This window comes from Streptomyces sp. NPDC005070, from assembly GCF_053600395.1.
Genome location: NZ_JBSFZS010000010.1, coordinates 1 through 104,962 on the forward strand (window position 1 = coordinate 1; position 104,962 = coordinate 104,962).

Annotated in this window: 80 protein-coding genes and 2 pseudogenes; 28 read left to right on the top strand and 54 right to left on the bottom strand. The window is 71.7% G+C overall.

The features are described from left to right. The 9 genes from ACWEBX_RS05595 to ACWEBX_RS05635 all read right to left on the bottom strand — a co-directional run. A partial coding sequence (locus tag ACWEBX_RS05595; RefSeq protein ID WP_451883618.1) for a 4-oxalomesaconate tautomerase occupies nucleotides 1-944 on the bottom strand: 944 nt, incomplete at its 3' end. A gap of 73 nt (nucleotides 945-1,017) precedes the next feature. Next, a complete protein-coding gene (locus ACWEBX_RS05600; RefSeq protein ID WP_451883619.1) occupies nucleotides 1,018-1,728 on the bottom strand; it encodes a 4-carboxy-4-hydroxy-2-oxoadipate aldolase/oxaloacetate decarboxylase in 711 nt (236 codons plus the stop codon). After that, nucleotides 1,725-2,513, bottom strand: a complete 789-nt coding sequence (locus ACWEBX_RS05605) for a PIG-L deacetylase family protein (protein WP_451883620.1) — start codon at nucleotides 2,511-2,513, stop codon at nucleotides 1,725-1,727. Before ACWEBX_RS05605 ends, ACWEBX_RS05600 begins: the two co-directional genes overlap by 4 nt. 75 nt (nucleotides 2,514-2,588) lie before the next feature. Next, nucleotides 2,589-3,239: a GntR family transcriptional regulator gene (locus tag ACWEBX_RS05610; RefSeq protein ID WP_451883621.1), complete on the bottom strand. Its 651-nt coding sequence runs from the start codon at nucleotides 3,237-3,239 to the stop codon at nucleotides 2,589-2,591. A gap of 317 nt (nucleotides 3,240-3,556) precedes the next feature. After that, nucleotides 3,557-4,630 carry an Ldh family oxidoreductase gene (locus ACWEBX_RS05615; protein WP_451883622.1) on the bottom strand — a complete coding sequence of 358 codons (1,074 nt, stop codon included), beginning with the start codon at nucleotides 4,628-4,630 and terminating at the stop codon, nucleotides 3,557-3,559. 20 nt (nucleotides 4,631-4,650) lie between these two features. Continuing rightward, nucleotides 4,651-6,384 (bottom strand): thiamine pyrophosphate-dependent enzyme, encoded by a 1,734-nt coding sequence (locus tag ACWEBX_RS05620; RefSeq protein ID WP_451883623.1) that lies wholly within the window; start codon nucleotides 6,382-6,384, stop codon nucleotides 4,651-4,653. Nucleotides 6,385-6,398: 14 nt separating this feature from the next. Continuing rightward, nucleotides 6,399-7,259, bottom strand: a complete 861-nt coding sequence (locus ACWEBX_RS05625) for an amidohydrolase family protein (RefSeq protein ID WP_451883624.1) — start codon at nucleotides 7,257-7,259, stop codon at nucleotides 6,399-6,401. A gap of 131 nt (nucleotides 7,260-7,390) precedes the next feature. Further along, nucleotides 7,391-8,602 carry an L-2-hydroxyglutarate oxidase gene (gene lhgO / locus ACWEBX_RS05630; protein WP_451883625.1) on the bottom strand — a complete coding sequence of 404 codons (1,212 nt, stop codon included), beginning with the start codon at nucleotides 8,600-8,602 and terminating at the stop codon, nucleotides 7,391-7,393. Nucleotides 8,603-8,634: 32 nt separating this feature from the next. Further along, nucleotides 8,635-10,083: an aldehyde dehydrogenase family protein gene (locus ACWEBX_RS05635; protein WP_451883626.1), complete on the bottom strand. Its 1,449-nt coding sequence runs from the start codon at nucleotides 10,081-10,083 to the stop codon at nucleotides 8,635-8,637. Between the two features lie 207 nt (nucleotides 10,084-10,290). Here ACWEBX_RS05635 and ACWEBX_RS05640 point away from each other — a divergent pair, with 207 nt between their 5' ends. Further along, nucleotides 10,291-10,578 (top strand): putative quinol monooxygenase, encoded by a 288-nt coding sequence (locus ACWEBX_RS05640; protein WP_451883627.1) that lies wholly within the window; start codon nucleotides 10,291-10,293, stop codon nucleotides 10,576-10,578. Nucleotides 10,579-10,647: 69 nt separating this feature from the next. On the opposite strand, the gene ACWEBX_RS05645 is transcribed toward ACWEBX_RS05640, so the two are convergent. From ACWEBX_RS05645 to ACWEBX_RS05700, 12 genes are all read right to left on the bottom strand, one after another. Next, nucleotides 10,648-11,670, bottom strand: coding sequence for a methionine synthase II (cobalamin-independent)-like protein (locus ACWEBX_RS05645; RefSeq protein WP_451883628.1), 1,023 nt, complete (start codon nucleotides 11,668-11,670; stop codon nucleotides 10,648-10,650). 3 nt (nucleotides 11,671-11,673) lie between these two features. Beyond that, nucleotides 11,674-12,234, bottom strand: a complete 561-nt coding sequence (locus ACWEBX_RS05650; protein WP_451883629.1) for a GlcG/HbpS family heme-binding protein — start codon at nucleotides 12,232-12,234, stop codon at nucleotides 11,674-11,676. Beyond that, nucleotides 12,231-13,013, bottom strand: a complete 783-nt coding sequence (locus ACWEBX_RS05655) for an alpha/beta fold hydrolase (RefSeq protein ID WP_451883630.1) — start codon at nucleotides 13,011-13,013, stop codon at nucleotides 12,231-12,233. The genes ACWEBX_RS05650 and ACWEBX_RS05655 overlap by 4 nt, the downstream gene beginning before the upstream one ends. Before the next feature lie 52 nt (nucleotides 13,014-13,065). Beyond that, a complete protein-coding gene (locus tag ACWEBX_RS05660; RefSeq protein WP_451883631.1) occupies nucleotides 13,066-13,437 on the bottom strand; it encodes a VOC family protein in 372 nt (123 codons plus the stop codon). Continuing rightward, a complete protein-coding gene (locus tag ACWEBX_RS05665) occupies nucleotides 13,434-14,234 on the bottom strand; it encodes a fumarylacetoacetate hydrolase family protein (RefSeq protein ID WP_451883632.1) in 801 nt (266 codons plus the stop codon). The genes ACWEBX_RS05660 and ACWEBX_RS05665 overlap by 4 nt, the downstream gene beginning before the upstream one ends. Nucleotides 14,235-14,239: 5 nt before the next feature. Next, nucleotides 14,240-15,688 carry an NAD-dependent succinate-semialdehyde dehydrogenase gene (locus ACWEBX_RS05670; RefSeq protein ID WP_451883633.1) on the bottom strand — a complete coding sequence of 483 codons (1,449 nt, stop codon included), beginning with the start codon at nucleotides 15,686-15,688 and terminating at the stop codon, nucleotides 14,240-14,242. Nucleotides 15,689-15,775: 87 nt separating this feature from the next. After that, entirely contained in the window at nucleotides 15,776-16,696 is a 921-nt protein-coding gene (locus tag ACWEBX_RS05675; RefSeq protein WP_451883634.1) for a VOC family protein, read from the bottom strand. Nucleotides 16,697-16,848: 152 nt separating this feature from the next. Further along, on the bottom strand, nucleotides 16,849-17,760 hold the full coding sequence (locus tag ACWEBX_RS05680) for a LysR family transcriptional regulator (RefSeq protein WP_451883635.1): 912 nt from the start codon (nucleotides 17,758-17,760) through the stop codon (nucleotides 16,849-16,851). Between the two features lie 228 nt (nucleotides 17,761-17,988). Next, on the bottom strand, nucleotides 17,989-18,954 hold the full coding sequence (locus ACWEBX_RS05685; RefSeq protein ID WP_451883636.1) for a sugar ABC transporter substrate-binding protein: 966 nt from the start codon (nucleotides 18,952-18,954) through the stop codon (nucleotides 17,989-17,991). A 109-nt stretch (nucleotides 18,955-19,063) separates the two neighbouring features. Further along, the gene (locus ACWEBX_RS05690) at nucleotides 19,064-20,077 is read right to left on the bottom strand and encodes an ABC transporter permease (RefSeq protein ID WP_451883637.1); all 1,014 of its coding nucleotides are present in this window, start codon (nucleotides 20,075-20,077) and stop codon (nucleotides 19,064-19,066) included. Then, complete coding sequence (locus ACWEBX_RS05695) at nucleotides 20,074-21,609, bottom strand: sugar ABC transporter ATP-binding protein (protein ID WP_451883638.1); 1,536 nt, start codon at nucleotides 21,607-21,609, stop codon at nucleotides 20,074-20,076. The genes ACWEBX_RS05690 and ACWEBX_RS05695 overlap by 4 nt, the downstream gene beginning before the upstream one ends. Before the next feature lie 38 nt (nucleotides 21,610-21,647). Beyond that, entirely contained in the window at nucleotides 21,648-22,208 is a 561-nt protein-coding gene (locus ACWEBX_RS05700) for a carboxymuconolactone decarboxylase family protein (protein WP_451883690.1), read from the bottom strand. 233 nt (nucleotides 22,209-22,441) lie between these two features. On the opposite strand from ACWEBX_RS05700, the gene ACWEBX_RS05705 reads away from it, so the two are divergent. After that, nucleotides 22,442-22,846 carry a cupin domain-containing protein gene (locus tag ACWEBX_RS05705; protein WP_451883639.1) on the top strand — a complete coding sequence of 135 codons (405 nt, stop codon included), beginning with the start codon at nucleotides 22,442-22,444 and terminating at the stop codon, nucleotides 22,844-22,846. Nucleotides 22,847-22,933: 87 nt separating this feature from the next. Here the strand turns inward: ACWEBX_RS05705 and fusA are convergent, their stop codons facing one another. After that, nucleotides 22,934-25,036, bottom strand: coding sequence for an elongation factor G (gene fusA, locus ACWEBX_RS05710; protein ID WP_451883640.1), 2,103 nt, complete (start codon nucleotides 25,034-25,036; stop codon nucleotides 22,934-22,936). A 556-nt stretch (nucleotides 25,037-25,592) separates the two neighbouring features. Here fusA and ACWEBX_RS05715 point away from each other — a divergent pair. Together ACWEBX_RS05715 and galE are read left to right on the top strand one after the other, a co-directional pair. Further along, nucleotides 25,593-26,342: an MBL fold metallo-hydrolase gene (locus ACWEBX_RS05715; protein WP_451883641.1), complete on the top strand. Its 750-nt coding sequence runs from the start codon at nucleotides 25,593-25,595 to the stop codon at nucleotides 26,340-26,342. A 178-nt stretch (nucleotides 26,343-26,520) separates the two neighbouring features. Beyond that, the gene (galE, locus tag ACWEBX_RS05720) at nucleotides 26,521-27,576 is read left to right on the top strand and encodes a UDP-glucose 4-epimerase GalE (protein WP_451883642.1); all 1,056 of its coding nucleotides are present in this window, start codon (nucleotides 26,521-26,523) and stop codon (nucleotides 27,574-27,576) included. 49 nt (nucleotides 27,577-27,625) lie between these two features. Here the strand turns inward: galE and ACWEBX_RS05725 are convergent, their stop codons facing one another. The 4 genes from ACWEBX_RS05725 to ACWEBX_RS05740 all read right to left on the bottom strand — a co-directional run bounded on the left by ACWEBX_RS05725 (nucleotide 27,626) and on the right by ACWEBX_RS05740 (nucleotide 33,229). Continuing rightward, a complete protein-coding gene (locus ACWEBX_RS05725) occupies nucleotides 27,626-29,416 on the bottom strand; it encodes a glycoside hydrolase family 15 protein (protein WP_451883643.1) in 1,791 nt (596 codons plus the stop codon). Between the two features lie 78 nt (nucleotides 29,417-29,494). After that, nucleotides 29,495-30,472: a UDP-glucuronic acid decarboxylase family protein gene (locus ACWEBX_RS05730; protein ID WP_451883644.1), complete on the bottom strand. Its 978-nt coding sequence runs from the start codon at nucleotides 30,470-30,472 to the stop codon at nucleotides 29,495-29,497. A gap of 18 nt (nucleotides 30,473-30,490) precedes the next feature. After that, nucleotides 30,491-31,822: a UDP-glucose dehydrogenase family protein gene (locus tag ACWEBX_RS05735; RefSeq protein WP_451883645.1), complete on the bottom strand. Its 1,332-nt coding sequence runs from the start codon at nucleotides 31,820-31,822 to the stop codon at nucleotides 30,491-30,493. 72 nt (nucleotides 31,823-31,894) lie between these two features. Further along, entirely contained in the window at nucleotides 31,895-33,229 is a 1,335-nt protein-coding gene (locus tag ACWEBX_RS05740; protein ID WP_451883646.1) for a glycosyltransferase, read from the bottom strand. A gap of 190 nt (nucleotides 33,230-33,419) precedes the next feature. On the opposite strand from ACWEBX_RS05740, the gene ACWEBX_RS05745 reads away from it, so the two are divergent. The 3 genes from ACWEBX_RS05745 to ACWEBX_RS05755 all read left to right on the top strand — a co-directional run bounded on the left by ACWEBX_RS05745 (nucleotide 33,420) and on the right by ACWEBX_RS05755 (nucleotide 39,553). Then, nucleotides 33,420-34,169 (top strand): TetR/AcrR family transcriptional regulator, encoded by a 750-nt coding sequence (locus ACWEBX_RS05745; protein ID WP_451883647.1) that lies wholly within the window; start codon nucleotides 33,420-33,422, stop codon nucleotides 34,167-34,169. A gap of 187 nt (nucleotides 34,170-34,356) precedes the next feature. Beyond that, nucleotides 34,357-38,814: an aminotransferase class I/II-fold pyridoxal phosphate-dependent enzyme gene (locus ACWEBX_RS05750; protein WP_451883691.1), complete on the top strand. Its 4,458-nt coding sequence runs from the start codon at nucleotides 34,357-34,359 to the stop codon at nucleotides 38,812-38,814. Then, complete coding sequence (locus ACWEBX_RS05755) at nucleotides 38,798-39,553, top strand: class I SAM-dependent methyltransferase (protein WP_451883648.1); 756 nt, start codon at nucleotides 38,798-38,800, stop codon at nucleotides 39,551-39,553. Before ACWEBX_RS05750 ends, ACWEBX_RS05755 begins: the two co-directional genes overlap by 17 nt. Here the strand turns inward: ACWEBX_RS05755 and ACWEBX_RS05760 are convergent. Then, nucleotides 39,536-40,393: a GNAT family N-acetyltransferase gene (locus ACWEBX_RS05760; RefSeq protein WP_451883649.1), complete on the bottom strand. Its 858-nt coding sequence runs from the start codon at nucleotides 40,391-40,393 to the stop codon at nucleotides 39,536-39,538. The genes ACWEBX_RS05755 and ACWEBX_RS05760 overlap by 18 nt on opposite strands. 426 nt (nucleotides 40,394-40,819) lie before the next feature. Next, nucleotides 40,820-41,557, bottom strand: a complete 738-nt coding sequence (locus tag ACWEBX_RS05765) for a chaplin (RefSeq protein WP_451883650.1) — start codon at nucleotides 41,555-41,557, stop codon at nucleotides 40,820-40,822. Nucleotides 41,558-41,821: 264 nt separating this feature from the next. On the opposite strand from ACWEBX_RS05765, the gene ACWEBX_RS05770 reads away from it, so the two are divergent. Together ACWEBX_RS05770 and ACWEBX_RS05775 are read left to right on the top strand one after the other, a co-directional pair. Next, nucleotides 41,822-43,402: an alpha/beta hydrolase gene (locus ACWEBX_RS05770; protein WP_451883651.1), complete on the top strand. Its 1,581-nt coding sequence runs from the start codon at nucleotides 41,822-41,824 to the stop codon at nucleotides 43,400-43,402. 91 nt (nucleotides 43,403-43,493) lie between these two features. Further along, nucleotides 43,494-45,062, top strand: coding sequence for an FMN-binding glutamate synthase family protein (locus tag ACWEBX_RS05775; protein ID WP_451883652.1), 1,569 nt, complete (start codon nucleotides 43,494-43,496; stop codon nucleotides 45,060-45,062). A 76-nt stretch (nucleotides 45,063-45,138) separates the two neighbouring features. Here the strand turns inward: ACWEBX_RS05775 and ACWEBX_RS05780 are convergent, their stop codons facing one another. Then, on the bottom strand, nucleotides 45,139-46,401 hold the full coding sequence (locus ACWEBX_RS05780; protein ID WP_451883653.1) for an arginine deiminase: 1,263 nt from the start codon (nucleotides 46,399-46,401) through the stop codon (nucleotides 45,139-45,141). A gap of 31 nt (nucleotides 46,402-46,432) precedes the next feature. After that, nucleotides 46,433-47,851 (bottom strand): basic amino acid/polyamine antiporter, encoded by a 1,419-nt coding sequence (locus ACWEBX_RS05785; RefSeq protein ID WP_451883654.1) that lies wholly within the window; start codon nucleotides 47,849-47,851, stop codon nucleotides 46,433-46,435. 202 nt (nucleotides 47,852-48,053) lie between these two features. Between ACWEBX_RS05785 and ACWEBX_RS05790 the strand changes: the two genes are divergently transcribed. From ACWEBX_RS05790 to ACWEBX_RS05800, 3 genes are all read left to right on the top strand, one after another. Then, a complete protein-coding gene (locus ACWEBX_RS05790) occupies nucleotides 48,054-49,067 on the top strand; it encodes a Gfo/Idh/MocA family protein (protein WP_451883655.1) in 1,014 nt (337 codons plus the stop codon). Nucleotides 49,068-49,192: 125 nt separating this feature from the next. Next, entirely contained in the window at nucleotides 49,193-49,873 is a 681-nt protein-coding gene (locus tag ACWEBX_RS05795) for a TetR/AcrR family transcriptional regulator (RefSeq protein WP_451883656.1), read from the top strand. A 281-nt stretch (nucleotides 49,874-50,154) separates the two neighbouring features. Next, nucleotides 50,155-51,621, top strand: coding sequence for a PP2C family protein-serine/threonine phosphatase (locus ACWEBX_RS05800; RefSeq protein ID WP_451883657.1), 1,467 nt, complete (start codon nucleotides 50,155-50,157; stop codon nucleotides 51,619-51,621). 180 nt (nucleotides 51,622-51,801) lie between these two features. On the opposite strand, the gene ACWEBX_RS05805 is transcribed toward ACWEBX_RS05800, so the two are convergent. After that, a complete protein-coding gene (locus ACWEBX_RS05805; RefSeq protein WP_451883658.1) occupies nucleotides 51,802-53,301 on the bottom strand; it encodes a DNA-binding protein NsdB in 1,500 nt (499 codons plus the stop codon). A 59-nt stretch (nucleotides 53,302-53,360) separates the two neighbouring features. Next, entirely contained in the window at nucleotides 53,361-53,534 is a 174-nt protein-coding gene (locus ACWEBX_RS05810; protein ID WP_451883659.1) for a hypothetical protein, read from the bottom strand. On the opposite strand from ACWEBX_RS05810, the gene ACWEBX_RS05815 reads away from it, so the two are divergent. From ACWEBX_RS05815 to ACWEBX_RS05825, 3 genes are all read left to right on the top strand, one after another. Then, nucleotides 53,533-54,672 carry an aminoglycoside phosphotransferase family protein gene (locus ACWEBX_RS05815; protein WP_451883660.1) on the top strand — a complete coding sequence of 380 codons (1,140 nt, stop codon included), beginning with the start codon at nucleotides 53,533-53,535 and terminating at the stop codon, nucleotides 54,670-54,672. The genes ACWEBX_RS05810 and ACWEBX_RS05815 overlap by 2 nt on opposite strands. A gap of 264 nt (nucleotides 54,673-54,936) precedes the next feature. Continuing rightward, nucleotides 54,937-56,907, top strand: coding sequence for an N-acetylmuramoyl-L-alanine amidase (locus tag ACWEBX_RS05820; protein WP_451883661.1), 1,971 nt, complete (start codon nucleotides 54,937-54,939; stop codon nucleotides 56,905-56,907). 206 nt (nucleotides 56,908-57,113) lie between these two features. After that, nucleotides 57,114-59,432, top strand: coding sequence for a SpoIIE family protein phosphatase (locus tag ACWEBX_RS05825; RefSeq protein ID WP_451883662.1), 2,319 nt, complete (start codon nucleotides 57,114-57,116; stop codon nucleotides 59,430-59,432). Nucleotides 59,433-59,453: 21 nt separating this feature from the next. On the opposite strand, the gene ACWEBX_RS05830 is transcribed toward ACWEBX_RS05825, so the two are convergent. From ACWEBX_RS05830 to ACWEBX_RS05860, 7 genes are all read right to left on the bottom strand, one after another. Continuing rightward, entirely contained in the window at nucleotides 59,454-59,951 is a 498-nt protein-coding gene (locus ACWEBX_RS05830) for a hypothetical protein (RefSeq protein ID WP_339127652.1), read from the bottom strand. 148 nt (nucleotides 59,952-60,099) lie between these two features. Further along, a complete protein-coding gene (locus tag ACWEBX_RS05835) occupies nucleotides 60,100-62,991 on the bottom strand; it encodes an ATP-binding protein (RefSeq protein WP_451883663.1) in 2,892 nt (963 codons plus the stop codon). Nucleotides 62,992-63,236: 245 nt separating this feature from the next. Continuing rightward, nucleotides 63,237-63,479 carry a DUF397 domain-containing protein gene (locus ACWEBX_RS05840; RefSeq protein ID WP_151473080.1) on the bottom strand — a complete coding sequence of 81 codons (243 nt, stop codon included), beginning with the start codon at nucleotides 63,477-63,479 and terminating at the stop codon, nucleotides 63,237-63,239. Nucleotides 63,480-63,561: 82 nt separating this feature from the next. Further along, on the bottom strand, nucleotides 63,562-64,728 hold the full coding sequence (locus ACWEBX_RS05845; protein ID WP_451883664.1) for a thiolase domain-containing protein: 1,167 nt from the start codon (nucleotides 64,726-64,728) through the stop codon (nucleotides 63,562-63,564). Further along, nucleotides 64,725-65,780 carry a thiolase domain-containing protein gene (locus tag ACWEBX_RS05850; RefSeq protein ID WP_451883665.1) on the bottom strand — a complete coding sequence of 352 codons (1,056 nt, stop codon included), beginning with the start codon at nucleotides 65,778-65,780 and terminating at the stop codon, nucleotides 64,725-64,727. Before ACWEBX_RS05850 ends, ACWEBX_RS05845 begins: the two co-directional genes overlap by 4 nt. Then, entirely contained in the window at nucleotides 65,781-66,722 is a 942-nt protein-coding gene (locus ACWEBX_RS05855) for a Zn-ribbon domain-containing OB-fold protein (protein WP_451883666.1), read from the bottom strand. A 78-nt stretch (nucleotides 66,723-66,800) separates the two neighbouring features. After that, complete coding sequence (locus ACWEBX_RS05860; protein ID WP_451883667.1) at nucleotides 66,801-67,601, bottom strand: crotonase/enoyl-CoA hydratase family protein; 801 nt, start codon at nucleotides 67,599-67,601, stop codon at nucleotides 66,801-66,803. 197 nt (nucleotides 67,602-67,798) lie between these two features. Here ACWEBX_RS05860 and ACWEBX_RS05865 point away from each other — a divergent pair, with 197 nt between their 5' ends. The 5 genes from ACWEBX_RS05865 to paaK all read left to right on the top strand — a co-directional run bounded on the left by ACWEBX_RS05865 (nucleotide 67,799) and on the right by paaK (nucleotide 75,819). Further along, nucleotides 67,799-69,490 carry an acyl-CoA synthetase gene (locus tag ACWEBX_RS05865; RefSeq protein WP_451883668.1) on the top strand — a complete coding sequence of 564 codons (1,692 nt, stop codon included), beginning with the start codon at nucleotides 67,799-67,801 and terminating at the stop codon, nucleotides 69,488-69,490. A 147-nt stretch (nucleotides 69,491-69,637) separates the two neighbouring features. Next, nucleotides 69,638-71,710, top strand: a complete 2,073-nt coding sequence (locus tag ACWEBX_RS05870) for a sulfatase (protein ID WP_451883669.1) — start codon at nucleotides 69,638-69,640, stop codon at nucleotides 71,708-71,710. Nucleotides 71,711-71,953: 243 nt separating this feature from the next. Continuing rightward, nucleotides 71,954-72,913 carry a 5-dehydro-4-deoxyglucarate dehydratase gene (locus tag ACWEBX_RS05875; protein ID WP_451883670.1) on the top strand — a complete coding sequence of 320 codons (960 nt, stop codon included), beginning with the start codon at nucleotides 71,954-71,956 and terminating at the stop codon, nucleotides 72,911-72,913. Between the two features lie 120 nt (nucleotides 72,914-73,033). Continuing rightward, complete coding sequence (locus ACWEBX_RS05880) at nucleotides 73,034-74,368, top strand: enolase C-terminal domain-like protein (protein ID WP_451883671.1); 1,335 nt, start codon at nucleotides 73,034-73,036, stop codon at nucleotides 74,366-74,368. Between the two features lie 143 nt (nucleotides 74,369-74,511). After that, entirely contained in the window at nucleotides 74,512-75,819 is a 1,308-nt protein-coding gene (gene paaK / locus ACWEBX_RS05885) for a phenylacetate--CoA ligase PaaK (protein WP_451883672.1), read from the top strand. 65 nt (nucleotides 75,820-75,884) lie between these two features. On the opposite strand, the gene ACWEBX_RS05890 is transcribed toward paaK, so the two are convergent. After that, nucleotides 75,885-77,384 (bottom strand): acyl-CoA synthetase, encoded by a 1,500-nt coding sequence (locus tag ACWEBX_RS05890; protein ID WP_451883673.1) that lies wholly within the window; start codon nucleotides 77,382-77,384, stop codon nucleotides 75,885-75,887. Between the two features lie 162 nt (nucleotides 77,385-77,546). Here ACWEBX_RS05890 and ACWEBX_RS05895 point away from each other — a divergent pair, with 162 nt between their 5' ends. Further along, on the top strand, nucleotides 77,547-79,994 hold the full coding sequence (locus ACWEBX_RS05895; protein WP_451883674.1) for a penicillin acylase family protein: 2,448 nt from the start codon (nucleotides 77,547-77,549) through the stop codon (nucleotides 79,992-79,994). Nucleotides 79,995-80,059: 65 nt separating this feature from the next. Here ACWEBX_RS05895 and ACWEBX_RS05900 read toward each other — a convergent pair whose 3' ends face one another. Together ACWEBX_RS05900 and ACWEBX_RS05905 are read right to left on the bottom strand one after the other, a co-directional pair. Beyond that, nucleotides 80,060-81,610, bottom strand: coding sequence for an acyl-CoA synthetase (locus ACWEBX_RS05900; protein WP_451883675.1), 1,551 nt, complete (start codon nucleotides 81,608-81,610; stop codon nucleotides 80,060-80,062). Further along, nucleotides 81,607-82,719, bottom strand: a complete 1,113-nt coding sequence (locus tag ACWEBX_RS05905) for an NAD(P)H-dependent flavin oxidoreductase (RefSeq protein WP_451883676.1) — start codon at nucleotides 82,717-82,719, stop codon at nucleotides 81,607-81,609. Before ACWEBX_RS05905 ends, ACWEBX_RS05900 begins: the two co-directional genes overlap by 4 nt. A gap of 171 nt (nucleotides 82,720-82,890) precedes the next feature. On the opposite strand from ACWEBX_RS05905, the gene ACWEBX_RS05910 reads away from it, so the two are divergent. Beyond that, nucleotides 82,891-84,696 carry a serine hydrolase gene (locus tag ACWEBX_RS05910; RefSeq protein ID WP_451883677.1) on the top strand — a complete coding sequence of 602 codons (1,806 nt, stop codon included), beginning with the start codon at nucleotides 82,891-82,893 and terminating at the stop codon, nucleotides 84,694-84,696. Nucleotides 84,697-84,854: 158 nt separating this feature from the next. On the opposite strand, the gene ACWEBX_RS05915 is transcribed toward ACWEBX_RS05910, so the two are convergent. From ACWEBX_RS05915 to ACWEBX_RS05950, 8 genes are all read right to left on the bottom strand, one after another. Further along, on the bottom strand, nucleotides 84,855-86,420 hold the full coding sequence (locus tag ACWEBX_RS05915) for a phytoene desaturase family protein (protein ID WP_451883678.1): 1,566 nt from the start codon (nucleotides 86,418-86,420) through the stop codon (nucleotides 84,855-84,857). A 76-nt stretch (nucleotides 86,421-86,496) separates the two neighbouring features. Continuing rightward, nucleotides 86,497-87,642: an RNA polymerase sigma factor gene (locus ACWEBX_RS05920; protein WP_451883692.1), complete on the bottom strand. Its 1,146-nt coding sequence runs from the start codon at nucleotides 87,640-87,642 to the stop codon at nucleotides 86,497-86,499. 8 nt (nucleotides 87,643-87,650) lie between these two features. Further along, nucleotides 87,651-88,058, bottom strand: coding sequence for a YciI family protein (locus ACWEBX_RS05925; RefSeq protein ID WP_355776206.1), 408 nt, complete (start codon nucleotides 88,056-88,058; stop codon nucleotides 87,651-87,653). A gap of 185 nt (nucleotides 88,059-88,243) precedes the next feature. Then, on the bottom strand, nucleotides 88,244-90,523 hold the full coding sequence (locus tag ACWEBX_RS05930) for a tetratricopeptide repeat protein (RefSeq protein WP_451883679.1): 2,280 nt from the start codon (nucleotides 90,521-90,523) through the stop codon (nucleotides 88,244-88,246). A 345-nt stretch (nucleotides 90,524-90,868) separates the two neighbouring features. Continuing rightward, nucleotides 90,869-92,581, bottom strand: coding sequence for an aldehyde dehydrogenase family protein (locus ACWEBX_RS05935; RefSeq protein WP_451883680.1), 1,713 nt, complete (start codon nucleotides 92,579-92,581; stop codon nucleotides 90,869-90,871). A 178-nt stretch (nucleotides 92,582-92,759) separates the two neighbouring features. Continuing rightward, the gene (locus tag ACWEBX_RS05940; protein WP_451883681.1) at nucleotides 92,760-94,151 is read right to left on the bottom strand and encodes an MFS transporter; all 1,392 of its coding nucleotides are present in this window, start codon (nucleotides 94,149-94,151) and stop codon (nucleotides 92,760-92,762) included. A 77-nt stretch (nucleotides 94,152-94,228) separates the two neighbouring features. Next, the gene (locus tag ACWEBX_RS05945) at nucleotides 94,229-95,104 is read right to left on the bottom strand and encodes a TauD/TfdA dioxygenase family protein (protein ID WP_451883693.1); all 876 of its coding nucleotides are present in this window, start codon (nucleotides 95,102-95,104) and stop codon (nucleotides 94,229-94,231) included. A gap of 418 nt (nucleotides 95,105-95,522) precedes the next feature. Beyond that, complete coding sequence (locus ACWEBX_RS05950; protein ID WP_451883682.1) at nucleotides 95,523-96,125, bottom strand: TetR/AcrR family transcriptional regulator; 603 nt, start codon at nucleotides 96,123-96,125, stop codon at nucleotides 95,523-95,525. 100 nt (nucleotides 96,126-96,225) lie between these two features. Here ACWEBX_RS05950 and ACWEBX_RS05955 point away from each other — a divergent pair, with 100 nt between their 5' ends. The 3 genes from ACWEBX_RS05955 to ACWEBX_RS05965 all read left to right on the top strand — a co-directional run bounded on the left by ACWEBX_RS05955 (nucleotide 96,226) and on the right by ACWEBX_RS05965 (nucleotide 99,707). Next, complete coding sequence (locus ACWEBX_RS05955) at nucleotides 96,226-96,879, top strand: TetR/AcrR family transcriptional regulator (protein WP_451883683.1); 654 nt, start codon at nucleotides 96,226-96,228, stop codon at nucleotides 96,877-96,879. Next, a complete protein-coding gene (locus tag ACWEBX_RS05960; RefSeq protein ID WP_451883684.1) occupies nucleotides 96,876-98,534 on the top strand; it encodes an acyl-CoA dehydrogenase family protein in 1,659 nt (552 codons plus the stop codon). The genes ACWEBX_RS05955 and ACWEBX_RS05960 overlap by 4 nt, the downstream gene beginning before the upstream one ends. A gap of 501 nt (nucleotides 98,535-99,035) precedes the next feature. Further along, nucleotides 99,036-99,707 carry a DUF4389 domain-containing protein gene (locus ACWEBX_RS05965; protein WP_451883685.1) on the top strand — a complete coding sequence of 224 codons (672 nt, stop codon included), beginning with the start codon at nucleotides 99,036-99,038 and terminating at the stop codon, nucleotides 99,705-99,707. Nucleotides 99,708-99,774: 67 nt separating this feature from the next. On the opposite strand, the gene ACWEBX_RS05970 is transcribed toward ACWEBX_RS05965, so the two are convergent. Continuing rightward, entirely contained in the window at nucleotides 99,775-100,935 is a 1,161-nt protein-coding gene (locus tag ACWEBX_RS05970) for an NAD-dependent formate dehydrogenase (protein WP_451883686.1), read from the bottom strand. A gap of 102 nt (nucleotides 100,936-101,037) precedes the next feature. Beyond that, the gene (locus ACWEBX_RS05975; protein WP_451883687.1) at nucleotides 101,038-101,976 is read right to left on the bottom strand and encodes a LysR family transcriptional regulator; all 939 of its coding nucleotides are present in this window, start codon (nucleotides 101,974-101,976) and stop codon (nucleotides 101,038-101,040) included. Nucleotides 101,977-102,307: 331 nt separating this feature from the next. Here ACWEBX_RS05975 and ACWEBX_RS05980 point away from each other — a divergent pair, with 331 nt between their 5' ends. Together ACWEBX_RS05980 and ACWEBX_RS05985 are read left to right on the top strand one after the other, a co-directional pair. After that, entirely contained in the window at nucleotides 102,308-102,907 is a 600-nt protein-coding gene (locus ACWEBX_RS05980) for a cadmium resistance transporter (protein WP_451883688.1), read from the top strand. Between the two features lie 15 nt (nucleotides 102,908-102,922). Next, nucleotides 102,923-103,192, top strand: a pseudogene (locus tag ACWEBX_RS05985) (pyridoxamine 5'-phosphate oxidase family protein); the annotation flags it as partial. Between the two features lie 219 nt (nucleotides 103,193-103,411). On the opposite strand, the gene ACWEBX_RS05990 reads toward ACWEBX_RS05985, so the two are convergent. After that, the gene (locus ACWEBX_RS05990) at nucleotides 103,412-103,792 is read right to left on the bottom strand and encodes a hypothetical protein (RefSeq protein ID WP_451883694.1); all 381 of its coding nucleotides are present in this window, start codon (nucleotides 103,790-103,792) and stop codon (nucleotides 103,412-103,414) included. A gap of 4 nt (nucleotides 103,793-103,796) precedes the next feature. Beyond that, nucleotides 103,797-104,039 (bottom strand): annotated as a pseudogene (locus ACWEBX_RS05995) (RNA polymerase sigma factor); the annotation flags it as partial. Nucleotides 104,040-104,631: 592 nt separating this feature from the next. Between ACWEBX_RS05995 and ACWEBX_RS06000 the strand changes: the two are divergent. Then, a partial coding sequence (locus ACWEBX_RS06000) for a coiled-coil domain-containing protein (protein ID WP_451883689.1) occupies nucleotides 104,632-104,962 on the top strand: 331 nt, incomplete at its 3' end.

Consider the following 104,962-nt stretch of genomic DNA (forward strand, 5'->3'; position numbering starts at 1 on the left):
CCGGTGGGATGTTCGATACGCAGCCGGTCGCCCCGGTCGGGCAGGCGCGCTACGGAGTGTCCGACGCCGCCCTCCACGCGCAGCCCGGCGGCGACGCTCGCCGCGCCGAGGACGCCGATGGAGGTGTGGCAGCGCACCGGAATGAAGGTGCGGGTCGTGACGGCTCCGCCCGCGCGCGGCGGGGCGAGCAGGGTCAGCTTGGGCACGGTGGCGCTCTCGACGTCACCGAGCCCCATCAGCCTGCCCGCCTCCAGCCGGATCCCGCGGAGCCGGCCGGCCAGGGCCCGGTCCCCCTCCAGGTCCTCCGGGGTCTCGTACCCGGTGACGCCCAGCGAGGACGCGGCGATCAGGACGGTCGGCATGCCGTTGTCGACGCACGTCACGGGGATGTCCGCGACGAGGTCCCGGGCGTGGCCGGTGGGCAGCAACGGGGCGCTCCCCCGCGGGAATTCGATCACCACGGGCGCCGCGGTCCCGGGCACTCCGGAGATCTGGGCGTCGCCCTCGTAGACCACGCGTCCGTCCTCGGTGGGGAAGGTCGCGAGCGCGAGGTCCCCGGAGTTGACCATGCGGATGCGGACCGACGTACGGCCCTCCCCCGGCTCGACCAGTCCGCGTTCGACGGCGAACGGGCCGATCCCGGCGAGGATGTTGCCGCAGTTCTGACGGTCCGACACCTCCACCCCGTCCACGGCGACTTGGAGGAAGAGATAGTCGACGTCCGCGGCCGGGTCGGCGGAGACCGAGACCACGGCCACCTTGCTGGTCAGCGGGTGGGCGCCGCCCAGACCGTCGATCTGGCGCGGGTCGGGGCTGCCCATCACGCGCAGCAGCAGGCCGTCGCGTGCGGCGGGGGTCGCGGGCAGGTCCGCGGCGAGGAAGTAGGCACCCTTGGACGTGCCGCCGCGCAGCAGCATGCAGCGCACCTCCTCGGGGCCGCTCACGGCACGTCTCCGGTGCGGAAGCCGGTCCCGCCCATGGCGCTGCTCCCGGCTCCGCGCCGGAGGCGGGGCCCGTTCATGGCGCGGCTCCGTCCCGCAGGTAGTCGTCCCAGGAGGTGTAGGTCACGCCCAGGCGCTCCAGGGTCTCGCGCAACCCGTAGCGGTCCAGGCCGAGTTCGCCGTCGAGGAAGGCGGCGCGGGCCAGCGCCTCCTTGCGCTCGCGGGCCGCGGAGGCCTCGGCGACCTCGCGGGCGTCCTCGCGTGGCACGCACACCACGCCGTCGTCGTCGGCGAGGATCACGTCGCCGGGCCGGACGATCTGGCCGCCGATGGCCACGGGTACGTTCACGGAGCCACCGGTCGCCTTCACGGTGCCCTGCGGGCTGACGGCGGCGGACCAGGCGGCGAAGCCCATCTCGCGCAGTTCGGCGGTGTCCCGGATGCCGGCGTTGATGACCAGACCGCGCACGCCGCGCCGGTGGAGGGCCGTGGCGAACAGTTCGCCGAACATGCCGTCGGTGGAGGGGGAGGTGGTGGTGACGACCAGGATGTCGCCCTCGCCGCACTGCTCCACGGCGGCGTGGATCATGAGGTTGTCGCCGGGCCACGACAGCACGGTGACCGCGGTGCCCGCGGCGCGGACGCCCTGCTGGACGGGGCGCAGCCCGGTGCCGAGGAGTCCGGTGCGGCCCATCGCCTCGTGCACGGTGGCGGTGCCGTATCCCGCGATCGCCTCGACGTCCTTCGCGTCCGCCTTGGGCGGGCCGGTGACGATCACGCCGCTCATGCCAGCTCCTTCGCGATCTGCGGGTAGGGACGCATGAACGCCTCGGCCAGGGTCTTGTGGGCCAGGCCCAGGTTGGGGCCGGCGTTGCGCTTGAGCTGGACGCCGCGGCGTACGGCGAGGTCGGTGTAGTAGTCCCACAGGTGCTGCTGGGCGCCGAGGCATTCCATCGCCTTGCGCTTGGTCTCCCACACCTCGGTGATGTCGAGGAGGACTTCGGGCCGGAAGCCGCTCATCTCGGGCTGGTGGGGCTCGAAGTAGAAGACGGGCGGGGCGCCGATGATCTCCCCCTCGCCGGGGTAGCCGATGGCCTGGGCGAGGACCCGGGCCTCCAGCGCCATGCGGTGGGCGGCGGGGTGGTCGCCGTTGTACGGGTCCTCGGCCGGGTGGGTGAGCACGACGTCGGGCTGGGTCTCGCGGTAGACCGTCACCAACCGGTCGGTGAGTTCGGCCGTGACGGTCAGCGGGTAGTCGCCGGCGTCGAAGAAGCGGACCGCGGCGCCGAGCGTGGCGGCGGCCTTCTCCGCCTCCTCACGGCGTATCGCCTTGATCTCGTCGAGCTTCTTGCCCTCGCGCCAGGCCTTGGCGGACTCACCGCGCTCGCCGAAGGTCAGGCACGCGATGGTGACCTTCTCCCCCCGGGACGCGGCGAGGGCGATGGCGCCCCCCGCCCGCCACACGAAGTCCCCGGCGTGCGCGGTGACGACCAGCGTCGATCGTGATGGGCGCCCCCCGGGCTCGGGCGGGGCCGAGGGGCCGGGGGCGGCGGGCGCGTAGCCGTGCGTCATTGCAGCAATCTCCTTGGTGGACAGGTGGGCGCCCGCCTCGGCTGTCCGTCGCACCGCGCGTCGCCGCGCGGTGCGTCAGTGGCGCAGCGCTTGGATCACACTGCCGAGGTGAGCGCGGACGGCCGCTTCGGCCGCCTGCGGGTCCCGGGCCGCGATCGCCTCGATCATGGCCAGGTGTTCACTCAGGGACTGCTGGGACCGGCCCGGGCGCAGCGCCAACTGGAAGCGGTGACGCACCAGTTGGGCGTTGAGCCGTTCCAGGAGTTCGACGGCCGTCCGCTGGCCGGAGAACTCCCTGATCCGGGCGTGCACTTCGTGGTTGAGCTCGGAATAGGTGACCGGTTCGCCGTCGCCGACCGCCTTGACCATCGCGGCGCCCAGATCGGCCAGCTCGGCGAGCTGGTCGTCGGTCGCCAGGACGGCCGCCTTGGCGGCGCAGAGCCCTTCGAGAGCCATACGGCACTCGGTGATGGCGACCGCTTCCTCCACGGTCACCACCCGGACGCGCGATCCGCGGTTGCGGATCCGTTCGACCAGTCCCTCCGATTCCAGCTCGATCAGCGCCGCCCGTGCGCTGGCCCGGGTGACACCGAACTGCTCGGCGAGTTCGTTCTCCACCAGCCGCTGGGCCGGTGCCATCTCTCCGCGCAGAATCGCCTGCCGCAGCTGCACCAAAGCGTGCTGCTTGGCCTGCTCGCCGGTGCCTGGACGGGCTTCCTTCTGCATTGCGCCCTCCCTGAGTGAGTGCCTGTCGAACGTAAATCTAGACCAACAAGATTGTCAACAATTTTGTTCGGCATGTTGCCGACCGTGGCGCGGCGGAACCCACGGGTCCGAGGTCGGTCGTGAACGGCGGAACCGGAGGTCGGTCCCTCCGCCACCCCTTGGGGAGGACGCCCCGAACCCCGGCTGCCCCTTCGCGTGGACCCGGTTCGTTCGCGTCCCGCGCCGGGGCAGCCGCCGACACCAGGGCGGCCCGGTGCGGCGGCAGACTGTCCGTCTGCCGCCGCACCGGGCCGCTCGGGGGTACCGGCGTCGGGGAGCTACCCCCGGACCTCGGGCACGGTGATGCCGAACGCGGCCGCGCTCTCGGTCAGTTCGCGCCACACCTTGGCCGCCACCGGCACCCCCTCCCCCGCGCGCACCGCCGCGACCGAGGCGCTGCGCTCCCCCGGGTAGAACACGTCCTGCGCTCCGTCCGCCGGGGTGAGTGCCTTGAGCGTGGCGAGCGTGGCGTCGACGGCGTCGGTGAAGGCGCCGGCGTCGCCGAAGGCCGCCGGGTCGATCGCGACGATCAGGGCGTTCTGGCGGTGCTTGCGGCCCGCGGGATCGTCGGAATGGAAGGCGGCGAAGATGGGCGCGCCGACGAGCACGCTGGTCAGCAACTCGAAGGCGAGCGACATTCCGGACCCCTTGGCGCCGCCCAGCGGCAGCGGCATGACCGCCTTCTCCGGATCGGTGGTGGGGGTGCCGTCCGCGGTGGCGGCGGCGCCCTCGGGCAGCGCGGTCCCGTTCGCCCTGGCCTGCCTGATCCGGCCCAGGGCGATGGTGGCGGTGGCCATGTCCAGGAGCAGCGGGGCATGGCTGTTCGCCGGTACGGCGACGGCGAGCGGGCTGGTCGCGACGGCCGCTCCCTTGACCCCGGTGTAGCCCATGTTGGGCATGCCGGCGACGAACGCGATGCCGATCAGGCCCTGTTCGGCGATCTTCGAGACGTAGTAGCCGATGGCCCCCGTGTGCACGGTGCGTCGTACGCCGACGGCCGCCACTCCGCTCGCCCTGGCCCGGGTGACGGCCTCCTCGGCCGCAGCGGTGAGGGCCACCGGGCCGGGCGCGCGGTCCGCGTCGAGGACGGCGACGGCCGTGCCGCCCGACTCGACGGTGATCTCGGGACGGGCGTTGGCCACGCCCTTGGCGAGCAGTTCCAGATAGGCGGGGACGCGCGCGGTGCCGTGGGAGTCGATGCCCCGGAGCGCGGCCCAGACGAACACGTCGGCGGTGGTGCGGGCGTGTTCGGGGCTGAGGCCGCCCTTCTCCAGGAGCGCGGCGGCGAGGCCGCGGAGCTCCTCGGCAGGGACGAGTACCTTGCCCGGCCGGGGTGTCGGTGTGTCGGTCATGGTGGCGGGTGCCTCCTGGATCAGCGGGTGACGAGGACGTCGACGACGGCGGTGGTGCCCTCCGCGACCGCCTTGAGCGCGCGCTCCAGGGCGGGGGCGAGCGCGTCCGGCGCGTCTACGGTCTCGGTGTGCATGCCGAACGGTTCGGCGAACCGCGCGAGCCGGGGCAGCCGGCGCAGATCGGTGCCGAGCCACTCGCCGGTCTCGGCCGCCGCTCCCTCGGGGTAGAACCTGCGGTGGTTGAGGTTCATCGACTTGTAGACACGGTTGTTGAAGACCACGATCAGCAGCGGCAGTCCGTACGCGTTCGAGGCGTCGTACGACGGGATGACCGGGTTGTACGTGAAGGCGCCGTCGCCGATCGTCAGCACCACCGGCCGCTCGCGGGCGGCGAGTTTGACGCCGAGCGCGACCGCCATGCCCTGGCCGAGTCCGCCCTGGACGTAGAAGTACGAGTCGGGGGCGGCCGTCTGCACATGGCGTCTGACGACGCGGCTGTGCGTGATCGTCTCGTCGACGACGATCGCGTCCCGGCCCTCCAGGAGCCCGCGCAGGGTGGCGGCGACGTGGACGGGGTCGACGCCCTCGGACCGGGCCGCCTTCGCCTCGGCGGCGGCGATGGCGGCCTGTTCGTCCGCGTGCCGCTCCTCGTGCTCCGCCCGGCGCGCGGTGACGGCGGCCGTCGCCTCCGGGTCGAGGGGGCGTGCGTGCGCCCGCTTGGCGAGCTGGCGCAGGGTGTTGGCGACGTTTCCTTCCAGATAGCGGTCGGCGAAGAGGACTTGGTAGGCGACGTGGGGACGTTGCGGGACCTCGTCGACGACCACGATCCGCGCCTTGGACGGACGGCGTGAGGGTGGGTAGAAGGGGGCACGGCAGTTGACGAGGAGGATGAGGTCGGCCTCGTCCATCCAGGGGCCGATGTCCGGGCCCGCGTGGAGCGGGTGCGTGCGCGGGAAGTTGCCGCACACGGCCGAGTCGGGTTCGACGACCGGGATGTTCCAGGCCTCGGCGAAGGCGAGCAGTGCCTCGAAGCCGCCCGCCTCGCGGCCGGCCGTCTCGGTGACGATCACCGGGACGGCCGCGTCGCGGATCAACTCGGCGACGAGGTCCACCTCTTCGGGGGAACTGTGGGTCGAGCCCGGTGGGACGACCGGCTTGGCCTCGCGGCCGTCCCACTCCTCCAGCAGGATCTCCAGCGGGATGTTGAGGTAGGCCGGTCCGGCCGGTGCCCGCCAGGCCAGCTCGGCCGCCCGCGTGACCATGGCGGGCAGCGTGTGCACCCCCGCGGCCTCGTTGGACCACTTGGTGAACGGCTGCGCGATGCCGTGCGGTCCGCCGACGACGGACAGGTTGCGGTACCACTGACCCCCGGGGTCCTGTCCGGGTCCGTCGCCGTAGGTCGTCGACTCCGAGGAGGCGACCACCATGGGGACGCCGGCCAGCAGCGCGCCGTGGACCGCCATGGAGCCCTGCAGCAGACCGGGCGCCGCGTGCAGGAGCACGGCCTGCGGGCGGCGGGCGAGGAGGCCGTAGCCGGTGGCCATGCCGACCGCGACCGTCTCGTGGGTGAGGTCCAGATACCGCGGGGCGGGCTCGCCGTCGCGGTGGCGCCGGGCCAGGGACTCCCAGACCGGGGCCCATTCCGACCCCGACGAGCAGAAGACGTAGTCGGCGCCGACGGCGTTGAAAGCCGATACGAGCGCTTCACCGCCGTCCCCGCCGCCGGCACCCGGTGTGTTCTCGGTGTCCGTCATCTCCGGTGCGCCCCTCAGCCTTCGATCGGCCAGTCGAGGACCTCGGAGATGCCGCGGCCCAGGATCCACTCCAGCTCCTCGGGCGTGAACTCCCAGTGCTGGGTGAACTGTTCGAGGGTGTCGGTGTAGGTGATGCCGTGACCGAGCAGCCGGGTGATGTCGGTGCCGTAGAAGCACCGCTGGGGGCCGAGCTTGTCGACCATCTCGCGCACGTACTTCTCGATGTTCTTGTTCGGGAAGGGCTGCGTCGAATAGCCGGGGAGCGCCGAGACCTTGACGTAGATGTTCGGGTGGACGGCCAGGTCGGCGGTCTCCTGGACCCAGTAGCCGATCGCGTCGTCCACACAGCGGGCCATGATGCCCATGTGGTCGATGATGATCTTCAGTCCGGGGTGCTTGGCGGCGATCTCGCCGAGCTCGCGCTTCCAGATCGGGGCGTGGACCATGGTGGGGATGCCGAGTTCCTCGGCGATCGGCCAGTACCAGTCGTTGGTTCCGTCGATCATCCAGTTGCGGTCCTGCGGGCGGTGGAAGGTGAGCCGGGTCCCCTTGATGTGCGGGTTCCGGGCGAAGTCCTTCAGCATCGCGGTGCCCTCGACGGCGTCGTCCTGGGGGACGCGGGCCATGATGCCGAAGCGGTCCGGGTGGGCCTCGCAAGCCTCGAGGGCGTAGTCGATGCGGTTGCCCTCCCAGGACGGGGGCAGGATCAGCGCCCGGTTGACGCCCGCCTCGTCCATCAGCTCGAGGGCCTCCTCGTACGAGAACGGGTCCTCGCGGTGTCCGTTGAGGCGGATGCGCTCCCGTGCGCCCGGGACCCAGGGGCGGTCCGGGGTCTCTTCCTTCCAGATGTGGATCTGGGTGTCGACAACGAACATGTCATCTGCCGTTTCTCTGCGGAGGGGTGCCGGGGTGGTGCGGAGGGAACGCTAGGTCGGCGGGAGGTCTTTGCCGAGCGCTGGGAGCGCAAGCAGTTCTTGCGCGGAAGTGCCCTGCGCACGGGGCATGTTCAGGTTGCGCGGGCATCGCCGAGGACGGTGTCGGCGATGTGTTCCGCGATCGCCATCGAGGAGGTCGCGGCGGGCGAGGGCGCGTTGCGTACGGCGGTGACGCCACCGGTCCGGTGGATGACGAAGTCGTCCACCAGCGAGCCGTCCCTGCCGAGCGCCTGGGCGCGTACGCCGGCCCCGCCGCGCACCACGTCGGTGGCGTGGATGGCGGGGACGTACGCCCTGGCGGCCTTCATGTAGGCCTCCACCGACAGCGAGCCGCGTATCTCCTTGACGCCGGTGCGCCAGTGTTCCCTGGCCAGGCGCCACATGCCGGGGAAGCGGGCGATGCGGGCGAGTTCGCGGACGTCGATGTCGGAACGGCGGTAGCCCTCGCGGGCCAGGGCGAGGACGGCGTTGGGGCCGACCTCGACCTCGCCGTTCACCCGGCGGGTGAAGTGCACGCCGAGGAAGGGGTAACGCGGGTCGGGCACGGGGTAGATGAGGCCGCGGACCATGTGCGCCCGGCTCGGTGTGACGGTCATGTACTCGCCGCGGAAGGGGACGATGCGCGGCTCGTCACCGTCGTCGGCGAGCCGGGCGACGATGTCGCTCTGGAGTCCCGCGCAGAGCACCAGGCGGTCGGCCCGCAGGGTTTCGTCGCCGGAGGCGACCTCGATGCCGCCGCCGGTGAGGCGGGTGACGCGGGTGACCGGGAAGCCGAGCCGCACCTCGCCGCCGGAGTCCACGACGTCACGGGCGAACGACCGGGCGATCGCGGTGTAGTCGGTGATGGCGGTGCGCGGGGAGTGCAGGGCCGCCCGGCCCACGGCGTACGGCTCGATCTCGTGGATCTCGCCGGCCCCGACGCGGCGCAGGCCCGGCACCCCGTTCTCCAGGGACGTGGCGTACAGGGCCTCCAGACGCGGCACCTCGTCGTCCGTGACGGCGACGACGAGCTTGCCGCACTCGTCGTAGGGCAGGTCCCGGTCCCGGCAGTACGCCCGGATCATCTCCATGCCCCTGGTGCACAGACGGGCCTTCAGAGTGCCGGGCCTGTAGTAGATACCGGCGTGCACCACGCCCGAGTTGTGGCCGGTCTGATGGACGGCGACCTCGTGCTCCTTGTCCAGGACCACGACACGCGTACCGGGCCGGCGCAGCGCGATCTCTCGGGCCGTGGCAAGACCCACGATTCCGGCGCCGACGACGGCGATCGTCTCGTCAGCCATCCGCTCCCCTCCTCTCGTCGCCCACGGCCCCGTCAGACACCGAAGTGGAGGGCGACGGTCTTGACCCGGGTGTAGAAACGCAGCCCGTCCTCGCCCTGCTCCTTGAACGGCGAGCCGGAGTCGCGGAAGCCCCCGAACGGGTGGTGGACGTCCCAGCCGGAGGTGGTGGTGTTCACCGCTATCTGGCCGCACTCCACCTCGTCCGCGAACCGGTGGGCGGCGCCCAGGTCCCGGGTGAACACGGCGGCGGCGAGGCCGAAGACCGAGTCGTTGACCGCCTCGACCGCCTCGTCGAAGGAGTCCACCGCGCGCAGCGCGACGACCGGGCCGAACACCTCATCGCGCCAGATGTCGGACTCCGGGGCCACGTCGCCGAGCACGGTCGGGTTGACGTAGCAGCCGTGGCCGAGCGCCTCGTCCGTGGGCCGGTCCCCGCCCGCGAGGACCGTGGCGCCCTGCTTGACGGCGCGTTCGATGTCGGCGAGGACGCCGTCCCGCTGCTTCGCGCCGACCAGCGGACCCATCGTGGTGTCGGCGGCGAGTCCCGGTCCGACCCGCAGGGCGGCGGTCTCGGCGAGGAGCAGCGCGGTGAACTCCTCGTACACCGGCCGCTCGACGATCACCCGGCTGGTGGCCGTGCAGCGCTGTCCGGCCTGCGCGAAGCCGGCTGCGGCCACGGCCCTGGCGGCGGCGCCCAGATCGGCGTCGGCGAGGACCACGGTGGCGTTCTTGCCGCCGAGTTCGCCCTGGAAGCGGACGTTCGTGCGGGCGAGGGCGGCCCGCAGTCCCTCGCCGACCTCGTTGCTGCCGGTGAAGGTGACGGCGGTGAGGCGCGGGTCGCCGAGCAGCGCGTCGGAGATCTCCGCGCCGCGTCCGGTGACCACGCCCAGGACACCGGCGGGCAGACCCGCGTCGTGCAGGGCGCGGGCCAGGTGCAGGGCGGCCTGCGGGGTGTCGGTGGCCGGCTTGAGGATCGCCGCGTCGCCCGCCGCGAGGCAGGGGGCGAGCTTGCGGGCCGGGGTGATCAGCGGGTCGTTCCAGGGGGTGATCGCGAGGACGACACCGATGGGCTCGCGCTGGTGGTGGGTACGGGTGTCGGGGCGTACGTCGTGCACGAGCGTCCCGTAGCCCTGGCGGGCGATGCCCGCGTAGTAGTCAAGGAAGTCGGCGGCCTTGAGGGTCTCGCCGGTCGCCTCGGCGCGGGTCTTGCCCATCTCGGTGCTCAGATCCTCGGCGATCCGGGCGACGCGCTCGCGCAGCAGCCGGGCCGCCTCGGTCATGATGCGGGCGCGTTCGAAGGGGCTGGTGCGCTTCCAGACCGCGAAGCCCTGTTCGGCGTGGTCGTAGGCTTCGGTGACGTCGGCGGCGCTCAGCGCGGGAACGCGGGCCACCGGGGCGCGCAGATCGGCGGGGTCGTGGACGTCGATCCACGCGCCGGTCGCCACCCACTCCCCGCCGATGAGGGTTTCCAGGGTTCGCATCAAGATCACTTCTCTCGTCCGCCGCGGTGCGGGGCCGCGGTCAACCGGATGGGACGGCCCTGGGGGCCGCACCGACAACACACGAGCGGGGGCGGGGTCGGCCAGTCCCGCGGCGGCACACATTGCTTGCGCGCCGCACGGGTCGCTCATCAGGGGATTCGTGCTGGAATCGGCGGACCCGACAGCCCGCCCCTCCGGAGGAAACACATGGCTTTCGCCGTCGTCGCCCACTACCGCTGCGCGCCGGCCGCCGCGGACACGGTGCGCGCCGCGCTGCTGAGGATGCGCGAACTGACCCCCACGGAACCGGCGAACCTCGCCTACGAGGTGCACGCCGAGGTGGACCGGCCGGGCTCGTTCGTGCTCTACGAGCGGTACACGGACCGCGCGGGCTTCGACGCGCACCGGACGACGGACCACTTCACGGAGTTCGTCGTGGGCGTCGTCCTGCCGCTGCTGACGGACCGCACGGTGACGTTCGCCGAGGCGCTCTGAACCGTCGGCCGTGGTGTGCGGCCGTCGGCCGGGAGGCCCCCGTGGCTCCCGGCCGGCCCGGCCGCGGGCTCAGAACTCGTTGCCCCAGCAGTACCGGGCGAGTGTCTCCACCCGGACCAGTTTGCGGCGCTGGTCCTCGGCGCCGAGGAGCGGTCGCGTCGCGACGTCGGCGAAACCGCGGGACGGCGAGAGGGCCATGTCCTCGATGTCCTTGATCTCGGCGGCGGCGTCGATCCGGGCCAGCACCGTGTCGATCTCCTCCAGTTCGGGGGTGGTCGCGTCCACGACCCCGAGGCACACGTCCCGGTCCTCGGGCAGCGCCCTGAGCAGGTCGAGTTCGGCGGCCGTCCCCCGGTCGTACGGGAGGATCCAGCGGTCGGCGGGGACCTCGCCGTACAGCCGCTCGGCCCGGGCCCTGTCCACCGCGTCCGGTGCCCGCCAGCCGGGGCAGACCCCGATCCGTACGCCCTCGGGACGCTCGTCCAGGTGTGCCGCGAGGGCCTCCACGGCAAGCGCGTCATCGAAGGCCAGCACGCCGGGAGCGGCCGGCTCGGCCGCCAGGTGGCCCAGCAGCAAGGGGTTGTCGAGCTGGATCAGCCGGACGCCGCGGGAGACGAGGCGTTCGATCTCCGCGTGGACGATCTCCGCCAGGGCCTCGCCGAGTTCGCGGGCCGAGGACGGACCGCCGGAGCCCGCGAGGGCGGGGTCGAAGGTGGTGGCGGCGAGGTAGGCCGGGGAGGGCAGGGACACCTTGGGCGCGATCACCGTCAGCTCGGTGAGCCGGGCCGCCCGGTCGGCCGTCAGCGGGCCGTCGGCCTTGGGCAGGGCCTCGGCCACCCAGCGGGCCAGGCCGTCGGGCCCGGTGTCCCCCGTACGGCGGAAGCCGGACACGGCGGCGAGGACGGCACCGCGGAAGTCCTCGTACGGGAAGCCGCCGTCCGTGACGACGGTGGAGCGCACCTTGCGCTGGAGGGCGACCGCCTCCCTGACCGCGTCGTCCAGTGCCGCGGGGTCGTCGCCCGGGTTGGTGAGGCCGGCCGGGCGGACCAGGCTGCCGTGGTGGTCGATGCGGTAGTTGAACGTGTCCGCCATGGCTCAGGCACCCTTCTCGGTGTTCTCGGCGTTCCGTGCCGTCTCGGCGCTGTCGGTGTTCGGCGCCGTCCCCGTGTCCTCGGTCTTCCGGGTCTTCTCGCCGTCGCCGGCCGCCGTGCCCGCGACGCCCCAGGCCGCGAACTCCAGTTCGTAGCCGAGGGATGCGAGGACCTCGTCGGCGACCTGCTGGTCCTCGTCCGCGGTGCCGCCCGCGATGCCGAGTCCACCGATGATCTCGCCGTCCCTCTTGATGGTGACGCTGCCCTCGGTGGCCATGATGGGCAGGGCGGCGCCCGGCAGTTGGGAGAGCTGCGCGAAGAACACCGGCTGGCTCTCCTGCCATTTCTTCAGCATCTTGCCGGGACGCTGCATGACGGCCGCGGTGTACGCCTTCGCGCGGGCGATGTCCGGGGTGAGGGGGCGGGCGCCGTCACAGCGGCGGACGCTGACGACGAAGCCGCCCGCGTCCACCACGGCGACACTCACCGCTTTCCCGAGCGCCTGGGCCCGCTTCAGCGCGGCGGCGACGATCTCCTCGGCGGCGTCGAGGGTGAGGCTGGTCATGCGGCTTCCTTCCGTCCGAGGGTGCGGCGCAGGTGGGCGACGGCCTGGTTGTAGGGGCCCGGCGTCTCCCAGTACATGGAGTGCGGGGCGTCGGGGACGATCTCCAGCCGGGAGGCCGGGAGCAGTTCGTGGGCGCGGGTCACGGTCTTCACGCTGAGCACCGCGTCCTTCTCCCCGAGGAGGAAGGCGATCTCGACGCCCGACTCCTCGATGTCCCGCAGCGAGGGGCCGTCGGTGTCGAGATTGCGCAGGTCGGCCATCCTGGCGACGTTGAAGGTGCCCATCTGCTGGAAGAGGAACGTGCGGTCGGCGTGCTCCCGCTGGAAGCGCCGGGTGAGCAGCCGGTCGACGACGGGGAGCTTGACGGCCTCGGCGCGGTCCGCCGCGGCCAGTTCGCGCAGTTCGGGGTGGCTGATGCCGCCGAGGGAGTGGCCGAGGACGACGGCCCCGACCCGGTCGGGGCGCAGCAGGCCGGCGCGCAGGGCGGCCACCGAGCCGATGGACTGGCCCACCAGCATCACATCGGTGAGGTCCTCGGCCTCCAGGACGGCGAGGACGTCGCCGGGGAAGTCCTGGCCGTCGAATTCCGGCATCGAGGAGTCGGACTTGCCGAAACCGCGCAGGTCCATGGTGACGACGGTGAACTCCTCGCGCAGAGCGGCCACTTGCTGCCACCAGGCGGCGTGGTTGCCGCCGCTGCCGTGCACGAAGAGGATCACCGGACCGCTGCCGTGACGTTCGTAGTAGAGGGAGGTGCCGTCGGAGTCGGCGAAAGGCATGGGAGAGAACTCCTGGAGGTACGGGGGGGAGGGGAATCCTGGCCGCGCGCGCTCAGTTGGGGCGCCTGCCGTGGAAGACCAGCTCGATCATGGTGTGGTCGGGGTCGTGGATGTAGCAGAACTTGGACTGGTTCTCGGGGCGTTCGATCGGACGGGTGTGCCGGATGCCCAGCTCCTTCAGGTGAGCCAGGAACTCGTCCCAGTCCTCGACCTCGACGGCGAAGTGGTAGGGCGCCATGCGCTCCATCTCCTCGACCGGGGTGAAATGGAGGTCGAAGTTGCCGCGGGTCATCAGGACGACCCGGGTGTTGGACCTGGGCATGATGCGCTTCATCCCGAAGACCTTCGTGTACCACTCGGCGGTGCGGTCGGGGTCGGTGGTGGGGAAGTTGACGTGGTGGATGTAGAGGGGGGCCTTGCTCATGCGGGATTCCCTTCTGGATGTACGGGGTTGGAGAGCACGCCGATGCCGCTGATCTCGATGTCGACGGTGTCCCCGGGCTCGATCCGGCAGGTCGACTCGGCGCCCATCCACAGCACGTCGCCGGGGCGCATGGTGATGTGCCGGGTGATCTCGACGATGTAGTCGAAGGGGTCGAAGACCATGTCGCCGGTCGGGAACGCGGCCCGTTCCTCGCCGTTGACCCGGAGCCGGGTCGTCTGCGCGAGCGCGTCGACGTCCGTCTCGATCCAGGGGCCCATCGGCTTGAACGTGTCGCTGTTCTTGCTGCGCCAGAACGTGCGGTCCCGGTGCTGCCAGTCGCGGGCGCTGACGTCGTTGCCGATCGTCCAGCCGAAGACCGAGGCGCGGGCCTCCTCGTAGCTGGCGTGGCGCAGCGTCCGGCCGATGACGGCGACGAGTTCGGGTTCGGCCTCGAACCGGCCGGACACGTCGGCCGGTTTGACGATGGGCGATCCGTGGCCGGTCAGGGCGCTGTTGGCCCGGTAGCCGACTTCGGGGCGTACGGGGACCTCGGCCCCGCAGTGCGCGATGTGGCGTGGGTAGTTCAGGCCGACGGCGTAGAACACGGGCGGGACGACGGCCGGCAGCCAGACGGCCTCGGCCCTGGGCACGGTGCCGATGACGGTAACGCCGGGGTCGTCGGCGTACGTCCGCCGGTCCATGGACTTCAGGGGGGACCCGGACAGCAGCTCGATGTCCTCCTCCCCCACGCGGCCCCACACCGCCCGGCCGCCTGCCGACACGCGGGTGTACCTCATGCTGTTCAGCCCGCCAGGAGGTGGGAGACGCGCTTGGTGATCAGGTAGGCGTCCAGTGCCTCGGGTCCGCCCTCCCTGCCGTAGCCGCTCTCCTTGACACCGCCGGAGGGTGCCTCGCTGACCGAGCCGCCGCAGTGGTTGATCGAGAGGATGCCCGCCTCCAGTTCGCGCACCAGGTGTTCGGCGGTGGCCGCGGACCGGGTGAAGGCGTACGCGGCGAGGCCGTAGGGCAGTTCGTTCGCGGTGCGCAGCGCGTCGTCGAGGTCGCCGAACGCGCTGATGGGCGCGAGCGGCCCGAACGGCTCCTCGCGCAGCAGGTCCGCCTCGGGGGCCACGTCGGTGAGGACGGTCGGCGCGAAGAAGTAGCCGGCTCGGTCCAGGCGTTCGCCGCCGGTGCGGACGGTGGCCCCACGGCGTACGGCGTCGGCGGTCAGGCGTTCCACCGCCCGGAGCCGGCGTTCGTTGGCGAGGGGGCCCATGGTGGTGCCCTCGGCCAGGCCGTCGCCGACGACGACCGCCTCGGCCGCCTTCACGAATTCGGCGGTGAAGTCGTCGACGAGGCTCTCGTGGACGAGGAAGCGGCTCGGCGAGGTGCAGACCTGGCCGGCGTTGGCGAATTTGGCCTGGGCGGCGCGGCGGGCGGCTCGGGCGGGGTCGGCGTCCGCGCACACGATCACCGGGGCGTGGCCGCCCAGTTCCATCAGGGACGGCTTCATGACCTCGCCCGCCGCGGCGGCCAGGAGTTTGCCGACGGGGACCGAGCCGGTGAAGGCGACGAGACGGACGACGGGCGAGGCGATCAGGTGGGCCGACACCTCGGCCGGTTCGCCGAAGACGAGGTTGAGGACGCCGTCCGGCAGTCCGGCGTCCACGAAGCAGCCGACGAGGGCGGCGGCCGTGGCCGGGGTCTCCTCGGAGGCCTTGATGACGATGGAGCAGCCCGCGGCGAGGGCCGAGGAGATCTTGCGCATGGGTCCGCCGGCCGGGAAGTTCCAGGGGACGAACGCGGCGACGGGGCCGATCGGTTCACGGCGAACGGACAGCAGGGTGCCCGGGGCGGAGGGGATGATGCGGCCGTAGGCGCGGCGGGCGTCGTCGGCGTGCCAGCGCAGGGTGTCGGCGACGCGGCGGGCCTCTCCGGTGGCCTCGGCGAGGGGCTTGCCCTGTTCGAGGGTCATGATCCGGCCGACCTCGGCGGCCCGCTCGGTGAGCAGGTCGGCGGCGGTGTGCAGGATCGCGGTGCGCCGGGCGACGGGGGTGTCGCGCCAGGTCCTGAATCCCCGTGCGGCGGCGTCGAGTGCGCGGTCGAGGTCGGCGGTGGTGGCGAGGGGGACCTCTCCGATCACCTCTTCGGTGGCCGGGTTGACGATCGGGGCGGTGCGTCCGGTGCCGCCCGGGCACCATTGCCCCGCTATGTGCAGGCGGACGGCGGGATAGCCGTGGTCGGTGGTCATGGGTGGGAGCCCTCTCAGGCCGGCGGACGAGACGGTGGGAGCCCGCGGCGCGGAGGCCGGGGGGTGGGGCGGGAGGCTGGGCGCCGGTCAGGAGGCGGAGGCGTCCTGCTGGTCGCGGTTGGCGCGCAGGGCCCAGATGTGGTGGGGCGGGGTGGTGGCGTGGACGCGGGTCTCGTACGAGTCGTCGACCCGGTCCATGTCGGCGGCGTACTCGACGCGTCCGCCGCAGGGCGCGTGCACGAAGCGGAAGACGTTGGAGCCGACCGTGTGGCGGCCGAGTCTGCGGGCCTCGCGCCAGCCCCGGTCGATCATGTGGTTGCCGCCCTCGACGACGTCGTCGAAGCCGGGGACCTCGTAGGCGATGTGGTTGACGCCCGCTTTGTCGGGGCGGTGGCAGAGCAGCATGGTGTGCTGGTCGTCGTCGCCCGGCGCCTTCATGAAGACGCCCATGGGTTCGACGACGTCGGTCGGCCGGAAGCCGAGGCGGTCGACGTAGAAGGCGACAGCCTCCTCGCGGCCCTCCTTGGGGATGTTGAGCGCCACATGGCACATGCGCAGCGGGTGGACGCGGGTGATCGGTTCCAGCGCGGTGTTCCAGCGGGTGACGCTGCCCAGCGCGTTGGCGGGCCGGGGGGTGACGTCGGCGGGCCGGGGCCGGGCGAGGGTCAGAGCGGCCCCGAAGCCCGTCTCGTCCACGGTGTGGAACACCCTGGCGGCGTCCTGCCGGACCGGGCGGTCGCGGCCGGCCGCGGCGACCAGGCGCTCCAGCTCCTGGGGGGTGTCGACGCCCCAGACCACTTCCCGCAGGGTGGGTCCGTCCTCCACCGGGGGCGGTAGCAGGGTGCCCGGTGCGGTGTCGAGGTGGAGGGTCTGGCCGGTGCGGGTCTCGAACACGGCGTGCTCGTCGGTCCGTTCCAGCGGGAAGAGCCCGAAGTCGTCGAAGAACCGGACGCATTCGCCGAGGTCGTCGATGCCGTAGGTGACCGATTCGATTCTCTGGATTCCCATGGGTTCCTCGTTTCGCGGGTCGCCTGGTGAGCGTAGGTTTCGGGCTCCGGCGGCTCAACGGTCCGGGCTCGACGGAATGCGCAATCGTTTCTTGCGGCCGGGGAATTGCCGTGCGGACAGGTCTGTCCGGACAGCTCCGCGCAGGCGGGTTCCTAGGAACGGATCGCCGGAATGGGATTCTGGGAGAACCACGCGGTGAGGAAATCCAGGAATACGCTGACCTTGCGCGGAGTGCCCTGCCCGGGGCCGTAGATCGCGTACAAGGGGCGGTCGGGGACCGCGAGTTCGGGCAGCAGGACCTGGAGGGCGCCCGAGATGAGATCGTCGTACGCCGGACGCTGGGGCAGCAGGGCGATCCCGCGCCCGTGCACAGCGGCCTTCTGCAGGGCGATGTAGGAGTTCGACGAGAAGGCGACGTTGCGGATCTTGTGCAGGGTGGAGGCGTGGCCGTGGCCGATGCGCCACACCGGGTCGTTGACGTGCACGAGGCACTCGTGGGCGGCGATCTCGTTCGGCTCGGTGAGCGGTCCGCCGCGTTCGAGGTACTTCTCGGAGGCGCACAGGACGAACGGCAGTGAGGCGATCTTCTTGAGACGGACGCTGGAGTCCCTGAGATCCCGGGTGTGGAAGGCCACGTCGAATCCGCTGTCGAGGAAGTCGTAGGTCCGGTCGGACATGCCTCCCAGTTCGAAGCGGACCTGGATCTTCGGGTGGGAGGCGGAGAACGCCGCTATCGCGTCACCGAGATCCAGACTCCCGATCCATTTGGGGCAGATGATGCTGAGCGTGCCCTCGGCGCGGTCGTGGAGCTGGGCTATCCCTGCGTCCTCTGCCTCGATCTCCTCCAGGATGCGTGCGGCGAAGTCGGCGTAACGCTGACCGGGTTCGGTGAGGCTGACGGAACGGGCCGTGCGGTTGACCAGTCTGACGCCCACCTGCCGTTCCAGTTCGGCGACATGGCGTGAGACCAGGGAGCCGGAGGAGCCCAGCTTCTTGGCGGCGCCGTTGAAGCTGCCGACCTGTGCGACGGTGACGAAGCTGTGCATGAGGAGCAAGCGGTCCATGTTTCCTCCGGAGGCCCACGACTGCCAGGGGTGGGCCCCGGCGGCGGTGCCGGTGTTCGGGTGTGCGGGCGGTACGTCCTTCCCCGGAGGGGCAGGTCTCACTGCGGTGCGGGCCTGTGCCGCGCCGGTCCGGAATGCCCCTGCGGGCGGCTCCGCGAGGACATTCCGGGGACGACGGGACGGGCGGCTCGGGACGCACTGAGGAAGGCGCCGCTCACCGGGCGGGCGCTACGTGGTGGGGCAGTACTGCGGGGCCTTGGTCAGGTTGTCCTTGGTGACCAAGAGAAGAGGAATGTTGGCAATCTTGTCAACCTTTTCTTTGCCCAGCAGACCGATGGCGCTCTTCACCGCCGTCTGGCCGATGACCATGGCCGAGTTGGCCACGGTGGCGGAGAACCGGCCGTCCTTCACCGCGGCCAGCCCCTCGTCGGTGCCGTTGACGGTCACGATCTTGACGTCCTTCGCGCCGGCGGCGTCGAACGCCTTGCGGACGGCGAAGCCCATCTCCTCGTTGGCGACGAAGGCGTAGTCCAGGTCCGGGTGCGCCTGGATCATGTTCTCGGCGACCTCCTGGGCCTTGACCGGGTTGAACATGCCGGGCTGGTTCGCGACGACTTTCGCGGTGGCGGGCAGTTCGTTGGTGAACCCGCCCACGAGCAGGTCGGAGGCGGCACCGGGTGCGCCGGCGACCACACCGACCTTCACGTTCTTCCCGTCGGCGTCCTTGCCGACCCAGTCGGCGTCCAGAGCGCCGACCTTCTGGAGGTCGACGACGGCCGCGCCGAGGATGTCGTTCGCTCCGTTGGGGGCGACCGAGGTCAGGTAGATCGGAATGCCGGAGGCCTTGGCCTTGGCTATGTCGCCGTCGAGCGAGTCGACGTTGACGGTCTGCACGATCAGGGCGTCGACATCGCGGGAGATCATGTCCTCGATGTTGGACAGTTCGGTCCCGGCGTTCTGGTGGGAATTGGCCGTGTAGACCTTGGCCCCTTCCGACTTCGCCGTCTGCTCGACGGCCTTCTGCAGACACGTGTGGAACGCGGTGTCGGCACCGTTGACGAATCCGAGGGTGACCGAACCGGAACTCGCCCCGGCCGAACCGGTGTTGTCGTCCTCGGCACAGCCGCTCAGCACCAGGGTGGTACCGGCGGCCGCGGCGATCAGGGCGCGGCGGGAGCGGACGGAAAGTCTCATGGTCGTACGCCTTTCGTGACGGGAAGAGGGCAGGGGGGATCGCCTTCGGAAAGCGGGAGAAGGAAATCGCCTGCGTCATGCGGGAGTTGGTGAGGCGGGCGGGGCGGCGTCAGTTCCGTGCGGAACGGGCCTTGTGGAATTCGTTGGCGACGGCCGCGACGAGCAGGACCCCGCCCACGGAGACCGGCTGGTAGTTGCTGGAGACCTGAAGGAGGTTCAGCGCGTTGGCCACGACGCCGAGGAGCACGACGCCGAGCGCGGTACCGATCACGGTGCCGTGGCCGCCGGCCAGTGAGGTACCGCCGATGACCACCGCGGCCACGGCGGTGAGCTGAAGGGAGAGTCCACCCGTGCCGGGACTGCTGGAGCCGAGCCGGGACAGCAGCATCAGACCGGCCAGACCGGACAGGGCGCCGGTGAGGGCGTACAGCGTGAGCTTGCGCGCGGTGACGTTGATGCCGCTGAGCCTGGCCACGTGCTCGTTGCCGCCGATGGCGTAGGCGTCGCGGCCGAACACGGTGAAACGCATGACCAGGGCCGTCGCGACCAGGACCAGGACGGCGAGGACGAGCAGGTAGGGGATGCCGAGGATCTTGTCGTTGCCCAGCGAGAACATCCGGGTGCCGATGGAGACGCTGACGCTGTCGAGGACGAGCAGTGCGACACCGTCGAGCAGGGTGGCCGTGGCCAGGGTGACGACGAAGGGGGCGACGTTGGTGAACGTCACGACGAGCCCGTTCACCAGGCCGATCACCGTGGCGAGAGCGATCGTGGCGACCACGGTGAAGACGGTGGAATGGCCGTGCGACAGCAACTGCGCGCCGAGCGCGGTCGTGACGGAGACATTGCTGCCCATGGAGAAGTCCATGCCGCCCGCGGTCATGAGCAGCGTCAGGCCGGCGGCGATCACGGCGGTGACGCTCACCTGCCGCAGGATGTTGATCACGTTCGTGTCGGTGGCGAACGCATCGGTCCGCAGCACGGTGGCCACCACCACGACGACCAGGACGGCGGTCAGGCCGGTGTGCGGGGCGCGGCGCAGAGCACCGAGCCGGTTCCCCGGCCGCCTCCGGCCGTGCGGGTCCGCGATCCCCGGGGCATCGGGAAGTGTCTTGACGCTCACTGGGGCTGACCTCCGAGTGCGGTGGCGACGAGTTCGTCGCGGGTGATGGCGGTGATGTCGTGCTCGGCGACCGGGCGGCCCGCGCTGACGACGATCACGCGGTCGGCGAGCCGCATGACCTCCTCGGCGGACGAGGAGGCGAGCAGCACGGCGGCGCCGCGCGAGGCGAGGTCGTCGATCAGGGTGTGGATGTCGGCCATGGCGGCGATGTCCACGCCGTTCGTGGGGTCTTCGAGGAAGCAGGCGACCGGCTCGGTCTGCAGCCACTTGGCGAGCAGCACTTTCTGCTGGTTGCCGCCGGACAGCGCGCTCACGGGCGGGTTGCCGGTGAGCGAGACGACTCCGTAGCTGCGCCGCAACGGCCGCGCGCGACGGGCGAGTTCGCCTCGGCGGTGCAGTCGTCTGCGGGCGAAGCGGTCGCCGGCGAGCATCAGGTTCTCGTCCAGGGACATCCCCGGGACCAGTCCGAGGGCCCGTCGGTCGCCCGTGACGCAGCGCAGTCCGCCGGCGAGCGAGGCCCGCACCCGGCCGAACGGCACCGGGGCGCCGTCGACGAGGAGTTCGCCGGAGTCCGGGCGGCGGCGGCCGGAGAGCAGGTCGAAGAGACGGGACTGCGCGTCGCCGGCCGGTCCGAGGACCGCGACGATCTCGCCCCTGCGCACCTCGACATCGAGGCCCCGGACGGCCCTGCCGTCGCTGAGCGCGCGGACCGCGAGGCCGATCTCGTCCTTGGGGGCGGGGCGTTCGGAGCGCCGCGAGACGACGTCCCGGCCGACCATGGCGCGCACCAGCGTGTCCGGGTCGAGCTCGGCGGCCGGCGCGCTGCGCACCACGGCTCCGTCGCGGAGCACGGTGAGGCGGTCCGCGACGGCCATCACCTCGTCGATGTAGTGCGAGATGTAGACGACGGCGACACCGTCGTCGCGCAGGGCCCGCACCAACTCCCTTATCTGCTGGGCCGCTTCCGCGCTCAGACAGGCGGTCGGCTCGTCGAGGACGAGGATCCGGCCGCCGCGGCGTACCTCGCGGGCCACCTCGACCATGGTCTGCTCGGCGACGCTCAGCGAACCCGCGGTCCGCTCCACGTCGATGTCGATGCCGAGCCCCGAAAGGGCCCGCGCGGCCTCGGACTTGAGCGTCCCCCAGTGCACCGCGCCGCGCTGGGTGGGCAGGTCGCCGAGCATGACGTTCTCCGCGACGCTCAGGCCCATCGCCAGTTCGCGGCGCTGGGGGACCGAGGCGATGCCGAGCCGTCGGGCCCTGCGGACGGTCAGTGCGTGCTGGGTGTGTCCGTCGACCTCGACGGTGCCGGAGTCTGCCTGGTGCACCCCGGAGAGGATCTGCACCAGCGTCGACTTCCCGGCGCCGTTCATGCCCATCAGCGCGTGGACCTCGCCGGGGTACAGGTCGAGGTCGACGTCCGTGAGCGCGGCGGCGCCGCCGAAACTCTTGGTGACACCGCGGACGCGGAGCACGGGTCCGCGGGCGGTCCCGGCGCCGCCGGCCGTCGTCGTCGGGGTCCTTGGGGTCACGGCGGCGCCTCCTTGCGCGTCCCGGTCCGTGAGGGTGGTCACGGCCGCGGTCCCTCGTCGTGGCCGGGACGCCCGTAGCCGCGGATGTCGGGGAACGGGGGCTCGCGGTCGGCCTGGAGGTCCACCTGGAAGGTGTTCAGGCACATCCCGAGCATGGTGAAGTTCCCGAGCGCGCCGATCGTGTCCACCAGGCCCTTGGGGCCGAAGTGGCCGAGCGCCCGGGCGAAGGTCTCGTCGCGGACGAAGTGGTCTTCGAGGACCTCCCGGCAGAACTGGTAGAAGGTCTGGTCGGCCTCGTCGTCGAAGACAGCTTCGCGCTTCTCGGCGACGGCCTTGACGGCGGCCTCGGGGACACCCGCCTCGATCGCCCGGTCCACGTGCGCGTTCCAGGAGTACTGCGCGTCCCAGTTCCGGGCGGCCATCAGCAGGGTGAGTTCGCGCAGGTGCTCGGGCAGACTGCAGTCGAACCGGGCGAAGGCGCCGAGGGATTCGGCGCGCTCGCACATCTCCGGGCTGTGCAGCCAGACCCGGAAGGGACCGCGGACGGCGCCGCGCCGGCCGGCGATGCGGGCGGCCAGTTCCCGCTGGCGCGGTTCCATGTCCTCATCGGTCAGAACGGGGAGCCTCATGTGGCTGCTACCTGCCTTTTCTTTCCGGCGTGTTTCCGGCACGTACGGGGATGCCGTGCGATGCCAGCCGACGGTACAGCCGGGTGCGGGAAGCTCACCCTTCCCGGAATGCAAGGTAAAACTGCACGCCGGACGGCACCCGTTCGCGGGGACGCGCCCTAACGTCGGTCGACGCATCACCGTCGACGGGAGAGGAAATCCGGATGACCACGATCATCGAAGCCGCGTCCGTGCCCCTGCTGGACCGGGGCGGCGCCGTCGTGACGACGCCGCTCATCACCACCCGCTCGGCGGGCGGGGAGAACCGCATCACCAGTGGCATGAGCGTCTACCCGGTCGGCTCCGGAGCGCCTTTGCACTCCCACAACTGCGACGAGCACGTGACGATCCTGGAGGGGGAGGCGGAGGTGGTCGTCGACGGCGAGGTGACGAAGCTGAGGCGGTTCGACACCACGTACGTCCCCTCCCCCGTCCCCCATCTCTTCAGGAACATCGGCGAGGGCCCGCTGCGCATCCTGTGGGTCTACTCCTCGGGCCATGTGACGCGCACCTTCACCGCGACCGGGAAGACGGTCGAACACCTCTCGGACGAGGACCAGATGGGCTGACGCGAGGACGGCCCCGCCCTTCTCGGGGCGGGGCCGTCTTCAAGGGCCGTCCTCAGCGGGCGTCCTCAGGAGCGGGACCGCTCGGGGTCACCGGGCGGGCGCTCCTTGGGCGGGGGCCGGGGCGAGGCCGGCGGGACGCGTGGTGAACACGCCCCGGCCCTGGGTCCGGCTGCGCAACCGGGTCGCGTAGCCGAAGAGTTCGGCCAGCGGCACGGTGGCGGTGATCACCGCCGTGCTCCCGCGGGTGAGCGAGCCCGAGACCCTGCCGCGCCGGGCCGCGAGGTCGCCGAGCACTCCGCCCACGGCTTCCCCGGGCACGGTGACGGTGACCTCGGCCACCGGCTCCAGCAGGACCATCGCACTGGCGCGCAGCGCCTCACGCAGCCCGAACCGGCCGGCCGCGCGGAACGCCATCTCCGAGGAGTCCTTCGCGTGGGTCGCCCCGTCGGTCAGGGTGACCCGCAGTCCGGTCACCGGGTGACCGCCGAGGGGACCCTCGGCGAGCGCGTCCCGGCAGCCCGCCTCCACGGCTCGGACGTACTCCTGCGGCACCCGGCCGCCGACGACCGTCGAGCGGAAGACGAAGCCCGTCACCGTCTCCCCGGCACCGCCGGGGTCCGTCCCCAGCGGCTCCACGTCGAGGACGACATGGGCGAACTGCCCGGCGCCGCCGTCCTGTTTGACATGCCGGTACACCAGACCCGACACCCCGCGGGCCACCGTCTCGCGGTAGGCCACCCTCGGCCGCCCGACGGCGACGTCGAGCCCGTGGGCGCGCCTGATCTTCTCCACCGCCACCTCCAGATGCAGTTCTCCCATGCCCGACAGCACCGTCTGCCCGGTCTCGGGGTCGGTGCGGACGACCAGCGAGGGGTCCTCCTCGGCCAGCCGCGCCAGAGCCGACACCAGCCGGTCGGTCTCGGTGCTCCTGCGTGCCTCGACCGCCACGGACACCACCGGATCGGCAACGACCGGCGGTTCGAGGAGCAGCGGTGCCCCGGGGGCGCACAGGGTCGCCCCGGCCCGGGCGGACTTCGGCCCGATCACGGCGACGATGTCACCGGCCACCGCGCGCTCCAGCTCCGCGTGGCGGTCGGCCCGTACGCGCAGGATGCGGGCGATCCGCTCGGTGCGTCCCGTGCCGGCGTCCAGCACCGTCTGTCCCTTCTCCACCGTGCCCGAGTAGACACGCAGGTACGTCATCCGTCCGGTCGCGGTGGCGTTCACCTTGAACACCAGGCCCGCGAACGGTGCCGCCGGGTCCGCCGCCCGTTCCCGCTCCGCGCCGTCGTGCGTGCCGCGGACGGCGGGCACGTCGAGCGGCGAGGGCAGGTAGGCCACCATGGCGTCCAGCAGCGGTTCGACACCGCGGTTGCGGTAGGCCGAGCCGCACAGCACCACGACGCCCTCACCGCTGTGGGTCAGGTCGCGCAGCGCGGACGACAGGGTCCGCGCCGAGAGGGTGGAGCGGGCGCAGAACTCCTCCAGGGCCGCCGGATGGAGTTCCGCCACCGCCTCCTCCAGGAGCCGGCGCCGGCGCCGGGCTTCCTCCAGCAGGTCCTGCGGCACCGGGATCTCCTCGGCGGACTCGGCACCGTCGGCCCATACGAGGGCACGCATGCGCAGCAGATCGACCACCCCGATGAACGCGTCCTCCGTTCCGATCGGCAACTGGACGACCAGCGGCGCCGGATGGAGCCGTTCGCGGATCGAGTCGACTGCGGTGTCCAGGTCGGCGCCCGCGCGGTCCAGCTTGTTCACGAAGGCGATCCGCGGGACGCCGTGCCGGTCGGCCCGCCGCCACACCGACTCGCTCTGCGGCTCGACGCCCGCCACGGCGTCGAACACCGCGACGGCACCGTCGAGGACGCGGAGCGAGCGCTCCACCTCGTCGGAGAAGTCGACGTGGCCCGGGGTGTCGAGCAGGTTGATCCGGTGGCCGTCCCAGGCGCAGGTGACGGCCGCGGCGAAGATGGTGATGCCGCGGTCGCGCTCCTGCGGGTCGAAGTCGGTGACGGTGGTGCCGTCGTGGACCTCGCCCCGTTTGTGGATGGTGCCGGTGAGATAGAGGATCCGTTCGGTCACGGTGGTCTTCCCGGCGTCGACGTGGGCGAGGATGCCCAGGTTGCGGACGACGGCGAGGGGGCCGGTGACGGGGTCGGTGAGGTGACGGTGCAGGTCGGTACGCACGGCCGAGGGCCTTTCGGACGATCCGGAAACGGGTCGGCGCGAATTCCCGGACGACACGCCTGGGATCAGGCGGTGGCGGACTTCCGGCGGGCACGGCGCACGGCGACCGGGCATGCGGTCGCCGCCGTACGGGCGGAGGTCAGTGAGTCGTCGCGGGCGTCCGGTTCCGGCCGCGCAGCCGGTACCGGGCCCACGAGGACACGAGGATCACCTCGTACTGTGACGGGGGGACGACGACAGCGGTGCGGTAACGCACGGCCCGGCTCCCCTCGTTCGTCACGGCGCACACGGCACCTCGAGCGGTGGTGTGCGATTCCCTGGCGAGTGTAGGGAACGGGGCCGGGGCTCGGCACCGGGTTTTCCGTGACCGATCCGGCGGGCCGGGGCTCGGCGCCCGTTTCCCGAGCCCCGGCCCGACGGGCCGGGGCTCGGCACCGGGCCGTGCTGTGCCCCGGGCGGTCGCGGCTCCACCTCTGGCCGGATCCGCCGTTCGCGATACCTTTCGCCCTGTCAGAGCCCCAGCGGGCATCAGCGGTTGTGCGAGGTCAGGATGGTCATGAGCGAGGAAACGATCGTCGAAGCAGCGCCCGGAGTCCATCTGGTGCACGGCAGCAACACGAACTGGGTGGTGCTGTCCGAGGGCGACTCCGTCACCCTGATCGACACCGGCTATCCCGGGGACCGCGAGAAGCTCCTGGCGTCGCTGAAGACCCTCGGCCACGCGCCCGAGGCGGTGACTGCCGTGCTCATCACCCACGCCCACAGCGACCACCTCGGCTCCGCCGAGTTCCTGAACCGCACCTACGGCACTCCGGTCCAGCTCCACGAGACCGAGGTGCCGCACGCGCGCCGCGAGTTCCTCCACCAGGTGAGCGTCGGACAGGTGTTGCGGCAGGTGTGGCGCCCCGGCGTGCTGCCCTGGATGGTGCACGCCCTGCGCTCCGGCGGCACGGCGGACGTGGCCATGACGAAGCCCGAGGCCTTCCCGCACACGGGCCCGCTCGACCTGCCCGGGCGGCCCGTCCCGGTGCACACGCCGGGCCACACCCCCGGCCACTGCGTCTACCACCTGCCCGAAGCCGGCGTGCTGATCTCCGGAGACGCCCTGGTGAGCGGTCACCCCACGTCGCGGATACGGGGTCCCCAGCTTCTGCCCAGGATGTTCGACACCGAGCGCGCGGGAGCGCTCGCCTCGCTCGAACGGATCGAGGCCCTCGCCGCCGACGTGCTGCTCCCCGGACACGGGCCCGTGCACCGCGCCTCGGTGGGCCAGGCGGCTCAGCGCGCCCGGGAGCTGGCCGGCTGACCCGGCCCGGCGGCGCGGGCCCGACCGGCCGACCAGCCCGGCGGCCACGGGTTCCGCCGCCACTTGACGCAGGGGGCGGGAAGGTGCAAAGTTGTACATATACGTCGTAAACGTACGTCGTTTTCTCTTCTTTGTTTCACCCGACCGCCGCCCGCGCGCACACGAAGGAGCCGGGCACATGAGCGCCCCCTCGACCATTCTCGTCACGGGCGGCGCAGGATTCATCGGTAGTCACGCCTGCGTCGAACTGCTCGACCACGGTTACGAGTTGATCGTGGTCGACGACTATTCCAACAGCAGTCCACAGGTCTTCGCCCGCGTGGAACGCATCGCGGGCCGCTTCCTCGGCACCGTCTACGAGCTGGACATCCGTGACCGGCGCGCCCTGTCGGCCGTCTTCGACCGTCACTCCGTGGACGCCGTCGTGCACTTCGCCGCACACAAGGCCGTCGGCACGTCGACGCGGATGCCGATCGAGTACTACGACATCAACGTCGGCGGAACGACCGCGCTGCTGAACACCATGCACGAGCACGGCGTGCGCCAGCTCGTCTTCTCCTCGTCCTGCTCCGTGTACGGCGACGCCGGCCACGGACCGCTCGACGAGTCGGCCCCGGCCCGGCCGACGAATCCGTACGCCGCCTCCAAGGCCATCTGCGAGCAGATCCTCGCCGACGTCTGCCGCCGCCACCCGGAGTACACCGTGCTGTGTCTGCGGTACTTCAACCCGGCGGGCGCCCACCCCAGCGGACTCCTCGGCGAGGACCCCGGCGACTCACCGGAGAACCTTCTGCCGAACCTGGCCCAGGTGGCCGTCGGGCGACAGGAACGCCTCCGCGTCTTCGGCGACGACTACCCGACGCCGGACGGGACGGCGGTCCGCGACTATCTGCACGTCATGGACACCGTCGAGGCCCATCGCGTCGCCCTCGACCACCTCGCCGACGAGCGGGGCATGCACACCTACAACCTCGGCATAGGCAGGGGCAGTTCGGTCCTCGACGTGATCGCCGCCTTCTCCGCGGAGTGCGGCAGGCCGCTGCCGTACGAGATGGCCGGGCGCCGTCCGGGCGATGTCGCCGAACTCGTGGCGGACGCCTCGGCCGTGGGGCGCGCCTGGGGCTGGCACCCCTCGCGGGACCTCTCCGACATGTGCCGGGACGCGTGGCGGTTCCAGGAGCTCAACCCGCACGGCTACGCCGGGTCCGCGCGGCGCTCCTCCGGCAAGGACTGACACCCGAACGCCCCCGCGGACACCCGCCCCTCTGACGGCGACGGCCTGGTCACTCCGACAGCAGGAACGCCGTCTCCACCAGGGCGATATGGCTGAACGCCTGCGGAGCGTTGCCCAGTTGGCGGCCGGCGCCGGGGTCCCACTGCTCCGAGAGCAGACCGAGGTCGTTGCGGATGTCCAGCACGCGTTCGAACACCTCCGTGGCCTCCTCCCGGTGTCCGGTCGCGGCGAGCGCGTCGGCGTACCAGAGGGAACACGCGACGAACGCGCCCTCGCTGCCGGGCATCCCGTCCACCCCGTGCACGCCCCGCCCGTTCGGCGCGTACCGGCGCACGAAACCGCCGTCGGCCAGCTCCCGCATCGCCCGCACGGTGCCGCGCACCCTCTCGTCCCCGGCCGGCAGGAAGCCCAGCCGGGGGATCAGCAGCGCCGAGGCGTCCAGTGCCCGCGAACCGTAGGACTGGACGAAGGACCCCCGTCCCGCGTCCCATCCCTCCCGGCACACCTCCCGGTGCATCTCGTCCCGCAGGGCACGCCAGACGTCCGAGGACCCGTTCCTGCCGAGCAGCTCTCCCATCCGCAGCGCGCGGTCCGCCGCCACCCAGGCCATCACCTTGGAGTGGACGAACTGCCGTGCCGGACCGCGCACTTGCCACAGTCCCTGGTCCGGCTCGCGCCAGTGCAGGCGGAGCTGGCCCATCATGGCCTCCACCAGGCTCCACACCTGCCGGGGCATGGGGATGCCCGCCCGCAGCGACAGCAGAAGCGCGTCGAGCACATCGCCGTACACGTCGAGCTGGAACTGGCTCATGGCCGAGTTCCCGAAGCGGACCGGCCGCGAGCCCTCGTAGCCCGGCAGCCACGGCGCCTCCGTCTCCCGGAGCAGCCGCTGTCCGCCGACGCCGTACACGGTCTGGAGCTGGGCGGGGTCCCCCGCGACGGCCCGCAGCAGCCAGCCCAGCCAGGCCGTGGCCTCGTCGCGGTAGCCGCCGCGCAGCAGGCAGGACAGTGTCAGCGCGGAATCACGCAGCCAGCAGAAGCGGTGGTCCCAGTTGCGCTCGCCGCCGATGCAGCCGGGCAGCGAGGTGGTCGGGGCCGCGACGATGCCCCCGGTGGGCGCGTAGGTGAGCGCCTTGAGTGTGATCAGGGACCGCACGACGGCGTCGCGCCAGGGCCCTTGGTAGTGGCACTGGGCGGTCCAGCGCCGCCAGAAGTCGGCGGTCTCCTTGAGCACCGTCTCCGCCGGGACGGACAGCGGAGCGGGCGGTTCCGGCACGTACGAGGGTGCCCACACGAACGTCAGGGTCGTCCTGCGCCCGGCCATGATCGTGAAGTCGTGGACGGTGGAGGTCTCGCCGCCGGGTCGCGCCTCCAGTCCCTCGGTGTTCAGCCACACGGCGTCGGGCCCGGCGACCGCGACCGTGCAGGCCTCCCCGGCCTGGATCCACGGCACCACCCTGCCCTGGTGGAAGCGCAGCCGCAGTTCGCTGCGCATGGTCACGGAGCCCGAGAGGCCTTCCACCATGCGTACGATGCACGGAAGCTGACTGCGCGGCGGCATGAAGTCGATGACGCGGACGGCGCCCGTGGGCGTCTCCCAGCGGGACTCCAGGACGAGGGTCTCAGGCCGGTAGGCGCGGCCCGTGCAGGAAGCGCGCACCGCTCGGGAGACCGGCGCGACGCGCCAGAAGCCGTTGTCCTCCGTGCCCAGCATCGCGGCCAGACAGGCCGGGGAGTCGAACCGGGGCAGACACAGCCAGTCGATGGAACCGTCTCTGCCGACCATGGCAGCGGTTTCCAGATCGCTGATGAGGGCGTAGTCCTCGATGGGTACGTTCATGATCGAAGCCGCGCTGCCGTGTGCATTGCCGCTTCTGCAGGATACGTCCGTGACACGGGAGTTCGCCTCCTGGCCCCGTCACGAGGGCCGTCCCGCGGCGAACGGCTCGGACGGCCGCAGGGGTCCCCGGGACTCCGCCGCGAACCAGTCGACGGTGTGCCGCAGACCGTCCTCCAGGGACACCCGCGGGTACCACCCGAGCGCCTCCCGCGCGCGGGAGATCACGGGACGCCGGCGGAACGGGTCGTCGACAGGCAGGGGCAGGAAGCGCAGCCCGCTGCGCGATCCGGTGATCGTCACGACGAGCTCCGCGAGCTCCCGCACGGCCCGCTCGTTGGGGTTCCCGATGTTGAACGGGCCCGCCCGGTGCGAATCGATCATGGCCAGCAGACCCCGGACGAGGTCGTCGACGTAGCAGAAGCTGCGTGTCTGGCTGCCGTCCCCGAAGAGAGTCAGGGGCTCGCCGGAGAGGGCCTGCCGGATGAAACTGGAGACCACCCGGCCGTCGTAGGAACGCATGCGGGGGCCGTAGGTGTTGAAGATGCGGACGATGCCGACGTCGACCGCCCGGGTCCGCCGGTACGCCATGGAGAGAGCCTCGGCGTAGCGCTTGGCCTCGTCGTAGACACTGCGGGGTCCGATGGGGTTGACGTGTCCCCAGTAGGACTCGTCCTGCGGATGCACCTTGGGATCGCCGTAGACCTCGCTGGTGGACGCCAGGACGAACCGGGCCGCGTGCCGGTCGGCGAGCCGCAGCATGTGCTCCGTCCCCCTGCTGCCCGCCGCCAGCGTCTCCAGCGGGAAGCGCTGGTAGTCGACGGGCGACGCGGGGCTCGCGAGGTGCACCACGGCGTCCACGTCCCCGGCGACGCTGAACGGCTCGGTGACGTCCCACGCCTCGAAGGTGAACCGGGGATCGTGCCGGAGCGGAGCGATGTTGGCGGGTCTGCCCGAGGAGAGGTTGTCCAGACAGCGGACGCTGTCACCTCGGTTCAGCAGGGCCTCGCACAGGTGCGATCCCAGGAAGCCGCTTCCGCCGGACACGACGACACGCATGGTCTCTCCTCCCGCCGGTCAGATGGGTCCCGGACGGCCGAGCGCGTGCAGCGCCCATCCCGCCGAGCTCCACCGCTCCGGGTCCAGGGTGTTCCGGGCGTCCACCAGGACCGGGGAGCGCACCACCGTCGCGAGCGCGGCGGGGTCCAGGTCCCGGTACTGGGGCCACTCGGTGAGGTGCAGGACGACATCCGCCCGTTCGCAGGCCTTGGTCACGTCCAGGGCGAACTGGAGCGCGGGGTACGCCACTCGGGCGTTGTCGATCGCCTCGAAGTCGTGCACGCGGACCTGTGCTCCGCGGCGTCGTATCTCGTCGGCGACCACGAGCGCGGGCGAGTCCCGGACGTCGTCGCTGCCGGGCTTGAAGGCGGCACCGAGCACCGCGACACTCCGGCCGGCGAAGGAACCTCCCAGGAGGCGCCCCGCGAGGTCGACGGTGCGCAGGCGCTGCCGTGTGTTGATCTCGTCGATCTGGCGCAGGAAGCGGACGGAGCCGCCGAGTCCGAGTTCCTCGCCGCGGGTGGCGAAGGCCCGGATGTCCTTGGGCAGGCAGCTCCCGCCGAATCCGAGTCCGGGGGCGAGGAACCGGGGTCCTATGCGGGAGTCCCGGCCCATCGCCTCGGCCAGGGTGAGCACGTCGGCCCCGGTGGCCTCGCAGATCTCGGCCATGGCGTTGATGAAGGAGATCTTCGTGGCGAGGAAGGAGTTGGAGGCGACCTTCACCAGTTCGGCGGTGGCCGGGTCGGTGGCGATGAACGGGGCGCCCGCCTCCAGGAGCGGCGCGTAGACCTCTCTGAGCCGAGCCTCGGCCCAGTCGGCGCCCTTCCTGGTGCCGACCACGATGCGTTCGGGCCGCAGGGTGTCCTGGACGGCGCGGCCCTCCCGCAGGAATTCCGGGTTCCAGGCCACGTCGGCCTGCGGAGCGGCGGCACGCAGCCGTCCGGCGAGGCGGGCCGCGGTGCCGACCGGGACGGTGGACTTGCCGACCACCAGGACCCGTTCGTGACCGCGGTCGCGAAGCCCGGACGCCAGCCCGTCCACGGCCGCTTCCACATAGCGCAGGTCCGCCGCGCCCGTCTCGGGATGCTGGGGTGTGCCGACGCAGACGAAGTGCGTGTCGGCGAAGCGGGCGGCCTCGGCCGGTGAGGTGGTGAAGCTCAGCCGGCCCGTGTCCACAGCCTTCATGAGCGTCTCGGACAGGCCGGGCTCGAAGAACGGGGGCGTGCCCGCGGTCAGGGCGGCGATCCTGTCCTCGTCGACGTCGACGCCGAGCACCTCGTGCCCGATGTCGGCCATGCAGGCGGCGTGCACCGCGCCGACGTATCCGGTGCCGATGACTGTCAGACGCATGTCGTTCTCCGTGGTCGGCGTGTGGTCGGCTCGTGGCCGCCAGGCGGGTGGGTGTCTCCGGGGTCGAAGGAATCAGGGGCGGGCGGCGCCTTCCGGGACGCGCCCACCGGCGGGCCCGCCCGGCAGTCCGCCGTCGCGGACGTCGACGGCCTCGCACGGGGTCCCGGAAGCGAAGGGGACCTCGGGAGCGAAGGGGGCCTCGGGTGCCGGGCGCGCCTCGGGCGCGAAGGGGGCGCGGACCCGGCGGCCGCCCTGACGGCCCATCACCGCGGCCTCGCGCGGATGGCCGAGAATCCAGCCCACCGCGCGTGCGGCGGCTCCCGGATCGGCCGGTGCCACCAGCAGTCCCGTGGCTCCGTGCTCCACCAGGTCGGGCACCCCGTTCACGGCGGCCGCGACGACGGGCCGGGCGGCGGCCAGTGCGCTGGTGAGCGCCCGGCCCGGGCCTTCGTACAGGGAGGTGGTCACGAACACGTCCAGTCCGGCCACGAGCCGGTCGGCGTCCGGACACGGTCCGGTGAGCGTCACCTCGACGCCGAGGTCCGCGGCGAGCCGTCGCACCTCTCCCGCCAGCGGGCCGTCCCCGATCATGACGAACGCGGTGTCCGGGTGTTCCGCCCGGATCGCGGCCGCCATGCGGACGAAGGCGAGGGGGTTGTTCCGGGTGTCGACGCCGCCGGCGGTGCCGACGAGTGCCGCCTTCGGGGGGACGCCGAGCCGCTCGCGGGCGGCCGGGTCGAACGTCTCGGGGATGTCGCCCAGCCGTACGGCGGGGGGCAGGACCTCTCCGCGGTCCCTCGGGGCCACGGGCGCCTCGGCCGACGCACGCGTCACGCGCGGGGCGATGGCGGGGAACCGGTGGGCCAGTCGCCGCGTCACGCGCTCCAGGCCGCGGTGCACCGGGTGCCCGGAGCGGGCCGTGTACGGGTGGAAGCTCCGCCCGTAGAGGGTGTGCACCACGACGGGGGCGTGGCACAGCCGTGCGGCGACCCGGCCGAGGGACCCGCCCTTCACGGAATGGGTGTGCACGACGGTGAACCGCTCACGGCGGATGAGCCGCACGAGCCGTCCCAGGACGAGCACGTCGGCGGGGCCCAGGGCGTGCCGGAAGCCCGGTGTCTCCAGGGTGCGCACGCCCGCGGCCCGCGCCGGTTCCCACAGGTCACCGCCCGGCACTCCGGCGACCCACACCTCGTAGCGGTCGGGGTCCGTGCTCTCGGCCGCCAGCAGGGTGCCGTCGCCGGCGCCTGCCCAGAAGCGGGTGATGACGTGCAGGACCTTGATCCGCGGCAGGACCGGTGCCGGGGGCAGTGCCTCGACGGGCGCGACCGGCGGGAGCGGCGCGGTCCTGTTGCCGGCGGTGCCATCCGGCCTCCCCGCTCGGGGGGCGCGAGTCCCGTACAGCATCAACGATCACCACCGATGGACACCTGTCCAAATACGTAAATTTACGATGTATACGTACATCATCACCCCGTCACTCGTTCCGGTCAATCCAGAACATTCGCACCCCATACGCCGTATACATACACCTAGGCCCCATAGGCGAATAGAGTCGGCAACAGCGGGATCTCGGGTGGGGCGTACGGAGGCGGACATGGCCAGGGAACGGGCGCGGGACAAGAGCGGTGAGGCCGTCAAACCGGCGCGGCGCGCCAGCGACCGGGGCCACTACGGCCGGCTGAGCCGGAAACTCGTGCTCGGGGCCGCCCTGGACCTGGTCGACGAGGAAGGCCTCTCGGCCCTGAGCATGCGCCGGCTCGGCGCCCGGCTCGGCGTCGAGGCCATGGCCCTGTACCGCTACGCGGAGGGCAAGGACGCCCTGCTGGACGGACTGGTCGAGGCCCTCCACGTCGAACTGGACGAGCGCCTGTCCGCCGGATCCGCCCCGGAGGGCTCCGCCGCGCCCGACCCGGCCGCGTGGCGCGACGAACTCCACCGGATCGCGCGGGCGATGTACGAGGTCTGTCTCTCCCACCCTCAGGCCATGCCGCTGCTCACCACCCGCATGCTCGCCGTTCCGCTGGCCCGCAGGCCGCTCGCCGTGCTCAAGGAGCACGAACGGGTGCTCGCGCTGCTCGAGGACGCGGGGCTCGGCAGTGCCCGCTCCGCGGCCGTCTTCCGCGCCTTCACCGGCTGGGTCCTCGGCTATGTGTCCGTGGAACTGCGCGCGATGGTGGACAACCCGGACGAGGAGGACCCCGCCTTCCGGCTGGGCCTGCACCGGATGCCGCCCCAGGAACTTCCCCGGCTCCGCGCGATCACCGCGACCCTCGCCGAGCGGGGCGGCCCGGACGGACTGGACGCCGGCCTGGACGCCCTGCTGGACCGCTTCGCACAGGACTGAAGATGCACCCGTCCGCACCCCGTGCCTACGATCAGCAGTGCCCCGGAACCCGGCGAACGGTCCAGTGCCGTCCGACGTAGGGAGGCGGTTCGGCTTGCTGCGGGCACATCACCGCGCAGGCGGCCTCCTGCGGCCACGGCGCCTCGGTGTCTACGCCCTCCTGGTGACGGCAACCACCGTCATCTACATGGCCGTTGCCGCGACCCGGACCCCGCTGTGGGCCGTCATCGGACTCGGCGGCGTCGCCGCCATCCTCACCGGAATCCTCGTCAACCGCCCGGCCCACCGCTGGCCGTGGCTCCTGCTCGCCGCCGGGCTGCTGGCCTTCTCCGCGGGCGACACGTCGTACAACGTGATGGAGTCGTACTTCCAGGTCAACAACCCGTTCCCGTCCCCCGCGGACGCCTGCTACCTCGCCGTGTACCCGCTGTTCGCCGCGGGTCTCTACGGCCTCGTCCGCTACCGGTGGCCCGGCCACGACCTCCCCAGTCTGCTCGACGCGCTGATCTTCGCGCTGGGGCTCGCTCTGCCGGTCTGGGTCTTCCTCGTGCAGCCGCTCACCCATGTGCCGGGCATGACATGGCAGCAGCGCGCCATCAGCATCGCCTACCCCATCGGTGACGTCCTCGTCCTCGCGATGCTGGCCCGCCTGCTGGCCGCGAGCCCGGGCTCCGGCCGTATCCGCTCCGTCCAGCTCCTCGCGCTGGGCACCGCGACGCTGCTCACCTTCGACATCGCGTACGGGATTCTCCAGCTCAACGACCTGTGGCAGACCGGGACCCTGCTGGACTCCGGCTGGATCGTGTTCTACACCGCCTGGGGACTCGCCGGACTGCATCCGTCGATGGTGGAACTGACCCGGCCCGTGGAGCGGCAGGAGTCCTTGCGTCCGACACGCCGTCGGCTGTTCATGCTCGCCGCGGCCACCCTGGTGGCACCCGGGATCCTGCTGTACGAGGGACGGCGCGGGGACGCGCAGGACGCCGCCGTGATCGCGGTCTTCTCCGCCGCGCTCTTCCTGCTGGTGATCCTCCGGCTGTCCGGGATGGTGGTGGCCCACCGCAGTGCCGTGGCACGCGAGCTGGCGCTGCGCACGGCGGCCACGGCCCTCGTCGCGGCGGCCCGGCCGCAGGACGTGGCACGGGCCTGCGACACCACCGTCAGCACGTTGTTCGGGCCCAAGGTCGTCCACGGGAGTCTCGTCCTGCCCGCCGAGTACGCGAGCGGGCTGGAGACCCGCCGCTCGCATCTGGTGCCCACCGCGGAACTCGGGGCGGACATCGCGGGCCGGCTCGACGGCCTGCCGACCACCCTGGTGTGCCCCATGATCCCGCCCGACGAGCCGACCGGAGAGCTGCCGGGCGTGCTGATGGCGGCGGGCCCCGAGCAGCAACTCCGCGAGATCCAGAGTTCACTGGAGATCCTGGCCTCGCACGCCGGTCTGGCCGTGGAACGCATCGCGCTGCGCCAGGAGATCATCCGCAAGGAGAGCGAGGCGTACTTCCGCACGCTGGTGCGCAACGCCTCGGACGTCATCCTGATCGTCGAGGACGACAACGCGGTCCGGTACGCGAGCCCGTCCGCGCGAGCCGTCTTCGGCCAGGTGGAGCTGACCGGGGTGCCGCTGCCCGAGCTGGTGGACTCCAGCGACCGGACACGGGTGGTCAGAGGACTCGCCGCCCTGCGGAACGGCGGCGCCCCCGAGACCCACGACCACTGGTGGGTGCTGCGCGACGGCAACCGCATCGAGGTCGAGGTGCGCTGCAGCGATCTCCGCAAGGACCCCACGGTCGCCGGTCTGGTCATCACCCTGCGGGACGTGACCGAGCAACGGCGCCTGGAACACGAGCTGACGGAGCGGGCGTTCCACGATCCGCTGACCGGTCTGCCCAACCGGACCCTGCTCCTGGAGCGGATCGAGCGCGCCCTGCTGCGCAGCCGCCGCGGGACGACGCTCACCTGTCTCCTCTTCATCGACCTCGACGACTTCAAGATGGTCAACGACACAATGGGGCACTCCACCGGCGACCATCTGCTGACCGCCGTCGGCGAGCGGCTCTCGGGGGCGCTGCGCCGCACGGACACCGCGGCCCGGCTCGGGGGCGACGAGTTCGCGGTGCTGATGGAGGACGCGAAGAAACCGCTGGACGCCGAGCTCCTGGCGGCGCAGGTGATCCAGGCGCTGAGCCGGCCGTTCAGCCTCCGCGAGGGCTCGGTGAGCGTGTCGGCGAGCGTCGGCGTGGCCACCGCCCGGGACAGCACGGACGCCGAGGAACTCCTCGGCCACGCCGACCTGGCCCTCTACGCGGCCAAGGCGGCGGGCAAGCGGCAGTGGCGCAGATTCCTGCCGCGGCTCCGGGTGCGGATGGTGGAACGGCACGATCTTCAGGCCCGCCTCGACGGCGCCGTCGCCCGGTCCGAGTTCACCCTGCGGTACCAGCCCGTCGTCGACATCAGCGCGGGCGAGGTCGTCGGCTTCGAGGCGCTGGCCCGCTGGCCGCATCCGCATCACGAGCCGGTTCCGCCGGACCAGTTCATCGCCCTCGCCGAGGAGACGGGACACATCACGCCTCTGGGCGCGTGGGTCCTGTCGAACGCCACCACCGACATCGCCGGACTCCAGCGGACGGCCGACGGGGCGGACCCGCCGTACGTCAGCGTGAACGTCTCCCCCCGCCAGTTCCGCGACAGCGGGTTCCTGGGCGAGGTGCGCAGGGCACTGGAGACCCCGGGGCTCGCCCCGGGGACGCTCCAGCTCGAACTGACCGAGACCGTGCTGATGCGCAGGGACGCGCAGATTCAGGCGGTCCTGTATTCGCTGAAGGACCTCGGGGTACACATAGCCGTAGACGACTTCGGCAGCGGCTACTCCTCATTGCGGTACCTGCGTGACTTCCCCGTCGACGTACTGAAGATCGACAAGACGTTCATCGACGACATCGCGCTGGACACCCGGCAGGTCGCGCTTGTCGAGGGAATCATCGGTCTGGCCGACACCCTGGGCATCCAGGTGATCGCCGAGGGGATCGAGGATCCGGTGCAGCGGGACCTCCTGGCCGGTATGGGGTGCCGGTTCGGACAGGGTTTCCTCTTCGCCCGGCCGATGACGGTGCAGCAGAGCGAGTTCCTGCTGCGGCAGCGCGACGGGGTCCGCACCCCGGCACGGTCCGCCGCCGGGGCGGCGGAAACGAGGTACGCCATGGGACAGACGGATCCGGAATCCGCCGGCCCGCGCGAGCAGCCACCCACCCCGCCCGAGGCGACGGGGAGCGACGTAAGGCAGCCGGACGGCCCGCAATCGGACGGGCCGCAGTCGGACGGGCCACGGACAGACGGGTCACGGACAGACGGCCCACGGACAGACGGCGGCAAGCAGACCGACGGCACGCAGACGGAGAGCACCCGCCGCTCCCGGCGCTGGCGCGACCTGGAGCATCTGCGGCAGACCAGCCCCATGAGCGACGCCGTGCTGGACGAGGTACGCGGCCGGCACATCCGCAGCGGCGACCACTGGATGATCGACTTCGCCTCCTGCAACTACCTCGGCTTCGACTGCGATCCGGAGATCATCCAGGCGATCGAGCCGGCCGTACGCCGCTGGGGCACCCACCCGAGCTGGTCCCGGCTGATCGGCAGTCCGCGGCTGTACCCCGACATCGAGGAGCGGCTGGCCGACCTGCTCGGCGCCCCGGACACGCTGCTGCTGCCCACGCTGACCCTGATACACGCCTCGGTGATCCCCGCTCTCGCCGGTCAGGGTCATGTCTTCGTCGAGGCCACCGCGCACCGGACCGTGTTCGACGGCTGCGTAGGGGCCCGCGGGCAGGGCGCGACGCTGCACCGGTTCCACGCCGGACGCCCCGCCGAACTGGCCGCCATGCTGGACGAGGTCCCGGCCGACCTGCCCCGGCTCGTCTGTCTGGACGGCGTGAACAGCATGAGCGGAAACATCCCCGACCTGCCGAGTCTCACCGAGGTGTGCAGGCCTCGGAACGCCGTGCTGTACATCGACGACGCGCACGGCTTCGGCGTCATCGGGGAGCACGGCCCGCACGAGTCGTGTCCGTACGGGGACCGCGGCAACAGCATCGTCCGGCACGCGGGAGAGTCGTACGAGGGGATCGTGCTCGTCGGCGGGTTCTCCAAGGCGTACTCGTCGCTGCTGGCCTTCGTGGCGCTTCCGAGTTCGCTCAAGGACCGCCTCAAGACGGCGGCGGGCCCCTACCTCTACTCGGGGCCCTCCCCCACCGCCTCCCTCGCCACGGCGATGGCCGGCCTCGATGTCAACGACAGCCGCGGGGACGACATCCGGGCCGATCTGTACCGCAAGACCGTGCGTGTGCTCGACCATCTGGAGGAACTCGGGGTGGGCACGCTCAACACGGACCGCCTGCCGATCATCGAGATCCCCCTGGCCGACGCCGACGACCTGGACGCGGTCGGCGGGTTCCTGTGGGACAACGGCATCTATGTGACCCTGGCGGCCTACCCCCTCGTGCCACGCGACCGGGTCGGTTTCCGGGTCCAGCTCACCGCGCTCAACTCCGACGAAGACGTCGACCGGCTCAACGACACACTCACCCGGCTCACCGAGCGCTATCGGCTGCGGCCGAAGGACGGAGTCAGCGATGGTGGTTCTCAATGACGACGTGAACTGGGACAGTTGGCCCGTCGAGGACTATCTGAGCGAGAACTACCGCGAGTTGCATCCCTCGGACGCGGCGGTCATCACCCACCACAGCGCGTTCTACCGCGCGTTCGCGCCGGGCGGCGTCGGCCGGTCCGTGGAGGTCGGGGCCGGTCCCAACCTCTATCCGCTGATCCTGGCGTCCGCCGCGAGCCGCCGCATCGACGCCGTGGAGGCGGGCGCCTCCAACGCCGCCTATCTGGAGCGGCAGTTGAACGGAACGCCGGAGCAGAGCTGGCTGCCGTTCCACGCGCTGTGCCACAGCCTCAACCCGGACGTCCCCGAGACCCTGGAGGGGTCGCTGTCCCCGGTGCGTCTGGTGCACGGCGACCTGAGGTCCATCGAACCGGGCGGCTACGACCTCGCCTCCATGCACTTCGTGGCCGAGGGGGTCACCGAGGACTTCGAGGAGTTCAAGGACTTCTGCCGCCGGTTCGTCCGGTGCGCGGCACCGGGCGGGCATCTGGTCGCCGCCTTCATGGAGAACATGCCGACCTACCGGATCGGCGCCGCGTCCCGCTGGCCCGGCTGCCCGGTGGACACGGACGTGATCACCGAGGTGTTCACCCCGCTCACCGACCGGCTCACGGTCAGCCGGATCCCGTCGGACCCGACCCTGCCGGACTACGGAGACTCCGGCATGGTCCTGCTCACCGGGGTCGCGGCCGCCCTCACGGACTCAGCCGAGTTCCAGTGACGTCACCCCGTACACGCGTTCGCCCGCGAACTCCCTGACGGGACCGGTGTACATGCGGGCCGTCTCGAAGGAGGGGGTCAGACCGAGCTTCTCGACCAGAGCGACGGCCGCCGAGTTCGCCTGGGGCACGTCGACGGCGAGCGTCCTGCCGTCCGCGTCGGCGGCGAGCGCGGAGAACAGGGCGCGGGCGTCGTCGGCGGTGTCGGCGAACAAGGGGCCGACCCGCAGGGAGTCGCGCGCCGGACGGATCACGGCGTAGCCGCTCAGCCGGCCGCCGCCGGTGTGCCGGACGAAGGTGCGGTGTCCGGGGGCGGTCAGCCACGACTCCAGGAACACCGGCCGGTCGGCCGGGTAGCAGGCGCTGTCGTACGCCGTGATCGCCTCGTGGTCCGCGGGGCCGGCCGCGCGCACGCCCGCCGGTTCCTCCCCGGCCGGCACCACGCCGGTGAACCGGGCGGTCCGGTAGGCGAGTTCGAAACCGGACTTGCGGTAGTTGTCCTGCTGCGCGACCACGCCGTCGAGGCCGACGGTCCGGCCGCCCGCGTGGGCGAGGGCCGTCTCCCAGGTGGCGAGGCCGTAGCCGTTCCCACGCAGATCGGGGCGTACGAGATAGAAGCCCAGGAAGGCGTAGTCGGCGCCGTAGTTGACCACCGAGATGGCCGAGACCGGCTCCCCGTCGACGCGTCCGAGGAAGAAGCCCCCGGAATCCTGCGCGAAGAAGCTCGCGCTGTCGGACAGGCCGGGATTCCATCCCTCGTCCGCGGCCCAGCCGCCGACGACCTTCCAGTCGTCGGGCGTGGCCTGGCTGACGACGAGGCCGTCGGGTCCCGGAGAGGTCATGGGGCACTCCAATGCGTACGGGTCGGATGCGCGCCGGCCTACGGGCGCGCGGTACGCCGGCCGGCCGGTCGCGCAGCATCCTTCCCGATCTCCGTGCCGCTCGCAGCGACAGGCACCGCGCAGTGGAAGGGATTCGGCCACCGCCGCGCCCGCCCGACTCGACACCGTCACCGTGCGCTCGTTACGACGGCAGCGCGCTCGACCGCCTCGCCGCCGGCCGCGTGTGCTCGTACGACTGGAGCCCGCTCGACCGGCCCGAGGCCGTCACCTTCCGGTCGTACGACCCGAGGGTGCTCGACCGGCCCGACGCGGCACCCTGGACTCCCAGGACGCCGGGCCCCCGGACCCCCGGGCAGGAGGACGGACGTGGAGGAGGCTCCACCGGTCACCCGTCCGATGGAGCCTCCTGTTCGGGACCGGCGCGGGTCAGCGCACCGCGCCGGGCCGGAACCGGCGGAACAGCAGGGCGCCACCCAGCAGCATCGCCGCGCTCGCCGCGACGGCCGGCATCGTGGCGTCCGCGCCCGTGTGGGCGAGGGTGGCCACGGCCTCACCCCTCTCCGTGACCCGCTCCGGATCGACGGCGGGAACCGCCGCGGCCGGGGTGGACGGCCTCGGGGCGGGCTTCACACTGTGGTGGGCCCGCACGGGCTCGGCACCCGAGGTGTTGACCGACTCGTTCCCGACGGCCGCGTTGCCGAGCCCGACCGCCGTCACGGAGTTGCCGCTGACGTTGACCGGGAGATCCACCGGGAGCTGCAGGCCGTTGCCCGAGAGCACACCCGGTGAATCCTTTCCGTCGCCGTACGCGACCGCGCCTCCGCCGCCGTGGCTGCCGCCGCCGACCGTGCCGCCACGACCGGTGGTGCCGCCGTGCGCTCCGGCTCCGCCGTGCCGCACGCCGCCGGTCGCGGCGGTGCCGCCGCCCTGGTTGGCGCAGCGGTTGCCCGCGGCGGGGTTGAGCAGCCCGGCCACGTTCACCGTGTTCCCGCACAGGTTCACGGGCAGGTGCACGGGAAGCTGGACGGTGTTGCCGGAGATCAGGCCGGGCGAGCCTGCCGCCGCGCCGTCCGCCGCGGAGTCGGCGTGCGCCGGCATGGCCACGGCCAGCGCGCCCGAGGCGGCGGCCGCGGCGATCAAACCATTTCGGGTCACCCGTTTCATTCGTTCACTGCCTTCCTGACAACGACGTGGGCGATCGCCCACATTGCCAAGAACGCCTGCGGACCATCCGAGTTATGGCTTATCGGCCTTTCACCCCTTCGAGCGTCCCGTATTTCGAACGGCCGCGGCATCCCATACGGGGACAGCGGCGCAGGGTAGGGGACGACGGCCGGTTCCGCTCGCCCGGAGGCGTGCCCCAAAAGCCGCGTCTATCGTGATCCGGGAGGTATCGCCGGTCCACCGCAGGCGACCCTGGAGGCAGGCATGCTGTCCGTGCACCAACGCTTCGCGGTCGCGGGAGCCGCCACCGCGACGCTGACCCTGCTGGCGGCGGGTCTGCCGACCGCTGCGACCGCCGACGACGGGCCCGGCCTGTCCCGCTTCCGGCACCAGAAGGTCACGTGGGCGGCCTGCAGGGGCGAGGGCATGCCCAAGGACCTGCAGTGCGGCAAGGTCACCGTCCCCCTGGACTACGCACGGCCGGGCCGGGGCACGCTCGACCTGGCGCTGGCCCGCTACCGGGCGACGGGCCACTCGCGGGGTTCGGTGGTGCTGAACTTCGGCGGTCCGGGCGGGGCGGGCGTTCCCGGGCTCGCCGCGAGCGGCAAGGACTTCATGGGCCTGACGAACGGCTACGACGTGGTGACCTTCGACCCCCGCGGAGTGGGCCGTTCCTCGCCGGTGAGCTGCGGCGAAGGTGTGGACGAGATCTTCGGGGCCGCCGCGGCCGACACCGATGTGCAGGCGGCGCTCAAGGCGGTCAAGAAGGCCGCGGACACCTGCGCCCGGCACTCGGGGGCCGTCCTCCCCCACATCGGCACGGTCGATGCCGCCCGCGACCTGGACGTGATACGCCAGGCGCTCGGCGACAAGAAGCTCAACTACCTCGGATTCTCCTACGGAACGCGGCTCGGCGCGGTGTACGCGGCACAGTTCCCCAAGAGGACGGGGCGGATGGTGCTCGACGGGGTCGACACCCTCACCGAGCCGATCTCCGAACAGGGCCGCATAGGCGCGGAGGGACAGCAGACCGCGCTCGACGACTTCGTCACCTGGTGCGCGAAGAACCTGGCCTGCCCGTTCGGCCAGGACGCGCGCGGCGCCGGCGAGCAGATGGTCCAGCTCGTCAAATCGCTCGACGAGGACCCGGTGCTGTCGGACTTCGGCCAGGAGCTCTCCGGACAGGACCTGGTGGGGGCGATCAGCCAGGCGCTCTACAGCAAGGAGATGTGGCCGGTCCTCGAACAGGCCCTCAGCATGCTGATACAGGACGGCGACACCCACGGACTCACCCAGCTCTACGGCGGCGGCGCCGCCCTGCCCGCGACCTCCACGCCCGTCCGGCAGCGGTCGCCGCGGAACGGCGGGCTCGTCGACGCGGAGGACGTCCCCCTCGACAACCTCCCCGCCGCCCTGATGGCCATCAACTGCGCCGACGACCCCGACCGGCCCGGCGCCGGCGAGGTCGCCCGGCAGGTCGCCAAGCTGCGTGCCGCCTACCAGGAGGCGTCTCCGGTCTTCGGGCAGTACCGGCTCGCCCAGGTGCTGATGTGCTACGGCCGCCCGAAGGGCACCGACTACATACGCGAGAAGGTCCGCGACGTACCCGCCTCGAAGATGCTGCTCGTCGGCACCCGCGGGGACCCGGCGACCCCCTACCGCTGGACCCTGGAGACCGCCAGGCGTCTCGGTTCGTCCGCCGTGGTGCTCGACAACAAGGGCGAGGGGCACACCGGGTACGCGTCCTCGAAGTGCGTGCACCGCAAGATCGACGACTTCCTGCTGTACGGGTCCCTGCCGGCCGACGGCAGCTCCTGCGGTCCGGAGAACACGGACGGCTACTGACGGACACCCCACGGGGTGAGCGGGACGACCCACGTGGGTGTCCCGGTCAGCGGCTTTCGTCCCCATGGGTTTGACTCGGGGTGTGCGCCGGATGCTCCCACTGCTGCTCGTCGCCCTCGGTGCGGCCGGGGCGCTGCTCCTGGCGGGCGCCGTCTCGGCGTGGTGGTGGTGCGCGGCGGGCCCGCTGCTCGCGCTGACCGCGCTCGGCGTCGGGGACCTCGCGCAGCGCCGTGATGCCGTGCGGCGCAACTATCCGCTGCTCGGCCGTGTGCCGTTCCCGCTGGATGTCCTACGCCCGAAGGACCGGCGGCACTTCGTCGGGCGTGATGTCGACGGAGGGCCCTACGCCCGGAGCGTCCGCGCCCTCGTGTACGAGCGTGCCGTGGGGGCCGAGGCCGAGGAGCCGTTCGGCACGGAGCGTGACGTGTACGAGGACGGCCACGAGTTCCTGGAGCCGTCGTTGCGCCCGGTGGAGGTGCCGGACGAGCCGCCCGTCGTCCGGGTGGGCGGCCCCGACTGCGCCCAGCCCTACGACATGGCTCTCCTGAACGTCTCCGCGATGAGTTTCGGGGCCCTGTCGTCTCACGCCGTCCTGGCGCTCAACAGGGGTGCGGCGCTGGGGGGTTTCGCGCACGACACCGGCGAGGGCGGCCTCTCGGACCACCATCTGCGGGGCGGCGGTGATCTCGTCTGGGAGATCGGCACGGGGTACTTCGGGTGCCGTACCCCCGAAGGGGACTTCGAGGCACGGGAGTTCGCGGACAAGGCCGCGCTGCCCGAGGTGAAGTGTGTGTCGCTGAAGCTCTCCCAGGGAGCGAGGCCGGGGGCGGGCGGTGTGCTGCCGGGGGCGAAGGTGAGCGCGGAGATCGCCCGTGAGCGCGGTTTGCCCGAGGGCGTGACCGTGGTGTCGCCTCCGGATCACCGGGTGTTCTCGACACCGAGGGAGCTGGTGCGGTTCATCGCGCGGATGCGGGAGCTGGCGGGCGGCAAGCCCACGGGCTTCAAGCTCTGTGTCGGCTCGCGGCGCCAGTTCCTGGCGGTCTGCAAGGCGATGCTCGCCGAGGGGGTGACACCCGACTTCGTCGTCGTGGACGGCTCGGAGGGCGGCACGGGGGCCGCGCCTCCGGAGTTCGCCGCCGGCGTCGGTATGCCGCTGACCGAGGGGCTGATCACGGTGCACAACGCGCTGGTCGGCACCGGGCTGCGGGACCGGGTCCGGATCGGGGCGAGCGGCAGGGTCGCCACCGGCTCGGACATCGTCAAACGGCTTCTCCAGGGTGCCGACTACACCAACGCGGCCCGCGCGATGATGTTCGCCCTCGGCTGCGTCCAGGCCCGGCGCTGCCACACCGGCACCTGCCCGGCCGGAGTGGCGACCCAGGATCCGCGCCGGGTCCGTGCGCTGGACGTGGCCGACAAGTCCGAGCGGGTGCGGCGCTACCAGGGGGCCACCGTTCGCAGCGCGAGCCGGATCATGGCCGCGATGGGTGTACGGGATCCCGGCGAGCTCACCCCGCACCTGCTGCTGCGGCGCGTCGGACCGACGAGGGTGAGCTCGTACGCGGAGCTCTACGAGTGGCTGGCGCCCGGGGAACTGCTCGCCGGGCCGCCCCCGTCCTGGGCGTCGGACTGGGCCGCCGCCGATCCGGACGCCTTCTGAGCGCCCGGGCGGCGAAGGCTCCGCCCGGGCGTCCGCCGAACCTCCGTCGGACGTCGGCCCCGGCCTCCGCCGGGTGTCAGAAGTCGACGGGGTCCCGCACGATGGGGCAGGTCATGCAGTGGCCGCCGCCGCGCCCTCGTCCCAACTCGGCCCCGACGATGGTGATGACCTCGATACCGGCCTTGCGCAACAGGGTGTTGGTCTGGGTGTTGCGGTCGTAGGTGAACACCACGCCGGGCTCCAGGGCGACGGCGTTGTTGCCGCTGTCCCACTGCTGGCGCTCGGAGGCGTACACGTCGCCGCCGGTCTCGACGATGCGCAGTTCGGACAGGCCCAGCGCCTCGGCGACGACGTCGGTGAACGCGCGGGAGCCCTCGTCGGTGAGTTCGAGACCGGGTGCCTTGTCGCCGGGCCGCAGGGAGAAGGTGTGCACCGCGTCCATGATGGCCGGATACAGGGTCACGAGGTCGCGGTCGGCGAAGGTGAAGACGGTGTCGAGGTGCATCGCGGACCGCAGCTTCGGCATGCCGGCGACGATGATGCGCTCGGCCGCTCCGCCCTGGAACAGGGCGGCCGCGACCTGGCTGATGGCCTGCCGGGAGGTGCGTTCGCTCATGCCCATGAGGACGACGCCGTTGCCGACCGGCATGATGTCGCCGCCCTCGAACGTGGCCTGGCCCCAGGAGAGTTCGGGGTCGCCCCACCACACCGTGGAGCCCGTGAAGTCCGGATGGAAGGAGTAGACGGCCTTCATCAGGAGCGTCTCGTCGTGCCGGGCCGGCCAGTAGAGCGGGTTGAGGGTCAGACCTTCGTAGAGCCAGCACGTGGTGTCGCGGGTGTAGAGGGTGTTGGGCAGCGGCGGCATGAGGTATTCGCGCACGCCGGTCGATTCGCGGGCCAGGGAGAGGTAGCCGGTGCGGAACTCGTCGGGCAGGTCGGCGGTGGAGAGTCCGCCGATCAGGAACTCGGCGAGGGCGGCGGGTTCGAGGGTTTCCAGGAAGGCCCGGGTGCCGTCGACGAGTCCGAGTCCGACCTCGTTCGGGGTGATCTTCCGGTCGAGGAGCCAGTCCTTCGCCGCGGGCAGGGCCATGGTCTGGGCGAGCAGGTCGTGCAGTTCCACGACCTCCACCCCGCGTCCGCGCAGCTTGTTGACGAAGTCGGCGTGGTCGCGCTGGGCGTTCTCCACCCACAGCACGTCGTCGAAGAGCAGATCGTCGGCATTGGTCGGGGTGAGCCTGCGGTGGGCGAGGCCCGGTGCGCAGACCAGGACCTTGCGCAGCCTGCCGACCTCGGAGTGGACGCCGTACGGCGGACGGCTCGTGGTGTCCTGACTGGTCACGGTGTGCCTTTCTCCGGCAGGGGCCGGCGGGTCACAGACTGATCCAGCCCAGCGCCAGGGCGACGATCCCTGTGACGGCACCGGCGACCGAGACGACGAGGATGACCAGTTCACGGGGCGAGAACGGCGTCCTGCCCTGTTCGCGGCGCGCCATCACGAACAGCACGGTGGCGGGCGCGTAGATGATGAAGGAGACGAGGAGGTACTTCAGTCCGGCCGCGTAGAGCAGGAAGGCGGTGTAGACGGTGGCGAGGGCGGCGACGACGAGATCGCCGCCGAACCGGCGCCGGGCGATCTTCAGGGCGAAGGCCGCCGCCAGCAGGAACGGGATCAGGGTCAGGGCGCTGGTCAGGTCGAGCGCGAAGTTGAAGGCGTCGTCCGAGAAGAGGGTGACGACCAGGACCACCTGGGTGAGCAGGGTGGTCAGCAGGAGCGCGGGCACCGGCACGTCGGCGCGCGTGGAGCGGGCCAGGAAGCGGGGCATGTCCTCGTCCTTGGCCGCGACGAACAGCACTTCGGCCGCCATCAGCGTCCAGGCGAGGTAGGCGCCGAGAACCGAGACGATGAGGCCGACGCTGACGAAGACCTCGCCCCAGGTGCCGACCGCGCTCTCCAGGACTCCGGCCATCGACGGTTGTCTGAGCTCGGCGATCTCCGCCATGGGCAGCAGCCCGTACGACACGATCGTGACCGAGGCGAAGACGGCGAAGACGCTGAGGAAGCCGAGGACGGTCGCCCGGCCGACGTCCTCGCGGCGCTTGGCGTGCCGGGAGTAGACGCTCGCCCCCTCGACGCCGAGGAATACGAAGACGGTGGCCAGCATGGTGCCCTTGACCTGGTCGAAGAGTGAGCCCGCGTAGGCGGCGCCGCCCCAGTTCTCGGCGAAGACATGCGGCTTGAGGTAGAAGAGCGCCAGCACGACGAAGACGAGAATCGGAATGATCTTGGCCACGGTGACGATCCGGTTGATGGCGGCCGCTTCCTTGACCCCTCGCCGGATCAGGAGGAAGAAGGCCCACAGGCCGACCGAGGAGAGTACGACGGCGAGGACGGTGTCCCCGTCGCCGAGCGCGGGCGCGATGGCGCCGATCGTCGACATGATCAGCACCCAGTAGGTCACGTTGCCCACGCAGGCGCTGGCCCAGTAGCCGAAGGCCGAGAAGAATCCGAGGTATTCGCCGAAGCCGGCCTTGGCGTAGGCGTAGACACCCGCGTCGAGGTCGGGTCTGGCGACGGCGAGCCGCTGGAAGACGAACGCGAGCATCAGCATGCCGGTACCGGCGACGGCCCAGGCGATCAGCGCGCCCGCGACACCCGTCTCCTGGGCGAACCGCCGCGGGAGGGAGAACACCCCGGCGCCGACCATGGAGCCCACGACCATCATGGAGAGCGTGACGAGGGTCAGCTTGGCGGCCGGTGCCGCCTCGGATTCGGTGTCGACCTGCGTCATGGGTGTCCTGCGGAGTGGGCATCGTCGTGCGCGACCACGATGCGGGCAACGTCATCTGGCGACCCGAGCGACGTTAACAGCCAATTGTCCGGAATGTGCGCCGGAGACCGGTGCCAGGGTGCTGCGTCATCGATCTCCGCGGCCGACAATCGGATCACCGGGCCGGAACGGCCCCGGCAGTCGTCGGAGAGGTGCGCACCGCGTGAGTGAGCTGTTGGGTGTGGCGGTACTGGGTGCCGGACATATGGGAGCCGACCATGTACGCCGCCTGGACCGGGCGGTGAGCGGCGCCAGGGTCGCCGCCGTGGCGGATCCCGACACCGGGCGCGCCGAGGAGGCGGTCACCGGCATCGACGGTGCGTCGGTCCACGCCGAGGCGGCGGCCGCGCTCGACGCACCCGGGGTGGAGGCCGTCCTTGTCGCCTCCCCCGGTCCCGCGCACGAGGAGGCCCTGCTCGCGGCGTTCGCCCGAGGCCTTCCGGTGCTGTGCGAGAAGCCGCTGACGCCGGAGTCGGCCGGGGCACTGCGGGTGATGGAGGCGGAGGTACGGCTCGGGCGACGGCTGGCACAGATCGGGTTCATGCGCAGGTACGACGCCGAGTACCAGCGTCTGAAGTCCCTGCTGGACAGCGGCCGGCTGGGCCGCCCGCTGATGCTGCACTGCACGCACCGCAATGTCTCCTCGCCGCCCGGCTTCACCTCGGCGATGCTGGTCAACAGTTCCGTCTCGCACGAGATCGACGCGGCGCGCTGGCTGCTGGGACAGGAACTCACCGCGGTGACCGTGGCGCGCCCCCGGTCGTCCGCGACCGCGCCCGAGGGGCTGATCGACCCTCAGTTCGTCCTGTTCGAGACGGCCGGCGGCGCCCTGGTCGATGTCGAGGTCTTCGTGAACTGCGGATTCGGCTACCAGGTGGCGTGCGAGGCCGTGTGCGAGTCGGGAAGCGCTCGGATCGGGGACGAACGCTCCCTGGCCGTGACCGCCGCGGGCGGCCGGCGCGAGGAGGTGGCGCAGGACTACCTCGTGCGCTTCGCCGACGCCTACGACCGTGAGGTACAGGCCTGGGTGGACGCCACCCGGGCCGGCCGCGTCACCGGACCCGGGGCCTGGGACGGGTACGCGGCGTCCGCCGTCGCCGAGGCGGGAGTCCGGGCGCTGGAGAGCGGCGGCCGCACGGCGGTCGAACTCGCCCCGCGCCCGGCCCTCTACACCTGACCCGCGCGCCGTCGGGGTACGGGCGCTCCGGCCGAGTCGAGACCGCGGCTTTGTTATGGGATATCGCGTCCGTGATAGGATCTAACCAACCGATGCTCCGCACCCCGACACGAAGAGGCGACGACGTGGCCGCAGACAGCCGGACCGGGACCGGCCCGCGCGACCGGTTCCGCGCGCAGGTCCGCCAGGAAGTGAAGACCGCGGCACTGCGCCAGCTCGCCGAGGGCGGCCCGGAGGCACTGTCCCTCAACGCGATCGCCAAGCAGCTCGGCATGACGGGACCCGCGCTCTACCGCTACTTCGCCAACCGCGACAGCCTGTTGACCGACCTCGTCGTCGACGCCTACGGGGACCTGGCGTCGAGTCTCACCCGGGCCGCCGAGACCGGTCCGGCGGACCCGGCCGCCCGGCTGACCGGGCTGGTCCACGCCTACCGGGCCTGGGCGCTGGCCGAACCGCACCGCTACCGCCTTCTCTTCCGGGCACCGCTCCAGGGCTACGACGCCCAGGCAGCGACCCTGGTCGAGGCCTCGCAGCCGGCCATGGCCGTGCTCCTCGACGCGGTGAGCGCCCTGGCCGAGCCGGATCCGCGGGCCACGGGCGGCGCGGCGGCGCAGTTCCTGGAGTGGCGCGAGCGGCACGGCTTCGAGGGCGTGCCGGAGGCGGTCGCCGCGCGCTCCACCCTGCTGTGGGCCCATCTGCACGGCATGGTCGCCCTGGAGATCGAGGGCAACTTCGCGTCGATGGGCGTCGATCCGTCCTATCTGTACGAGGCCGAGGTGGCGGACTTCGCGCGCTCGCTGTGATCGAGTCCCGAGCACTCGCACAAACGCCCTTCGAACAGCAGAATGAAAGTCCCTCGGGGGCCACCCCCGCCCCTCAAGTCACGTACGGTGTCTACGACTTGACTCCGCACGGCGACTACCGCATCGGGACCGGTCACCCACTCCGGGAGGACTGCGGCATATGTCAGAAGCATGACCGTATCGGGTGTTGCCAAACCACTTACAGTGCGTCGCGGGCTGTGCGACAGTCGTAGCGGTCCTTCCGTCACCGAGGTCGTACCGTCCCCGCATCGGAGTACGTCATGCCACCCCATCTCTCTGCGGACCGCCCAGCCGCCCAGCCGCCCAGCCGCGGCACGGTCGACGCGCTCATCTCGCAGACCCGCGCCCTGCGCGGCGAGGTGGACGCGGTACGGCGTGAGGCTCCCGCCGACGAGGAGGACGCGCAAGGACGCTGGCAGCGCGCGCTCTGCAATCTGGCGCTGCATCAACTGAACGACCTGGACACGCACTTGGCCCAGCTTCGGGACGGACCGACGGAGCTGCCCGTCCCGCTCGAGTCCGCCGCCGCCCCCCGGGCCGCCCCGGCCCCACCCCCGCACGGCTCGCTGCTGAGCCGGGTCGGCAGCGCCGAGTGGAACCTGCTGACGGACGAGGCCAGTTGGTCCGGTGAGCTCTACCAGATCCTGGGCCGCGACGCCGCCGCACCCCCGCTCACCCTCGACGAGCTGCCCTCACTGATCCTCGACGAGGACCGGCCGATGCTGACGGCGATGGTCACCGACTGCCTCATCGACGCCAAACCCATCGACGGGGAGTTCCGCATCGTGCGACCCGACGGCGGCGTGCGGACCGTGCACATGATGGGTGAACCCGTGCTCGACGCCGACGGCAGCACCGCCTCGATGTGGGCCGTGCTGCGCGATGTCAGCGAACTGCGCCGCAGTCAGCGGACGGTGGGCGAGAGCCAGGAGTCCCTCCAACGGCAGCGGCACGTGGCCCGGACCGAGCACCGGCTCGCGGTCGAACTCCAGGAGGCCGTGCTGCCGCCCTGGCGCGGCTCCCTGCGCTTCCCCCGCCAGGGACCCCGGGCGCTGGACGTGGCGGCTCACTATCTGCCGTCGTCGAGCAGCGCACTGATCGGCGGCAACTGGTACGACGCCCTCGAACTCCCCGACGGAGAGACCCTGTTGAGCGTCGGCGACCTCACCGGCCACGGAGTCACCGTGACGTCGGGAATGGCGATGCTGCTCGGCGCCCTGCGCGGCATGTCGGTCGCCGGCACCCAGCCCGGCCAACTCCTCTCCTGGCTCAACCAGTTGCTCGACGCCACCGTCCAGCCCGCTCTGGGCAGCGCCGTCTGCTGCCGCTACGTCCCCGCGACCCGCACCCTGAGCTGGGCACAGGCAGGACACCCCGCCCCGCTGCTGTACCGCGACGGGACGGGGCGCGCGCTGTCCGCACCGGACGGCGTCCTGCTCGGAGCCACCTCCGGCGCCGTCTACGGGCAGGCCGAGGAAAGCCTCCGCGTGGGCGACCTGCTGCTCCTGCACACCGAGGGACTGGTACCCCGGGGAACAGAGACCCCGCACCCGGAGGAGACCGGGAGTCAGGAAGGAGCGAGGGCCGTCCAGAGGCTGCTCGACCTGGCCCCCCGCTTCGGCGAGGCCCGTACGGCCCAGGACTGTGTTCGGATGGTTGTCGAGGAGTTCGGCGGAACCGAGCGCGAGGACGACGCCTGCGTGCTCATCGCCCGGATCGGAGCCTGACGCGGGAGACGCCGAGGACGCCAAGCGCGACGTGGACGGTGGGAACGCCGAGAACACCGGAGCCCGAAGGCACCGGATCCGGACAGGACGGAACAGACGGCCGGAACCTGCGTCCTCCCCTGACGGCGGCCGACGCCGTTGTCAGCCGAGCCACCACGTCCAGGACGCGTGTGCTGCGCTCTAGACGCGCGTGCTGTCGCCGCGCCGGGGCTTGAGCGAACCCTTCGGCAGCGCGAGTTTGATCTCCTCACGCAGATCACTGATCTTCGGATAGCTGGAGTACTGCCCGGTGAGCCGGTACATCTCGCGCAGCCGGTCCCAGGTGCGATGGGAGGAGTTGGAGCCCATCGACGTCAGAGCCAGTCGCGCGTACCGGTCGGCCTGTTCGGGATCGTCGGCGATGAAGCAGGCCGACGCCAGCGAGATGTGGTCGAAGATCTTCGACCGGTCCCGCCCCGACTCCCGCAGTTTCAGCGCCTCCTTGGCGTGACGCTGCGCGATCGCCGCGGCGGCCGGCTCGTGCTCGGCGAGCGTGCGGTAGGCGAGCGCCTGCATGCCGTGCATGTCGGCCTCGTCGAACAACTGCATCCAACTGGGCGGCGGGACGTCCCCGCGGTCGGAGACGAACAGGTCCTCCGCCACACCCAGGGTGCGCCGCATGGCCTGGCCCTTGCCCATGGACGCCTGCGCCCAGGCCTCGATGGTGTGCAGCATCGCCTGGGTGCGGGGCAGTACCTCGTCCCCCGAACCGGACTTGGCGAGCTTCATGAGGTCGAGCGCGTCGTCGGGCCGGCCCAGGTGCACCATCTGGCGGGCCGCCCGGGAGAGCGCCTCCCCCGCACGGGGCCGGTCGCCACCCTCACGGGCCGCGTGGGCGGCGATGACGAAGTACTTCTGAGCCGTGGGCTCCAGGCCGACGTCGTGCGACATCCAGCCCGCGAGGACGGCGAGGTTGGCGGCGACGCCCCACAGGCGCCGCTGGAGATGGTCGGGGTGCCGGTAGGAGAGCATGCCTCCCACTTCGTTGAGCTGGCCCACCACGGCCTTGCGTTGCAGCCCGCCGCCGCGGGATGCGTCCCAGGCCCGGAACACCTCGACGGAGCGCTCCAGTTCCTCGATCTCCTGCGACCCGATGGGGGCGGCCTCATAGCGGTCGAACCCGGCGGAGTCGGCGTGCAGGGGGTCCTCGAACTGCGGAGCGTCGGCCGCGAGGGCCGGATCGTTGCGGAGCCAGTCGTGCATGGCAGGGCTGAGTGCGGATCCCGCGGCGAGCGCGGCACCCGCGCCCACCAAGCCGCGTCGGTTGAGCATGAGGTCCATTCCCGTGAATTCGGTGAGGACCGCGGCGGTTCGGTCGGGCGCCCACGGCATGGCATCGGAATGTTCCACACTCCCGCCGCTCTGCCGTTTCCCCGCGCGCCCGTGCCTGACCAGACCGAGGTCCTCGATGGTCACGACACGGCCGAGACGCTCGGTGAACAGAGCCGCCAGCACTCGCGGCACCGGATCGCGCGGGATCTCTCCCATGTCGATCCACCGCCGCACCCGCGAGGTGTCGGTCGCGAGCTGCGGGTGGCCCATGGCTGCCGCCTGCCGGTTGACCAGCCTCGCGAGTTCACCCTTGGACCAGCCGGCCAGGCCGAACAGGTCCGACAGACGAGTGTTGGGTTGTCCGTTCACGTCAAGCCCCCAGGTTCTCGGCTGATTTCGACAGTAACCGTCTGTCAGTTGCTGAGCGACTATTCGCCAGGGTTCGCCAGGGTGCGCCAGATGGTGTGCCAGTAGGCATCGGGTGTCAGGTAGGAACGCGCCACCCCGACCCGGTTGCCAGGGACATTCCCCAGGATGAACCAGGCGGCCGGGGCGGGCAGCGCGGCAACTCGCAGGCACACGAAGGGATCTGTTTCGCCCATGTACACAGCATCGTCCTCCGTGTCCGCTCCGCCCCGGTCGTTGCACTCTCGCCCGGTGGGCAGCGGCCCTTACCTCGACCCCACGCGTCAGGCGGCTCCCGTGCTCGGTGCCGGCCGGACGCGGCGCGTGCCGGGGCTCGGCACCCCACCGCTCAGCGGGAGACTCGACTTGTCCGGCCCTCAGGGGGCCCAGCTGCGCACGGCGATCGCGTCGGTGCACCGGATCTGTCCGGAGTTCGCTCCGGTCCAGGTGTTGCGCCGCAGCGGACGCTCCGTGCTCCTCGTCGGCACGACGGGGCGCAGCACGGCCGTCGCCAAGTGCTTACTGGACCAATCCCCCGTCTGGGCCGAGCGGAGCCGGCACGAAATAGCTGCATACCGTCTGTTCGTCCGGCACCGCCCGCCTGTGCGGGTGCCCCGGCTGATCGCGGCGGATCCGGACAACTGCACACTGGTGATCGAGCGCATGCCGGGCCGGGTGGCCGCGCTCCAGCGACACCCGGTCGAGTCACCGCCCCGCGCGGACATCCGCGCCGCGCTGAGCGCCATCTGCCGGCTCAACGCCTGGCGGCCGCCGGCCGGGACCTTCAACGCCCCGCTGGACTACGCGGAACGGATCTCCCGCTTCCATGAGCTGGGGCTGCTCACCGACCGGGACATGGGCGACCTGCAGAAGCTGGTGCACGGTATCGCGACGACCTCCGGCCGCCAGGGCATGGGTCAGTTCTGCCACGGCGATGCCCTCCTGTCGAACATCCTTCTCTCACCGGCCGGTCCAGTGCTGGTGGACTGGGAGCACGCGGGCTGGTATCTGCCGGGCTACGACCTGGCGACGCTGTGGGCGGTCCTCGGCGACGCTCCCGTGGCACGCCGTCAGATCAGCCAGCTCGCGCAGTCGGCGGGCCCGGCGGCACGGGACGCCTTCCTGGTGAACCTGATGATCGTCCTGACGCGCGAGATCCGTACGTACGAGATGGCCGTGCAGCGTTCCCTGCACGACGCGGCCCCGGCGGCAGCGGGCCCCACCCACCCGGCTGCCGCGCCGTCCGGCGAGGAACAGCGGCTGCTGCTGAGGCGGCTGCACGACGACTGCCAGATGGCCCGCCGGGCCGTGCGCGCGGCGGTCGGCACTCGCTGAAGGGGGTGGGAGGTCCGCGGTGACGCCGGCACTCGGCGCACCGCGGACCTCCCTCATGTTCACGACCCGCCGTTCGGGGCAATGGTCCAGGCCACTGACGCCCCGCAGGCCGGGAGGCCGTCGCCACGAAACCCCGCTCACCCCACGCTGACATGGGAAATCGCCTCCTCCTGGGCATGATTGACGGATCGTCGGAGAGCCGGTAGCACTGACGCGTTCGGCTCTCGCACGCCCCACCGCGCACGACCGTCCCAGGAGGCTGCTTTGCACTGGTCCGTCACCGAACCCCAGGGCATCACCAGGCACAGACGCGCGCGCAGAACCGCGGGAGCCGTCGCCTCGGCGGCGCTGCTGCTGCCGCTGCTCGGCGCGGCCCCTTCGAGCTCGGCCGAGGAGGCGCCCGCGAACGGACTGCAGGGCGCCTTCACCGCCGCGGCCGCCGAGTACCACGTCCCCTCGAGCGTGCTGCTCGCCGTTTCGTATCTGCAGTCCCGCTGGGACACGCACGCCGGCGCCCCCAGCGTCACGGGCGGCTACGGCCCCATGCACCTGACCGACGCCCGTACGGCGATCGCCGGAACTCCGCACCACGGCGACGGCACGGAGGACGCCCGCGGCGACAGCTCGCGCGCCGCCCTCACGCCCGACACGGCGGTGCCCACGAACGCCCAACTCCCGGCACGGCTGAAGACGTTGACGCAGGCCGCCGACCTCACCGGCCTGCCCGCGGAGCGGCTGCGCACCGACGCGGCGGCGAACGTCGCGGGCGGCGCCGCGCTGCTGGCCGCCGCGCAGCGGGACCTCGGCGAACCCCTGAGCGACGACCCCGCCGACTGGTACGGAGCGGTGGCGCGCTTCTCGGGAGCGGACGACAGCACCACCGCGGCGACCTACGCCGACGACGCGTACGACGTGATGCGCACCGGCGAGTCCCGCATCACGGACACCGGCCGGCGGGTGACGCTCGCCGCCCGGCCCGGGCTGAGCCCCGACACCGCGCAACTGCGCCGTGCGGGACTGCGGACGGCCTCCGCCGACGGCACGGAGTGCCCGAGGAGCGTGTCCTGCGAGTGGATCCCCGCCCCGTACGAGGAGTTCGGAGAGGGCGACTACGGCAACCACGACCTGGGCGACCGGCCCGCCTCGCAGAGCATCAAGTACATCGTCATCCATGACACGGAAGGCACCTGGGACGGGGTGCTGAACCTGGTCCAGGACCCGACCTATGTGTCGTGGAACTACACGCTGCGCTCGACCGACGGGCACATCGCCCAGCATGTGAAGGCCAAGGACGTGGCCTGGCACGCGGGCAACTGGTACATCAACGCGAAGTCGGTCGGTCTGGAGCACGAGGGCTTCCTGACCGCGCCCGACACCTGGTACACGGAGGAGATGTACCGGGCCTCCGCCCGCCTGGTGCGGTATCTCGCCCGGAAGTACGACATCCCGCTGGACCGGCAGCACATCCTCGGGCACGAGAACGTCCCGGGTCCCACGACCTCCACCATCCCGGGCATGCACACGGACCCGGGCCCCTACTGGGACTGGCAGCACTACTTCACCCTCCTCGGCCATCCCTTCCACCCCACGTACGGCAAGGGCGCCGACCTGGTGACCGTCCTGCCCGACTTCGACGCGAACCAGCCTGTGTACACGGGCTGCGTCACCAAGGGCGAGCCCTGCGCCGCGCACGGTTCCGGCGAGGTACGCCTGTACTCCCAGCCGGACGAGAACGCACCGCTGATCCAGGACATCGGCCTGTACCCGAAGGGCGACGCCTCGACGACCGGCGTGAACGACGTCGCCTCGCGGGTCTCCACCGGACAGCGGTACGCGCTCGCCGGACGGGACGGCGACTGGACGGCGATCTGGTACCTGGGCCAGAAGGCCTGGTTCGAGAACCCGCGCAAGCAGCCGACCGCGGTGCGGGCGTCCGGGCCGGCCGTGACACCCAAGGAGGGCCTGGCGGAGATCCCCGTGTACGGCAGGGCGTACCCGGAGAAGGAGGCGTACCCGGCGGGCGTGCCCGTCCAGGCCGTCTCGCCCCTGCCGTACAAGATCCTCGCGGGCCAGCGCTACGCGGCCGGTGACAAGGTACCCGGCGAGTACTTCTACGCGCCGACCTTCGACACCACACCGCACCGGGTCGTGATCGGTACGGACATGTACTACGAGATCCAGTTCGGGCACCGGGTGGAGTTCGTACGGGCGGCGGACGTGGACCTGGTTCCGTAGTCCGTCCGGCGTTCCGGGGCCGGGCCCGTGCGGGGCGGGCCCGGCCTCCGGATCGCCGAAGACAATGACACCGGCAAGCGACCAGGGAAAGTGCCGTCCAGGACAGGTTCGGCCGCGCTCGGGTCAGTTAACGACATGTAACCGCACGCCTGCTCTCCGTACGCTCTGATGGGCCGTTCACGAACACGGCACACCCTGGGGCAGGCATGGGCAACTTCGTCAAAGAGACTTCAGCGCGGCCGGCCGGTGCGGCGGTCCCCCGGCGATGCGAGTGCGGTGGCGAACTCCGCAACGACGCGCCCGCGGGGGCCGAGGAAAGGTTTCGGGGACTGCTGGAGGCGGCACCCGATGCCATGGTCATCGTCGACGACACCGGCACGATCAAACTCGTCAACGCCCAGACCGAGGCCCTCTTCGGCTACACCCGCGAGGAACTTCTGGGCCACCCCGTGGAGCTCCTCGTGCCGAGCCGGTTCCGCTCCCATCACACCTTCCACCGCGACGGATACGCCGACAACCGCCAGGTCCGCCCGATGGGCGCGGAACTCGAACTCCACGGCCTGCGCAAGGACGGCACCGAGTTCCCCGTCGAGATCAGCCTCAGCCCGCTGGAGACCACCGACGGACTCCTCGTCTCCGCCGCCGTCCGCGACGTCAGCGACCGCAAGGCGGCCGAGGAAAGGTTTCGGGGTCTGCTGGAGGCGGCACCCGATGCCATGGTCATCGTCGACGACACCGGAACCATCAGACTCGTCAACGCCCAGACCGAGGCCCTCTTCGGCTACCGCCGCGAGGAGATGCTCGGGCATTCCGTGGACCTCCTCGTACCCGGCCGCTTCCGCGGCCACCACGACCGGCATCGCAACGGGTACACCGACAACCGCCAGGTCCGCCCGATGGGGGCGGGACTCGAACTCCACGGCCTGCGCAAGGACGGCACCGAGTTCCCCGTCGAGATCAGCCTCAGCCCGCTGGAGACCACGGACGGGCTTCTCGTCTCCGCGGCCGTCCGGGACGTCAGCGACCGCAAGCGCGCCGAGGCACGCATCAACGAACTGGCCGGTCTCGTGGAGTCCTCGCAGGACGCGATCCTCGCCAAGACCCTGGACGGTCACATCACCTACTGGAACGCGGCGGCACAGCGGCTGTACGGCTACTCGCGGGCCGAGGTGATGGGCAGGCACGTGTCCCTGCTCGCGACCACGGAGCGGAGCGGCGAGATCGACACGCTCCTCGACCGGCTGCGCAGCGGTGAGAAGGTCGAGCACTTCGAGACCCTGCGGCTGACGCGCTCGGGTGCCCTGCTGGACGTGGACATCACGCTGTGGCCCACCCGGGACGCGGACGGCACGGTGATCGGCGCGTGCGCGATCGTCCGGGACATCAGCGACCGCAAGCGGGCCGAGGCGGAGCTGACCTTCCTGTACGAGCAGCAGCGGCACATCGCCCTCACACTCCAGCGCAGCCTCATGGGAACGCCGCCCGCCATCCCGGGGCTGACCACCGCGAGCCGGTACCGGCCCGCCACGCAGGGAGCGGGCGTGGGCGGGGACTGGTTCGACCTGATCCCGCTGGGCGCCGGCCGGGTCGGGGTGCTGATCGGCGATGTGATGGGCCGCGGTCTGGACGCCGCCGCCGTGATGGGCCAACTGCGCTCGGCCGCGCACGCCCTGGCCAAGACCGGTATGCAGCCCCGCCAGTTGATGCAGGCCCTGGAGGCCGTCGTCGGCGATCTGGATGTGCCCGACCAGCTCGTGACCTGCTGCTATCTGGTCATCTCCGCCGACGCGGGCGAGGTGACGGTCTGCTCGGCCGGGCATCTGCCGACCCTGGTGGCCACGCCCGGCGCCGGTGCCCGGCAGCTCCCCGCGCCGGTGAACGCGCCGCTCGGTGTCGGCGGCATCCTTTACGAGCAGGCGACCTCGGTGATCCCTCCCGGGGCGACACTCGTCCTGTACACCGACGGTCTCATCGAGACGCCCGGCTCTGACATCGAGGACCAGCTCACCGAACTGACCGCCACGCTCGCGGACCTGTTCGCCATCGCGCCCGATCTGGAGAAGGCCGCCGACCATGTGCTGTCGGCTCTGCTGCCTGACTCCGACGGTCACAACGACGACGTCACGCTGCTGCTCACCCGGCTCCCCGACGGGCCGCTGGCCACCGTCAACACCGACCTTCCCGCGGTACCCGAGTCGGTCCCGGAGGGCCGCGCCTTCCTCAGCAAGGCACTCACCGCCTGGGACTGTGTTCCCGCCGGGGACGACGCCCGGCTGCTGCTCTCGGAGGTCCTCACCAACGCCGTACAGCACGCGCAGGGGCCCATCGGCCTGCACCTGTGCCGCAGCGCGACCGACCTGACCGTGGAGATCAGCGACCGCAGTCCGTATCTGCCGCAGCCCCGGACGGCCGGCGAGGACGAGGAGTCGGGACGGGGCCTGATCCTGGTCCGCGCGCTGGCCGACAACTGGGGGGTACGGCCCACCGACGCGGGCAAGACGACCTGGTTCACCCTCAGACTGTGACGCCGGGTGGGGTGTTCGGCCTCAGCCCTGCTGGAACAGTTCCGCCGGGAGCGGCTTCAGAAGTGCGTACAGGTCGTCCGTGATCGGGCGGTCCCAGGCGGCGATGGTCACCAGGACGTTGTCGCTGCGGTCGAACTGGACGCAGGAGATACGCGTCTCGGAGAGCTTCAGCCGGCGCACGATCAGAAGGTTGTCGCCCTGCATCACCGGCATGTCCTCGGTCCCGGTGACGGTCACCTCCTCGTTGTTCTCCAGCGCGATGAGGAGCTGGGCCACCTCGAAGGGGACCTCGTTCTCGGCGACGTCCCGGGCCTGGGAGCCCTCGGGCAGATTGCCGATGATCATCGCGGGACCGCGGCCGCCGAACAGGTCGTACCGCAGGAAGACGCCCTGGCAGCTTCCGTCGGGGGCGGGCAGCAGGCCCGCGCCGAGATTGCCGGGCCAGTCGCCCGGATCCATGGCCAGGACATCGAAGTCGGGCCCGGCGGGCGTGGCGCTGCGGCGGCGGAGGAAGGACATGCCGCAATGGTACGTGCACGGGCGCGTAGCGGGCCCCACGGGCGCTGTACGTACCGGCCCCGCGGACACGGTGGACTCGGGCCCCGCGAACACCGTGCGGCAGGGCCCCGCGGGCGCTGTGCATGCGGGGCCGAGGGCGCCGGCCGTGTCAGGAGATGGCCTGGTCCTCCAGTGCCGCGGCCAGTCCCCGGCGGTCGGTGCCGACCTTGCGGTAGACCGCCGACAGGAGCCGGGCGACGGCGTGCTCGTCGATGTGCAGTTCCTCGGCGATCTGGGCCGGGGTCCGGTCCCGCGCGGTGAGCGAGGCGGCGGTGCGCTCGCGGGCGGTGAGGGCGTCCGTCTCGGTGCTGTGCAGCCGTCGCGGCCGCAGCCCCGCCGAGGCCAGCTCGTCGCGGGCGTCCTCGATCAGTCCGTCGGCACCGCACTGGACCGCCGCGTCGAGGCCGCGGTACAGGTGCTCTGCGGCCTCCCTGGGGCGCCCGGCGCGGCGCAGTTCGGTGCCCAGGGCGATCAGGGAGCAGGCCAGTTCGTAGGCGGCCGGGGAGCTCTCCAGATGGCCGACGGACTCTTCGAGGAGCGGGACGCGGTCAGGGCCCGGGGAGACCTCGGCGGCGACGCGCAGGGCCTGGCCGATCGTGGAGGGGGCGCCGTACTGACGGGCGCGGTTCACCGCTTCGAGTGCCGTGGCTACGGCGCGTTCCGGGGCGTCGTGGCTCTCGGCGCGGGCGAGGTGGAGCTGCCAGGGGCACCATGCGGGGTTGCGCATACCGCGCGTGTCCAGGCGACGGCCGGCGGACGCGAGCTCGACGGCGGCTTCCCTGGCGAGGCCCCGGGCGAGCAGGAGTTCGCCGTACACGGTCTGGGCGTCGGGGAAGGTCACGGCGGCCGGGAACGGCGCGTGGAAGGCGTAGGCCTCGCCGGTGCGCGCGGCCTCCTCGACCTGGCCCCGGGCGAGCAGAACCTGGATGAGGGTGCCCACCGCGTACCAGTGGACGGGTGTGCCGGGCCCGACGCGTTCGGCGAGCCGGAGGCCCGCGCGGACGAAGTCCTCGGCCTCGGCGAGACGGCCCCGGCGGAAGCGGACGTATCCGAGGATCGTGTAGCCGAAGGAGAGGTGGGCGCCGTGCCAGCCCTGGGATTCGAAGTCGGCGATCCCGGTGGCGAAGAGTTCTTCGGTACGGCCCGGCCGGTCGGCGTACATGAAGGTCATGGCGACCAGGACGGGGACCTCGAAGCCGCGGTCGGCCTCGGCCCAGCCGAGGCCGCCGGCCAGGGCGCGCTCGGCGTGGTGGAGGGCGACGGGGGCGGGTTCGCCGCGCAGGGTGGCGTCCCAGGCGCGCAGCCCGATGACGTAGCGCTCGGTGAGGTCGTGGCCGGTGAGCCGGTCGGCGAGGCGGGCGAGGCGCCGGGAGCGGGCCGGCGAGTCGGGTTCGTCGGCGCGGAAGGCGTCCCACATGAACTGCTCGGACTGCATGCGCAGACGTACCCGGGCGTCGCCGGTCACCGGGATCTCGCGGGCGAGGGTCTCGGAGGCCTCGGCGAGGCGGTCGCTGTGGGCGAGCACCTGGGACAGGCGGTAGACGATGTTGTGGCGCAGCTCGGGGTCGGTGATCGGTTCCTCTAGGGCGGCGCGCAGATGGTTGACCGTGGTTCCCGGCTCGGTGAGCAGGGACGCGCAGCCCAGTTCGTACAGGACGGCGGCGCGGTCCTCGAAGGGCGGCGGTTCGCGCAGGGCGCGGGCGAGGTAGCGGCGGGCGGCGTCGGGGGCTCCGGCGCGCTGGGTCTCGCGGGCGGCGGCGCGCAGTTGCTGGACGATCCAGGTGTCGCCGTCCGGGTGGGTCTCCATGAGGTGGCGGGCGGCGGCGGCCGGGCCGAGTCCTTCGTCGATCACGCACCAGGCGGCCTGGCCGTGCAGGGCGACGCGGACGCTTCCGGGGATGTCGCGGTAGACGGCGGTGGCGATCAGCGGGTGGACGAATTCGAGGGGGTCGGCGCCGGTCAGGATGCGGGCGATGCGCAGGGCGTCCGCCGCGTCGGCGGCCTCCTCCGAGCCGAGTCCCGCGACGGCGGCGGCGAGGGAGGGGCGGATCTCGGTGCCGAGCACGGCGCAGGCCCAGGCGAAACGGACGGTCGCGGTGCCGAGGCGTTCGAGGCGGGCGACGATGCCGCTGCCCTTGACGGCGGCGGCGAGGTCGCGCAGGAGGTGTGCTCCGTCCTCGGTCGGGGTGAGCCCGCGGTCCCGGACCTTGGCGGTCAGTTCGACGGCCTCGAACGGGTTGCCCGCGGTGACCGCCCAGCACTCGCGGCAGAACGCGTCGTCGGCCTGGGTGCCGAGGTCTTCCCGGACGAGCCGGGCGACGGCGGCCGCACTGAGCGGTTCGAGGCCGATGGGGCGCTGTCCGGCACGGCCGGGCAGTCCCCTGAACGCCTCGGCGTGTTCGGGCAGTTCGTCCGGGCGGTAGGCGACGACGAGCAGCAGGGGGAGCTGTTCCGCGCGGGGTGCGAAGGCGGCGAGCCAGCTCAGTGATTCGGCGTCGGCCCAGTGCGCGTCGTCCAGGAGGAGCACCATGGGGGCTCGCTGCACGGCGAGGTGGGTGAGCACCCAGTCGAGTCCGGCGCGCAGGCCCTGCTGGTCGGGCGGGGCGCCCTCGGACGGCGCGCACAGGCCGAGCGCGGGGCCGACGATGGCGTACCAACTCCCCAGGGAGGAGCGGAGTTCGGCCTCGGAGTACCGGGCGAGCTGCGGTTGCAGGAGCTGGCGGGCGACGTGGAAGGCGACCCGCTGTTCCTGTTCACCGCCGCGCGCGCTCAGCACGGTGCAGCCCTTGGCCGCGGAGCGCCTGCGGATCTCGCCGAGGAGGGTCGTCTTGCCGATGCCGGCGCGTCCGGCGAAGGTCAGGAGCGCGCCGCGGGAGCGGCCCGGCGGCTCGCCGGGTTCCCGGCGCAGGCCGACCAGATCGCTCAACGCCTCGTCCGTGGCCGAGAGTTCACTCTCGCGCTCGAAGAGCGTCCGACGGCTGCGAAGGCTTCGTTGCCCCATGATCACCCCCTGCCACGATCGCGCGTCCGCGCGGGGAGCGGATGCGCACCGTGACCTACAGGCACCTCAGCGTACGCCCCGATCATCCACGGGGCAGCCTGTTCGGACGCTCCTGGTCGGAACCTCTCGCGCGACGGCGGGGCCGCGGGAGGACCGGACGGCGGGCGGCCTCCCGGGCGCGGGGACCCCGGCCGCCGCCCTTCCTCACTCTGGGGGCGGCGGAGCGGGTTCCGGCGGTCGTCGGTTCAGGTCAGGTCGAACTCCCCCTCGCGGGCCCCCGATACGAACGCCCCCCACTCCGCGGGCGTGAAGATCAGGGAAGGACTCTGCGGGCGGCCACTGTTGCGCATCGCGATGAAGCCCTCGACGAAGGCGATCTGGACATCACCCCGCCCTCGGCTGCTGGACTGCCAGTCGGCCTTGCTGAGGTCCAGCTCCGGCTTGTCCCAGCCCGCGAGCGGGTGCTGCTCGATGGTGCTCTCGGCCACGTCCTGCTCCTCCCGGTTCGTCGTCCGCGGCCAGCCTAGCGATCGGTCCCTGCCGCGCACAGGCCATGAGGGAGGGACGGTGTCAGGAGGTGGGCGGCGCGGCGCCGACCAGCCACATCGAGAAGAACTGGGATCCGCCGCCGTAGGCGTGGCCGAGCACCCTGCGGGCCCCGTCGACCTGGTGCTCTCCTGCCTGGCCGCGCACCTGGAGGGCCGCTTCGGCGAAGCGGATCATGCCGGAGGCGCCGATCGGGTTGGTGGAGAGGACCCCGCCCGACATGTTGACGGGCAGGTCGCCCTCCAGTTCGGTCACGCCGGACTCGGTGAGCTTCCAGCCCTCGCCCTCGTCGGCGAAGCCGAGGTTCTCCAGCCACATGGGCTCGTACCAGGAGAACGGCACGTACATCTCGACGGCGTCGATGTCGCGGCGGGGGTCCGCGATCCCGGCCTGGCGGTACACGTCGGCCGCGCAGTCCTTGCCGGCCTGCGGGGAGACGAAGTCCTTGCCGGCGAAGAGGGTCGGTTCGCTGCGCATCGCGCCGCCGTGCATCCAGGCGGGCGGGCGCGGTGAACGGGCGGCGCCGGCACGGTCGGTGAGGATCATCGCGCAGGCCCCGTCGGAGGAGGGGCAGGTCTCCGAGTAGCGGATCGGGTCCCAGAGCATGGGCGAGGCCTGGACCTTCTCCAGGGTGATGTCGTGCTCGTGCAGGTGCGCGTACGGGTTCTTCAGCGCGTTGCGGCGGTCCTTGTAGGCGACGAGCGAGCCGACGGTGTCGGGTGCGCCGGTGCGCCGCATGTAGGCGCGTACGTGCGGTGCGAAGAAGCCGCCCGCGCCGGCGAGCAGCGGCTGCTGGAAGGGGATGGGCAGGGACAGGCCCCACATGGCGTTGGATTCGGACTGTTTTTCGTAGGCGAGGGTCAGGACCGTTCCGTGGACGCGGCCGGCGACGAGGTTGGTGGCGACGAGGGCTGTCGATCCGCCGACGGAGCCCGCCGTGTGCACCCGGAGCATGGGTTTGCCGGTCGCGCCGAGCGCGTCCGCGAGATACAGCTCGGGCATCATGACGCCCTCGAAGAAGTCGGGCGCCTTGCCGATGACGACGGCGTCGATGTCGGCCCACGTCAACTCGGCGTCCGCCAGGGCGCGCTGGGCGGCCTCGCGGACGAGTCCGGCGATGGACACGTCCCGGCGTGCCGCCACGTGCTTGGTCTGGCCGATGCCTACGACGGCCACGGGTTCCTTGCTCATCGGGCGTCCCCCTCGAGTACGGCGACCAGGTTCTGCTGGAGGCAGGGGCCGGAGGTGGCGTGGGCGAGTGCCCGGTCGGACTCCCCGCGGTGGACGCGGGCGGCGGCCTCGCCCATGCGGATGAGTCCGGCCGCCATGATCGGGTTGGCGGCGAGTGCGCCTCCCGAAGGGTTGACGCGCACGCTGTCGTCGAGCCGCAGCGCCTTGCGCAGGACGACTTCCTGGGAGGTGAAGGGGGCGTGCAACTCGGCCGTGTCGACGGGCCGTTCGAAGACTCCGGCCCGTTCGGCGGCCAGCCGGGTGGACGGGGAGTCGGTCAGGTCGCGTACTCCGAGGGCGTGGGGCTCGATACGGTGGTCGATGCCCCGGATCCAGGCGGGCCGCTCGCACAGGTCGCGGGCCCGGTCCCCGGCCGCGAGGATCACGGCGGCGGCGCCGTCGCCGATGGGCGGACAGTCGCCGGTGCGCAGGGGTCGTACGAGATAGTCGCCCTGAGGCACCGAACCGCGGAGCTGGGCATGGGAGTTGGCGCTCGCGGAGACCCGGCTGCGGGCGGCGACGGAGGCGAGTTCCGCCTCGTCGGTCTCGCCCGCGTCGATGAGCGCCCGCGCCTGGAGAGCGGCGAGGGCGACCGAGTCGGGCCACAGCGGGGCCAGGTAGTACGGGTCCAACTGCCGTGTCAGGACGTCGCGTACGGAGCCGGGCGAGGACTTGCCGTAGGAGTAGACGAGCGCGGTGTCGGCGTCCCCGGTGAGCAGTTTGGTCCAGGCCTCGTACAGCGCCCAGGCGCCGTCCATCTCGACGTGCGACTCGGAGATCGGCGGCCAGGGGCCGACGCCGTCGAGCGCCATGGTGAAGGAGAAGGCGCGGCCCGCGAGGTAGTCGGTGGAGCCGGAGCAGGTGAAGCCGATGTCACCGGCCCGCAGGCCCGTCCGGTCGCGGACCTCGTGCAGGACGGGGAGGAGCATCTCCACCTCGGAGAGCTCGTCGGAGGTGCGCCGGTGGTCGCTCTGCGCGAAGGCGACGACGGCGATGTCCCTGGCGGTCGGCATCTACAGCATCTCCTTGTACGTCTCGTAGTCCGCGTCGGGTTCTCCGGTGGGCCGGTAGTGGTCGGGATGGCGGCCCCCCTCGGACCACACGGGCTCCACGCGCAGACCCATGCGGACCTCGTCGTAGGGGATGCCGCCGATCCGGCCGTGCAGCGCGAGTCCGGCGCCGTCGAGCGCGATGTGCGCGTATACGTACGGGACTTCGATGTCGAGGTTCTTCGCCTTGATGTTGACGATGCAGTACGTGGTGACGGTGCCGCGTGGGCCGACCTCGACCTGTTCGGAGGTGGCCACCCCGCAGGTGGGACAGGCGCCCCTGGACGGGACGTACACCTTGCGGCAGGAGGGGCACCGTTCACCGAGGGTCCGCCGCTCGGCGAGGCCCGCGATGTAGGCGGCCTGGGCGCGGCCCGGCGAGTAGACGTAGTCGAGCCGTGCGGGGGCGACGATCCCGGTCACCATGTCCTCGAACCGGCCGTCGTGGCCCCCGGGTTCGTCCGGTTCCCCGTCGTACGGCTCGAAACAGGCGATGTCCGTGATGGCGCCGGAGCGCTCGCCGGCCCAGCGGATCCGGACACGCATGCCGGTGCGCACGGCGTCGGGGCCGGGAGCGTCGAGGGCGTGCAGCAGGGCGGTGTCGGCGCCGTCGAGCGTGACCAGGACCCAGGCGAAGGGGGTGCCGAGGGGCTGGCCGCGGCGGGGTTCGTGGTTCCAGGCCCAGGTGGTGACGGTGCCGGTGCGGGCGACCTCGACGAGGTCGGACAGCTCCTCGGCGGTGAGGGGGTCGTACTCGACGGGTGGGACGAGGGTGCGTCCGTCGGCGGTCCGTACACCGAGGACGACCTGCTCGCGCAGACCCGTGAGGAAGGCGCTCTGCACGGGTCCGAGCGAGCGGGTGAAGGGGAACTCGACGACGAGGGGGGCTTTGAGGACTTCGGGCATCCCGGATCTCTCCTTCCAACGGCCGGTCGTGCCGTGTCCGCGGGGCGGACGGGGCACGTCCGGGGCCGGGCTTGCGGGTCAGGCCCGCCGATAGACGGGCGGGCGCTTCTCGGCGAAGGCCCGGGAGCCTTCCTTGGCGTCTGCCGTGTCGAACACCGGCCAGCCACGCCGCAGTTCGGCGGCGAGACCGTCGGTCTCGGTCAGTTCGGCGGTCTCGTACACGGACGCCTTGACGGCCTCGACGGCGAGCGGCCCGCAGGCGTTGATCTGCTCGGCGACGGCGAGCGCCTTGTCCAGCGCCGTCCCGTCGGGCACCACATGACCGATCAGCCCGATGTCCGCGGCCTCCCGGGCGGTGTACGGGCGTCCCGTGAGCAGCATTTCGAGGGCGTGGGTGCGCGGGATCTGGCGTTGCAGCCGCACCGTCGAACCGCCGATCGGGAAGAGTCCGCGCCTCACCTCGAAGAGCCCGAAGGTCGCGGAGGCGCCCGCGACCCGGATGTCGGTGCCCTGGAGGATCTCCGTGCCGCCCGCGACGCAGTACCCCTCGACGGCCGCGATCACCGGTTTGCGGGGGCGGTGGTGGCGCAGCATGGCCTTCCAGTGCAGATCGGGGTCGGCCTTGAGGCGGTCCCGGTACTGCTCGCCCTCCATGCCCCGGCCGGCCAGCGCCTTGAGGTCCATCCCGGCGCAGAAGGCACCGCCCGAGCCGGTGAGCACGATCGAGCGGATCGCGTCGTCCTCGTCGGCCTCGACCCAGCCGTCGTACAGGCCGACCAGCATCGGCAGCGAGAGCGCGTTCCTGGCCTCGGGCCTGTTGAGCGTGAGCACCAGTGTGGCGCCTTCGCGTTGCACGGTGAGGTGTTCGGTCCCACCCATGGGCGTCCTCCCGTCTCGGATGCGAGAACAGGTTGCAGGAGCCGTCCGTCCAGTACAAGGGTTTTCTGACAGACAGTCAGATTTCTTCTGCCGGGACCCTTCCCACTTGGGTCGGGCTTTGCTCTGATGACCGTCGGGTCCGGGGCGGACACGCCCTGGCGGCGCCCGGCCACGGACGTGCACGGTCAGGAGGAGCGGTGGAGTACAACCTTGCGGACCTGTTCGAGTCGGTCGTCGACGTGGTCCCGGACCGCGAGGCGCTGGTCCACGTCGACCTCCCGGGCACGGGCGCCGAGCGCCGTCTGACGTACGCGGAGCTGGACGCGGCCGCGAACCGTGTGGCGCACCATCTGATCGACAGCGGGATCCGCCCCGGCGAGCATCTCGGCCTCCATCTGTACAACGGCGTCGAGTACTTGCAGACGGTGCTGGCCTGCCTGAAGGCGCGGATCGTTCCGGTCAACGTCAACTACCGCTACGTGGAAGAAGAGTTGGCCTACCTCTACCAGGACGCGGACCTGGTGGCGCTGGTCTTCGACGCGGAGTTCACCGACCGGGTGGCGGCGGCTCGGCCACGGGCACCGCGGCTGCGCCATCTCGTCCGCGTGGGGGCCGCCGCACCCGGAGCGGGCACGGTGGACACGGCGGGCCCGGCAGGCGTCGAAGGCGCGGTGGGCACGGAGGACCCGGCAGGCGTCCAAGGCGCGGGGGGCGTCGTGGACTTCGGGGACGCCGAGGCCGCCGGTTCTCCGCTGCGCGGATTCTCCCCGCGCTCCGCGGACGACCAGTTCATCATCTACACCGGCGGTACGACGGGGATGCCCAAGGGCGTCATGTGGCGGCAGGAGGACCTCTTCTTCGCGGGCCTCGGCGGGGGCGCGCCGACCGGCGATCCGGTGACCAAGCCGGAGGAGCTCGCCGAACGCGTCGCGGCCGGCGGTGCCGGCATCACCTTCTTCCCCACTCCCCCGCTGATGCACGGCACGTCGACGCTCACCGCGTTCATCGGCTTCAACTTCGGTCAACGGGTCGTGCTGCACCGCAAGTTCTCACCCGAGGACGTCCTGCGGACGATCGAGAAGGAGAAGGTGACCAGCGTGTCGCTGGTCGGCGACGCGATGCTGCGGCCCCTGATCGACGCGCTGAACGGCCCCCTGAAGGGCACGGACTGTTCCGCCCTGTTCAGCGTCTCCTCGTCCGGCGCGATCATGTCGGACACCGTGCGCGAACAGTTCCAGGCACTCGTCCCGAACGTGATGCTGCTCAACAACTTCGGCTCCTCGGAGTCCGGCTTCAACGGCACCGCGACGGCCGACTCCGGCCCCGAGCGCGGCTTCCGCATCCGCGTCAACGCCCGTACGCAGGTGGTGGATCCGGTGACGTACGAGCCGGTCGCGGCGGGCGAGCCGGGTCGGGTCGCGCAGCGCGGCCATGTGCCTCTCGGCTACTACAACGACCCGAAGAAGACCGCCGAGACGTTCTTCCGCAAGGGCGACGAACGCTGGGTGCTCCTCGGCGACATGGCCACGGTCGACGACGAGGGCATCGTCATCGTCCTCGGCCGCGGCTCGCAGTGCATCAACACCGGCGGCGAGAAGGTGTACCCGGAGGAGGTCGAACAGGCCCTGAAGTCGCATCCGGACGTGTACGACGCCCTGGTCGCCGGAGTGCCCGACCCGAAGTGGGGCAGCCACGTGGCGGCCGTCGTCCAGGTCCGCGAGGGCGCGCCGCGTCCGTCGCTCGACGACATCCAGACGCACTGCCGCGCCCGGCTGGCCGGGTACAAGGTCCCGCGCCAATTGGTGATCACGAACTCCATCCAGCGCTCACCGAGCGGCAAGGCCGACTACCGGTGGGCCCGGGAGGTGGCCGTGGCGGCGGACCTGTAACCGCCGGCGGTGTCATGCGCCTGGAACTCGCGACGTACTCTGTGCGCGGCCGGCCCCCTTTGAACCAGAGGTGGCCGATGGCCGTACGGGGGATGACGGACGCGCCTCCGTCGCACCAGCACCGGGTTATGTACGGAAGGACTTCGGGTGTCGCACCACACACCTCCTCGTCAACTGCCGGATGTCGACGCGGGTCCGGACCCCGACGCGACGGCGACGGACAGAACCCGTGAGGAGTCCGGGACGGACGAACGGACCGGGGCGCACACGAGTTCCGGGACCGAGGAGCGGGCCGAGGAGACGGCCGGCGACGAAATGTCCGGCGTCACCGGAGTCGACCCCACCGTCCCCCACCCCGCCGACGACCAGTCCCCCGGTACGCGGCCTGCCGATGCGGAACCGACGGGCACGCAGGCCGCCGCCGACGAACCCACCGTCGCGCGAGTGGCAACCGACGAAGCCACCCCCGAGGCCGCCGACGGGCATCCCGTCGACCCCGCGTCCGCGGGCGAGGCCGAGCCGGACACGGACGTCGCCTCCGCCGTCCGCCCCGGATGGTTCGGCCGGCGCCGGGCGTGGGCCGCTCGGGCCGCGCGGGTGGGCACGACCGTCCTGGCCGGTGCGCTGGTGATCACGATCCTCATCGTGCCCAACCGCCTCGACTGGATGAGTGTCCGGGCGTTCCTCCGCCTCCCGGTCGAAGCCGTCTACCTCGCGGCCGTCCTGCTCGTCCTGCCGGCGCGGGCGCGGCGGATCACGGCCGGAGTCCTCGGGGCGCTCCTCGGGCTGTCCGGCATCCTCAAGTGCCTCGACATGGGCTTCCGCCAGACCCTGGCCCGGCCGTTCGACCTGGTCTTCGACTGGGTTCTGCTGAGCGACGGGGCGGACTGGGTGAAGGACTCGTTCGGGCGCTCGGGCGAGGTGCTGGCGGTGGTCGGGATGATCGTCCTGGTCATCGCCGTGCCCGCCCTCAGCGTGCTCGCGATGTTGCGGCTGGCGAACGTCCTGGCCCGGCACCGCGCCGGGGCGGTGCGCGCCACGCTCGTCCTCGGCGTCGCGTGGGTCGTCTGCTTCACCATGGGCGCACGGACCGGCGGCGTCACGATCGCCACCAAGGGCTACACCCAGTACCTCTCCAACCGTGTGCAGTACGTCCGCGACGGCCTCGGCGACGCCGACGTCTACAAGAAGCAGCTGGCCGTCGACGCCTTCGCCGAGACCCCGTCCGACCAGTTGCTGACCGGGCTGCGCGGCAAGGACGTGATGGTGACGTTCATCGAGAGCTACGGCCGCGTGGCGATCGACGATCCGACGATGGGGCCGGAGGTCGACGCGACGCTCAGGGAGGGCGGCGCGAGGCTGAAGGCGGCGGGCTTCGCGGCACGCAGCGGCTGGCTCAGGTCGCCGGTGACGGGCGCCGGAAGCTGGCTCGCCCACTCGACGTTCCTGTCCGGCACCTGGGTCGAGAATCAGCAGCGGTACCGGTCCCTGACCACCAGCGACCGCGCCACCCTCACCAGCTACTTCCGGAAGACCGGCGCCTGGCGCACGGTCGGCATCGTCCCCGGCGTGCGCAAGTCCTGGCCCGAGGGCAAGTACTTCGGCCTCGACCACATCTACGACTCGACGCACCTCGGCTACCAGGGCCCGTACTTCAGCTGGACGCCGGTGCCGGACCAGTTCAGCCTGGAGTCCTTCCAGAAGCTGGAGCACGGCAAGAAGAACCGCGACCCGATCATGGCGGAGATCATCCTCGCCTCCAGCCACAACCCCTGGTCCCCGATCGCCCACACGATCGACTGGAACGACCTCGGGGACGGCAAGATCTTCTACAAGATCAAGAAGGAGGGGACGAACCCCACGGAGGTCTGGAAGAGCTCGAAGCGGGTGCGGACCGAGTACCGCAAGGCCATCCAGTACTCCCTGGACAGCCTGACCCAGTGGATGCAGCGCTACGGCGACGACGACACCGTCCTCGTCTTCCTCGGCGACCACCAGCCCAACCCCACCGTCACGGGCGGCACCTCCGACAAGGACGTACCCGTCACCATCGTCGCCCGCGACCCGAAGGTGCTGGACCGTATCTCCGGCTGGGGCTGGACGGACGGGCTCAAGCCCGCGGCCGACGCGCCGGAGTGGGCGATGGACAAGTTCCGCGACCGCTTCATGACCGCGTACGGCTCGCATCCGGGCACGGCGGGCTCGACCGCGTCGCACTGACGGACCCGGGGGCCACCGCCCCCGTCCGTCCGGGTCCCCTCCGGTCCGTCCGGGTCCACTCCGGTCCGAACACAGCGGGCCCGCAGCCACACCGGCTGCGGGCCCGCTGCGCTGTTTCCGGACATCCGTGAACCCGGCGGCCGCGGAACCCCGGATCCCGGCCCCGCCCATTGACCCCGGTGGTTCACGAATCTAATCTGTGTTCTCATACATAGACAGCATCTGCATACAGGGATGAGGCTCATGGCAGGGTTCAGCGCGGATCCGGGCAGCGTGGTCGAGCGGCTGCGGGACGGCATGGCGGGCGGGGTCCTGTCGTTCCCGCTCACGAGCTTCACGGCGGACGGCGACCTCGATGTGGAGTCCTGTCGGACCTACCTCACCACCCAGCTCGCCACGGCCCCGGGCGCGGTGTTCCCCGCCTGCGGGACCGGCGAGTTCAGCGCGCTGGACGAGGACGAGTACCGTGCGGTCGTCACCGCCACGGTCGAGATCGCGGACGGCCGCATGCCCGTGGTCGCGGGCACCGGCTACGGATGGGCGCAGGCGCTGCGCTTCGCCCGGATCGCCGAGGAGGCCGGCGCGGACGCCCTCCTCGTGCTGCCCCACTACCTCGTCGAGGCCCCCGAGTCCGGCCTGGTCGAGCAGGTGCGCCGGATCGCCGCCGGCACACGGCTCCCGCTCATCGCCTACCAGCGCGGCCCGGTCGCCTTCTCCCCCGAGGGGCTGCGGGCCCTCGCGGCCGTCCCGGGCGTCATCGGACTCAAGGACGGCCACAGCGACCTCGACCGGCTCCAGCGCCTCACGCTCGCGGCGCCCGACGGCTTCCTGTTCTTCAACGGGGCCGCCACCGCCGAGATCCAGGCCCGCGCGTACGCCACTGTCGGCGTCCCCGCCTATTCGTCGGCCGTCCACGCCTTCGCTCCCGAGATCGCCGGCGCCTTCTTCACCGCTCTGCGCGCCGACGACGAGGCGACCGTGAACAAGCTGCTGCGCGACTTCTACGTCCCGCTCGTCGAACTGCGCGACAAGGTGCCCGGCTACGCCGTGTCCCTGGTCAAGGCCGCCGCCCGGCTGCGGGGCCTGCCCGTCGGCCCGGTGCGCGCGCCGCTCACCGATCCCGGACCGGCCGATCTGGCGGACCTGGAGCGGATCCTCGACGCCGGACTGGCCCTCGTCGGAGCCGTGCGCCGGCCCGCCTGAAGCAGGCGAGGGACGGCCCGGCGGGGCACGGGGCGGACCGGCCCTCGGCCACGCCCGCCGCCGTCATCCTGGGATTCCCCAGCACCGGTCAGCCATCGCCCCTCGTCCACAAGGAATGTGATGAAGCGTCAGCAACCGACGATCACCGAGTTCTCCGTCTACCCCGTCGCCGGACGGGACTGCATGGAGCTGAACCTGTCGGGCGCCCACGGTCCGTACTTCACCCGCAATGTCGTGGTCCTCAAGGACTCCGAGGGGCGGACCGGGCTCGGCGAGGTGCCGGGCGGGGAGAAGATCACCCGGACGCTGCGCGACGCCGGGGCTCTGGTCCTCGGCACCGAGGTGGGCGACTACCAGCGCGTTCTGCGCGAGATCGGGGACCGGTTCGGCGACCGCGACGCGGGCGGCCGCGGCGCCCAGACCTTCGACCTGCGCACGACCGTCCACGCCGTCACCGCCGTCGAGTCGGCCCTTCTCGACCTGCTCGGACAGCACCTCGACGTGCCGGTCGCCGCACTCCTCGGAGACGGGCAGCAGCGTGACCGGGTCCGGGTGCTCGGCTACCTCTTCTTCGTCGGCGACCCGGACCGCACGGATCTGCCGTACGTCCGCGAGCGCGACGCGGACGTGGACTGGTACCGCCTGCGGCACGAGCGGGCCCTGACGCCCGGCGCGATCGTCCGGCAGGCCGAGGCCGCCCACGCGCTGTACGGATTCCGCGACTTCAAGCTCAAGGGCGGTGTCCTGGAAGGCGCCGAGGAGGTCAGGGCCGTACGCACGCTCAAGGACCGCTTCCCCGAGGCCCGCGTCACGCTCGACCCCAACGGCGCCTGGTCGCTGCGCGAGGCGATCGAGCTGTGCGGGCCCCTGGTCGGCACGCTCGCCTACGCCGAGGACCCCTGCGGCGCCGAGGACGGCTACTCGGGGCGGGAGATCCTGGCCGAGTTCCGCCGGGCGACGGGACTGCCGACGGCGACCAATATGATCGCCACGGACTGGCGGCAGCTCACCCACGCCCTGGCGCTCCAGTCGGTCTCGATCCCGCTCGCCGACCCGCACTTCTGGACCATGCGGGGCTCGGTGCGGGTGGCCCAGCTCTGCAACGCGATGGGCCTGACCTGGGGCTGCCACTCGAACAACCACTTCGACATCTCGCTCGCCATGGTCACCCACTGCGGAGCCGCTGCGCCGGGCCCGTACAACGCGCTCGACACGCACTGGATCTGGCAGGAGGGCCTGGAACGGCTCACGGTCGACCCGCCGCGCATCGTCGGCGGCGAGATCGCGCTGCCGGACGCACCCGGCCTCGGCGTCGAGCTGGACATGGACCGGCTGCTGGCGGCGCACGAGCTCTACCTGAAGGAGGCCCTCGGCGCCCGGGACGACGCCGTCGCCATGCGCCAACTGGTTCCCGGCTGGGAGTTCGACCCCAAGCGGCCCGCCCTGGTGCGCTGAACCGGCGCCCGGACCCGGACCCGCTGCGTGAAAAGCGCCACCGACCCCTTGCACTGACAGCGGACACCTGAATTACTGTCCGGAACAGAACGACCGAATGATCGGTCGTCCACTATGGCACGGTTGGCGAGGGAGAGGGCGCGATGGCGGGCTCGACGGACTCGAAGGGCCTGCTCGACGCGGGCGAGCGGCTGGACGCGGAGGCGCTGCGGACGCTCCAGCTCGAACGGCTGCGCGCGTCGCTGCGCCACGCCTACGAGAACGTCCCCTTCTACCGGGAGTCCTTCGACAAGGCCGGGCTGCGCCCCGACGACTGCCGCTCGCTCGCCGACCTGGCCCGGTTCCCCTTCACGACGAAGGCGGACCTGCGGGAGAACTACCCGTACGGGATGTTCGCCGTACCGCAGGACCGGATCCGGCGGCTTCACGCGTCGAGCGGGACGACCGGCCGTCCCACGGTCGTCGGCTACACGGAGAACGACCTGTCCATGTGGGCCGACATGGTGGCCCGTTCGATCCGCGCGGCGGGCGGCCGGCCCGGTGACAAGGTTCATGTCGCCTACGGCTACGGGCTGTTCACGGGCGGACTCGGCGCCCACTACGGCGCGGAGCGGCTCGGCTGTACGGTGATCCCCGCGTCCGGCGGCATGACGGCGCGTCAGGTCCAGCTCATCCAGGACCTGAAGCCCGAGATCATCATGGTGACCCCCTCGTACATGCTGACCCTCCTCGACGAGTTCGAGCGCCAGGGCGTGGACCCGCGTGGCACCTCGCTGCGGGTCGGCGTGTTCGGGGCCGAGCCGTGGACCGAGGCGATGCGCCGCGAGATCGAGGAGCGGTTCGCGATCGACGCGGTGGACATCTACGGCCTCTCGGAGGTCATCGGCCCCGGCGTCGCCCAGGAGTGCGTGGAGACCAAGGACGGTCTGCACATCTGGGAGGACCACTTCTACCCCGAGGTCGTCGACCCCTTCACCGGTGAGGTGCTGCCGGACGGCGCGGAGGGCGAACTGGTCTTCACCTCGCTCACCAAGGAGGCCATGCCCGTGATCCGCTACCGGACACGGGACTTGACGCGGCTGCTGCCCGGTACGGCGCGGGTCTTCCGCAGGATGGAGAAGATCACCGGGCGCAGTGACGACATGGTCATCCTGCGCGGGGTCAATCTCTTCCCCACGCAGATCGAGGAGATCGTGCTGCGGACACCGGGCGTCGCCCCGCACTTCCAGCTCCGGCTGACCCGCGAGGGCCGCCTCGACGCCCTCACCGTACGGGCGGAGGCCCGGTCCGGCGCCACCCCCGAAGCGCGCGAGGCGGCGGCGCGGGCGATCACCGCGGGCATCAAGGACGGGATCGGTGTCTCGGTCACGGTGGAGATCGTCGAACCGGAGTCCCTGGAACGGTCGGTGGGCAAGCTGAAGCGGATCGTGGACCTGCGCCCGCGCGCCTGACCGACCGCGGACAGGGCCGCGGGGGCTCCTGACACCCCCCGCGGCCCTGTCCGCCACGACACGCCCTAGGCCCGGCCGAACCGGTCCCGCAGTTCCCGCTTCAGGATCTTCCCGCTGGCGTTGCGCGGCAGTTCGTCCACGAACAGGACCCGCTTGGGCGCCTTGAAGTGGGTGAGCTTCTCGCGTGCGTGGGCGATCAGTTCGTCCTCGGTGACCTCACCCCGGGGGACGACGACCGCGGTGACGGCCTCGATCCAGCGCTCGTCGGGCAGCCCGACGACGGCGACCTCGGCGACCCCCTCATGGGTGTACAGGGCGTCCTCGACCTGTCGTGAAGCGACCAGGACACCACCGGAGTTGATGACGTCCTTCACCCGGTCCACCACGGTGAAGTATCCGTGGGCGTCGCGCACGGCGAGGTCGCCCGAGTGGAACCAGCCGTCGCGGAACGCCTCGGCGGTCTCCTCGGGCTTGTCCCAGTACCCCTCGCACAACTGCGGTGAGCGGTAGACGACTTCGCCCGGTGTCCCGTCCGGCACGTCCTTGCCGTCCTCGTCGACGACCCGTGCGTCCACGAACAGCACCGGAGTTCCGCACGAGTCCATCCGGCCCTTGTGCTCGTCGGGTCCGAGGACGGTGGCCAGAGGACCGATCTCGCTCTGGCCGAAGCAGTTGTAGAAGGCCAGCTTCGGCAGCCGTTCGCGCAGCCGTTCCAGGACGGGGACCGGCATGATCGACGCCCCGTAGTACGCCTTGCGCAGGCCGCTCAGGTCGCGTTCGGCGAAGTCGGGACGGTTCGACAGCCCGATCCACACGGTGGGCGGGGCGAACAGGCTGTCCGCGCGGCCCGCCTCGATCAGGTCGAAGATCTGTCCGGCGTCCGGCGCGTCGAGGATCGTGTTCGAGGCGCCGACCGCGAGGTAGGGCAGCAGGAACACATGCATCTGCGCCGAGTGGTAGAGCGGCAGCGAGTGCACCGGGAGGTCACCGGCGCTCAGATCGAGGGCCGTGATCGCGCTCAGGTACTCGTGCACCAGGGCGCGGTGCGTCATCATCGCGCCCTTGGGCAGCGCGGTGGTGCCCGAGGTGTAGAGGAGCTGGACGAGCGTGTCGCCGCGGGGCTCGTCACCGTCGTACGGGCGGGCCGCCTCCAGTCGCAGAAGGAGCGAGTCGTCGGCGTCGCGCAGCGGCAGGGTCCGTACGCCCTCCGGGAGCCGGCCGGCGAGGTCGGGGTCGGTCAGGACCAGGGCGCATCCCGACTGGCCGACGATGTAGGCGAGATCGTCACCGGTCAGGTTCTGGTTCACGGGCACATGAACGAGTCCCGCGCGGGCGCAGGCGAGGAAGCCGATCAGATAGGCGTCCGAGTTGTGGCCGTAGGCGCCCACGCGGTCCCCGGGGGTCAGCCCCTCGCCGAGGAGGACGGTCGCCGCGCGCGAGACGGCCTCGTCGAGTTCCGCGTACGTCCAGGAGCGCTCCCGGTAGTCGACGGCGCGTCGCGCCGGTGTGCGCCGGGCACTGCGCCGCAGCACCCCGTCAACCGTACTGCCGTGTCCAGGCGTCATGTCACGTGATCCTCGGTCCACGGGAGAGGCAGGTCAAGTCACCGCACGCGAGCCGGACGGAAGGCGGACGGAAGCCGGGCCGGAGCCGAACGGACACTCCGACGGCGCACAACCCGTTGGTACGCTCAACCGCCCCTTCCCTCAATGATGTTGGGAGGCACGATGCGCACCCGTGGAAGACGGTTACTCGTCACGGCCGTCGCTCTGTTGACCGCCGCGACCACCCTGCCCGCGGCCGCGGCCGAGCGGCACTCCGGACAGGAACATCCCTCGCGCGGCGGACTGTCGGCCGTGATCCGCTACACCGAGTACGGCATTCCGCACATCGTCGCCAAGGACTACGCGAACCTCGGCTTCGGCACCGGCTGGGCCCAGGCAGCCGACCAGGTGTGCACCCTGGCCGACGGGTTCGTGACCCTGCGCGGCGAGCGGTCCCGCTGGTTCGGGTCCGCCGCGACACCGGACGGCTCGCTCTCCTCGGCGTCCACGAACCTCTCCAGCGACCTGTACTACCGCGGAGTGCGCGAGGCCGGCACGGTCGAGAAGCTGCTCGCCGAGCCCGCGCCACGCGGCCCCAGCCGCGATGTCAAGGACCTGATGCGAGGCTGGGCGGCCGGCTACAACGCGTGGCTGGCACAGAACCACGTCACCGATCCGGCGTGCCGGGGAGTCGCCTGGGTCCGCCCGGTGACCCGGGCGGACGTCGCCGCGCGCGGCTTCGCGCTGGCCGTGCTCGGCGGCCAGGGGCGAGGAGTCGACGGCATCACGGCCGCGCAGCCACCGACGACGGGAACGGCGGCGGGGGCGGCGGCGACCGCCGGAACGGCGACGGCGGCAGGCACCGGTGAGCCCGACGTGAAGCGCACCGCCGCAGCCGCGCGTGAGGTGTTCGACACCGCCGACATGGGATCGAACGCGGTGGCCTTCAGCGGTGCCTCGACCGCGGACGGCCGTGGGCTGCTGCTCGGCAATCCGCACTATCCGTGGCAGGGCGGACGCCGCTTCTGGCAGGTGCAGCAGACGATCCCCGGCGAGCTGAACGTCCAGGGCGGCGCCCTGCTCGGCACGGCGACGGTGTCCGTCGGTCACACGGCCCGGATCGCCTGGAGCCACACTGTCGCGACGGGTGTCACGCTCAATCTCCATCAGCTCACGCTCGATCCGTCCGATCCGACGACGTATCTGGTGGACGGCAGGCCGGAGCGGATGACGCGGCGCAGCGTCAGCATCGACGTGCGGGACGGCACGCCGGTGACGCGCACCCAGTGGTGGACCCGGTACGGTCCCGTCGTCACCTCGCTCGGCGCCCAGGTGCCGCTGCCGTGGACCGCCACGACGGCGTACGCGCTCAACGACCCGAACGCGGTCAACCTCCGTGCCCCGGACACCGCGCTGGGCTTCAGCAAGGCCCGTGACACGGCGGGCGTCCTCGCGGCGCTCAACCGGACCCAGGGCCTGCCGTGGGTGAACACGATCGCCGCCGACTCCGGCGGCCACACCCTCTTCACTCAGTCGCAGGTGCTGCCGCGCATCACCGACGAACTGGTCCAGCGCTGCTCGACGCCGCTGGGCCGGGCCCTGTACCCGTCGTCGGGGGTCGCCGTGCTGGACGGGTCGCGCGGCGACTGCGCGCTCGGCAGCGATCCCGACGCCGTGCGGCCGGGCATCTTCGGTCCGGCGAGGATGCCGGTGCTGAGGGACGCGCCGTACGCGGAGAACTCCAACGACAGTGCCTGGCTGGCGAACGCGGACCGGCCGCTGACCGGGTACGAGCGAGTGTTCGGCACGATCGGCACGCAACGCTCGATGCGTACGCGCGGCGCCGTCGAGGACGTGGCCGGGATGTCCGCGCGGGGGCGGCTGACCGTGCGCGATCTCCAGGCGCAGCAGTTCGCGAACCGGGTGCCCGCGGGTGATCTCGTGGCGGCCGACGCGGCGCGCGCCTGTGCCGCGCTGCCGGGCGGCACGGCGACGGGCTCCGACGGCAAGGCCGTCGACGTGGGCGAGGCGTGCGGTGTGCTGCGGGCCTGGGATCGTTCGATGGACACCGGCAGCCGGGGCGCGCTGCTCTTCGACCGTTTCTGGCGGAAGCTGACGGCCACGGTGCCGGCGGCGCGGCTCTGGAAGGTCCCGTTCTCGGCGGCCGATCCGGTCCGTACCCCGAACACCCTCGACACCTCCGTTCCGGGCTTCGCGACGGCGCTGGCCGACACGGTGACGGAGCTGCGGGCGACGGGAATCGCCCTCGACGCGCGGCTGGGCTCCGGCCAGTTCGTCGTCCGGGGCGGACAGCGCGTTCCGGTGCCGGGCGGCACGGAGTCCCTCGGGGTGTGGAACAAGGTGGAGATGCCGTGGAACCAGGCGGCCGGCGGCTACACGGAGGTCACCACGGGGTCCTCGTACATCCAGGCCGTCGGCTGGGACGGGGGCCGCTGTCCGGTCGCCCGCACCCTGCTGACGTACTCCCAGTCCTCGAACCCGAACTCGCCGCACTTCAGCGATCAGACGCGGCTGTTCTCGGGCGAGCGGTGGGTGACGTCCCGGTTCTGCGAGAAGGACATCCTGGCGTCGCCGGGGCTTCGGGTGGTCCGGGTGAGCGACCACCGCTGACCTCGGGCGTGGGATGACGGCGCGCGCGGTGCCCGGATCCGCTCCGGGCACCGCGCGCGGCGGGGTCACATCGTCCGGGTGCGGCCCTCCCAGTAGGGGTCGCGGAGCCGCCGCTTGTACAGCTTTCCATTGGGGTCGCGGGGCATGGCGGCGATGAAGTCGACGCTCTTGGGCCTCTTGTAGCCGGCGAGTTGCCGCTCGCAGTGGGCGAGGATGTCGGCGGCGAGCGCCGGTCCGGCCTCGTGTCCCGGCGCGGCCTCGACCACGGCCTTGACCTCCTCGCCCCAGTCGTCGTGCGGGATGCCGAAGGCGGCCGCGTCGGCGACGGCGGGGTGGGAGAGCAGCGCCGCCTCGATCTCGGCGGGGTAGATGTTGACGCCGCCCGAGATGATCATGTCGATCTTGCGGTCGCGGAGGAAGAGATAGCCGTCCTCGTCGAGCACGCCGAGGTCGCCGACGGTGAAGAAGTCGCCGATGCGGTTCTTGCGGGTCTTGGTCTCGTCCTTGTGGTACGAGAATCCGCCGGTGCTCATCTTCATGTAGACGGTGCCGAGTTCACCGGGCGGAAGCCGGTTGCCGTCGTCGTCGAAGACGGCCAGTTCGCTGATGGGCCAGGCCTTGCCGACGGTGCCGGGCTTCTTCAGCCAGTCCTCGGCGGTCGCGAAGGCACCGCCGCCCTCGCTGGCCGCGTAGTACTCCTCGACGCTCTCCCCCCACCACGCGATCATGGCCCGTTTGACATGGTCGGGGCACGGGGCCGCCCCGTGGATGGCGTGCCGCATGGAGGTGACGTCGTAGCGGGCCTTCACCTCGTCGGGGAGGGCCAGCAGCCGGTGGAACTGGGTCGGCACCATATGGGTGTGGGTGCACCGGTGGGCGTCGATGACCCGCAGCATCTCCTCGGGTGTCCACTTGTCCATGAGCACCAGCCGGTGGCCGATGTGCAGGGACGCGCCCGCGAACTGGAGGACCGCGGTGTGGTAGAGCGGCGAACAGACGAGGTGCACGTTGTCGCCGAACGGCCGGATGCCGAAGATGGCGAGGAAGCCGCCGAGATAGGACTCCTCGGGGAGCTTGCCGGGCAGCGGGCGCCGGATGCCGCGCGGGCGGCCGGTGGTGCCCGAGGTGTAGTTCATGACCCAGCCGAGGGTGCGGTCCCCGGGCGCGGAGCCGGGCTGTCCGTCGAGGAGTTCGGCGTACGGCCTGAAGCCCTCGATCGCGCCGACGGCGTATCGCTGTGCCGGGGGCAGTTTCGCCTCGTCGGCGGCGTGCCGGGCGGCGTCGGCGAACCGTTCGTGGGCGATGAGGGCCTTGGCTCCCGAGTCGGAGACGATCCAGGCGATCTCGGGCCCGACGAGGTGGTGGTTGACGGGGACGAGGTAGAGGCCCGCCTGCGAGGCGGCGAGGTAGGCGACGAGGAACTCGACACCGTTGGGCAGGACGACCGCGAAGGAGTCGCCGCGTTCGAGGCCGGCGGCGCGCAGGCCGTGGACGAGGCCGTTGGCCGCCTCGTGCAGCCGCCCGGCGGTCCATTCCTCGCCGGTGGGGGTGATCAGGACGACGCGTCCGGGGTCGGCGGCGGCCTGGGCCCAGAAGCCGTTGGGTGACGTGGTCATGCTTGTTCCCCCCTGCCCGCGATGCGGTTGATGCGGTCGACGGTTCGCTCGAAGCCCCGGGTCAGGTCGTCGAAGACCTCCTGGACGGAGCGTTCACTGTTCATCCGGCCCACGATCTGGCCGACCGGTGTGCCGAGCAACGGCTCCACCTCGTACTTCTGGATGCGGGAGACGGCGTCGGCGACCAGGAGTCCCTGGAGCGGCATGGGGAGCGTGCCGGGTCCGTCCGGGTCGTCCCAGGCATCGGTCCACTCGCTGCGCAACTGGCGGGCGGGCTTGCCGGTCAGGGCGCGGGAGCGGACGGTGTCGCCGGAGCCGGCCGCGAGCAGTTTGCGGGTGACGGCCGGGGAGTGCATGTCGGCCTCCGTCACGGTCAGCCAGACCGAGCCGAGCCACACCCCCTGGGCGCCGAGGCTCAGCGCGGCGGCCACCTGCTCTCCGCTGCCGATGCCGCCCGCCGCCAGGACCGGCAACGGGCCCACGGCGTCGACGACTTCGGGCGTGAGCACCATCGAGGCGATCTCCCCGGTGTGTCCGCCCGCTTCGTAGCCCTGGGCGACGACGATGTCGATGCCGGCCTCGGCGTGCTTGCGCGCGTGCCGGGCGCTGCCCGCGAGGGCCGCGACGAGCACCCCGCGCTCGTGGGCACGCCGGACGACGTCGGCGGGCGGTGAGCCCAGCGCGTTGGCCAGGAGCTTGATCGGGTAGTCGAAGGCGACGTCGAGCTGGCCGCGGGCGACCTGTTCCATCCAGCCGGTGATGCGCCAGCCGGACGCCTCGCCCTCGGCGAGTTCGGGGACGCCGTACTTGGCGAGCGTGTCCGCGACGAACTGACGGTGTCCCGCGGGGATCATCGCCTCGACGTCGGCCTCGCTGACGCCCTCGACCTTCTTGGCGGGCATGACGACGTCCAGGCCGTAGGGCATGCCGTCGACGTTCGCCTCGATCCAGTCGAGGTCGCGCTCCAGGTCGGTGGGGGCGGTGTAGCGGACCGCGCCGAGCACACCGAACCCGCCCGCACGGCTGATGGCCGCGGCGACGGCGGGAAACGGCGTGAACCCGAAAATGGCGTGCTCGACTCCCAGTTCCTTGCTCAACTCCGTCTGCATGGGCGCAGGATGCCGCAGACATCCGGACGAGGGAAGGCCTTTTCTGATACTCCGTCAGATACCTCGGCGCCCCTCGGGGAGGGTTGACACGCCCACCCATGACGGGAAAGTTTCACTCGGCACGGCAGACCCGGAAAGATACTTTCAGGCGACGCGAGCGAGAGGCTTCCGATGAGCGAAGGCGTCAAGGACCCGGCGAACGGCACACAGGACAGAGCGGGCGGCGGACCGACCCGCCGGCAGTGGGGCAGAGGCGTACTGGCGATGGGCGGGGCGCTGGCTCTCGCCCCCTTCCCCGCGGGACCGGCGGCGGCCTCGGCGGGGAAGGGCCACCGCACGCTGCGGCACGGCACGCCCGGGCAGGCCGGACTGCTCACCGGCCATCTGCGCCAACTCGTCGCGGACGCGCAGGCGTTCCTCGGCCCCTCGCCCCGACACCCCTGGTACGCCGGTGCCGTCCTGCTCGCGGGCCGGGGCGGCACCGTGGCCCTGCACGAGCCGATCGGCATGGCCGTGCGCTACGCGGCGTACGACGAGAAGACCGACACCGGCATCGAGTTCCCCGCCGAACAGCAGATCCCGGTGTCCGGGGACACGGTCTACGACCTCGCCTCCGTGTCCAAGCTGTTCACCTCCATCCTCGCCGTGCAGCAACTGGAACGTGAGGCGCTGGAACTGGAGGCCACCGTCGCCTCGTACCTCCCGGAGTTCGCGGGCGGCGGCAAGCAGGGCGTGACCATCCGTCAACTGCTCACCCACACCTCCGGGTTCCGCTCCTGGATCCCGCTGTACAAGGCGCCGACGCGCGAGGGAAAGCTCCAGCTCATCTGGGACGAGAAGCCCGCCAGCGCGCCCGGCACCGCGTATCTGTACTCCGACCTGAACCTGATCTCGCTCCAGCTCGTCCTGGAGAGGATCACCGGCCGGACCCTCGACACCCTGCTGCGTGACGAGATCACCGGCCCCCTCGGCATGGACCGCACCCGCTACAACCCGCCCGCCTCCTGGAAGCCGCGGATCGCCGCCACCGAGGACGCCCGGCTCCCGTGGTCGGGACTGGACCGCGGGCTCGTGTGGGGCGAGGTCCACGACGAGAACGCGTACTCCCTGGGCGGGGTCGCCGGTCACGCCGGGGTCTTCTCCAGCGCCTGGGACCTGGCGGTCCTCGGGCGCACACTCCTGAACGGCGGCGCGTACGGCAAGGCGCGCATCCTGCGGCCGGAGTCGGTGGACCTGATGTTCACCGACTACAACACCGCCTTCCCCGGCGACGAGCACGGCCTCGGCTTCGAGCTCTACCAGCATTGGTACATGGGCGCGATGGCGACACCGCGCACCGCCGGGCACACCGGCTTCACCGGCACATCACTCGTCCTGGACCCGACGACCGACTCCTTCCTGATCGTCCTCGGCAACTCCGTCCACCCCGTGCGCACATGGCGATCCGGCTCCGCTCCCCGGGTCGCCGCCGGAAACAACCTCGCGCGAGCCGTCGCGGTGCGTCCCGCGCACGGCCGTACGTCCTGGTTCTCCGGGATGGCGAGCACGACCACGGCGACCCTGACCCTGCCCGCGCTCGACACCACCGCCGGTCCCGCCCGTCTTCGCTGCGCGCTGTGGTGGGACACCGAACCCGGATCGGACGTGCTGTTCCTGGAAGCCTCCGCCGACGGCGGCGCGACCTGGGAACCGGTCCCCTTCACGACCCGGCGGCAACCCGACGACCCGCAGGACCATCCGGCGGGCACGGCCACCGGATGGTCGGGACGTGCCTGGCACCGGCTCGGCGCCGACCTGCCGGACTCGGCCGCGCTCACGCTCCGCTGGCGGTACACGACCGACCGGCTGTACGTCGGCCGTGGCGCGTACGTCGACGGGCTGCGGGTCGAGTCCGGCGACCGCACCCTCTTCGACGAGTCACACCCCGCGGACAGCGGGCGGATCGAGGCGGTGGGGTGGGTGCCGTCCGAGGACTGACGGCAGGACGGGGGTGCTCACGCCCGACGGAGGTGCGCCCCCACTCGACGGAGGTGCGCCCGCTCCCGGCGGGAGCACGCGCTCTCCCCGGGGGCGCACCCCCCTCCCGGCCGAGGCACGCCCGCTCCTCGCAGGGACGCCCTGACAGCGGCCTTCGGCTAGCCCTTCCGGTCCAGTGACTCCAGTACGGCCTTCGCCGCGTTGTGGCCCGGGACCCCGCTCACCCCGCCGCCGCGCACCGCGCCCGCCCCGCACAGCATCACGTTGGCGTGCCGGGTCTCCACGCCCCAGCGGCCCGTGTCCTCCTGGACGTAGGGGAAGGCGAGGTCGCGGTGGAAGATGTTGCCGCCCGGCAGCCGCAGGTCCCGCTCCAGGTCGAGCGGGGTCTTCGCCTCGATGCACGGCCGGCCGTCCGCGTCGGTGGCCAGACAGTCGGCGAGCGGCTCGGCGAGGTGCGCGTCGAGCTGCGCCAGCGTCGACTTCAGCAACTCATCGCGCACGGCGTCGTTGTCCCGCTCGAACAGCCGGGCGGGCGTGTGGAGGCCGAAGAGCGTGAGGGTCTGGTAGCCCCGCTCGACGAGGTCCTTGCCGAGGATGCTGGGATCGGTGAGCGAATGGCAGTAGATCTCGGAGGGCGGGGCGGTGGGCAGTTCACCGGCCGCGGCCTGCGCGTGGGCGGTCGCCAGTTGCTCGTACCCCTCCGCGATGTGGAAGGTCCCGGAGAACGCCTCACGCGGGTCGACGGAGGTGTCGCGGAGCCTCGGCAGCCGCTTGAGCAGCATGTTCACCTTGAGCTGCGCGCCCTCCGCGGGGGACGGCGGCTCGTCTCCCGTGAGGTGGGCCAGCTCCTGCGGCGAGGCGTTCACCAGCACGTGACGGGCGGCGACGACACCCTCGCCGTCGGCCGTGCGATAGGTGATCTCGGCGGAGCGGCCGTCCGTGTCGATCCGCAGCACCTCGTGGCCGGTCTCGATCACGGCACCCGCCGCGCGCGCCGCGCCCGTGATCGCGTCGGTGAGGGCGCCCATTCCGCCGACGGGCACGTCCCAGGCCCCGGTGCCGCCGCCGATCACGTGGTAGAGGAAGCAGCGGTTCTGCCGCAGCGACGGGTCGTGGGCGTCGGCGAAGGTGCCGATGAGCGCGTCGGTGAGCACGACACCGCGCACGAGGTCGTCGGCGAAGTACTCCTCGACGGCCGTGCCGACCGGTTCCTCGAAGAGGATCCTCCAGGCGTCCTCGTCGTCCACGCGCACCCTCAGCTCCTCGCGGGTGGGCAGCGGTTCGGTGAGCGTCGGGAACACACGCTGGGCGACCCGGCCGGTCATCCCGTAGAAGCGCTGCCACGCCTCGTACTCGCGCTCCGATCCCGTCAGCTTGGCGAACGCCTCGCGGGTGCGCCGCTCGCCGCCGCCGACGAGCAGTCCGGTGGGCCGTCCGTCGCGCTCCACGGGGGTGTACGAGGAGACGGTCCGGCCCCGGACCCGGAAGTCGAGGCCCAGGTCCCGCACGATCTTCCGGGGCAGCAGGCTCACCAGGTACGAGTAGCGCGACAGCCGCGCGTCGACCCCGGCGAACGGCCGGGTGGACACGGCGGCTCCCCCGGTGTTCCCCAGGCGCTCCAGCACCAGCACGGACTGCCCGGCCCGCGCCAGGTAGGCGGCGGCGACCAGTCCGTTGTGGCCTCCGCCGACGATCACGGCGTCATATCCCTCGTGTACAGGCATGCTTCTTCGTAGCACGTGATGATCTACGGCGGCCAGGGGTGCGCGGCAAGCGGCGGCAGCCGTACGGATCGGTCCGTCAGCCTCCCCGGCGGGTGTTGAGGCGGGCGGCCTGGCGGGTCAGATGGTCGCGCTCGGCCAGGTCGGGCGCCTTGCGCGCGGCCTCCGCGTACAGCCGTGCCGCCTTCGTCAGGTCCCCGTCGCGCTCGTGGAGGTACGCGGCCACCGCGGTGTGGCGGGGCAGCGAGTCGTCCAGTTCCGCGAGCGCGGCGAGTCCGGCACGCGGCCCGTCGGCCTCGCCGACGGCCACCGCGCGGTTGAGCCGGACGACGGGGCTGTCGGTCAGGCGCGCGAGTTCGTCGTACCACTCGACGATCTGGATCCAGTCGGTCTCCTCGGCGACGGGGGCGTCGGCGTGGAGGGCGGCGATGGCGGCCTGGGCCTGGAACTCTCCCAGCCGGTCGCGGGCGAGGGCCGTCTGGAGGATCGCGACGCCCTCGGCGATCGCCGTGGTGTCCCACAGGCCGCGGTCCTGCTCGGCCAGCGGCACCAGGCTGCCGTCGGGCGCGGTCCGGGCGGCGCGCCGGGCGTGGTGGAGCAGCATGAGGGCGAGCAGGCCGGCCACCTCGGGGTGGTCGGCCTGGGCCGCGAGCTGCCGGGTGAGCCGGATGGCCTCGGCGACGAGGTCGACGTCGCCGGAGTAGCCCTCGTTGAAGACCAGGTAGAGGACGCGCAGCACGGTGGCGACGTCACCGTGCCGGTCGAGCCGCACGCCGGACACCGTGCGCTTGGCGCGGCTGATGCGCTGCGCCATGGTCGCCTCGGGCACCAGGTAGGCCTGGGCGATCTGACGGGTGGTGAGCCCGCCGACGGCCCGCAGGGTGAGCGCGACGGCGGACGACGGTGTCAGCGACGGGTGGGCGCACAGGAAGTAGAGCTGGAGCGTGTCGTCCACCGAGGCCGCGGGTCCGGCCACCGGTTCCTCCTCGACGAGGTCCTCGCGCCGACGCCGGGCGGCGTCCGCCCGGGTCGCGTCGAGGAACCGGCGCCAGGCCACGGTGACCAGCCAGCCCTTGGGGTCCCGCGGGCGGTCGGCCGGCCAGACGCGGACGGCCTCGACGAGCGCGTCCTGCACGGCGTCCTCGGCCGCCGCGAAGTCGGCTCCGCGGCGGACGAGGACGGCGAGCACGCTCGGGGTGAGGCTCCGGAGCAGGGCCTCGTCCATGGGTGGGGTCACTCCGTGACCGTGGGGTGGGCGGTCAGGAACGGGCGCACCTCGAGCCACTCGTGGATCGGCTCGCCGCCCGCGCCGGGGGCGGCCGACAGTTCTCCGGCCAGCTCGACGGCGCGCTCGTGGCTGTCGACGTCGATCACCATCCAGCCGGCGATGAGGTCCTTGGTCTCGGCGAACGGGCCGTCGGTGACCGGCGGGCGGCCCTCGCCGTCGTAGCGGACCCACTGGCCCTCGGGGGCGAGCGCCTGGCCGTCGACGAACTCGCCGGTCTTCTCCAGCCGGGCCGCGAAGTCGTTCATGTACTGGATGTGGTCGGTGATCTCCTCAGGCTTCCACTGGTCCATGGGTACGTCGTTGACCGCGGCCGGGGCGCCCCGGTAGTGCTTGAGCAGCAGGTACTTGGCCATGGTGATCTCCTCGGTACGGATGCGACCCATTGTGGTCGCCTTCACTGCTGGGACGGAGCGGGCCACGGGTTCTCGACATCACCGGCCAAGATTTTTTCCCTCTTCGACAATCACGTGCGGCATCCCGTGGAGAACCGCAGGTCGGCGTGGCTTCCGGTGGGCCGCCGCCGCACCCGGTCGGGCGGTCAGCGCCCCTGGGCCGCGCGCCGCCCGCGCAGTGCGGCCACCCTGCGGTACAGCTCCGCCGCGTCCCGTCCGTGCCCGAGCTGCTCCAGGCAGTGCGCCTCGTCGGTGCGGCTCGCGAGGGTGTCGGGGTGGTCGGCCCCGAGCACCCGCTCGCGGGCGGCCGCGACACTCCGGTACTCGGTGAGGGCGTCGGCCCAGCGCCCGAGCCAGCCGAGTCCGACGGCTACCTCGCGGCGGCTGACGAGGGTGTCGGGGTGGTCGGCCCCGAGGGCGCGCTCACGGATGGCGCACACGTCACGGGACTCGGCGAGGGCCTCCTCCCAGCGGCCGAGGCGGCCGAGGTTCACCCCGAGCCCGTGCCGGGCGCGCAGGGTCTCGGGGTGGGTGGGGCCCTGCGCGCGGGTGCGGTCGCCGACGAGCGAGCGGTACAGCTCCAGCGCCTGGACGCTGTGGCCGAGTCTGCCCAGGCAGATGCCCACCTCGTAGCGGGCGGCGAGCGTGTCCGGATGGTCGGGGCCGAGCGCCCCCGTACGCGTCGCGGCCACCTCCTGATACGTGTGCAGCGCCTCGGGCCAGCGTCCCAACTGGCCGAGCACGTACGCGACTTCGTAACGGGTGACGAGGGTGTCCGGGTGGGCCGGGCCGAGCACCCGGGCGCGGGCCGCGGCGACTTCGGCCGCCATGCGGTACGCGTCTTCCAGGCGTCCGAGTCTGCTGAGGTTGAAGGCGAGATTGTGGCGGCAGCGCAGGGTGTCCGGGTGGTCGGGCCCCATCGCGCGCTGCCGGGCGGCGAGGACCGACGTATAGGCCTGGTGCGCCTCGAAGTGGCGGCCCAACTGGCCGAGCACGTAGGCCATTTCCTGTCGCGCGGCCAGGGTGTCGGGGTGGTCGACGCCGAGCACCCGCTCTCTGGCCTGGGCGACACGCGCGTACTCGCCGAGTGCTTCGCCGGGGCGTCCGGTGCGGCTGAGGGTGAAGCCGACCTCGTACCGGCTGGCGAGCGTGTCCGGGTGGTCGGGCCCGAGCAGTCGCTCCCGTTCGGCGGCGACCGAACGGTGGATCTCGCCCGCCTCGGTCCACCGGCCGAGCCGTCCGAGGCTCAGACCGGAGTCGTGCCGGCTCGCCAGGGCGGTGATCGCCTCCGCGGCGGGAGCGGGTGGTTCGCCGCGTCCGGGGAGGGGCGGAACGGCGGTGGAGGGGCGGGCGGTCCACTCTCCCGTGAGACCGGCGGACGCGTCGGGCGGCGTGCCGCGCCATCCCGCTCCGGTGGCCTTGTGGCCGGTCGTCATGCCCTGGGTCCAGGACGGCAGCCGGGGCGCGCGGGAGGGCGGCTGCTCGGGCCGGGACGGGAACCGCGGTGCCGCGGAGTTGCGTTCGGCTCCGGGGCGCGGCGGGGCCGGGGCGACCACGGTCGGCACGTACATCGGCGTGGTGCGCCCGGCGGTGATGCGACGGGCGAGTTCGCCGGCGTCCGGCGGGCGCTGTTCGGGCCGTTTGGCGAGCAGGTCGAGGATGATCCGCTCCAGGTACTCGGGAATGTCGGCCCGGTGGCTGCGCGGCGGCTCGGGCACGGTGTCGCGGTGGCCGACGAGGATGGCCCAGGCGTCGCCGAGGTCGAACGGCGGGGCTCCGGTGGCGATCTCGTAGAGCACGCACCCGAAGGAGTAGAGGTCGCTGCGCTGGTCGACCTCCGCGCCGCTGAGCTGTTCCGGCGACATGTAGTGCGGGGTGCCCATCGCGACGCCGGTGCCGGTGAGCCGCGAGGTGAACCCGATGTCGTGGCCGAGGCGGGCGATGCCGAAGTCGCAGATCTTCACGGTGCCGTCGGTCAGCCGCATGATGTTGGCCGGCTTCAAGTCACGGTGCACGATGCTTTGTTGGTGGGTGTAGGCGAGCGCGGCGGTCACCTGGTCGGCGATGTCGACGATGTCGTCCACCGCCAGCGGACGAGGCCGGTTGTCCTCCAGGAGTTGGCCGAGGTTGTGTCCCTCCAGCAGTTCCATCACCAGGTACAGCACCCCGTCGGACTCGCCGAAGTCGTGGACGACGGTGACGCCGCGGTGCTGAAGGGACGCGGCGACCCTGGCCTCGCGCCGGAACCGCTCGCGCAGGACACGGGCGAAGGACGGATCATGGTGCGGGCCGAGCGGCTTGAGGCACTTGACGGCCACCTGGCGGCCCAGTGATTCGTCCCGCGCCCGCCACACCTCTCCCATGCCGCCGCGCCCGATCGGATCGAGGAGCCGGTACCGGCCCTGGATCAGCCTGCTCTCCGCCATCGCCTGAGATCGCCCCCGTCATGCTCGGCCCCGAGCCCGCCCCCGGCCTCGTCCAGTATGACGAGCGATCAACCAACTTTGTACGGCGGCGCGGGCGAGCCGGGGCCGAGCCGTGACACGGCCGGGAGAATGTCTCCGGCCGGGCGTCGCCGGCGCGGCCGTACGGGGACACAGCGCGCCGTGGTGCCCATGACGCCCGGCGCCGGATCACGGCGACGGGCACCGGTGCGGGGCTGCCGCGCAGGGCGTGGGCGCACGACGTCAGGAGAGGGCGCGCGGACCCGGCGCGCACGCCCCACGAGGGCGTACGCGCCGGCGAGGACGGCGCTCCGCCGGGCGGGACGCTCAGCCGCGCAGGGCCGACAGGAAGATGCCGGGCAGTGCGGACACCTTGCGCCTCGCGGCGTAGGCGGTGAGCCGGCGCATCGTCGTGCGGCCCGTGCGGTTGGTCACGAAGTACGGCGGCCGGGGCGAGAGGGAGGGCGACCCGTCGAGGAGGCCGCGTGGCGCGGGCGCGAAGGGTGCCCGCAGCACGGTCTTCTCCACGTCCTCCAGCATGAAGGCGTTGTGGACGAACCCTGTGCCGCTGCCGATGTCCTGCCGCGTGTGTCCCGGGAACGCACCCCACGGCGTGTAGCCGAGCAGAAAGCCGAACGCCGACCAGCAGTTGACGCCGAGCGTGCCGTAACGCAGCGCTGAGACAGCCTCGTTCACGGCGGCCCGGTGTGCGCGCTCGGTGCGGGGGTGGATCAGCAGGGTCGCTCCGAGCGTGCCGGGGAGCCGGGTGTCGGCGAACTCGACCGCCGCGGGCAGGAACTGGGACGCGTCCTCGCCGGGCAGCCGGACGACGCCCAGGGCGCTGGCGAACACCTCGTCGGTCAGCATCGGGTCGTCCGGGTCGGTGATGTCGGGCACGAGGAGGCGGCAGGCTCCGTCGCCGAGTGCCTCGGCCTCCGGGTGGGCCCGGGTCACCATGTCCAGGCGGTCGGCCGCGCCGGGATAGTAGTCGCTGCGGGGCGGCAGATCGCGCAGCAGCCGGCGGATCTCGGTGAGCAGCCGTTCGGTGCCGTCCCAGTCGCGGGGCACGAGGAGGATCTGGGTGGCGACGCAGTTGTGGCCGGAGTTGTTCATCTTGCTGGTCACGATGTGTTCGGCCTGGTAGCGGAAGTCGGCCGCGCTCCACGGCCCCGGTGTGACGATGCAGGGACTCACACCGCCCAGTTCGCTCGTGAGGGGCTTGCCTGTGCGGGGCGCGTTCTCGCGGCGGCGCTCGTCGGCCCGTTCGTCCGTACCCCAGACGATGGCGTCATGGGTGCGTTCGCTGCCGGTGACATGGATGGCGTCGACGTGGTCGTGGGCGGTGAGATAGGCGCCCGCCTCCGCTCCCCCGTCGACGAAACGGACCCAGCCGCGGTCCACGAACTCCTCGAAGACCCTCTCGAAGTGGGGGCGGAGGTAGCCGTTGACCGGGTTCGTCTTGGCGAGGACGACCTGCCCTTCCGCGTACAGCTTGTGCAGGACGTCGAGCGGGGTGATCGCCGGTACGTTCCCCGCGCCGAGCACCAGCCCGACGGCCGGGCGGGACGCGGTTCCCCGGTACGGCCCCGCGGCACGCTCCCGTACCTGCTCGGGCGTCGTTCCCGGCTGGATCCACACCTGCGCCGAGAAGCCGTTGAGCAGGAGACGGTCGGTGACGCCGGCCGGGAACACGTCGACCACGGTCCGGCCGCCCCGGTCACGAACGGCTCGGGCGGGGAGCGGTTCCTTCCCCGCGGCGATCCTGCGCAGGACGTGGAGGTACGCGCCCACGGTCTGGGCGAGCGCCCAGGGCGCGGTCACCCAGTCCTCGGCGGCCCAGCCGGCCGTCGCGTCGTAGCCCTTGGCGCGGGCCGCGTCGGCGACCATGGCGGGCGCGGCGGCGTCGATCCGCGGGAGCATGCGCTCCAGCAGGCCGATCCGCTGCGACAGCGGGGTGGCGGTCCAGATCGCGGCGTTCGCGCGCAGGTCGGCGAGCGCGCGGTCGAGGGAGGCGGTGTCGAGGGCCGGGGCGATGCTCAAGGGGCAACTCCTTTGATTTGGGGCGCGGTTGGGGCGAGGGGTCGGCGCGCGCTTGAACGGGGCTGGTGGCCCGGAACGGTGGCCGGGCTGGTGGACTGGGCCGGTGGCCGGACTGGTGGACCGGACCCGTGGCCGGACTGGTGGACCGGGAAGATGGCCCGGGCCTTGGCTTCGAGGGTCAGCCGTCCAGCCGGGCGATGTCCCGCCGCGGGTCGACCAGCAGGAAGGAGGCGGTGGCGCCGAGAGCCAGGAGCAGCCCGGACAGCAGGACGGCGCTCCGGTATCCGCCGGTGCCCCGGGCGTCGACGAGCGCTCCGACGACGGCGGGCGCGGCGAGTCCGGCCGCGGTGACCACCGCGTTCATCGTGCCCAGGGCGCCGCCCGCGCGAGACGGCGGGGCGAGTTCGGCGACGGTGGTCGCGGCGATCGTCGCGTACGAGCCGCCGAGGCCGAAGCCGAGGGCGACCAGGACGCTCGTCGCCGTCCTGCCGTCGGCGAGCGGCAGGGCAAGACAGCAGGCGGCACCGAGGGCGAGCAGTCCGCCGCCCACCCATCCACGGGCACGGCGGCCGCCGACGCCGCGGCGCAACAGCCACCCGGTGACGCCCGCCTGGCCCAGCAGTGCGAGGGCCCCGACGAGCCAGGGGGCGATCACGACGGTGCCCGCCGCGTCGGCCGAGTATCCGAGGGCGTTGCGCAGATAGGACGGCAGCCAGACCAGCATCAGGGCCACGCACCAGTAGCTGGTGAAGTAGGCGAGGGTGATGCCGATCCAGGTACGGCTGGCGAAGATCTTCCGGTACGGCGCGTCCGCCCGTGTCTCCAGCGTCCGGACGGCCGCACCCGGACCGACCTCCGCATCGGCTGCCGCGCCGGCCTCGGTACTGGCTCCCGTACCGGCCTCGGTACCGACCTTGGTACCGGCCTTGGTACCGGCCTCCGTGCCGACGGTGTGTCCGCCGTCGGCGCCGAGTGCCGCCCAGGCCACCGCCCACACCAGTCCCGCGGCGGCGAGCACCCACAGGGCGGCCCGCCATCCGTGGTGCTGGATCACCCACGACAGTCCGGGCGCGGAGACGATCACGCCGAGGGTGACGCCCAAGGTGACCAGCGCGCCGGGCAGGTTGCGCCGCTCGTCGGGGAACCACGCGAGGGTGGCCTTCTGGGCCACGGGGAACGCGGGCCCTTCCGCCGCGCCGAGGAATATCCGCGAGACGACGAGGACCGCGAGGCCGCCGCCGAACGCGGCCGGTACCTGGGCCACCGACCACAGGACGGCCATCACGAGGATGAGCGTCTTCGTGGACAGCCGGTCGGCCGCGAGCCCGACGGCCACCGCCGCCACGGAGAAGAGCAGGAAGAACGCGCTGTTGGCGAGCCCGAACTGAGTGGCACTCAGATCGAGGTCGGCGCGGATCTCGTCGGCGGCCAGACCCAGCACGGACTTGTCCGCGAAGTTGACCATCATGAAGACGACGAGCAGCGCGGTCACCGTCCAGGCGCGGGTGCCGCCGCCGGTGGCCGGGGAGGTCCCGGCCGCCGGCCGGTGCACGGTGGGTACCGCGGTCATGGTTGCTCCTGTCGGAGAGGGACGACGGCCTTGCGCGGCAGGCCTGTCGGGGTGGTGCGGGCCGGACCGGGCCGGGGTCAGGACAGCGGGACGCCCGCGATGGCGATGCGCTCCATGACGCGGCGCCGCGGGTAGTAGTCGTTGATCGCGTAGTGCTGGGTGGCGATGTTGTCCCAGACGGCGATCGAGTCGGGCTCCCAGTGGAAGCGGACCTGGTACTCGGGAATGCGCGCCTGGAGCACCAGGATGTCGAGCAGTTCGCGGCTCTCCGCCTCCGTCAAGCCCTGGATGCGGGTGGTGAAGGGCTCGTTGACGTACAGGGTCCTGCGGCCGCTGCGCGGGTGGCGCACCGCGACGGGGTGCTCGGCGCGCGGCCACAGCTCACGGAAGGCGGCCTTCTGCTCGTCGTTCATAAGCGCGCCCCAACTGGGTTCCCAGTCATGGACGGCGGTGAGGTGCTCGATGCGCTCCTTCATGTCGTCGGGGAGGTTGTCGTAGGCGGCGCCCATGTCCGCCCACAAGGTGTCGCCGCCCGCGGCGGGCACCTCGACGGCGCGCAGTACGGAGCCGAGTGCCGGGTTGGCCATGAAGGAGTGGTCGCTGTGCCAGATGTTCTTGTTGCCGGCGGCCTTCGCGTCCTTGGCGAGGCGGGAGACACCGGCGGTCCCCGTCTTCGGGAAGAAGGGGTTCGGCTCCGGGGAGCCCCAGACGGCAGAGAGCGCGAGCTGGTGTTCGGCGGTGAAGCCGGTCTGGTTCCGGAAGAAGATCACCTTCCACTCCAGCAGCGCCTGCCTCAGCTCCTCGGCGAGCCCGTCGTCGATCGGGCGGGTCAGGTCGACTCCGCCCAGCACGGCGCCGAAGTGCGGGGTGAGCGGATCGATCTCCAGGCGCTCGTAGGCGGCGGGCTCGGCACCGGGGGCGAGCCGTTCCAGGACGCGGCTTCCGTAGTGCATGAGCGGCTTGTCCAGGACGGGCTTCGGGCGCTCGACGGGACTGGTCGCGACAGGGTGCACGGGGGTTCCTCCCAAACGGCGAACCAAATACGTAACCGGCAGTATCGATATTGAGCTGCGGCGAGGCAAGGGGGTGCGACGGGTGGATTTCGAGGGACCTACGCGGGCCGGGAGCAACCGGAGGACATGCCGAGGGCACGCCGGAGAGCCGGGCGGCCGGTCGACGGACGGGCGGGCGGGCGGGCAGCCAGCCGACGTACGGGCGGGCGGCCGGCCGGCCGACGTATGGACGGGCCGGCCTCGGCATCCGACAGAAGCCGGGTCAGCCGCCCGGCGTCAGGACCATGCGGCCACCGCTCGGGCGATACGGGCGGACCGGCACCCGGCGTCCGGGAAAAGCCGGCTCAGCCGTCCGGCGTCAAGGCCGGACGGCCACCGCTCGGGCGATCATGTCCACCATCGAGTCGACGAGCGCGTCGTCCGGCAGTCGCTGCTCCCCGACCATCCGGAACACCAGCGAGGCCGCGACCAGGGTCGAGGCGTCCGCCAGATCGACGTCGGGACGTACCTCGCCCCGGGCGACACCGCGTTCCAGCAGGTGTCGCGTCTGGCTCATCACCCGTGCCGTGTAGGCCCGGTAGGCGGCGGGCTCGGCACCCGCCTCGGCGGAGGCGCCGATCACCCCGGCGAGCAGACGGGCGACACCGGGCTGCCGGTACGCCTCCATGCGCGCGGTCAGGACGGCCCGCAGCTCCGTACGGAAGTCACCCATGTCCGGCACGCTCAGCGACCCGATCCGCGACTCGGCGGCGGCGATGACGAGGTCTTGTTTGGTGGGCCAGCGCCGGTACATCGCCGGCTTGCTGACCCCGGCGCGGGCCGCGACGGCGTCCATGGTGAGCGCGCCCATGCCGCTCTCCGTGACCAGCGCCACGACGGCGTCCAGCACCGCGGCGGTGACGTGCTCCTGCCGCGGCCGTCCCGGCCCCCGCCGTACGCCTTCCACCCGCCGTTCCGCCATGCCGCGACCCTAGTCGACGCGCCCGGGCCGGTTCTCCCGACGCCCCTCGGCGGCGGAACGGGCTCTGGCGGGAAGTTCTGAATAGTGGTTCACTTCTTTCATGGCGTACCGCAAGACCCCTTCCGAGATCCGCCGGCTGGAAGCCGCCAGAGAGAACCTGATCGCCTGCGCCACCTCGGTCGTCGCCGAGGTGGGCTGGGCCCAGACGTCGGTGACGGCGGTCGCCGACTCGGCCGGGATCTCGGCCGGCTCGGTGTACCAGCACTTCCCGTCCAAGGCGGCCCTCGCCGTGGAGGTGTTCCGGCGCGCCGCGGGCCGTGAGGTGGAGGTGCTCGGCGAGGTACTGGACGGCGAGGGCGACCCCGTCGAACGGCTCGCCCTCGGAATCGAGGTGTTCGCGCGCCGGGCCCTGGAGAACCGCGGCCTGGCCTACGCCCTGCTCGCGGCCCCGGCCGAGGCCGCGGTGGGCGCCGAGCGCCTCGAATTCCGGCGCCGCTACCGCGCGTTGTTCGCCGAGGTGGTGCGACAGGGGATGGCGGCGGGTCTGCTGCCCGCGCAGAACGGCGAGATCACCGCCGCGGCGCTCACCGGCGCGATCGGCGAGGTGCTCGTGGACCCGCTCGGCGCCCCGGCCGAGCGGGCGCCCGACGAACTCCTCGCGGAAATCACCGCGATGGCCCTGCGGTGCGCGGGCGCTCCTCCCCGCTCCTCCCTGCCCCTCCCCGCCGACCGCACACCGGAGGTTCCCTCATGACCGCGACCACCACCGCACACAGCCGTCCCACTGCCGTGACGCACGAAGTGACCAACCAGGCGCCGCCGTTGACGGGCCACGACGCCGCGGCCGACCCCGTGCTGCTCGAAGGGGTGAGCCGCGAGGGCGCTTCCTGGCACCTCGACGACCTCCACCGGTTCGGCCGGTACGTCGGCAGCGCGGAGGCGCAGACCTGGGCGGACCAGGCCAACCACCACGAGCCGGAACTGCGCACCCACGACCGCTACGGCCATCGTGTGGACGAGGTCGACTTCCACCCCGCGTACCACTCGCTGATGGACGCCTCGGTGACCGCCGGTCTCGCGGGCGCCGCCTGGGCCGACGACCGTACCGGCGCCCATGTCGCGCGGGCCGCGGGCTTCATGCTGGCCACGACGCTGGAGCCCGGCCATCTGTGCCCCGTCTCGATGACGTACGCGGTGCTCCCCGCCCTGCGGCACTCCCCCGAACTCGCCAAGGTCTACGAGCCCCTGCTCACCAGCCGCGTCTACGAACCCGGACTGCGCACCCCGGCCGAGAAGCCCGGCCTGCTCGCCGGGATGGGCATGACGGAGAAGCAGGGGGGCAGCGACGTACGCGCCAACACCACCACCGCGACCGAGCAGAGCGACGGCACCTGGCGGCTGCGCGGCCACAAGTGGTTCACGAGCGCCCCGATGAACGACCTGTTCCTCGTCCTCGCGCAGGCGCCCGGCGGCCTCTCCTGCTTCCTGGTCCCGCGTGTGCTGCCCGACGGCAGCCGCAACACGTTCCGCATCCAGCGACTGAAGGACAAGCTCGGCAACCGCTCCAACGCCAGCAGCGAGCCCGAGTTCGACGACACCGTGGCCTGGCTCGTCGGCAACGAGGGCAAGGGCGTGCGCACCATCATCGAGATGGTGACCATGACCCGCCTGGACTGCGTGCTCGGCTCCGCCGCCGGTACCCGTGCGGCCCTCGCCCAGGCCGCCCATCACGCGCGCCACCGCTCCGCGTTCGGAGCCAAGCTGATCGACCAGCCGCTCATGCGCAACGTCCTCGCCGATCTGGCACTGGAGTCGGAGGCCGCCACCACCCTGGCCCTGCGGCTGGCCGGTGCCGCGGACCGGGCCCAGCGCGGGGACGGCGGGGAGCGCGCCTTCCTGCGTCTGGCAACGGCCGTCGGCAAGTACTGGGTGTGCAAGCGCCAGCCCGCCGCGGTCGCCGAAGCCCTCGAATGCCTCGGCGGCAACGGTTACGACGAGGCGTCCGGCATGCCCCGGCTGTACCGCGAGGCCCCGCTCAACAGCATCTGGGAGGGCTCCGGGAACGTCAGCGCCCTCGACATGCTGCGCGCCCTCACGCGTGAGCCCGACTCACTGGAGGCGTTCCACGCGGAGATCGAGGCGGCGACCGGCGCAGACCCCCGATTCGACGCGGCCTGGCGGGAGTTGCGGGGCGAACTCGTCCTCACGGAGGACGCGCCCCTGCGCGCCCGCCGGGTCGCCGAACGCGCCGCTCTCGTCCTCCAGGCTTCCCTGCTCGTCCGCCACGCACCGCCCGCGGTGTCCGACGCCTTCTGCGCGTCGCGCCTCGCCGGCGACCGGGGCCTGGCCTTCGGAACCCTGCCGCCGGGGACGGACTTCGCGGGAGTGCTGAACCGGCTTCCGGCCTGACGGCCGCCGGGGCCCGGCCTTGAATGGGTCCTGGGCTGCGAGCAGGGCAGCGGACGCTGAAGCCGACGGATCCGGCGCGCGCGGCCCGGCCCGTGACGTCGCGCGCTGGTGGGACGGCGACGACGGCGACGGAACGGCCTGGAATCCTGTCGTCGCCGACAGCGACGGGCAGCGCCTCGCTGCCCGCGACCTGCGCTCCCAGGGGAAATCTTCGTGACCCGGCGCAGCCACCCCGCCCCGGCACGCTTGCTCACCAAGGCTGAGCGCCCAATGCTGGACCTGAGGAACTCACCCGGGCGGACCACCCGGGTGAGCCGGGCGTGACAGGCGGCCCCTTCGGCTCCGCCGCCTGTCCGGACGGCTGCGCCCCGAACCGCCGGCCGCGTAGTGCGCCAGGCGCCCGTACGGTCCCACGCTGCCCTCGCGACATCGGGCGGAAGCAGCCAGGCTGGTCATGAGCCCACTCGGCGACTCCCTGCCGAGGTGAAGGAGCTGATCGCCATGACGAACCTGGCGGGACTGCCGGAGCGCCCGGTCCGGGTGAACGCGCGTATCGACTCGCCACTGTCCCGATGGCTGTGGCTCGTGAAGTGGATCCTCGCCATTCCGCACTACGTGGTGCTGTTCTTCCTCTGGATCGCCTTCACCGTGGTGACCGTGATCGCGTTTTTCGCCATCCTGTTCACCGAGCGCTATCCCCGCGGCTTGTTCGACTTCAACCTGGGTGTGCTGCGCTGGAGTTGGCGGGTCTCGTACTACTCGTACGACGCCCTGGGCACCGACCGGTACCCGCCGTTCAGCCTGGGCGAGGAACCGGACTACCCGGCCCGGCTGGACATCGCCTACCCGGAACGGCTCTCCCGCGGCCTGGTACTGGTCAAGTGGTGGCTCCTTGCCATCCCGCAGTACCTGGTCATCGGCTTCTTCCTCGGCGGCGCCCAGTTCGGATGGTGGTCCGGTGGGCTGATCGGCCTGCTGACGATCATCGCGGCCGTGATCCTGGCCTTCACCGAGAAGTATCCGAAGGACCTGTTCGACCTGATCATCGGCCTCAACAGGTGGGTCCTGCGCGTCACCGCCTATGCCACTCTGATGACGGACGCCTACCCGCCGTTCCGCCTGGACCAGGGCGGCTCCGAAACCGTTGCTCCCCAGCAGCGGCCGGGCCCCTGAGCGCCAACCCCTGCCATGGGCCTCGACGGCCGGTGCGGGAGGCCACCGGGCGGTGGCCTCCCGAGGATCACTTGGTGACGGAGTAGGAGTGCGCGCCGGTTCCGGCCAACCCCCCGCCATCGGCGATCAGGTACTCGTCGCGGATCGGACGGCCCGCGAACCAGGACTCCAGGATCTCGCGGGTGCCCGCCGCGTAGCGGGCCTGCGCGGACAACGACGAGCCCGAGATGTGCGGAGTCATGCCGTGGTGCGGCATGGTCCGCCAGGGGTGGTCGGCCGGGGCCGGCTGCGGGTACCAGACGTCGCCCGCGTAGCCCGCCAGTTGCCCACCGCGCAGCGCGCGGTCCACGGCGTCCCGGTCGACGATCTTCGCCCGGGCGGTGTTGACGAGGTAGGCGCCGCGCTTCATCCTCGCCAGGAGGACGTCGCCGAAGAGGCCTGCTGTCTCGGGGTGCAGAGGGGCGTTGACGGTGACGACGTCGCAGTGCGGGACCATCTCGGCGGCCGAGGGGTGGAAGGCCAGCCCCAGTTCGCGCTCGACCTCCTCCGGCAGCCGGTGCCGGTCGGTGTAGTGCAGCTTGACGTCGAAGGGGGCGAGACGGCGCAGGACCGCGAGGCCGATGCGCCCGGCGGCGACCGTTCCGACGTGCATGCCCTCCAGGTCGTACGAACGGGCCACGCAGTCGGCGATGTTCCAGCCGCCGTCGAGGACCACCTGGTGGGACGGCAGGTAGTTGCGGACCAGGGACAGCGTCATCATCACCACGTGCTCGGCGACACTGACGCTGTTGCAGTAGGTCACCTCGGCGACCGTGACCCCGTGAGCGATCGCGGCGTCGAGGTCGACATGGTCGGAGCCGATGCCCGCGGTGACGGCCAGCTTCAGGTTCTTCGCGGCGGCGATCCGCTCCGCGGTCAGGTACGCCGGCCAGAACGGCTGCGAGATCACCACCTCCGCGTCGGCCAGCTCCCGGTCGAAGACCGAGCCGTCGCCGTCCTTGTCGGAGGTGACGACGAGGGTGTGTCCAGCCTTCTCCAGGTAGGCGCGCAGGCCGAGTTCACCGGAGACGCTGCCGAGCAGATGACCGGGCGTGAAGTCGATCGCCTCGGGGGTGGGGGTGGTCTGGCCGCCGGGGTAGTGGTCGATGGCGGGGAGGTCGTCGCGGGCGTAAGTCGTCGGGTATCCGTCGGTGGGGTCGTCGTACAGGACGCAGAGCACCTTGGCCATGTCGCGGCTCCTCAACTGGCGTTGCGGGAAGGTGCCGTTCACGATCCTCGGGGCCGTTCGCACCGGTCAAAGCGAACTTCGCTATGCCCTCATAGCCGGCTCCTATGAGTCGCGCCCGCGCAGGAAGGCGCGCAGCAGTGTGTCGAGCGCGTCGCGGACACCGGCCTCGCGCGCCACGGTGACGAGGGCTCCGGCGAGGACCGACTCGGGTTCGCTGCGCGCGACCACGAGCCCGACACGGGGTCCGTGGGCCGGGCCGGTCAGGGGTACGACGCGCATGCCCTCCGGCACCCCGAACATGTGGAGCCACGCGTGCGAGATCACGCTGGACCAACGGCCGCCGGGGAGGTGGGCGTAGAGGCCTGCCACGCTGTCCGTCTCGATCGCCGGCGTGGCGGTGGCGCCGTCGGCGGCGAAGCACTCGTCGATGATCCGCCGGTTGCGCATCCGGGGCGAGAGAAGGCACAGGGGTAAGGTCGCCGCCTGTGCCCACCGGACCGTGTCCGAGGTGCCCAGTCGGCCGTCGGCCGGGGTGAGGAGCATGTACCGCTCCTCGTAGAGCGGGAAGCGGCGGACCTGGCGCAGGGTGTCGTCATCCAGGTAGGTCATCGCCGCGTCCAGTTCGAACTCCGCCAGACCGTGGGTGATCTCCACCGAGGACAGCGACTCCAGGCTCACACCTGCGCGCGGATGGCGCTCGCAGAACGGGGTGGTCAGCAGGGAGGCGACCGGCAGGGCAGTCGGAACCACACCCAGCCGCAGCGTGCCGGTCAGGCCGCCGCGCAGCGCCGACAACTCCTGTCGCAGCGCTTCCTGTTCGGCCAGGATCCGGTGCGCCCAGGCCAGGACCACCTCACCCTCGGGGGTCAGGCCCTCGTACTTCCGCCTCCCCCGCCGCACGATCGGCACGTCCAGATCGTGTTCCAGACGCCGTATCGCGGCGGACAGCGACGGCTGCGAGACATAGCAGGCCGCCGCGGCGCGGGCGAAGTGGCGCTCACGGGCGAGGGCGACGAGATACTCGAGCTGGCGCAGCAGCATGATCGTCCTCCACGGCGGGATTCCGCCTCCAGGGTTCGGGTGTGCCGACGTACAGCATTGGCCAAGGCCCGCGCCTGCCGCGGGTGAGTCCGGAAACCGTGCGCCGGTGGGCGGACGCGGGGCGGTTGCCGATGGGGCGGGACGGATCGGGGAACCGGTTGATCGACGGCGCCGGGCCGGCACCCTTCGTGGAGGAGCGGGCGCCGAGGAGGTGTCCGCCCTGCCGGCGGCCCTTTCTCCCGCCCGGCCCTCGCTCCCGCACCCGGTTCGGGCACGGTCGGCAGGTGCCGGATACGCTCCCCTGCATTCGAAACGAGAAGGGCATCCGTCTGTGGACCTGGGCATCGTCGGGCAGGCGATCGGGCTGTTCGCCGTCACCAACGTGGACGACATCCTGATCCTCTCCCTCTTCTTCGCGCAGGGGGCCGGGCATCCGGGTGCCGCCCGGCGGATCGTTCTCGGCCAGTACCTCGGCTTCGCCGCGATCCTCACCGTCGCGGTCGCCGCCGCGTTCGGCGCCGGCTTTCTGCCCGAGGCGGCGATCCCCTATCTCGGCCTGCTCCCTCTCGCGCTCGGTCTGAAGGCGGCGTGGCAGGCGTGGAAGCACCGCGAAGAGGCCGACGAGGAAGGGGAGGAGACGGGCGGGGACGGTCCCAGGGCGTCGGAGGTCGCCGCAGTCACCTTCGCCAACGGCGGTGACAACATCGGCGTCTACGTTCCCGTGTTCGCCACCACCGGCCTGGGCGGGACGAGCGTGTACGCCGCGGTCTTCCTGATCCTGGTGGCGGTGTGGTGTTTCGCCGGACGGTTCTTCGCCACCCGCCCTGTCGTCGCCCGGGCACTCAGCCGGTGGGGTCACATCCTGTTGCCGCTGGTCCTGATCGCCCTCGGCCTGCTCATCCTCGTCGAAGGCGGCGCTTTCGGCCTGTAGCGCGGGTGGCATGCGATGAGCCTGTGCACCCTCGGCTCGTCCGGGGTGCCGTCGAGCCGGGTCCTGATCGTGAAGGACATCGACGACGTCTGCCTGTACTTCGCCACGCCGTCCGACAGCCGCAAGGGCCTGGACATCGCCGCGAATCCGAACGTGGCGGCCCACTTCCACTGGCCGGCGGTCGGACCTCAGGTGCGGATCGTGGGTACGACGACGGGGCTGGAACGGGCCGCCTACGAAGCCGACTTCGCCGAACGCGGGCGGGGTTCCCGCCTCGCCGCCCATCTGCACCGGCCGGGCCCGCTCGCCGCGTTCACCACGCGAGCGGTATCGGCGCAGCCGGCTGTCCGGGCCGCTCTCCAGGTCATAGGCACACCGAGACCGACAAATGTTTGCTTGCGGGAACATCTGTCGATCTGGGCAAGCTCACCCTCAGCGCCGGCGAGACTGGCGCGTAGTCCTTCGAATTCGCCGGGCGGCAATAAGGTCGGCCGAATGGCCGAGTTACTGGCTGTCGGTGAACTGCGGGTCCTTCTCCTGACTGTAGATCTCCTCACCGGACGCGTTGTAGGCGTGGACATAGGGGCTCGGGCCCGCATAGTGCGATCCGGGGTTTTCGACGGAGAGAGCCGCCGCGTAGACGAACGCGCCGCCTGCCATGACCGCCGGGTACTGCTTCGGATTATCACCGTAACTGATGGCGATCTTGGCAATGTTGGATGTGTAGTGCCCGGCGCCCAACACGAGGTATTGCCCCTTGCCGTCGAACTCGAGAATGGAGTCGAAATACTCGATCGTATGACCCGTGCCCCACAGGCGATTGTTGATGAACGTGGGAGGGGAATCCTGACTGTTGCCCTTGTCGCCCTCTGACTCGCATTGCACGTACCGAGTCGCGGTCCAGCACCGTCTCCGATCGCCGACGCCAGGCATGCAGGAACACGGTCGACGTGAGGTCTTCGGCCTCGGCCCAGTCGGCCGTCCGCCGGAACAGATAGTTGTAGACGGCCTTCCCATGGCGGTCGAAGATCCGGCCGAACGCCTCCCGGTCGCCGTCGACGGCCCTCGCCCACAGCTCGCGGTCGGATATCCCTCCGACCGGTACGGCGGGACCAGCGTCGTTCAGTTCCATGCTCTCTACGTGTCCGGCAACCGGCCGAAGGTTCCCGCTGAACCAGCTCCGTTTTGACGGACTCGGATTCAACCGGCCAGAGCGACAGCGCCGGTTGGAGGCAGACGGCGCCGACCCTGCCGGCGGAGGAGTGGTCGCCCGATCCGGAAGAACAAGCACCGCACGGTGAAAGGCCAGTGGCGTTCACAGATCACCGACGCCCGACCGATCGAGGAGCTGCTCCGGCGGTATCCGCCCAAAGGAACAAACCTGTCGACGTTAGGCCAGGACGAGCTTGACGCCATCGCGGCGAAGCTCAACAACCGGCCGCGCGAGTGCCCGGGATTTCGCATGCCAGCCATGAGTGTCGCCTTGACCGGTCGAATCCACATCACCACCTGCCACCCACCCGGCAATGCTCTGGCGGAAGCCGTAACTCGTCTCTGTCACTCAACATCTCTCGTTACAACGCCACTTGCTCTCATGAAGACCGAGTCACTACAGTCGCCATCCGAACCTTTGCCCGGTCGTTCACTCGCTGGGGGTGACAGTGAAGGATCACCGCCCGTCGGCGTTTTCGGCAGGCGGCCGAAAGAAGAAGGAGTTCGCTTTCGTGACGTCGCACCGTCGACCCAAGCAGCCGAGCCGCACCCGTATGACCGTGCTCACGACAGCCGCCGCTGCTGCCGTTGCCCTCAGTGCCAATGCCGCCCATGCCGCGCCGTCCGAGAAGCCCGACAAGGACGAGGTCAAGACCAAGGTCGACAAGCTCTACGAAGAGGCCGAGCAGGCCACCGAGAAGCTCGACGGCGCCAAGGAGAAGCAGCAGAAGCTGCAGAAGCAGATCAACGCTCTCCAGGACAACGTCGCCCGCGGCCAGGAAGAGCTCAACGAGCTGCGTGACGGTCTCGGTTCGATGGCCAGTGCCCAGTACCGCACCGGCG

Bases quoted from the DNA above. Each gene is read 5' to 3' on its own strand.
- ACWEBX_RS05600 (WP_451883619.1), bottom strand. From the start codon at position 1,728: ATGAGCGGCGTGATCGTCACCGGCCCGCCCAAGGCGGACGCGAAGGAC.
- ACWEBX_RS05605 (WP_451883620.1), bottom strand. From the start codon at position 2,513: ATGACGCACGGCTACGCGCCCGCCGCCCCCGGCCCCTCGGCCCCGCCC.
- ACWEBX_RS05610 (WP_451883621.1), bottom strand. From the start codon at position 3,239: ATGCAGAAGGAAGCCCGTCCAGGCACCGGCGAGCAGGCCAAGCAGCAC.
- ACWEBX_RS05615 (WP_451883622.1), bottom strand. From the start codon at position 4,630: ATGACCGACACACCGACACCCCGGCCGGGCAAGGTACTCGTCCCTGCC.
- ACWEBX_RS05620 (WP_451883623.1), bottom strand. From the start codon at position 6,384: ATGACGGACACCGAGAACACACCGGGTGCCGGCGGCGGGGACGGCGGT.
- ACWEBX_RS05625 (WP_451883624.1), bottom strand. From the start codon at position 7,259: ATGTTCGTTGTCGACACCCAGATCCACATCTGGAAGGAAGAGACCCCG.
- lhgO (WP_451883625.1), bottom strand. From the start codon at position 8,602: ATGGCTGACGAGACGATCGCCGTCGTCGGCGCCGGAATCGTGGGTCTT.
- ACWEBX_RS05635 (WP_451883626.1), bottom strand. From the start codon at position 10,083: ATGCGAACCCTGGAAACCCTCATCGGCGGGGAGTGGGTGGCGACCGGC.
- ACWEBX_RS05640 (WP_451883627.1), top strand. From the start codon at position 10,291: ATGGCTTTCGCCGTCGTCGCCCACTACCGCTGCGCGCCGGCCGCCGCG.
- ACWEBX_RS05645 (WP_451883628.1), bottom strand. From the start codon at position 11,670: ATGGCGGACACGTTCAACTACCGCATCGACCACCACGGCAGCCTGGTC.
- ACWEBX_RS05650 (WP_451883629.1), bottom strand. From the start codon at position 12,234: ATGACCAGCCTCACCCTCGACGCCGCCGAGGAGATCGTCGCCGCCGCG.
- ACWEBX_RS05655 (WP_451883630.1), bottom strand. From the start codon at position 13,013: ATGCCTTTCGCCGACTCCGACGGCACCTCCCTCTACTACGAACGTCAC.
- ACWEBX_RS05660 (WP_451883631.1), bottom strand. From the start codon at position 13,437: ATGAGCAAGGCCCCCCTCTACATCCACCACGTCAACTTCCCCACCACC.
- ACWEBX_RS05665 (WP_451883632.1), bottom strand. From the start codon at position 14,234: ATGAGGTACACCCGCGTGTCGGCAGGCGGCCGGGCGGTGTGGGGCCGC.
- ACWEBX_RS05670 (WP_451883633.1), bottom strand. From the start codon at position 15,688: ATGACCACCGACCACGGCTATCCCGCCGTCCGCCTGCACATAGCGGGG.
- ACWEBX_RS05675 (WP_451883634.1), bottom strand. From the start codon at position 16,696: ATGGGAATCCAGAGAATCGAATCGGTCACCTACGGCATCGACGACCTC.
- ACWEBX_RS05680 (WP_451883635.1), bottom strand. From the start codon at position 17,760: ATGGACCGCTTGCTCCTCATGCACAGCTTCGTCACCGTCGCACAGGTC.
- ACWEBX_RS05685 (WP_451883636.1), bottom strand. From the start codon at position 18,954: ATGAGACTTTCCGTCCGCTCCCGCCGCGCCCTGATCGCCGCGGCCGCC.
- ACWEBX_RS05700 (WP_451883690.1), bottom strand. From the start codon at position 22,208: ATGGAACCGCGCCAGCGGGAACTGGCCGCCCGCATCGCCGGCCGGCGC.
- ACWEBX_RS05705 (WP_451883639.1), top strand. From the start codon at position 22,442: ATGACCACGATCATCGAAGCCGCGTCCGTGCCCCTGCTGGACCGGGGC.
- ACWEBX_RS05715 (WP_451883641.1), top strand. From the start codon at position 25,593: ATGAGCGAGGAAACGATCGTCGAAGCAGCGCCCGGAGTCCATCTGGTG.
- galE (WP_451883642.1), top strand. From the start codon at position 26,521: ATGAGCGCCCCCTCGACCATTCTCGTCACGGGCGGCGCAGGATTCATC.
- ACWEBX_RS05725 (WP_451883643.1), bottom strand. From the start codon at position 29,416: ATGAACGTACCCATCGAGGACTACGCCCTCATCAGCGATCTGGAAACC.
- ACWEBX_RS05730 (WP_451883644.1), bottom strand. From the start codon at position 30,472: ATGCGTGTCGTCGTGTCCGGCGGAAGCGGCTTCCTGGGATCGCACCTG.
- ACWEBX_RS05735 (WP_451883645.1), bottom strand. From the start codon at position 31,822: ATGCGTCTGACAGTCATCGGCACCGGATACGTCGGCGCGGTGCACGCC.
- ACWEBX_RS05740 (WP_451883646.1), bottom strand. From the start codon at position 33,229: ATGCTGTACGGGACTCGCGCCCCCCGAGCGGGGAGGCCGGATGGCACC.
- ACWEBX_RS05745 (WP_451883647.1), top strand. From the start codon at position 33,420: ATGGCCAGGGAACGGGCGCGGGACAAGAGCGGTGAGGCCGTCAAACCG.
- ACWEBX_RS05750 (WP_451883691.1), top strand. From the start codon at position 34,357: ATGGCCGTTGCCGCGACCCGGACCCCGCTGTGGGCCGTCATCGGACTC.
- ACWEBX_RS05755 (WP_451883648.1), top strand. From the start codon at position 38,798: ATGGTGGTTCTCAATGACGACGTGAACTGGGACAGTTGGCCCGTCGAG.
- ACWEBX_RS05760 (WP_451883649.1), bottom strand. From the start codon at position 40,393: ATGACCTCTCCGGGACCCGACGGCCTCGTCGTCAGCCAGGCCACGCCC.
- ACWEBX_RS05765 (WP_451883650.1), bottom strand. From the start codon at position 41,557: ATGAAACGGGTGACCCGAAATGGTTTGATCGCCGCGGCCGCCGCCTCG.
- ACWEBX_RS05770 (WP_451883651.1), top strand. From the start codon at position 41,822: ATGCTGTCCGTGCACCAACGCTTCGCGGTCGCGGGAGCCGCCACCGCG.
- ACWEBX_RS05775 (WP_451883652.1), top strand. From the start codon at position 43,494: ATGCTCCCACTGCTGCTCGTCGCCCTCGGTGCGGCCGGGGCGCTGCTC.
- ACWEBX_RS05785 (WP_451883654.1), bottom strand. From the start codon at position 47,851: ATGACGCAGGTCGACACCGAATCCGAGGCGGCACCGGCCGCCAAGCTG.
- ACWEBX_RS05800 (WP_451883657.1), top strand. From the start codon at position 50,155: ATGCCACCCCATCTCTCTGCGGACCGCCCAGCCGCCCAGCCGCCCAGC.
- ACWEBX_RS05815 (WP_451883660.1), top strand. From the start codon at position 53,533: ATGTACACAGCATCGTCCTCCGTGTCCGCTCCGCCCCGGTCGTTGCAC.
- ACWEBX_RS05810 (WP_451883659.1), bottom strand. From the start codon at position 53,534: ATGGGCGAAACAGATCCCTTCGTGTGCCTGCGAGTTGCCGCGCTGCCC.
- ACWEBX_RS05825 (WP_451883662.1), top strand. From the start codon at position 57,114: ATGGGCAACTTCGTCAAAGAGACTTCAGCGCGGCCGGCCGGTGCGGCG.
- ACWEBX_RS05830 (WP_339127652.1), bottom strand. From the start codon at position 59,951: ATGTCCTTCCTCCGCCGCCGCAGCGCCACGCCCGCCGGGCCCGACTTC.
- ACWEBX_RS05835 (WP_451883663.1), bottom strand. From the start codon at position 62,991: ATGGGGCAACGAAGCCTTCGCAGCCGTCGGACGCTCTTCGAGCGCGAG.
- ACWEBX_RS05845 (WP_451883664.1), bottom strand. From the start codon at position 64,728: ATGAGCAAGGAACCCGTGGCCGTCGTAGGCATCGGCCAGACCAAGCAC.
- ACWEBX_RS05850 (WP_451883665.1), bottom strand. From the start codon at position 65,780: ATGCCGACCGCCAGGGACATCGCCGTCGTCGCCTTCGCGCAGAGCGAC.
- ACWEBX_RS05855 (WP_451883666.1), bottom strand. From the start codon at position 66,722: ATGCCCGAAGTCCTCAAAGCCCCCCTCGTCGTCGAGTTCCCCTTCACC.
- ACWEBX_RS05860 (WP_451883667.1), bottom strand. From the start codon at position 67,601: ATGGGTGGGACCGAACACCTCACCGTGCAACGCGAAGGCGCCACACTG.
- ACWEBX_RS05875 (WP_451883670.1), top strand. From the start codon at position 71,954: ATGGCAGGGTTCAGCGCGGATCCGGGCAGCGTGGTCGAGCGGCTGCGG.
- ACWEBX_RS05880 (WP_451883671.1), top strand. From the start codon at position 73,034: ATGAAGCGTCAGCAACCGACGATCACCGAGTTCTCCGTCTACCCCGTC.
- paaK (WP_451883672.1), top strand. From the start codon at position 74,512: ATGGCGGGCTCGACGGACTCGAAGGGCCTGCTCGACGCGGGCGAGCGG.
- ACWEBX_RS05890 (WP_451883673.1), bottom strand. From the start codon at position 77,384: ATGACGCCTGGACACGGCAGTACGGTTGACGGGGTGCTGCGGCGCAGT.
- ACWEBX_RS05895 (WP_451883674.1), top strand. From the start codon at position 77,547: ATGCGCACCCGTGGAAGACGGTTACTCGTCACGGCCGTCGCTCTGTTG.
- ACWEBX_RS05900 (WP_451883675.1), bottom strand. From the start codon at position 81,610: ATGACCACGTCACCCAACGGCTTCTGGGCCCAGGCCGCCGCCGACCCC.
- ACWEBX_RS05905 (WP_451883676.1), bottom strand. From the start codon at position 82,719: ATGCAGACGGAGTTGAGCAAGGAACTGGGAGTCGAGCACGCCATTTTC.
- ACWEBX_RS05910 (WP_451883677.1), top strand. From the start codon at position 82,891: ATGAGCGAAGGCGTCAAGGACCCGGCGAACGGCACACAGGACAGAGCG.
- ACWEBX_RS05915 (WP_451883678.1), bottom strand. From the start codon at position 86,420: ATGCCTGTACACGAGGGATATGACGCCGTGATCGTCGGCGGAGGCCAC.
- ACWEBX_RS05920 (WP_451883692.1), bottom strand. From the start codon at position 87,642: ATGGACGAGGCCCTGCTCCGGAGCCTCACCCCGAGCGTGCTCGCCGTC.
- ACWEBX_RS05925 (WP_355776206.1), bottom strand. From the start codon at position 88,058: ATGGCCAAGTACCTGCTGCTCAAGCACTACCGGGGCGCCCCGGCCGCG.
- ACWEBX_RS05930 (WP_451883679.1), bottom strand. From the start codon at position 90,523: ATGGCGGAGAGCAGGCTGATCCAGGGCCGGTACCGGCTCCTCGATCCG.
- ACWEBX_RS05940 (WP_451883681.1), bottom strand. From the start codon at position 94,151: ATGACCGCGGTACCCACCGTGCACCGGCCGGCGGCCGGGACCTCCCCG.
- ACWEBX_RS05945 (WP_451883693.1), bottom strand. From the start codon at position 95,104: ATGCACTACGGAAGCCGCGTCCTGGAACGGCTCGCCCCCGGTGCCGAG.
- ACWEBX_RS05950 (WP_451883682.1), bottom strand. From the start codon at position 96,125: ATGGCGGAACGGCGGGTGGAAGGCGTACGGCGGGGGCCGGGACGGCCG.
- ACWEBX_RS05955 (WP_451883683.1), top strand. From the start codon at position 96,226: ATGGCGTACCGCAAGACCCCTTCCGAGATCCGCCGGCTGGAAGCCGCC.
- ACWEBX_RS05960 (WP_451883684.1), top strand. From the start codon at position 96,876: ATGACCGCGACCACCACCGCACACAGCCGTCCCACTGCCGTGACGCAC.
- ACWEBX_RS05965 (WP_451883685.1), top strand. From the start codon at position 99,036: ATGACGAACCTGGCGGGACTGCCGGAGCGCCCGGTCCGGGTGAACGCG.
- ACWEBX_RS05970 (WP_451883686.1), bottom strand. From the start codon at position 100,935: ATGGCCAAGGTGCTCTGCGTCCTGTACGACGACCCCACCGACGGATAC.
- ACWEBX_RS05975 (WP_451883687.1), bottom strand. From the start codon at position 101,976: ATGCTGCTGCGCCAGCTCGAGTATCTCGTCGCCCTCGCCCGTGAGCGC.